This window comes from Streptacidiphilus alkalitolerans (assembly GCF_042511045.1).
Taxonomy (GTDB): Bacteria; Actinomycetota; Actinomycetes; order Streptomycetales; family Streptomycetaceae; genus Streptacidiphilus; species Streptacidiphilus alkalitolerans.
Genome location: NZ_JBHEZX010000005.1, coordinates 56,352 through 168,722 on the forward strand (window position 1 = coordinate 56,352; position 112,371 = coordinate 168,722).

At 71.7% G+C, this 112,371-nt stretch carries 106 protein-coding genes, 6 tRNA genes and 1 pseudogene (2 of these 113 running past the window's edge); 52 read left to right on the forward strand and 61 right to left on the reverse strand.

Annotated features, from left to right (window positions below; genetic code table 11):
* From ACEZDG_RS12435 to ACEZDG_RS12450, 4 genes are all read right to left on the reverse strand, one after another.
* On the reverse strand, positions 1-884 hold the 5' portion of the coding sequence (locus tag ACEZDG_RS12435; RefSeq protein ID WP_380508508.1) for an HNH endonuclease. 124 nt of this gene lie to the left of the window's left edge; 884 of the gene's 1,008 nt are visible here — the first part of the coding sequence; the start codon lies at positions 882-884; its stop codon lies off the left edge, out of view.
* 153 nt (positions 885-1,037) lie between these two features.
* Positions 1,038-3,368 (reverse strand): DEAD/DEAH box helicase, encoded by a 2,331-nt coding sequence (locus ACEZDG_RS12440; RefSeq protein WP_380507095.1) that lies wholly within the window; start codon positions 3,366-3,368, stop codon positions 1,038-1,040.
* Positions 3,369-3,721: 353 nt separating this feature from the next.
* The gene (locus ACEZDG_RS12445; protein WP_380507097.1) at positions 3,722-4,252 is read right to left on the reverse strand and encodes a hypothetical protein; all 531 of its coding nucleotides are present in this window, start codon (positions 4,250-4,252) and stop codon (positions 3,722-3,724) included.
* 164 nt (positions 4,253-4,416) lie between these two features.
* Positions 4,417-4,767 (reverse strand): metallopeptidase family protein, encoded by a 351-nt coding sequence (locus tag ACEZDG_RS12450; RefSeq protein WP_380507100.1) that lies wholly within the window; start codon positions 4,765-4,767, stop codon positions 4,417-4,419.
* A 149-nt stretch (positions 4,768-4,916) separates the two neighbouring features.
* Here ACEZDG_RS12450 and ACEZDG_RS12455 point away from each other — a divergent pair.
* The 3 genes from ACEZDG_RS12455 (at position 4,917) to ACEZDG_RS12465 (ending at position 5,199) form a co-directional block, all read left to right on the forward strand.
* Positions 4,917-4,989 (forward strand) — tRNA-Glu (locus ACEZDG_RS12455).
* A 34-nt stretch (positions 4,990-5,023) separates the two neighbouring features.
* Positions 5,024-5,097 (forward strand) — tRNA-Asp (locus tag ACEZDG_RS12460).
* A 28-nt stretch (positions 5,098-5,125) separates the two neighbouring features.
* Positions 5,126-5,199: transfer RNA gene (locus ACEZDG_RS12465), tRNA-Phe, on the forward strand.
* A 73-nt stretch (positions 5,200-5,272) separates the two neighbouring features.
* Here the strand turns inward: ACEZDG_RS12465 and ACEZDG_RS12470 are convergent.
* Positions 5,273-6,202 (reverse strand): SMP-30/gluconolactonase/LRE family protein, encoded by a 930-nt coding sequence (locus tag ACEZDG_RS12470; protein WP_380507103.1) that lies wholly within the window; start codon positions 6,200-6,202, stop codon positions 5,273-5,275.
* Positions 6,203-6,335: 133 nt separating this feature from the next.
* Here ACEZDG_RS12470 and ACEZDG_RS12475 point away from each other — a divergent pair, with 133 nt between their 5' ends.
* A complete protein-coding gene (locus ACEZDG_RS12475) occupies positions 6,336-6,776 on the forward strand; it encodes an Lrp/AsnC family transcriptional regulator (RefSeq protein WP_380507106.1) in 441 nt (146 codons plus the stop codon).
* A 27-nt stretch (positions 6,777-6,803) separates the two neighbouring features.
* Here ACEZDG_RS12475 and ACEZDG_RS12480 read toward each other — a convergent pair whose 3' ends face one another.
* Positions 6,804-7,139, reverse strand: a complete 336-nt coding sequence (locus ACEZDG_RS12480; RefSeq protein WP_380507109.1) for a hypothetical protein — start codon at positions 7,137-7,139, stop codon at positions 6,804-6,806.
* 56 nt (positions 7,140-7,195) lie between these two features.
* The gene (locus tag ACEZDG_RS12485) at positions 7,196-7,687 is read right to left on the reverse strand and encodes a MarR family transcriptional regulator (protein ID WP_380507111.1); all 492 of its coding nucleotides are present in this window, start codon (positions 7,685-7,687) and stop codon (positions 7,196-7,198) included.
* 74 nt (positions 7,688-7,761) lie between these two features.
* On the opposite strand from ACEZDG_RS12485, the gene ACEZDG_RS12490 reads away from it, so the two are divergent.
* The 6 genes from ACEZDG_RS12490 to glsA all read left to right on the forward strand — a co-directional run bounded on the left by ACEZDG_RS12490 (position 7,762) and on the right by glsA (position 12,812).
* Entirely contained in the window at positions 7,762-8,607 is an 846-nt protein-coding gene (locus ACEZDG_RS12490) for an NAD(P)H-binding protein (RefSeq protein WP_380507113.1), read from the forward strand.
* A gap of 7 nt (positions 8,608-8,614) precedes the next feature.
* Positions 8,615-9,319 carry a hemerythrin domain-containing protein gene (locus ACEZDG_RS12495; RefSeq protein WP_380507116.1) on the forward strand — a complete coding sequence of 235 codons (705 nt, stop codon included), beginning with the start codon at positions 8,615-8,617 and terminating at the stop codon, positions 9,317-9,319.
* 105 nt (positions 9,320-9,424) lie between these two features.
* A complete protein-coding gene (locus ACEZDG_RS12500) occupies positions 9,425-10,648 on the forward strand; it encodes a M20 metallopeptidase family protein (RefSeq protein WP_380507119.1) in 1,224 nt (407 codons plus the stop codon).
* Between the two features lie 123 nt (positions 10,649-10,771).
* Positions 10,772-11,209 carry a DUF6325 family protein gene (locus tag ACEZDG_RS12505; protein ID WP_380507122.1) on the forward strand — a complete coding sequence of 146 codons (438 nt, stop codon included), beginning with the start codon at positions 10,772-10,774 and terminating at the stop codon, positions 11,207-11,209.
* Positions 11,206-11,526 carry an SHOCT domain-containing protein gene (locus ACEZDG_RS12510; RefSeq protein ID WP_380507125.1) on the forward strand — a complete coding sequence of 107 codons (321 nt, stop codon included), beginning with the start codon at positions 11,206-11,208 and terminating at the stop codon, positions 11,524-11,526. The genes ACEZDG_RS12505 and ACEZDG_RS12510 overlap by 4 nt, the downstream gene beginning before the upstream one ends.
* Positions 11,527-11,552: 26 nt before the next feature.
* Entirely contained in the window at positions 11,553-12,812 is a 1,260-nt protein-coding gene (gene glsA / locus ACEZDG_RS12515) for a glutaminase A (protein WP_380508511.1), read from the forward strand.
* On the opposite strand, the gene ACEZDG_RS12520 is transcribed toward glsA, so the two are convergent.
* From ACEZDG_RS12520 to ACEZDG_RS12535, 4 genes are all read right to left on the reverse strand, one after another.
* A complete protein-coding gene (locus ACEZDG_RS12520) occupies positions 12,751-14,415 on the reverse strand; it encodes an AbgT family transporter (protein WP_380507128.1) in 1,665 nt (554 codons plus the stop codon). The two genes, glsA and ACEZDG_RS12520, sit on opposite strands and share 62 nt — an antisense overlap.
* Positions 14,412-15,962: a leucyl aminopeptidase family protein gene (locus ACEZDG_RS12525; RefSeq protein WP_380507131.1), complete on the reverse strand. Its 1,551-nt coding sequence runs from the start codon at positions 15,960-15,962 to the stop codon at positions 14,412-14,414. The genes ACEZDG_RS12520 and ACEZDG_RS12525 overlap by 4 nt, the downstream gene beginning before the upstream one ends.
* A 164-nt stretch (positions 15,963-16,126) precedes the next feature.
* Positions 16,127-16,741, reverse strand: coding sequence for a hypothetical protein (locus ACEZDG_RS12530; protein WP_380507133.1), 615 nt, complete (start codon positions 16,739-16,741; stop codon positions 16,127-16,129).
* 122 nt (positions 16,742-16,863) lie between these two features.
* Positions 16,864-17,397, reverse strand: coding sequence for a PaaI family thioesterase (locus ACEZDG_RS12535; protein ID WP_380507136.1), 534 nt, complete (start codon positions 17,395-17,397; stop codon positions 16,864-16,866).
* A gap of 93 nt (positions 17,398-17,490) precedes the next feature.
* On the opposite strand from ACEZDG_RS12535, the gene ACEZDG_RS12540 reads away from it, so the two are divergent.
* Positions 17,491-17,967, forward strand: a complete 477-nt coding sequence (locus tag ACEZDG_RS12540; protein ID WP_380507139.1) for a winged helix-turn-helix transcriptional regulator — start codon at positions 17,491-17,493, stop codon at positions 17,965-17,967.
* 25 nt (positions 17,968-17,992) lie between these two features.
* Here the strand turns inward: ACEZDG_RS12540 and ACEZDG_RS12545 are convergent, their stop codons facing one another.
* Entirely contained in the window at positions 17,993-19,147 is a 1,155-nt protein-coding gene (locus tag ACEZDG_RS12545; protein WP_380507142.1) for a N(5)-(carboxyethyl)ornithine synthase, read from the reverse strand.
* A 99-nt stretch (positions 19,148-19,246) separates the two neighbouring features.
* Between ACEZDG_RS12545 and ACEZDG_RS12550 the strand changes: the two genes are divergently transcribed.
* The 7 genes from ACEZDG_RS12550 to ACEZDG_RS12580 all read left to right on the forward strand — a co-directional run bounded on the left by ACEZDG_RS12550 (position 19,247) and on the right by ACEZDG_RS12580 (position 26,295).
* Complete coding sequence (locus tag ACEZDG_RS12550; protein ID WP_380507145.1) at positions 19,247-19,945, forward strand: glycerophosphodiester phosphodiesterase; 699 nt, start codon at positions 19,247-19,249, stop codon at positions 19,943-19,945.
* A 100-nt stretch (positions 19,946-20,045) separates the two neighbouring features.
* Positions 20,046-21,236: an alpha-hydroxyketone-type quorum-sensing autoinducer synthase gene (gene cqsA / locus ACEZDG_RS12555; protein ID WP_380507148.1), complete on the forward strand. Its 1,191-nt coding sequence runs from the start codon at positions 20,046-20,048 to the stop codon at positions 21,234-21,236.
* 44 nt (positions 21,237-21,280) lie between these two features.
* A complete protein-coding gene (locus tag ACEZDG_RS12560; protein ID WP_380507151.1) occupies positions 21,281-21,538 on the forward strand; it encodes an acyl carrier protein in 258 nt (85 codons plus the stop codon).
* A gap of 3 nt (positions 21,539-21,541) precedes the next feature.
* Positions 21,542-22,771 (forward strand): beta-ketoacyl-[acyl-carrier-protein] synthase family protein, encoded by a 1,230-nt coding sequence (locus ACEZDG_RS12565; RefSeq protein WP_380507154.1) that lies wholly within the window; start codon positions 21,542-21,544, stop codon positions 22,769-22,771.
* Complete coding sequence (locus ACEZDG_RS12570; protein WP_380507157.1) at positions 22,768-23,859, forward strand: beta-ketoacyl synthase N-terminal-like domain-containing protein; 1,092 nt, start codon at positions 22,768-22,770, stop codon at positions 23,857-23,859. Before ACEZDG_RS12565 ends, ACEZDG_RS12570 begins: the two co-directional genes overlap by 4 nt.
* Positions 23,856-24,620 (forward strand): 3-oxoacyl-ACP reductase FabG, encoded by a 765-nt coding sequence (gene fabG, locus ACEZDG_RS12575; RefSeq protein ID WP_380507160.1) that lies wholly within the window; start codon positions 23,856-23,858, stop codon positions 24,618-24,620. Before ACEZDG_RS12570 ends, fabG begins: the two co-directional genes overlap by 4 nt.
* A complete protein-coding gene (locus ACEZDG_RS12580; protein ID WP_380507163.1) occupies positions 24,604-26,295 on the forward strand; it encodes a phytoene desaturase family protein in 1,692 nt (563 codons plus the stop codon). Before fabG ends, ACEZDG_RS12580 begins: the two co-directional genes overlap by 17 nt.
* A 189-nt stretch (positions 26,296-26,484) precedes the next feature.
* Here ACEZDG_RS12580 and ACEZDG_RS12585 read toward each other — a convergent pair whose 3' ends face one another.
* Positions 26,485-27,273: a hypothetical protein gene (locus ACEZDG_RS12585; RefSeq protein WP_380507166.1), complete on the reverse strand. Its 789-nt coding sequence runs from the start codon at positions 27,271-27,273 to the stop codon at positions 26,485-26,487.
* A 90-nt stretch (positions 27,274-27,363) separates the two neighbouring features.
* On the opposite strand from ACEZDG_RS12585, the gene ACEZDG_RS12590 reads away from it, so the two are divergent.
* Positions 27,364-28,089 carry a VIT1/CCC1 transporter family protein gene (locus ACEZDG_RS12590; protein ID WP_380507169.1) on the forward strand — a complete coding sequence of 242 codons (726 nt, stop codon included), beginning with the start codon at positions 27,364-27,366 and terminating at the stop codon, positions 28,087-28,089.
* 81 nt (positions 28,090-28,170) lie between these two features.
* Positions 28,171-28,244: transfer RNA gene (locus ACEZDG_RS12595), tRNA-Asp, on the forward strand.
* A gap of 315 nt (positions 28,245-28,559) precedes the next feature.
* On the opposite strand, the gene bldC is transcribed toward ACEZDG_RS12595, so the two are convergent.
* Both bldC and ACEZDG_RS12605 read right to left on the reverse strand, forming a co-directional pair.
* Positions 28,560-28,766, reverse strand: coding sequence for a developmental transcriptional regulator BldC (gene bldC, locus ACEZDG_RS12600; RefSeq protein ID WP_003949541.1), 207 nt, complete (start codon positions 28,764-28,766; stop codon positions 28,560-28,562).
* 562 nt (positions 28,767-29,328) lie between these two features.
* Positions 29,329-30,276: a hypothetical protein gene (locus tag ACEZDG_RS12605; protein WP_380507176.1), complete on the reverse strand. Its 948-nt coding sequence runs from the start codon at positions 30,274-30,276 to the stop codon at positions 29,329-29,331.
* 130 nt (positions 30,277-30,406) lie between these two features.
* On the opposite strand from ACEZDG_RS12605, the gene ACEZDG_RS12610 reads away from it, so the two are divergent.
* Complete coding sequence (locus ACEZDG_RS12610; RefSeq protein ID WP_380507179.1) at positions 30,407-31,546, forward strand: Glu/Leu/Phe/Val dehydrogenase dimerization domain-containing protein; 1,140 nt, start codon at positions 30,407-30,409, stop codon at positions 31,544-31,546.
* 331 nt (positions 31,547-31,877) lie between these two features.
* Positions 31,878-32,117, forward strand: coding sequence for a DUF3073 domain-containing protein (locus ACEZDG_RS12615; protein ID WP_380507181.1), 240 nt, complete (start codon positions 31,878-31,880; stop codon positions 32,115-32,117).
* Positions 32,118-32,255: 138 nt separating this feature from the next.
* Here ACEZDG_RS12615 and purM read toward each other — a convergent pair whose 3' ends face one another.
* The 3 genes from purM to ACEZDG_RS12630 all read right to left on the reverse strand — a co-directional run bounded on the left by purM (position 32,256) and on the right by ACEZDG_RS12630 (position 35,992).
* Complete coding sequence (gene purM, locus ACEZDG_RS12620) at positions 32,256-33,350, reverse strand: phosphoribosylformylglycinamidine cyclo-ligase (protein WP_380507184.1); 1,095 nt, start codon at positions 33,348-33,350, stop codon at positions 32,256-32,258.
* A 72-nt stretch (positions 33,351-33,422) separates the two neighbouring features.
* Positions 33,423-35,009, reverse strand: a complete 1,587-nt coding sequence (gene purF, locus ACEZDG_RS12625) for an amidophosphoribosyltransferase (protein ID WP_380507187.1) — start codon at positions 35,007-35,009, stop codon at positions 33,423-33,425.
* Between the two features lie 101 nt (positions 35,010-35,110).
* Entirely contained in the window at positions 35,111-35,992 is an 882-nt protein-coding gene (locus ACEZDG_RS12630) for a sterol carrier family protein (protein WP_380507190.1), read from the reverse strand.
* A gap of 63 nt (positions 35,993-36,055) precedes the next feature.
* Between ACEZDG_RS12630 and ACEZDG_RS12635 the strand changes: the two genes are divergently transcribed.
* Complete coding sequence (locus tag ACEZDG_RS12635) at positions 36,056-37,003, forward strand: DMT family transporter (protein WP_380507193.1); 948 nt, start codon at positions 36,056-36,058, stop codon at positions 37,001-37,003.
* On the opposite strand, the gene ACEZDG_RS12640 is transcribed toward ACEZDG_RS12635, so the two are convergent.
* The 4 genes from ACEZDG_RS12640 to purS all read right to left on the reverse strand — a co-directional run bounded on the left by ACEZDG_RS12640 (position 36,984) and on the right by purS (position 41,124).
* A complete protein-coding gene (locus ACEZDG_RS12640; RefSeq protein WP_380507196.1) occupies positions 36,984-37,859 on the reverse strand; it encodes an RNA polymerase sigma-70 factor in 876 nt (291 codons plus the stop codon). The genes ACEZDG_RS12635 and ACEZDG_RS12640 overlap by 20 nt on opposite strands.
* An 84-nt stretch (positions 37,860-37,943) precedes the next feature.
* Positions 37,944-40,199, reverse strand: coding sequence for a phosphoribosylformylglycinamidine synthase subunit PurL (purL, locus tag ACEZDG_RS12645; protein ID WP_380507199.1), 2,256 nt, complete (start codon positions 40,197-40,199; stop codon positions 37,944-37,946).
* A complete protein-coding gene (gene purQ / locus ACEZDG_RS12650; RefSeq protein WP_380507202.1) occupies positions 40,199-40,876 on the reverse strand; it encodes a phosphoribosylformylglycinamidine synthase subunit PurQ in 678 nt (225 codons plus the stop codon). Before purQ ends, purL begins: the two co-directional genes overlap by 1 nt.
* Positions 40,873-41,124 carry a phosphoribosylformylglycinamidine synthase subunit PurS gene (gene purS / locus ACEZDG_RS12655; protein WP_380507205.1) on the reverse strand — a complete coding sequence of 84 codons (252 nt, stop codon included), beginning with the start codon at positions 41,122-41,124 and terminating at the stop codon, positions 40,873-40,875. Before purS ends, purQ begins: the two co-directional genes overlap by 4 nt.
* A gap of 421 nt (positions 41,125-41,545) precedes the next feature.
* Here purS and ACEZDG_RS12660 point away from each other — a divergent pair, with 421 nt between their 5' ends.
* The 3 genes from ACEZDG_RS12660 (at position 41,546) to ACEZDG_RS12670 (ending at position 42,258) form a co-directional block, all read left to right on the forward strand.
* Positions 41,546-41,863 carry a histone-like nucleoid-structuring protein Lsr2 gene (locus ACEZDG_RS12660; protein ID WP_380507208.1) on the forward strand — a complete coding sequence of 106 codons (318 nt, stop codon included), beginning with the start codon at positions 41,546-41,548 and terminating at the stop codon, positions 41,861-41,863.
* 165 nt (positions 41,864-42,028) lie between these two features.
* Positions 42,029-42,100 (forward strand) — tRNA-Gly (locus tag ACEZDG_RS12665).
* A gap of 83 nt (positions 42,101-42,183) precedes the next feature.
* A tRNA-Gly gene (locus tag ACEZDG_RS12670) sits at positions 42,184-42,258 on the forward strand.
* A gap of 107 nt (positions 42,259-42,365) precedes the next feature.
* Here the strand turns inward: ACEZDG_RS12670 and ACEZDG_RS12675 are convergent.
* The 4 genes from ACEZDG_RS12675 to purD form a co-directional block, all read right to left on the reverse strand.
* Positions 42,366-43,265 carry a phosphoribosylaminoimidazolesuccinocarboxamide synthase gene (locus tag ACEZDG_RS12675; RefSeq protein WP_380507211.1) on the reverse strand — a complete coding sequence of 300 codons (900 nt, stop codon included), beginning with the start codon at positions 43,263-43,265 and terminating at the stop codon, positions 42,366-42,368.
* Positions 43,266-43,342: 77 nt separating this feature from the next.
* Positions 43,343-44,866 (reverse strand): N,N-dimethylformamidase beta subunit family domain-containing protein, encoded by a 1,524-nt coding sequence (locus ACEZDG_RS12680; protein ID WP_380507213.1) that lies wholly within the window; start codon positions 44,864-44,866, stop codon positions 43,343-43,345.
* Positions 44,867-45,025: 159 nt separating this feature from the next.
* Complete coding sequence (locus ACEZDG_RS12685) at positions 45,026-46,621, reverse strand: hypothetical protein (protein ID WP_380507216.1); 1,596 nt, start codon at positions 46,619-46,621, stop codon at positions 45,026-45,028.
* Positions 46,622-46,962: 341 nt separating this feature from the next.
* Positions 46,963-48,204 (reverse strand): phosphoribosylamine--glycine ligase, encoded by a 1,242-nt coding sequence (gene purD, locus ACEZDG_RS12690; protein ID WP_380507219.1) that lies wholly within the window; start codon positions 48,202-48,204, stop codon positions 46,963-46,965.
* Positions 48,205-48,499: 295 nt separating this feature from the next.
* Here purD and ACEZDG_RS12695 point away from each other — a divergent pair, with 295 nt between their 5' ends.
* On the forward strand, positions 48,500-49,288 hold the full coding sequence (locus ACEZDG_RS12695; protein ID WP_380507222.1) for an SLATT domain-containing protein: 789 nt from the start codon (positions 48,500-48,502) through the stop codon (positions 49,286-49,288).
* A 63-nt stretch (positions 49,289-49,351) separates the two neighbouring features.
* On the opposite strand, the gene ACEZDG_RS12700 is transcribed toward ACEZDG_RS12695, so the two are convergent.
* The 6 genes from ACEZDG_RS12700 to ACEZDG_RS12725 form a co-directional block, all read right to left on the reverse strand.
* A complete protein-coding gene (locus ACEZDG_RS12700) occupies positions 49,352-49,999 on the reverse strand; it encodes a hypothetical protein (protein ID WP_380507224.1) in 648 nt (215 codons plus the stop codon).
* 71 nt (positions 50,000-50,070) lie between these two features.
* Positions 50,071-50,850, reverse strand: coding sequence for a GntR family transcriptional regulator (locus tag ACEZDG_RS12705; RefSeq protein ID WP_380507227.1), 780 nt, complete (start codon positions 50,848-50,850; stop codon positions 50,071-50,073).
* A gap of 136 nt (positions 50,851-50,986) precedes the next feature.
* Complete coding sequence (locus tag ACEZDG_RS12710) at positions 50,987-52,342, reverse strand: aspartate aminotransferase family protein (RefSeq protein ID WP_380507230.1); 1,356 nt, start codon at positions 52,340-52,342, stop codon at positions 50,987-50,989.
* A 67-nt stretch (positions 52,343-52,409) separates the two neighbouring features.
* The gene (locus tag ACEZDG_RS12715; RefSeq protein ID WP_380507233.1) at positions 52,410-52,868 is read right to left on the reverse strand and encodes a GNAT family N-acetyltransferase; all 459 of its coding nucleotides are present in this window, start codon (positions 52,866-52,868) and stop codon (positions 52,410-52,412) included.
* Positions 52,869-52,872: 4 nt separating this feature from the next.
* Positions 52,873-53,472, reverse strand: a complete 600-nt coding sequence (locus tag ACEZDG_RS12720) for a GNAT family N-acetyltransferase (protein WP_380507236.1) — start codon at positions 53,470-53,472, stop codon at positions 52,873-52,875.
* Positions 53,473-53,601: 129 nt separating this feature from the next.
* Positions 53,602-54,888 carry an adenylosuccinate synthase gene (locus tag ACEZDG_RS12725; protein WP_380507239.1) on the reverse strand — a complete coding sequence of 429 codons (1,287 nt, stop codon included), beginning with the start codon at positions 54,886-54,888 and terminating at the stop codon, positions 53,602-53,604.
* Positions 54,889-55,020: 132 nt separating this feature from the next.
* Between ACEZDG_RS12725 and ACEZDG_RS12730 the strand changes: the two genes are divergently transcribed.
* On the forward strand, positions 55,021-56,055 hold the full coding sequence (locus ACEZDG_RS12730; protein WP_380507242.1) for a diacylglycerol kinase family protein: 1,035 nt from the start codon (positions 55,021-55,023) through the stop codon (positions 56,053-56,055).
* A gap of 181 nt (positions 56,056-56,236) precedes the next feature.
* On the opposite strand, the gene ACEZDG_RS12735 is transcribed toward ACEZDG_RS12730, so the two are convergent.
* From ACEZDG_RS12735 to ACEZDG_RS12745, 3 genes and pseudogenes are all read right to left on the reverse strand, one after another.
* Positions 56,237-56,704: a QcrA and Rieske domain-containing protein gene (locus ACEZDG_RS12735; protein ID WP_380508514.1), complete on the reverse strand. Its 468-nt coding sequence runs from the start codon at positions 56,702-56,704 to the stop codon at positions 56,237-56,239.
* A 60-nt stretch (positions 56,705-56,764) separates the two neighbouring features.
* Positions 56,765-57,247 (reverse strand): annotated as a pseudogene (locus ACEZDG_RS12740) (DoxX family protein); the annotation flags it as partial.
* A 19-nt stretch (positions 57,248-57,266) separates the two neighbouring features.
* Positions 57,267-58,382, reverse strand: a complete 1,116-nt coding sequence (locus tag ACEZDG_RS12745) for a hypothetical protein (protein WP_380507245.1) — start codon at positions 58,380-58,382, stop codon at positions 57,267-57,269.
* 93 nt (positions 58,383-58,475) lie between these two features.
* Here ACEZDG_RS12745 and ACEZDG_RS12750 point away from each other — a divergent pair, with 93 nt between their 5' ends.
* Complete coding sequence (locus ACEZDG_RS12750; protein WP_380507248.1) at positions 58,476-58,895, forward strand: DUF3151 domain-containing protein; 420 nt, start codon at positions 58,476-58,478, stop codon at positions 58,893-58,895.
* Between the two features lie 96 nt (positions 58,896-58,991).
* Here ACEZDG_RS12750 and fbaA read toward each other — a convergent pair whose 3' ends face one another.
* Entirely contained in the window at positions 58,992-60,014 is a 1,023-nt protein-coding gene (fbaA, locus tag ACEZDG_RS12755) for a class II fructose-bisphosphate aldolase (protein WP_380507251.1), read from the reverse strand.
* A gap of 251 nt (positions 60,015-60,265) precedes the next feature.
* Here fbaA and ACEZDG_RS12760 point away from each other — a divergent pair, with 251 nt between their 5' ends.
* Together ACEZDG_RS12760 and ACEZDG_RS12765 are read left to right on the forward strand one after the other, a co-directional pair.
* Positions 60,266-61,315: a hypothetical protein gene (locus ACEZDG_RS12760; protein ID WP_380507254.1), complete on the forward strand. Its 1,050-nt coding sequence runs from the start codon at positions 60,266-60,268 to the stop codon at positions 61,313-61,315.
* Between the two features lie 22 nt (positions 61,316-61,337).
* Positions 61,338-62,102 carry a DedA family protein gene (locus ACEZDG_RS12765; RefSeq protein WP_380507256.1) on the forward strand — a complete coding sequence of 255 codons (765 nt, stop codon included), beginning with the start codon at positions 61,338-61,340 and terminating at the stop codon, positions 62,100-62,102.
* Between the two features lie 46 nt (positions 62,103-62,148).
* Here ACEZDG_RS12765 and pyrE read toward each other — a convergent pair whose 3' ends face one another.
* From pyrE to ACEZDG_RS12790, 5 genes are all read right to left on the reverse strand, one after another.
* Positions 62,149-62,685, reverse strand: a complete 537-nt coding sequence (gene pyrE / locus ACEZDG_RS12770; RefSeq protein WP_380507258.1) for an orotate phosphoribosyltransferase — start codon at positions 62,683-62,685, stop codon at positions 62,149-62,151.
* 33 nt (positions 62,686-62,718) lie between these two features.
* Entirely contained in the window at positions 62,719-63,600 is an 882-nt protein-coding gene (locus ACEZDG_RS12775; RefSeq protein ID WP_380508517.1) for an aldose epimerase family protein, read from the reverse strand.
* 88 nt (positions 63,601-63,688) lie between these two features.
* Complete coding sequence (locus tag ACEZDG_RS12780) at positions 63,689-64,660, reverse strand: hypothetical protein (protein WP_380507261.1); 972 nt, start codon at positions 64,658-64,660, stop codon at positions 63,689-63,691.
* A gap of 117 nt (positions 64,661-64,777) precedes the next feature.
* Positions 64,778-66,484, reverse strand: coding sequence for a spermine/spermidine synthase domain-containing protein (locus tag ACEZDG_RS12785; RefSeq protein ID WP_380507263.1), 1,707 nt, complete (start codon positions 66,482-66,484; stop codon positions 64,778-64,780).
* A gap of 136 nt (positions 66,485-66,620) precedes the next feature.
* Entirely contained in the window at positions 66,621-67,127 is a 507-nt protein-coding gene (locus ACEZDG_RS12790) for a DUF2617 family protein (protein WP_380507266.1), read from the reverse strand.
* A gap of 479 nt (positions 67,128-67,606) precedes the next feature.
* Here ACEZDG_RS12790 and ACEZDG_RS12795 point away from each other — a divergent pair, with 479 nt between their 5' ends.
* On the forward strand, positions 67,607-68,773 hold the full coding sequence (locus tag ACEZDG_RS12795; protein ID WP_380507269.1) for a pyridoxal phosphate-dependent aminotransferase: 1,167 nt from the start codon (positions 67,607-67,609) through the stop codon (positions 68,771-68,773).
* A gap of 40 nt (positions 68,774-68,813) precedes the next feature.
* Here ACEZDG_RS12795 and ACEZDG_RS12800 read toward each other — a convergent pair whose 3' ends face one another.
* The 4 genes from ACEZDG_RS12800 to ACEZDG_RS12815 all read right to left on the reverse strand — a co-directional run bounded on the left by ACEZDG_RS12800 (position 68,814) and on the right by ACEZDG_RS12815 (position 75,275).
* The gene (locus ACEZDG_RS12800) at positions 68,814-69,794 is read right to left on the reverse strand and encodes a hypothetical protein (RefSeq protein WP_380507272.1); all 981 of its coding nucleotides are present in this window, start codon (positions 69,792-69,794) and stop codon (positions 68,814-68,816) included.
* Between the two features lie 96 nt (positions 69,795-69,890).
* Positions 69,891-70,286, reverse strand: a complete 396-nt coding sequence (locus tag ACEZDG_RS12805; protein ID WP_380507275.1) for a hypothetical protein — start codon at positions 70,284-70,286, stop codon at positions 69,891-69,893.
* A gap of 202 nt (positions 70,287-70,488) precedes the next feature.
* A complete protein-coding gene (locus ACEZDG_RS12810) occupies positions 70,489-71,319 on the reverse strand; it encodes a hypothetical protein (RefSeq protein WP_380507278.1) in 831 nt (276 codons plus the stop codon).
* A complete protein-coding gene (locus ACEZDG_RS12815; RefSeq protein ID WP_380507280.1) occupies positions 71,307-75,275 on the reverse strand; it encodes a DUF6531 domain-containing protein in 3,969 nt (1,322 codons plus the stop codon). Before ACEZDG_RS12815 ends, ACEZDG_RS12810 begins: the two co-directional genes overlap by 13 nt.
* 249 nt (positions 75,276-75,524) lie before the next feature.
* On the opposite strand from ACEZDG_RS12815, the gene ACEZDG_RS12820 reads away from it, so the two are divergent.
* Genes ACEZDG_RS12820 through ACEZDG_RS12845 form a run of 6 tightly spaced genes read left to right on the forward strand, consistent with a single transcriptional unit; the run spans position 75,525 to position 82,603 of the window.
* On the forward strand, positions 75,525-75,941 hold the full coding sequence (locus tag ACEZDG_RS12820; RefSeq protein ID WP_380507283.1) for a hypothetical protein: 417 nt from the start codon (positions 75,525-75,527) through the stop codon (positions 75,939-75,941).
* 39 nt (positions 75,942-75,980) lie between these two features.
* Complete coding sequence (locus tag ACEZDG_RS12825; protein WP_380507286.1) at positions 75,981-77,531, forward strand: WXG100 family type VII secretion target; 1,551 nt, start codon at positions 75,981-75,983, stop codon at positions 77,529-77,531.
* Positions 77,532-77,572: 41 nt separating this feature from the next.
* Entirely contained in the window at positions 77,573-78,898 is a 1,326-nt protein-coding gene (gene mycP / locus ACEZDG_RS12830) for a type VII secretion-associated serine protease mycosin (RefSeq protein WP_380507289.1), read from the forward strand.
* A 53-nt stretch (positions 78,899-78,951) separates the two neighbouring features.
* On the forward strand, positions 78,952-80,091 hold the full coding sequence (locus ACEZDG_RS12835) for an SPFH domain-containing protein (protein WP_380507292.1): 1,140 nt from the start codon (positions 78,952-78,954) through the stop codon (positions 80,089-80,091).
* 13 nt (positions 80,092-80,104) lie between these two features.
* Complete coding sequence (locus ACEZDG_RS12840; protein WP_380507295.1) at positions 80,105-81,250, forward strand: hypothetical protein; 1,146 nt, start codon at positions 80,105-80,107, stop codon at positions 81,248-81,250.
* Positions 81,251-81,307: 57 nt separating this feature from the next.
* Positions 81,308-82,603: a hypothetical protein gene (locus tag ACEZDG_RS12845; protein WP_380507298.1), complete on the forward strand. Its 1,296-nt coding sequence runs from the start codon at positions 81,308-81,310 to the stop codon at positions 82,601-82,603.
* Positions 82,604-82,607: 4 nt separating this feature from the next.
* Here the strand turns inward: ACEZDG_RS12845 and ftsX are convergent, their stop codons facing one another.
* From ftsX to ACEZDG_RS12870, 5 genes are all read right to left on the reverse strand, one after another.
* Positions 82,608-83,525, reverse strand: coding sequence for a permease-like cell division protein FtsX (gene ftsX, locus ACEZDG_RS12850; protein ID WP_380507301.1), 918 nt, complete (start codon positions 83,523-83,525; stop codon positions 82,608-82,610).
* A 114-nt stretch (positions 83,526-83,639) separates the two neighbouring features.
* Positions 83,640-84,191, reverse strand: a complete 552-nt coding sequence (locus ACEZDG_RS12855) for a type III secretion system chaperone family protein (RefSeq protein ID WP_380507304.1) — start codon at positions 84,189-84,191, stop codon at positions 83,640-83,642.
* 71 nt (positions 84,192-84,262) lie between these two features.
* On the reverse strand, positions 84,263-86,911 hold the full coding sequence (gene clpB / locus ACEZDG_RS12860) for an ATP-dependent chaperone ClpB (protein ID WP_380507307.1): 2,649 nt from the start codon (positions 86,909-86,911) through the stop codon (positions 84,263-84,265).
* Positions 86,912-87,051: 140 nt separating this feature from the next.
* Entirely contained in the window at positions 87,052-87,546 is a 495-nt protein-coding gene (locus ACEZDG_RS12865) for an LURP-one-related/scramblase family protein (RefSeq protein WP_380507310.1), read from the reverse strand.
* A gap of 252 nt (positions 87,547-87,798) precedes the next feature.
* A complete protein-coding gene (locus tag ACEZDG_RS12870) occupies positions 87,799-88,434 on the reverse strand; it encodes a hypothetical protein (RefSeq protein ID WP_380507313.1) in 636 nt (211 codons plus the stop codon).
* Positions 88,435-88,545: 111 nt separating this feature from the next.
* Here ACEZDG_RS12870 and ACEZDG_RS12875 point away from each other — a divergent pair, with 111 nt between their 5' ends.
* Positions 88,546-90,354, forward strand: a complete 1,809-nt coding sequence (locus ACEZDG_RS12875; RefSeq protein WP_380507316.1) for an NHL domain-containing thioredoxin family protein — start codon at positions 88,546-88,548, stop codon at positions 90,352-90,354.
* Positions 90,355-90,422: 68 nt separating this feature from the next.
* Here the strand turns inward: ACEZDG_RS12875 and ACEZDG_RS12880 are convergent, their stop codons facing one another.
* On the reverse strand, positions 90,423-91,781 hold the full coding sequence (locus ACEZDG_RS12880) for a M18 family aminopeptidase (RefSeq protein WP_380507319.1): 1,359 nt from the start codon (positions 91,779-91,781) through the stop codon (positions 90,423-90,425).
* 208 nt (positions 91,782-91,989) lie between these two features.
* Positions 91,990-93,822, reverse strand: coding sequence for an acyl-CoA dehydrogenase (locus tag ACEZDG_RS12885; protein WP_380507323.1), 1,833 nt, complete (start codon positions 93,820-93,822; stop codon positions 91,990-91,992).
* Positions 93,823-93,982: 160 nt separating this feature from the next.
* Between ACEZDG_RS12885 and ACEZDG_RS12890 the strand changes: the two genes are divergently transcribed.
* Both ACEZDG_RS12890 and ACEZDG_RS12895 read left to right on the forward strand, forming a co-directional pair.
* Positions 93,983-94,531 (forward strand): SseB family protein, encoded by a 549-nt coding sequence (locus tag ACEZDG_RS12890; RefSeq protein WP_380507326.1) that lies wholly within the window; start codon positions 93,983-93,985, stop codon positions 94,529-94,531.
* Positions 94,532-94,638: 107 nt separating this feature from the next.
* A complete protein-coding gene (locus tag ACEZDG_RS12895; protein ID WP_380507329.1) occupies positions 94,639-95,592 on the forward strand; it encodes a pirin family protein in 954 nt (317 codons plus the stop codon).
* A gap of 38 nt (positions 95,593-95,630) precedes the next feature.
* On the opposite strand, the gene ACEZDG_RS12900 is transcribed toward ACEZDG_RS12895, so the two are convergent.
* On the reverse strand, positions 95,631-96,728 hold the full coding sequence (locus ACEZDG_RS12900; protein ID WP_380507333.1) for a phosphotransferase family protein: 1,098 nt from the start codon (positions 96,726-96,728) through the stop codon (positions 95,631-95,633).
* The gene (locus tag ACEZDG_RS12905; RefSeq protein ID WP_380507336.1) at positions 96,725-97,546 is read right to left on the reverse strand and encodes an integrase; all 822 of its coding nucleotides are present in this window, start codon (positions 97,544-97,546) and stop codon (positions 96,725-96,727) included. Before ACEZDG_RS12905 ends, ACEZDG_RS12900 begins: the two co-directional genes overlap by 4 nt.
* Positions 97,547-97,715: 169 nt before the next feature.
* Here ACEZDG_RS12905 and ACEZDG_RS12910 point away from each other — a divergent pair, with 169 nt between their 5' ends.
* From ACEZDG_RS12910 to ACEZDG_RS12935, 6 genes are all read left to right on the forward strand, one after another.
* Positions 97,716-97,940 carry a hypothetical protein gene (locus ACEZDG_RS12910; protein ID WP_380507338.1) on the forward strand — a complete coding sequence of 75 codons (225 nt, stop codon included), beginning with the start codon at positions 97,716-97,718 and terminating at the stop codon, positions 97,938-97,940.
* A 114-nt stretch (positions 97,941-98,054) separates the two neighbouring features.
* Positions 98,055-98,759, forward strand: a complete 705-nt coding sequence (locus tag ACEZDG_RS12915) for a hypothetical protein (protein ID WP_380507341.1) — start codon at positions 98,055-98,057, stop codon at positions 98,757-98,759.
* A gap of 105 nt (positions 98,760-98,864) precedes the next feature.
* Positions 98,865-99,608, forward strand: a complete 744-nt coding sequence (locus ACEZDG_RS12920; protein WP_380507344.1) for a thioredoxin domain-containing protein — start codon at positions 98,865-98,867, stop codon at positions 99,606-99,608.
* Positions 99,605-100,222 carry a vitamin K epoxide reductase family protein gene (locus ACEZDG_RS12925; RefSeq protein WP_380507346.1) on the forward strand — a complete coding sequence of 206 codons (618 nt, stop codon included), beginning with the start codon at positions 99,605-99,607 and terminating at the stop codon, positions 100,220-100,222. Before ACEZDG_RS12920 ends, ACEZDG_RS12925 begins: the two co-directional genes overlap by 4 nt.
* A 533-nt stretch (positions 100,223-100,755) precedes the next feature.
* Positions 100,756-101,994 carry a DUF4041 domain-containing protein gene (locus ACEZDG_RS12930; RefSeq protein ID WP_380507349.1) on the forward strand — a complete coding sequence of 413 codons (1,239 nt, stop codon included), beginning with the start codon at positions 100,756-100,758 and terminating at the stop codon, positions 101,992-101,994.
* Between the two features lie 99 nt (positions 101,995-102,093).
* On the forward strand, positions 102,094-102,951 hold the full coding sequence (locus ACEZDG_RS12935; RefSeq protein ID WP_380507352.1) for a hypothetical protein: 858 nt from the start codon (positions 102,094-102,096) through the stop codon (positions 102,949-102,951).
* Here ACEZDG_RS12935 and ACEZDG_RS12940 read toward each other — a convergent pair.
* The 4 genes from ACEZDG_RS12940 to ACEZDG_RS12955 form a co-directional block, all read right to left on the reverse strand.
* On the reverse strand, positions 102,939-103,799 hold the full coding sequence (locus ACEZDG_RS12940; RefSeq protein WP_380507355.1) for an aldo/keto reductase: 861 nt from the start codon (positions 103,797-103,799) through the stop codon (positions 102,939-102,941). The genes ACEZDG_RS12935 and ACEZDG_RS12940 overlap by 13 nt on opposite strands.
* A complete protein-coding gene (locus ACEZDG_RS12945) occupies positions 103,733-104,929 on the reverse strand; it encodes a JmjC domain-containing protein (protein WP_380507359.1) in 1,197 nt (398 codons plus the stop codon). The genes ACEZDG_RS12940 and ACEZDG_RS12945 overlap by 67 nt, the downstream gene beginning before the upstream one ends.
* An 87-nt stretch (positions 104,930-105,016) precedes the next feature.
* Positions 105,017-105,175, reverse strand: a complete 159-nt coding sequence (locus ACEZDG_RS12950) for a hypothetical protein (RefSeq protein ID WP_380507362.1) — start codon at positions 105,173-105,175, stop codon at positions 105,017-105,019.
* A 559-nt stretch (positions 105,176-105,734) separates the two neighbouring features.
* A complete protein-coding gene (locus tag ACEZDG_RS12955; protein WP_380507365.1) occupies positions 105,735-106,052 on the reverse strand; it encodes an ATP-binding protein in 318 nt (105 codons plus the stop codon).
* 217 nt (positions 106,053-106,269) lie between these two features.
* Between ACEZDG_RS12955 and ACEZDG_RS12960 the strand changes: the two genes are divergently transcribed.
* A complete protein-coding gene (locus ACEZDG_RS12960; RefSeq protein WP_380507368.1) occupies positions 106,270-107,586 on the forward strand; it encodes a hypothetical protein in 1,317 nt (438 codons plus the stop codon).
* Here the strand turns inward: ACEZDG_RS12960 and ACEZDG_RS12965 are convergent, their stop codons facing one another.
* On the reverse strand, positions 107,587-108,120 hold the full coding sequence (locus ACEZDG_RS12965; RefSeq protein WP_380507371.1) for an NUDIX hydrolase: 534 nt from the start codon (positions 108,118-108,120) through the stop codon (positions 107,587-107,589).
* A gap of 456 nt (positions 108,121-108,576) precedes the next feature.
* Between ACEZDG_RS12965 and ACEZDG_RS12970 the strand changes: the two genes are divergently transcribed.
* Genes ACEZDG_RS12970 through ACEZDG_RS12980 form a run of 3 tightly spaced genes read left to right on the forward strand, consistent with a single transcriptional unit; the run spans position 108,577 to position 110,633 of the window.
* Positions 108,577-109,680 (forward strand): hypothetical protein, encoded by a 1,104-nt coding sequence (locus ACEZDG_RS12970; RefSeq protein WP_380507374.1) that lies wholly within the window; start codon positions 108,577-108,579, stop codon positions 109,678-109,680.
* A gap of 2 nt (positions 109,681-109,682) precedes the next feature.
* Positions 109,683-110,243, forward strand: a complete 561-nt coding sequence (locus tag ACEZDG_RS12975; RefSeq protein ID WP_380507376.1) for a hypothetical protein — start codon at positions 109,683-109,685, stop codon at positions 110,241-110,243.
* A 3-nt stretch (positions 110,244-110,246) separates the two neighbouring features.
* Positions 110,247-110,633, forward strand: coding sequence for a DUF5955 family protein (locus tag ACEZDG_RS12980; protein WP_380507379.1), 387 nt, complete (start codon positions 110,247-110,249; stop codon positions 110,631-110,633).
* 32 nt (positions 110,634-110,665) lie between these two features.
* Here ACEZDG_RS12980 and ACEZDG_RS12985 read toward each other — a convergent pair whose 3' ends face one another.
* The gene (locus tag ACEZDG_RS12985) at positions 110,666-111,589 is read right to left on the reverse strand and encodes a hypothetical protein (RefSeq protein WP_380507382.1); all 924 of its coding nucleotides are present in this window, start codon (positions 111,587-111,589) and stop codon (positions 110,666-110,668) included.
* Complete coding sequence (locus tag ACEZDG_RS12990) at positions 111,586-112,110, reverse strand: SigE family RNA polymerase sigma factor (protein ID WP_380507385.1); 525 nt, start codon at positions 112,108-112,110, stop codon at positions 111,586-111,588. Before ACEZDG_RS12990 ends, ACEZDG_RS12985 begins: the two co-directional genes overlap by 4 nt.
* 147 nt (positions 112,111-112,257) lie before the next feature.
* Here ACEZDG_RS12990 and ACEZDG_RS12995 point away from each other — a divergent pair, with 147 nt between their 5' ends.
* Positions 112,258-112,371 carry the start of a PucR family transcriptional regulator gene (locus ACEZDG_RS12995; protein ID WP_380507388.1) on the forward strand. The gene runs 975 nt beyond the window's last position, so the window shows 114 of its 1,089 coding nt (coding positions 1-114); its start codon is at positions 112,258-112,260; the stop codon falls past the right edge of the window.

Consider the following 112,371-nt stretch of genomic DNA (forward strand, 5'->3'; position numbering starts at 1 on the left):
GTGGCGGCGGCGTAGCGGCGGGAGACGCGGATGGTGCGCTCGGGGGTGAGGCCGAGGGCGCCGAGGTCCAGCAGGGTGTGGTGCAGCGCGCACAGCGCCAGGGCGTTGCTCACCTCGTCCGGCCCCTGGTGGCTGTGCCAGCGGACGTGGGCGGCCTCGATCCCGGCCGGGGCGCCGCGCAGCGTGCCGTCGTAGCCGCACATCGCGCAGGCATGGCCGTAGGCGCTGAGGACCCGGCCGGAGAAGGCCGCGTCGCGGATCCGGATCCGTCGCCGCAGGATCCGGTACCTGGCCTCGCCGTTCGGGCCGGCTTCGGCCTCGGCCTCGGCTTCGGCTTCGGATGCCGCGCCGGTCGCCGGGCCGGCCAGGGTGCCGCGGAGGGCGGCTTCCAGCAGGGAGTGTTCGAGGCCGGGCAGGTCGAGGCCGGCCCGGGCGCAGATCGCCTCCTCCAGGGTGCTGGTGAAGTGCTGCTCCAGCAGCAGCCTGACCGCCGCCAGCAGCGTCGCCGGGTCGCGCAGCAGTTGCTCGGCCTCGGGACGCAACCGTCCGATCGCCTCGAGTTCGAGCAGGCGCCGGTGGCTCTCCCGCAGGTCGGACGGGATCGGACGGCCCGCGCCGTCGCGCAGGTCCCACAGCGTGCGCTCCAGGTGCACGAACGGCATCACCGCCCGGTGCCGGACGCTGGGCGCCCATGGCCCGTAGTCCTCGATCAGGCTGCCGACCGGACCGGCGGCCTCCCGGTACGACGCGACCGTGCTGCCGGTCGCCTCCAGCCGTCCGAGCAGCCAGAGCAGCAGTAGCGGCTTGTGCGGCGCCCGGGCCCCACCGGGCGTCGGGGCCTTGCGCAACCCGGCCAGGGTGGAGAGCAGTTGTTCCCTCGTCACAGCTGTCACAGCGCACACTGTGCCAGCAGACGCCGAAGGGCCGCTGCCCGTCCGAGGCTTCTCGGACGGGCAGCGGCCCTCAGGTCACTCAGTCAAGCAGGTCACGCGGGTCACTCAGTCAAGCAGGTCACTCGGTCACGCAGGACCGGCTGGTCAGTTCTTCCAGCGCGGCTTGTTGTCGCGGTCACCGAACGAACGGCTCGCGCCACCGGCGGCGGGGCCGCGGTCGTCGCGACGCTGGAAGCCGCCGGAGGAGCGGTTGTCCCGGTCGCCGAACGAACGGCCGCCGGCCGAGGCCGGACGGTGGTCGTCGCGGCGGCCGAAGGACGGACGGCTGCTGCCGGACGCCGGACGGTCGCCGTAGGAGCGGCCGGCACCGGAGGACGGACGGTCGTCGCGGCTCTGGTACGGGGTGGACGGGCGCCCGCTGCGCTCGCCGTAGCTGCCGCCGCCACCGGCGCTGCTGCGACCGCCCTGGTAGCCGCCGGAGGATCGGTTGTCGCGGTCACCGAAGGAGCGGCTGCCGCCACCGGAGGACGGACGGTCGTCGCGACGCTGGAAACCACCGGAGGAACGGTTGTCCCGGTCACCGAAGGAACGGCTGGGGCCACCCGTGGACGGGCGGTCGTCACGGCGCTGGAAGCCACCGGAGCGGCTGCCGCCGGCGGCCGGACGGTCGTCGCGACGCTGGTAGCCGCCACGGTCGCCACCGCGGTCGTCCCGACGGTCACCACCGCGGTCGTCACGGCGCTGGAACCCGCCGCGGTCACCGCGGTCGTCCCGGCGGTCGCTGCCGCGGTCGTCACGGCGCGGGTAGTTGCCGCGCTCGTCACGGCCGCTGCTGCGCTCGTCGCGCGAGTAGTTGCTGCGGGCCGGACGGGTGTCCTCGGTGTCGGCAGCGGAGCCCTGCGCCGGGACGGTCGCCGCGACGGTGCTGCCCGCACCCTCTGCGGACGCCGACCCGGACCCGGACTCGCCGTCGGCCTCGGCCACGTCGTCCTCGATGCCCAGCTCGGCCCGCTCGCGGGCGGCGCGGGCCGCCAGGCGGTCGGCGTCGGCGCGGAGGTCGGCGGCGTGCTTGGTGGCACGCTCCAGCTCGCGGGTCAGGTCCTGGACGTCACGCTCGGCTTGCTTGGCCTGCGTGGCGACCGACTCGGCCTGGACGTCGCTGAGCGAACGGGCGCCGGTGATCTTGATCAGGTCGGCGTCGAAGGCGCCGCCGACGATGTGCCGGGTGGCCTCGACCCCGGCGTCCTCCAGCAGGCGGAACACGCCGCGGCGCTGGTGCGGAAGGATCAGGGTGACCACCGTGCCGGAACGACCCGCACGAGCGGTACGACCGGAGCGGTGCAGGTAGTCCTTGTGGTCCCCGGCCGGGTCCACGTTCAGCACCAGGTCGACGTCGTCGACGTGGATGCCTCGGGCCGCGACGTCCGTCGCGACCAGGACGTTGACGTAGCCGTCCTTGAAGTCGCCCAGCGTCGCGGTGCGCGCTCCCTGGGTCATGCCGCCGTGCAGGGCGTCGGCCTTCACCCCGGCGTCGCGCAGCTGCTCGGCGACGCGGTCGCAGCCCATCTGGGTGCGGACGAAGATGATCGTCCGGCCCTTGCGGGCGGCGATGGCGTTGGTGATCGGGGCCTTGTCCTTGGGCTTCACGACCAGGACGTGGTGGCTCATGGTGGTGACCGCGCCGGCCGACGGGTCGACCTCGTGCGTCACCGGGTTCTTGAGGTAGCGCTTGACCAGGGTGTCGATCTCGTTCTCCAGCGTGGCGGAGAACAGCATCCGCTGGCCGCCGGCCGGAACCTGGTCGAGGATCTCGGTGACCTCGGGCATGAAGCCCATGTCGGCCATCTGGTCGGCCTCGTCCAGGACGATGACCTCGGTCTCGTCCAGCTTGCAGGCGCCGCGGTTGAGCAGGTCGCGCAGACGGCCGGGGGTGGCGACGAGGACGTCGACACCGCGCTCCAGCGCGTAGATCTGGTTGGACATCGAGGTACCGCCGCAGACGACCTTGAGCTTGAGGCCGAGCACCGAGCCGTAGGGCTCCAGGGCGTCGGCGACCTGCATGGCCAGCTCGCGGGTCGGGACCAGGATCAGGCCGCGCGGGTGCTTGGCCGTGCTGCGGGTGCCGCCCAGGCGGGTGAGCAGCGGCAGGCCGAAGCTCAGGGTCTTGCCGGAGCCGGTACGGCCGCGGCCGAGGACGTCCTTGCCGGCCAGCGCGTCCGGGATGGTCGCGGCCTGGATCGGGAACGGCTCGGTGACGCCGCGCTTGGCGAGCGTGCGGACGATGTCCTGGTGCAGGCCCAGGTCGCCGAAGGTGACCTTCGGCTCGGCGAGCTCGGCCGGCGCGGCGGACTCGGTGGTGGCGTTGGTGTCGGTTGCGGTGTCGACGGCCTCGGTGGAGTCCGTGATGACGGTGGCGGCGGGAGCCTCGATGCCGTTTTCGGGCATGGCGAAGCGGTCGTCGTCAACGAGAGACATGAAGAACCTTCCGGATGTTGGCACGCGCCAAGTCCGCGGGGTTCACCTACAACCGCCTCAATGCGGTCAGCCACGGAGTGCACGGTACGCGCCAGGGCGCCTGTTGGGAGTAAATAGCGGCGCCGGGCAAATGAAACAAACTAACGATCTACCAAGATAGCTTACGGCCCCGCACAGCTGCAAATTCCCCCCAGCGGGGCTCTGCGGACCTGTGGACCCGAGACCTTCACCCCCTGTACAGCAAGCAGCAGACCCCAGTTGTTCCCGTTCCCGCGATCCGGTTCGGGCGGCCGAGGGCCTCAGCGGGCCCAGGAGGCCCAGGAGGCCCAGGAGGCCCAGGAGGCCCAGGAGGCTCAAGGGGACGTGCTGGCGGGGGCGGACGCGGGCGGATCGGGCGACACCGGGGGCGGGTCGCTGGGTCCGGTGGAGGCGGGCGGTGAGTCGGAGGGGCTCGCGGACGCACTCGGCGCGCCGGTCGCGCCACCCCCGGAGGCTCCAGCGCCGCCCGCACCGCCGCCCGCCGCGCTGCCCTGGGTGGGCACCCCGCCGTCCGACCCGCCGGCCGGCGGCTGCATCCCCGTGCCCGCCACCACACCGGCCGGAAGCGGCTTGGCCGAACCGTCCGCGCCGCTGGCACCCGCGCTGGGCAACGCAGTTGACGAGGCGCCGGGAGACTCCCGGTGCTCGCCGCCGGCCTTGGAGCGCACCGTGCCGCCCTGCCGCTCGGCGGTCGCGGACGGGCCGCCCACCACCGGGGTCCCGGCTGATCCGGGGGTGCCGGACCCGCCCACGTCCATGCACCCCGACAGCGTCCCCGCCGCGAGGACGCCCAGTACGGCGGCCGTCACCGCAGCCCGGCTGACACCGACATCGAACTTGCCCACCGTGCGCGGCCCCGCTTCCCGATCGGTCCGGCGACCGCCGTCAGCAGTCCCCTTTCCGATCCAACGGCGGCACCGGGTGAAAGGACACGGCCGTTCGGGGCAATACGGCTCCCGAACACACCTAACTGAAGGCACCCCGATCACACCTCCGGCGACGGCCGTGCTCAGCCGTAGCCGAGGGCGTGCAGGCGTTCGTCGTCGATACCGAAGTGGTGACCGATCTCATGCACCACGGTCACCCCCACCTCCGCGACGACCTCCTCGCTGGTGGCGCACATCCGCAGGGTGGGATTGCGGTAGATGGTGATCCGGTCCGGCAGCACCCCGGCGTACCAGTCGCCGCGCTCGGTCAGCGGCGTCCCCTCGTACAGGCCCAGCAGTTCCGGGGCGCCGGGCTCGGGCTCGTCCTCCACGAAGATCACGACGTTGTCCATCAGCCGGGCCAGCTCCGGCGGTATCCGGTCGAGAGCCTCGCCGACGAGCTCCTCGAACCGCTCTCGGGACATCTCAAGCACGCTGCTCCTCAGGGGACGGTCCACGGCCGCTTCGAGGTCAGGACCCCGCCGACCGGGTGGACGCTTGGAAACCATTTTGGCGATACCCGCTCCCATCCCATATGCTTCTGAACGTCCCCGACGGCCGCAAGGAAGCCGGGAGGGCCAGCGCCCTCATCGTCTAGTGGCCCAGGACGCCGCCCTTTCAAGGCGGTAGCACGGGTTCGAATCCCGTTGGGGGTACGCATTAACACCGCGTGCAGGTTCGCCTGTACGAGGCCTCGTGGAGCAGTTGGTTAGCTCGCCACCCTGTCAAGGTGGAGGTCGCGGGTTCAAGTCCCGTCGAGGTCGCAGTGGCCCTCCTTTCGAGGGGGTTCACGGCCAGGTAGCTCAGTTGGTACGAGCGACCGCCTGAAAAGCGGTAGGTCGGCGGTTCGACCCCGCCCCTGGCCACAGCGCGGAAAGCATTCCGAGAAGTCCCCCGGCAGGGTTCACCGGCCGGGGGACTTCTTGCGTCCCGCCGACGCTACGGCCGGCGCACCCGGGGCAGACCGGTCACGGCCATCACCAGGGAGTACAGGGTGGTGGTCGCGGTGATGAACAGGCGGTTGTTCTTGGGGCCGCCGAAGGCGATGTTGGAGACCGGTTCCGGGACGTTGATCCGGCCGATCAGCGTGCCGTCCGGGTCGTAGCAGTGCACCCCGCCCTCCATCGCTGCCGCCCAGAGGCGACCGCCGTCGTCGAAGCGGATGTTGTCGAACCGGCAGGCGTGGTCCTTGCCCTGGACGAAGACCTCGCCGTCCGAGAGCGTGCCGTCCTCCCGCACGTCGAAGACGCGGATTTGGTTGGCTCGGGTGTCGGACACGTACAACTGCTGCTCGTCGGCGGAGAAGACCAGGCCGTTCGGGCCGCCGAAGCCGTCCGCCACCAGCCGCACCGCCCCGCTGCGGGGGTCCACCCGGTAGACGTTGCAGGCCTTGATCTCGCTCTCGGCGCGGTGTCCCTCGTAGTCACTGTTGATGCCGAAGTCGGGGTCGGAGAACCAGATCGAGCCGTCCGACCGGACGACGGAGTCATTGGGGCTGTTGAGCCGCTTGCCCTCGAAGCGGTCGGCGACGACCGTGATCGAACCGTCGTGCTCGGTCCTGGTGACCCGGCGGTTGCCCTGTTCGCAGCTGATCAGCCGGCCCTCGCGGTCGAGGGTGTTGCCGTTGCTGTGGCCGGCCGGGGAGCGGAAGACGCCGACGGCGCCGGTGGCCTCGTCCCAGCGCAGCATCCGGTCGTTGGGGATGTCGCTCCAGATGACCTGCCGCCAGGCCGGGAGGTAGAGCGGCCCCTCCGCCCAGCGGCAGTCCTGGTGCAGCCGCTCCAGGCGCATGTCGCCGTTGGCACAGCGGCCGGTGCGGAAGCGGTCGTCCAGGATCTCGTAGAGACCCGGGTCAATAGAAGAAGACATGGTTACCCCTATCACCACAGCTACCGAATCTGATTCGGCTCAACGGGAATCTAGCAGGATGCGGTACTGTCCTCGCAAGTGGATAGGGTGGCCGGGCCCCGGCAGAAAGCCCGGGGAGAAGGAGAGCCGACGCGTGGACGACATCGACCGCAGGCTGGTGGAACTGCTGCAGCAGGACGCCACGCAGGCGTACGCCGTGCTGGGCAAGGCAGTTGAGCTGTCGGCGGGCGCCGCCCACGAGCGGGTGCGCAAGCTGCGTGAGCGCGGCGTGATCCGCCGTACCACCGTGGAGGTGGATCCGGCGGCGCTGGGCCAGGGGGTGCTGGCCTTTGTGATGGTCGACTCCTCGGCCTGGATGGGCGACTCGGCCGACGCCTTCGCCGCGATCCCCGAGATCGTCGAGGCACATGTCATCGCAGGCTCGGCCTCCGTGCTGGTGAAGGTGCGCACGGCGACGACCGAGCAGCTCCAGGACGTGCTGCGGCGGCTCTACGCCATCGAGGGCGTGAGCGGCACCCAGGCCACCGTGGCGCTGGAGACCTTCTTCGAACGCCCGGTCTCCCCGCGCGCCTGAGCCGACCGCGCCTACGCGCCGACCGGCCTAGACCCGGGCCGCGAGCAGCCGCGAGTCCGCCTCCAGGGTGACCGAGTCGGGTCCGGCGTCGCGGATCGGCCAGCCCAGGACGTGGTCCGGCGAGGGCCGCGGGCCCAGCCGGAGGCCCAGGACCAGGGTCCATCCCAGCAGCAGCACCGGCCGCAGCGGTGCCGGGGCGCCCTCGAAGGCGCCCCTGGCCCACTGCGCGGGGGTCAGCGCCCGCGCGTCCGGGGTGGTCAGCTCGAACGCCGAGGCGTAGTCGGCGTCCGGGAGGCCCCCGCCGGGGATCTCACCGGGGACCTCGATACGACGTGCGCGCGGGGCTTTCGGCGGGGTGGCCATGGGGGCAGCAACTCCATCTCCGGATCGGCCGGCGGCCGGATCAGTCGGCGGCCGGATCAGTCGGCGGCCAGGTTGTCGGTGGCGGTGCGGCCGGCGTTGACGGTGCGGCGGAGGAACTCGGCCAGGAACTCCAACTCGGCGTCCGAGTAGTCCTCGCAGATCGTGTCCAGGGAGTCCGTCATGCCCGAGTAGAGGTGGAACAACTCGCCGATGCGGTCGCGGAGCGGGCGGACCAGGACCGCCCGGCGGTCGGTGAGGTCGCGGTCACGGGCGATCCAGCCGCCGCGCTCCAGCCGGTCGAGGATGCCGGTCATGGTGGCGGGGTGGAGTCCGGCGCGGCGGGCCAGCGCGCTGGGGCTCAGCGGACCGTGACGGCTGATCAGGTCCAGGCAGTCCACGTCGACCTCCTTGAGCTTCAGCCGGGCGCCCACCTGGTTGTTGAGCAGGGAGAGCTGGACGCTCAGCTCGCGCAGCGACTCCTTCACCGAGGTGCTCAGCCGCCGGTGCCGGCGTGCGTCGCCCTCGTCTCCAGGTCCTACGGAACTCATATGATATTCTCCTCGTAACTTATGGCCTACGTGGTCAGAGTACTCCCGACGGGGATACCCGGAGAGGACACGCCATGATCTTGATAACCGGTGCGACCGGGACGGTGGGGCGCGAGGCGCTGGCCCTGCTGCTTGAGGGCGGTCACAAGGCGGCGGCGGTCACCAGGACCCCCGACCGGGCCGCGCTGCCGGCCGGCGTCCAGCTGGTGGCCGGCGACCCGTCCGACCCGGGGACGCTGGCGGCGGCGCTGCCCGGGGTCGAGGCGATCCTGCTCAGTCCGCGCGCCGTCGGGGAGTCCACCGCCGAACTGCTGGCGCTGGCCGCCGAGCACGGGGTGCGGCGGGTGGTGGTGCTGTCGGCCGTGACCGTCGAGTACGGCGGCGGGTACCAGCGCTTCGCCGCCGGGTTCCAGCGGGTCGAGGACGCGGCCAGGGCTTCGGGGCTGGAGTGGACCTTCCTGCGCTGCAGCGACTTCAGCGCCAACGCCCTGGCCTGGGCCCCGCAGATCCGCGCGGCCGGGACCGTCCGCGGCGCCTACGGGGGCGCCGCCACCTCGGCGATCCATGAGCGGGACATCGCGGCGGTGGCCGTCCGGGCGCTGACCGACCCGGCGGCGCACGCCGGGCGGGCCTACGCGCTGACCGGCCCGCAGTCGCTGAACCAGCGGGACAAGGTCCGGATCATCGGCGAGGCCGTCGGCAGCGAGGTGCACTGGCAGGAGGTCGCCCCGGAGCAGGTCCGGCAGGCGATGCTCGCCCAGGGCCTCGGCGAGGACGTCCCCGACAGGCTGCTCGGCTACCTCGCCGAGTGCCTCCAGCGACCGGGGCCGACCACCGGCACCGTCGAGCAGATCCTCGGCCGCCCCGCGCTGACCTTCGCGGACTGGGCCGCCGACCACGCCAACGCCTTCCGGAAGTAGGGGAACCATGACCGACACCATCGACTTCACCATGATGTACGTGACCCACAACGCCTTCCGGCGCGACCTCGGCCGGCTCACGGCCGCCGCGGCCGAGGAGCGGCCGGACACCGGCCGGATCCGGGGCGGCTGGGAGAACTTCAAGCAGCAGCTCCACATCCACCACACGGTCGAGGACACCGACCTGTGGCCCCGGCTGCACCGTGCGGTCACCAGCGCCGACGACCTGGCGCTGCTGGAGCAGATGGAGGCCGAGCACGCCCTGATCGACCCGCTGCTGGCGGCCGTCGACAAGGCCATGGACAAAGCCATGGACAAGGCCAAGGACGGCAGGCGGGCCGACCTCGCCGACTGCCTGGACCAGCTCTCGGAGGCCCTGGTGCACCACCTGGAGCACGAGGAGGCGCAGGCCCTGCCGCTGATCCAGGCCGTGCTGACGCCCGCCGACTGGCGTGCCTTCGCGAACGCGATGCGCAGCCGGCAGGGTGTCCGGGGCGCGGCGGTCTACGTCCCGTGGATCCTGGACGGGGCCGCTCCGGCCGAGCAGCGCCGGTTCCTTGGCGCCCTGCCCGCGCCGGTCACCGTCCTCAACCGGCTGCTGTGGCAGCACAGTTACCGGCGGCGCCAGCTCTGGGGCAGCGCGTCGGCGACCGGACCGGCACCGGGCCGGGCCCGGGCGGCGTCCACCGGCCCCGGCGGCGACCAGCGGTAGCGCCCACCAGCAGCGCCCACCAGCAGCAGAGACTCGGCCAGGGGGGCAGACGAGCGGCCGGGAGCGGCCGGGGCGAGGATGGAAGCCCCCAGCGAGGAGATGCCCATGACCGACGTCGAGCCGTCGAGCCGTCACACCGCCCTTCGGGCGTCCGCCGCCGCCCTGCAGCCCGAACTGGCCGCCCTGCGCCGCGCGCTGCACCAGGAGCCGGAGATCGGCCTGGAGCTGCCGCTGACCCAGGCCAAGGTGCTGGCGGCACTGGACGGTCTGCCGCTGACGCTGACCCTCGGCAAGCAGCTCAGCTCGGTCACCGCGGTGCTGCGGGGCGCGCTGCCCGGCCCGGTGGTGCTGCTCCGCGGCGACATGGACGCCCTGCCGGTGCAGGAGACCTCGGGCCTCCCCTACAGCTCGACCGTGCCCGGGGTGATGCATGCCTGCGGGCACGACCTGCACACGGCCGGGCTGGTCGGCGCGGCCCGGCTGCTCAGCGAGCGGCGCGAGACGCTGGCCGGGAGCGTGGTGTTCATGTTCCAGCCCGGCGAGGAGGGCCAGGGCGGCGCCAGGGTGATGATCGAGGAGGGGGTGCTGGACGCCGCCGGGAGCGCCCCGGTGGCCGCGTACGCACTGCATGTCGCCGCCTCGGTGCTGCCCAACGGCTGGGTCGCCACCCGTCCCGGGCCGATCATGGCCGCGGCCGACGTGCTGACCGTGACCATGCGCGGACGCGGCGGCCACGGCTCCACCCCGCACCTGGCGCTGGACCCGGTCCCGGCCGCCTGCGAGGCCGTCACCGCGCTGCAGACCATGGTCACCCGCCGCTTCGACGCCTTCGACCCGGTCGTGGTCACCGTCGGCAGCTTCCACGCCGGGACCACCGACAACGTCATCCCGGACGAGGCGGTCTTCGCCGCGACCGTCCGCTCCTTCTCGCCGGAGGCGCGGACCCGGGTGCTGGAGGAGGCCCCGCGGCTGGTCCGGGGCATCGGCGAGGCGCACGGGCTGACCGTCGAGGCAGTGGTCACCGAGGGCTACCCGGTCACGGTCAACGACGCGGGTGAGGCCGGCTACGCGGCCGAGACGGCCAGGCAACTGCTCGGCACGGACCGGTACATCGAGATGCCGCGCCCGGTGGCCGGCTCCGAGGACTTCGCCGTCGTCGGCGAGCGGATCCCGTCCGCCTACCTGATGCTCGGCGCCTGCCCCGCGGACCGGGACCCGGGCACCGCCCCCTACAACCACTCCCCCGAGGCCGCCTTCGACGACTCGGTGCTCGGGGACGCGGCGGCGCTGCTGGCGGAACTGGCGCTGGGACGGCTCGACCGCGGCTGAGCACCGGGCCGAACCCCGGGCCGAGTGGCCGGGAGCGGGGTACGGGCGCAGCATCGAATTGATCGGCCCGTTGTCCGTGCTTCGTCCGTGCTTCGTCCGTGTTCCGTCCTGGAGGTGCCAGCCATGGCTGTCGGACCTGTGGAGTACCTGGTGGTCGCATTCCCGGGGTCCCGGTTCCGCGGCGACCTGCTGCCGGAGCTGAAGAAGTTGGTCGACGGCGGGATCGTCCGGATCCTCGACCTGACCTTCGTCAAGCGCGACGACGAGGGCGCGGTGCGCTTCCTCGAACTCGACTCGCTGGACGCGGACGAGGCCGCGATGTTCGCCGACATCGACGGCGAGGTCGGCGGCCTGCTCAGCGAGGAGGACCTGGCGCTGGTGGCCGAGGAGATCCCGGCCGGCTCCTCGGCCGCCCTGCTGGTCTGGGAGAACACCTGGGCCGCCCCGATCACCGGCGCGATCCGCGCGGCGGGCGGGGTGCTGGTGGCCCATGAGCGGGTTCCCGAGGTGCTGGTGGAGCTGGACCTGCAGGCGATCGCCCGGGAAGGGGCGCTGTCATGATCGGCCGACGGATGAGCCGGGGCGGACGCCCCGGACTGATCGGGGTGGCCGCCCGTACCGCGGTGGTCGCCGGGACCGCCTCCGCGGTCAGCGGACGGGTGTCCGCACGCCAGCAGCAGCAGGCGGCCGACCGGGAGGCGGCCCAGCAGGCCGCCTCCGCTCCGGTGGCGCCCGCGCCCGTGGTGCCGGAAGCGCCGGCGTCCGGGTTGGACGACCACGCGCTGTCCACCCTGGAGCGGCTGGGCAGCCTGTATGCGCAGGGGCTGCTGTCCGAGGCCGAGTTCACCGCCGCCAAACAGCGGGTGCTGGCCCCTTGACCTCCGCTCCGGACGGCATCGAAGGCATCGAAGGCATCGACGTCGTCAGCGAGGCCCTGGCGGACCTGCACCGGCGACTGCTGGCCCTGGACGGTGGCGCGGTGGCCGACTACATCCCGCAGCTGGCGCTGGCCGATCCGGACTGCTTCGGCCTGGCGCTGGTGAGCCTGGACGGGCACCGCTACCGGGCGGGCCGGTGCGACGAGGCGTTCACCCTGCAGTCGGTGACCAAGCCGTTCGTGCTCGCGCTGGCGCTGGCCGAACTCGGCGCCGAGGAAGTGGGCCGCACGGTCGGCGCGGAGCCCAGCGGCGAGGCGTTCAACGCGATCAGCCTGGACCCGGTGACCGGACGGCCGGCCAACCCCATGATCAACGCCGGTGCCATCGCGGTCACCGCCCTGGTCCCGGGCGGCGACCCGGCCGAGCGCTTCGCCCGGATCCTGGACTGCCTGGGCCGGTTCGCCGGCCGTCCGCTGGACGTGGACGAGGAGGTCTACCGCTCGGAGGCGGAGACCGGTGACCGCAACCGGGCGCTGGCCCATCTGATGCGCGGCACCGGCGCGCTGCGCGGCGATCCGGCCGAGGCGGTGGAGACCTACTTCCGGCAGTGCGCGGTGCGGGCCACCGTCGCCGACCTGGCGGTGATGGCGGCCACCCTGGCCAACGGCGGGGTGAACCCGGTGACCGGCGAGGCGGTGGTGCCCGAGCCGGTGGCGGTCGCGGTGCTGGCGGTGATGGCCACCTGCGGGATGTACGACGCGGCCGGTGAGTGGATGCTGCGGGTCGGCCTGCCGGCGAAGAGCGGGGTGTCCGGCGGGCTGGTCGCGGTCAGTCCGGCCCGCTTCGGCGTCGCCGTGCACAGCCCGCCGCTGGACTCCTTCGGCAATCCGGTGCGCGGGGTGGCGGCGCTGCGGGAGCTGTCCGAGCGGTTCGGGCTGCACCTGATGCGCAACCCCGCGCCGGGCGCCCCCACGGTGACCCGGGCGGACACCGCCGAGGACGGCGGCACCGCGCTGGTCGCCGCCCAGGGCGCGCTGGACTTCACCGCGGCCGAGCGGGTGCTGTTCGCGCTGGGCCAGCAGGCCCCCGGCCCGGGCGGCCGGGTGCTGCTCGACCTGGAACGGGTGACCGCGATCGACGCCGCCGCCCGGGCCATGCTCGACCGCGCGCTGACGCTGCTGGCCGAGCGCGGCCACCGGGTGACGGTCACCGGGGACGCCCTGCTCAGGGCAGATGCACCGGGGCCCCTGGGCCGAGCGGGATCCCGAGCAGGTACCAGGCGATGAAGAAGAGCAGCCAGGTGCCCGCGACGATCAGGGTGTAGGGCAGCATCATCGACACCACCGTGCCGACCCCGGCCTCCTTCTTGTACTTCTGGGTGAGCAGCACGATGAAGGGGATGTAGACCATCAGCGGGGTGACGATATTCATCGGCCCGTCGCCGACCCGGTAGGCGGCCAGCACGGTCTGCGGGGCCACCCCGAGCCGGATGAACAGCGGGATGAAGATCGGCGCGAAGATCGCCCACTTGGGGATCACCCCGGGGATGATGATGTCCAGCACCAGGGTGACCAGGACGAATCCGATCAGCAGCCAGACCGCCCCGACATTGGCCCGTTCCAGGGCGTCGGCCAGCTTCACCGCGATCACCGTGGCCATGTTGGTGTAGTTGAAGTAGGCGATGAACTGGGCGATGATCAACAGCAGGAAGATCAGCCCGCCCAGCCCGGCGAAGGTCTTGGTGATCGCGGCCATCGCGGCGGCGCTGCCCTTGAGCGTCTTCGCGCCGGCGCCGTAGCAGAGGCCGGTGACCAGGAAGAGCAGCATGATGATGAAGATCAGGCTGTCCATGAACGGGGAGTCGTCGAACAGGCTGCCGGTGTCCTGGTTCCGCAGCGGTGCGCTCGGGAACACCGAGAGCAGCACCAGCACCAGCAGCACGCCCAGCAGGCCGTAGAGGGCCCAGCGCAGTCCGCGGGCCTCGCCCTCGGGGCTGCCCTCGGCCGCCTCCTCGGTGTCCTCGGCCGCCTGGTGCGGAATGTAGCGGCCCAGGCTGGGTTCGACGAACTTCTCGGTGACGAAGGTGATCACGATCGCCAGGAAGAACGTCGAGGCGATGCCGAAGTAGAGGTTGGAGGTGAGGTCGATGGTGAGGCCCGGGTCGGCCAGCCGGACCGCCTCATTGGTGACCTCGGTGATGATGCCGTCCACCGGGGTGATCAGGACGTTCACCCCGAAGGTGGCGCCGACCGCGGCGAACGCGGCGGCCAGCCCGGCCAGCGGATGCCGTCCCACGCTCTTGAAGGCGACCGCGCCCAGCGGGATCAGCACCAGGTAGCCGGCGTCCGAGGCGATGCTGGACAGGATGCCCAGCAGCACGATGATGAAGGTCAGCGTCGCCGGTGGGGACACCGCGACGAGTTTTCGGATCAGTGCCCCGATCAGCCCGGCCTCCTCGGCCAGGCCGACCCCGACCATGGCCACCAGGATCACCCCGACCACGCCGAAGCTGGTGAAGTTGTCCACCGCCGAGGTGAAGATGAAGCGGACCCCGTCGGCCGTCAGCAGGCTCTCGATCTTGGTGGTCTCATGGGTCACCTCGACGGCGGGGTGGTGCAGCGCCTCGGGCGGGTAGCTGACCGAGGGCTCGGTGGTGCCCTGCGGGTAGTAGAGCTCCCCGGCCACCGGGGCCGGGGCCACCGACTCGTAGGTCGCCTTGACGCCGACCGCGGACAGGATCGCGGAGAGCACGATGACCAGCACGATCAGCAGCAGGAAGATCACCGCCGGGTGCGGGACCTTGTTGCCCGCCTTCTCGATCCCGTCCAGCATCCGCTGGGTGAACGACCTCTTCTCGCCGTCGTCGGCGGCGGCAACGGCGGTGCTCATACGGAGACTCCTCGGGGAGGGGTGAAGCCGAGCGCGAGTTCGGTCAGCAGGCGGGCGCCGAAGCCGGTGCAGCCGCGCGGGTGCCAGGAGCCGGCCGCGTCGTTCTGCGCCGGCCCGGCGATGTCGATGTGGGCCCAGGCGCGTCCGGCGACGAACTCGTCCAGGAACAGCGCCGCGTGGATCGCGCCGCCGTTGGGGCCGCCCATGTTCTTGATGTCGGCGATGTCGGAGTCCAGCTCCCGGCGGTAGCGCCGGGCCAGCGGCAGCTGCCAGGCGGGCTCGTCGGTGAGCGCCGCGGCGGCCAGCACCTGGTCCACCAGCGGCTGGGCGTTGCCGAACACCCCGGCGATCTCCGCGCCCAGGGCGCGCAGGCTGGCGCCGGTGAGGGTGGCGATGTCCACGATCGCGTCGCCGGGCTCCTCGGTGGCCAGGACCAGGGCGTCGGCCATCACCAGCCGTCCCTCGGCGTCGGTGTTGAGGACCTCGACGGTGGTGCCGCCGCGGATCGTCAGCACGTCGCCGAGCTTGGTGGCGCTGCCCGAGGGCATGTTGTCGGTGCACATCAGCCAGCCGGTCACCGCGGTGCGGCAGTCCAGCGCCCGCAGCGCGGTCATCGCCGCCAGGATCGCCCCGGCGCCCGACATGTCGTTCTTCATGGTGGCGTGCACGGCGTCGGCGGGCTTGAGGCTGATGCCGCCCGAGTCGTACATGATGCCCTTGCCGACCAGGGCGAGCTTGGCGGTGCCGGCGCCGGTACCGGCGTCCGCGCCGGACGGCCGGTGCACCAGCTTGACCATCCGCGGCTCGTCGGTGCTGCCCGCGTTCACCCCGAGCAGGCCGCCGCAGCCGAGCTCCTTGAGCGCCGCCCGGTCGAACACCTCGACCTCGAAGCCGCACTCGTCGGCCAGCCGCACCGCGCAGTCCGCCATCACCGCGGCGGTCATCAGGCTCGGCGGGCAGTTCGCCAGGTCCCGTGCCACGGCCTGGGTCCTGGCCAGGATCCGGCCCCGCTCGGCGCCGCGGGCCACCTCGTCCAGCCGGTCCGCGGGCGCCAGCAGGACCAGTTCCTCCAGCTCCTGGCCGCCGGCCGGCTCCCGCTTGAGCACCGGGTAGCGGTAGCGGGCCAGCAGCACCCCCTCCACCAGCGCCTGCGCGGCCAGCTCCGGCGGCACCGCGGTGTCCCTCGGGACGGCCAGGGCGAGCCGGCCGTGCCGGGACGCCGCCGAGGCGAAGGCCGCCGCGGCGTCGCGCAGGGCGTGGGCGTCCGCGCTCCCCGGGGCACCGACGCCGTAGAGGACGAAGGTGCCGTCGCCCGGCACCGGGTAGACCAGGGTCCCGCCGACCGTGCCGTCGACCCCCGCTGTGAGCAGGCCCTCCGCGCTGATGCCGAGTCCGGCCGGGAGGTCCAGGTCGGTGGTGACCGGGAGCCCCTGCACGCCCTGGGCGTCCGGCACCCCGTCCCGGCCGTCCGGCAGCGGTGACACCGACACCCGGATCAGCCGGCGCCAGGAGGGAAGCAGGTCGATTACGTCGTCGGCGGCCGTCACAGGCGGGCTCCTCAGCGGTGCGTCACCGGGCGCCGGTCTGACGCGCCCTCACAAGTCCTCCCAGATATCCCATATGAGTCATTTATCAGGTACGTGGACGCGCCGAGCCGGGGCCAGGTCGGCGTGGAGACAAACCGTTCGGCCGCACCGGTCGGTGCCGCCGGTCAGTAGCGCTGGGCCTGGGCGAGCTTGGGGACCAGGGCGAGCTCGGCGGGCTTGGTGCTGAAGGCGACCGGCTGGGCCTTCTGGCCCGCGGCCAGGTCCTCGGCCCCCACCACGGCGGTGTCGACCACCTTGCCGGTGCTGTCCACGAAATTGATCTTCACCGCGTAGGAGGCGGTCCCGCCGCTGCGGTTGGTGATGTTGACGACCACCGCGTTCAGCCCGCCGATCCGGTCCCGGTTCAGCCCGGTCAGCCCGACCTCCGCGGTGGCGTTGCCGGCCCCGGACACCTTCGCCAGCTCGGCCTTCGCCGCCGTCGTGGCCCGTCCGGACTCCGCCGACACCGAGGCTTCGAACGCCGAGGCGACGGCCGAGGCGGAGGCCGCGGAGGCCGAGACGGCCGCCTTGGCCGAGGCGGCCAGCGACTCCAGCGCCGTGGGCGGCGCTCCGGAGAAGGACTGCGGATCGGGCGAGAACGAGGGGGTGGACCCGCCGCCCGCGCTCGTCGACGAGCTGCTGCACGCCGCCAGGCCGAGCACTCCGGCCGTACCGCCGACCAGCAGGCCGCCCGCCAGCAGCAGCCGCCCGATCCGCCCGCCCACCTGAGAAGTTCCCACCGTGCCACCTCATCGCCGTCGTCCAGGGCCGGGCTCCGGATCCCGCACCTGTGCACCAGCCTCACCCACCCCCGCCGGGGCCGCGACCTGCAGTGAGCCATCCAGTGCAGCCCTGGTCCCGGCTACTCCGGGCGCATGATCAGGCAGCTGCTGGTGGCGGTGGCGCAGACCTTGCCCGCCGCGTCCAGGATCCGGCTCTCGGCGAGCGCGGTGCGGCGGCCGAGGTGGACCACGGAGCCCACCGCGGTGATCGGCCCGGTGGCGACCGACACCGGGCGCAGGAACTTCACCGAGAGGTCGAGGCTGGTGTAGAAGACGCCGACCGGGAGCCTGGTGTGCACGGCGCAGCCGCAGGCCGAGTCCAGCAGGGTGGCGAACACCCCGCCGTGCACCGAGCCGATCGGGTTGTAGTGGAACTCCCTGGGGGTCAGCCGGAACTCGACCCGCCCCTCCTCGAAGGTGATGCCGTCGAAGTCGAGGGTGTTCAGGATGGGCGGCGGCGGGACCTTGCCCGCGGCCATCGCGGCGAAGAAGTCCATCCCGCTCAGCCCGGCCGCGACACCGGCCGTCTCCAGCGGGTCGGACCAGCTGTAGGTTCGCTCGCGGATCGCCGCCGACGGGTCGCCGACCTCGTCGAACTGCTTGGTCCCGGTCATCGGTCGCCCCTCGTGCCGCTCGTCGGACAGGCTGTGCGGCCACGCTAGGGCAGCTGAGTTCTTATTTGCAACTCAGCTCGCTAGAATCCCGGCATGAGCCCTGCCCCGTTCAGCGTGTACGACAGCGAGACCTGCTCGATCGCGCGCACCCTGGCCCTGGTCGGCGACCGCTGGAGCCTGCTGGTGCTGCGCGACCTGGCCAACGGGGTGCGCCGGTTCGACGAGCTGACCTCCCACCTCGGCATCGCCCGCAATGTGCTGACCGGACGGCTGGCCGCGCTGACCGGGGCCGGTCTTGTGGTCCGCTCCGGCTACCGGGCCGAGGGCGCCAGGGAGCGCCACGAGTACCGGCTCAGCCCGGCCGGGCGGGAGCTGATGCCGATCCTGCTGGCCTTCATGGGCTGGGGCGACCGGCACCTGGCCGGCCCCGAGGGCCCGCCCGCCGTACCGGTGCACGCGGACTGCGGTGCGCCGGTACGGGTGTCGGTGACCTGCGAGCAGGGGCACGAGCTGGGCGAACGCCCCCGGCTGCTGCTGCGGCCGGGCCCCGGCAGCCGCACCCGGGGCTGACCCGGGCGCGCGGCTGCCCGGCCGGCTACTGCTGCGGGTGCGGGTACTCCGCCGCACGGTGCTGGAACGCCAGCACCGCCGGATTGCGGACCACCCCGGCCCGGATCTCGATGGCCCGGCGGATGGTCTCATCCGCCTCCCAGGCGTCGGGGCCGTCCAGCACCGAGCGCAGGTAGGGCATCAGCGCCTCGCTGTTCTCCCAGGTGGCGGAGTTCCACAGGTAGGAGGGGCTGTGGTCGACGCCGTAGTAGTGCACCTGGTCGCCGACCGTGAACATCGGCTCGGCGAAGGTGGTGGGACGCGCCCAGCTGAAGCCCATGCCCTCGTCGCAGGAGACGTCGACGACCAGGGTCCCGGGCGCCAGCGTGGCCAGGTCCTCGTCTATCAGGAAGGTCAGCGGCGCGCTGGTGTCCTGGAGCACGCAGTTGACGATGATGTCGTGGCCCGCGAGGAACTCCGCCAGCGGCTGCCGGCCGTCCTCGGTGAGGGCGTGGCTGCGGCGCGGGTCGGCGGTGTCGTCCGCCTCGTCGTGGTCGAACTGGACCATCCTGGCCGAGTGGATCGGCGAGCTCACCGCGGTGACGCCACGCGCGGTGAGCACGTCGACGTCGTGCACGCCGAGGGCGCTGAGCGCGGTCACCGCGCCTCGGGCGGTGGCGCCGAAGCCGATCACCACCGCGCGCAGCCGGCGGCCGTAGTCCCCGGTCGAGCCGGTCAGCTGCATCGCGTGCAGCACCGAGGAGTACCCGGCCAGTTCGTTGTTCTTGTGGAACACATGCAGGTTGAACGAGCCGTCGCTGGTCCAGTGGTTCATCGCCTCGAAGGCGATCAGGGTCAGCCGGCGGTCGATCGCGGTCTGGGTGACCTTCTCGTCCTGCACGCAGTGCGGCCAGCCCCAGAGGACCTGCCCCTCGCGCAGTTCGGCGACGTCCTCCAGCATCGGCTTGCCGAGCAGGATGACGTCGCAGTCCGCGATCAGTTCGGCCCTCGGGCGGAGCCCGGCGACGAGGGGGGCCAGTTGCTCGTCGGAGACCCCGAAGCGCTCGCCGTACCCCTGCTCCAGGTGGATCCGCCCCCGGAGGTCGGTGTCGATCCGCTCGAAGTGCGCGGGGTGGATCGGCAGTCGCTGCTCGTTCTCCTTGCGTGACTGCGCCATGATGCCGAGCTTGAGTTGGTGCAAAATGCCCCTTTGATTACTCCCTGTGTACCACACGGGTCCACTTCGGGCGGGGCTCGCGCGCGTAGGATGGCGGGCGACTCGGGGAGGGGTAAGGACCGGATGACGCTGCTGATCGCCCATCGCGGGGATCCGCTGGTACTGCGGGAGAACACCCTGCCCTCGGTCCGGTCGGCGATGACCGAGGGCGCGGACTGGGTCGAGGTCGATGTGAAGCTGACCCGGGACGGTGTCGCCGTGCTGCTGCACGACGACACACTGACCCGGCTCTGGGGCCACGACCGGCGGGTGGACGCGCTGTCGTTCACCGAGCTGGGCGAGCTGACCCGGGGCGACCGCTGCCGGATCCCGACCCTGCGGGAGGCGCTCGACCTGGCCCGCGACACCGGCGTCCCGCTGATGATCGACGTGCCCAGGCTGCCCGAGGCGCTGGCCGCGGCGGCGCTGGTCCGCGCGGACGGCCGCTTCGCCCAGGCGGTGTTCACCGGCCCGGCCGCCGCCCTGGCCGGGCTGCGGGCGGTCGCGGACGAGGCCTGCGTCGCGATGAGCTGGGAGTCGCCGCTGCTCCCCCGGCCGACGCTGCTGCGCCGGGTGCGCCCGGACTACTTCAACCCGCACCACCGCTGGCTCACCGCCGGCCGGATCGCGCGGCTGCAGCGCCGGGGGCTGAAGGTGAGCACCTGGACCGTGGACTGCCCGCGCCGGATGGCGGATCTGGCCTCGGCCGGGATCGACGCGATCATCTCCAACGACCTGCGGTCGCTGCGGCACGTCCTGGCCCTGCATTCCACGGAGCAGTAAATACTTCTATTGCCACGTATGCCGCGGGCATGTGCGTTCTTCAATTATTAACCTGTATGTTTCCCCCATAACGTACTCATTGCAATCACGGGGACAACACATGGGCAGCGGCTCCACCGCGCTCGCGGAGCGCCTGCGGGCATGGGATTTACGGCAGGCGGGTTGGGGCGGTCCGATCTACCGGGGACGAACTGCGCCCGGGCCCGGCGACCTGGTGCTGATGTCCAATGACTACCTCTGCCTCGGCGCTGCGGCCGATGTGGTCGAAGCGCAGGTCGAATCGCTTCTGCAGCACGGCAGTGGACTGCTGATGTCCGGCGCCTTCACCGGCGACGCCGATCCGCGGCGGGATCTCGAAAAGCAACTGGCTGCCTTTCTGCGGGCCCCCGCGACCATGCTCTGCCAATCCGGCTGGGCGGCGAACACCGGACTTCTCCAGGCCATTGCCGGAGCCGGATCATCGGTTTATGTGGACGCCACCGCACATATGTCCCTATGGGCCGGAATCCAGGCCGCCGAGGCGGTCGCGCGTCCTTTTCCGCACAATGACCTGGACTATCTCGAACGGCTGATCGGACGGCACGGCCCCGGCCTGATCGCCGTGGACGCCCTCTACAGCGTCACCGGCGACCTCTGCCCGCTGGCCGAACTGGTCGCGGTGGCCGAGCGCACCGGCTGCGAGGTGGTCGCGGACGAGTCGCACACCCTGGGCGTGCTGGGTCCGCAGGGCTCCGGGCTGACCGTGGCGCTGGGACTGGCCGACCGGGTCGGCTACCGGACCGCCAGCCTGGCCAAGGCCTTCGCCGGACGGGCCGGCCTGGTCGCCTGCTCCCGGCGGACCGCCGAGTTCCTGCCGTTCCACTCCCACGGGGCGATCTTCAGCTCCACCCTGCTGCCCCACGATCTGGCCGGTCTCGCCGCGGTGCTGAAACGTATCCTCACCGCTGACGACCGGCGCGAGCGGCTGGCCCTGAAGTCCTCCGCGCTGCGCGAGGGACTGACCGCGCTGGGCTACAACATCGCGCCGAGCGAGAGCCAGATCATCCCGCTGCAGCCGGGCACCGAGCAGCGCATCTCGCTGCTGCAGCACCTGATGGACGGCGAGGGCGTGTTCGGCGCCCCGTTCATCCCGCCCGCCGTGGGTCGCAACCGCTGCGTGCACCGGCTCTCGGTGCACTCCGAGGTCACCGACGCCGAGCTGGAACGGGTCCTGGACGCCTGCGCCCTGCTCCGGGACAAGGCCGGGGTGCGGCATTGGAAGTCGACCCGCCGCCTCGGCGCAGCCGTCTGAAGAAACGTTCCCACCACGCACGTTCCCACCAGCAAGGAGCAACCATGGACACCCTCGCCCAGTCCGGCGACCGGATCACCAGGATCACCAGGATCGTCAGCGACCACCTGGAGATCGAGCCGGACGAGATCGCCCCCACCGACCGCTTCGTCGAGGACCACGGCGCCGACTCGCTCGCCCTGATCGGCGTACTGGCGGCGCTGGAGGCCGAGTTCAAGGTCGGCATCGACCAGTCCGAGCTGCGGCGGATGACCGACATCAGCAGCGTGGAGCAGGTCATCGCCGAGATCGGCGCGAGGTAGCCGGTGTCCCGTCACCTCCGCCGCCGGGTCGTCGTCACCGGCCTCGGCGCGGTCTCCAGCATCGGCATCGGCCAGGCGGAGTTCGCCGCCGGGCTGCGGGCCGGACGCAGCGGGGTCAGCCCGATCACCGCCTTCGACACCACCGGGTACGCCCACGCCAACGGCTGCCAGGTGCTCGGCTTCCGGCCGGAGGAGTGGATCCACCGGATCCCGGTCGCCGACCTCGGCCGGGCCGGGCGGTTCTCCGCCGCGGCCGGGCGGATGGCCGTGCGCGACTCCGGACTGACCGAGCAGGACCTGCGCGCGGTGCGCTGCCAGATCTCCATCGGCACCACCGACGGCGAGTCCTTCGACCTGGACCGGCTCACCGCCGCCGCACTGGCGGGCGGCCCGGAGTCGATGAGCCGGCGGCTGACCCGGCGGATCGCCTCGACCCGGCTCTCGGTCGCGGTGGCCCGCGAACTTGGCCTGACCGACGCCGAGGTGCTGACCGTGGGCACCGCCTGCTCGGCCGGCAACTACGCGATCGGCAACGGCCTGGACGCGATCCGGGCCGGCGAGGCCGACATCGCGCTGTGCGGCGGCGCGGACGCGGTCTGCCGGAAGACCTTCACCGCGTTCTACCGGCTCGGCACCATCGCCCCCGACTGCTGCCGCCCGTTCGACGCGGACCGGCAGGGCATCCTGACCGGCGAGGGCGCCGGGGTGCTGCTACTGGAGAGCCTGGACTCGGCGCTGGCCCGCGGCGCCCGGATCTACGCCGAGGTGCTCGGGTACGGGCTGAACTGCGATGCCTCGCACCCGGTCGCGCCGAACCAGGCCAGCGTGGCCCGCTGCATGGACCTGGCGCTGGCCGACTCCGGGGTGAAACCGGAGGAGGTGGACCTGATCTCCGCGCACGGCACCGGCACCAGGGCCAATGACATCACCGAGGCGCGGGCGATCCGCGACGTCTACGGCGACCGACCGCCGCGCACGGTCTCGCTGAAGTCGATGCTGGGCCACTCCATGGGCGCGGCGAGCGCGCTGGGCGCGATCGCCTGCTCGCTGGCGATCACCCACGGCTTCATCCCGCCGACCATCAACCACCGCAGCACCGACCCGGAGTGCGCGATCGACTGCGTGCCCAACCACGCGGTGCCGGCCGACCTGCGGATCGTGCAGAACAACGGCCTGGCCTTCGGCGGCAACAACGCCGTGGTCGTCCTCGGCAGGCACGAGCAACTCCCATGACCACAGCGATGAAGGGCACCATGCGCAGCGATGTGCTGACCGTCACCGGCTGGTCCGCGGTCTCCCCGTACGGGCTGGGCCGCGCGGCCTACACCGCGGGGGTGCGCGACCGCCGCCGCACCGACACCGCACTGGACCCGGCCCGCTGGCAGGGGCCGGACGCCCGGGCCTGCCTGGTGCCCGGCTTCGACGTGCGGGAGGTACTGGGCCGCAAGGGCACCCGGGCGATGAACCGGGTCACCGGGCTGGCGGTGACCGCCGTCGGCGCGCTCGCCGACCTGGGCGGGGAGGGGGCCGACACCGCGCTGGTGCTGGGCACCACCACCGGCAGCCTGCAGTCGATGATGGACTTCACCCGGGACTCGCTCACCGGCGACCGGCCCTTCGACGTGGACCCGACCGCCATCCCCAACAGCGTGATGAACTGCGCCGCGGCCCAGTGCGCCATCTGGCACCGGATCGAGGGCCCCAACACCACCCTGGCCTGCGGACGTCCCAGCGGGCTGCTGGCGCTGGCCTACGCCCGGCGGCTGCTCGTCAACGGCCGGGCCTCGGCCGCCCTGTGCGGGGCGGCCGAGGAGTACACCGGGGCCAGGGCCTGGATCGAGCACCACAACCGGGACGCCGCCCCCGCGCTGCTGGGCGAGGGCGCCGCGGTGCTGCGGGTGGAGCTCGGCCCGGCCGAGGACGGCGGCCGGGACAGCGCGGTGCTGGCGCTGCGGTCGCTGCTGCGGCTGCCGGGGGCCTCGACCGCCGAGCTGGTCGGGACGGTGGTCCGACGGGCGCTGGAGCAGGCCGGGGTGACGCCGGGTGAGGTCTGGGCGGCGGTGCCGTCCGGGCTCTGCGCGGAGGAGACCTGGGCGCTGACGGAGGTGTGCGGCGACGAGGCGCTGGAGCAGGTGCCGCTGACCTCGGAGCTGCTCGGCGACACCGGTGCGGCCTCGGCCTCGTTCCAACTGGCCAGCGCCCTGGCGCTGGCCGACCGGGCCCCGGGACGGATCGCCGTGGTCACCTCGGTCGACGGCGACGGCCTGGTCGCGGCAGCGGTGCTGCGGCTGGCCAAGGAGCAGCAGGAGGCAACGGTATGACGGGAGATCAGCCGACGGTGGCTCGGACAGCCGGGACCGCCCTGGTCAGCGGCGGTTCGCGGGGCATCGGCGCGGCCACCGTGCTGCGGCTGGCCGAGGACGGCTGGGACGTGGGCTTCTGCTACCGCGCGGACGGCGAGTCGGCCCGCCGGGTCGAGAAGGCCGCGGGCGAGCTGGGGGTCCGGGTGCTCGCGGTGCGGGCGGACGTGTCCGACGCCGTCGAGGCCAAGGAGTTCACGGCCCGGGTCGAGGGCGAACTCGGCCCGGTCAGCGCGGCGGTGAGCTGCGCCGGGATCACCAGGGACCGCCCGCTGGCGCTGATGGACGACGCCGACTGGCACCAGGTGATCGACACCAACCTGGACGGGGTGTTCCACCTCTGCCGGGCCGCGGTGTTCTCGATGATGAAGCGCCGCACCGGCGCGGTGGTCACCCTCTCCTCGGTCTCCGGGGTCTACGGCAACGCCTCGCAGGTCAACTACGCGGCCTCCAAGGCCGGGATCATCGGCTTCACCAAGTCGCTGGCCCAGGAGGTCGGCCGCTACGGGATCCGGGCCAACGCGGTGGCCCCCGGCTTGATCGACACCGATATGACCGCGGAGCTGCCGGAGCGGATCCGCGGCAGGCTGCTGGACTCGGTGGCGCTGCGCCGCTTCGGCACCGCCGGGGAGGTGGCGGAGCTGGTGGCCTTCCTGGTCTCCGACCGCGCGTCCTACGTCACCGGCAGCGTGCTGGAGGTGCACGGTGGCATCTCCCTCTGAGCGCCGCTACGACGCGGTGGTGGTCGGCGGCGGCATGGGCGGCCTGGTCTGCGCCGCCTACCTGGCCGTGGCCGGACGCAGGGTCCTGCTGGCCGAGCAGCACGACGTGGTGGGCGGCAACAGCCAGGTGTTCCGGCGCCGCCGCCGCTACGAGTTCGACGTCGGCGTGCACTACCTGGGCGACTGCGGCCCGGACGGGATCATCCCGGCGATCCTGTCCGGCCTCGGCGCGGCCGGGCGGATCGGCTTCCGCCCGATGGACCAGGACGGCTTCGACCGGCTGCTGCTGCCCGGCCTGAGCGTGGACGTGCCCGCCGACTGGGACCGCTACACCCGGCGGCTGACCGCCGCGCTGCCCGCCGAGGCCGCCGGGATCGCCCGGTGCGCCGCGGTGCTCCGGGCCGCGGCCGAGGACCTGAGGAGCCGTCTCACCGGCCGCAGGGGCCCGGGCCCGGGCCGGGACGTCGGCGGCGCGGACCCGGAGCTGCTGCGGCAGGGCGCCGGCACCCTGGGGCAGCTGTTCGCCCGCTGCGGACTGTCCCCGCGCGCGGCGACCCTGCTCGCCGCCCAGTCCGGGAACTACGGCGGCCCGCCGTCCAGCACCCCGGTCAGCGTGCACGCGGCGATGCTGGACCACTATCTGCGCGGCGCCTACTACCCGGTCGGCGGCGGGCAGATGCTGCCGGCCACCCTGGTCGAGGTGATCGAGGCCCACGGCGGGACGGTGCGCACCCGCTGCCCGGTGCGGCGGATCGCGGTCGGGGACGACCACCGGGTCCGCGGCGTGCTGCTGGCGGACGGGGAGAGCGTCCGGGCCCCGGTGGTGGTCTCCAACGCCGACTACCGGGAAACCGTGCTGGCGCTCTGTCAACCCGGGGTGTTCCCGGCCTCGGTGGCGGCCAGGACCGCGGCGGCCGGCTCCCGGGCCGCGGTCGCCGTGGTCTATCTGGCCCTGGACCGGCCGCTCGACCTGCCCAACGCCAATCTGTGGTGCTGGAACGGCGACGACATCGAGCGCTCCTACGCCCGGGCGCTGGCCCCCGGTCTGCCGCGGCAGAGAATGGCCGAAACCGATCGGGTGCCGTTCGCCTTTCTCTCCTTCGCCTCGCTCAAGGACCCCGGCAGCCGCACCGTCTGCCCGCCCGGGCACAGCAACTTCCAGGTGATGACCCTGGTTCCGCCGGATGCCGGCCAGGCGCTGGCCGGTTACCGGCGCGGGGCCGAGTACCTGGCCGGCAAGGCCCGGCTCACCGAGGCGCTGCTGGACACCGCCGAGCGGGCGATCGGCCCGTTCCGGGACCGGATCACCCATCAGGAGTCGGCGACGGCGCTGACCAACCGGCGCTACATCGGCGGCCGTTCCGGCAGCCCCTACGGCTTCGCCCACTGGGGCGGGACCGGCCGCCGCCCGGACGTCAGGACCAGCGTCGAGGGGCTGTACGTGACCGGGGCGAACACCCGGCACCAGGCCGGCATCGCGGGCACGGCCGTCAGCGGCATCACCGCGGCCGGGCACATCCTGGGCCGCCCCGGACTGCTGCCGGAGGTCTGTGCGGGCGCGGTGCTGGGCGACCCCGACCTGCTGCCGACGCGGGGCGCGGACTTCGACCCGCTCCGGGTCTCCCGGGGGCTGGACCGCCGGAACGCCAGGGGGCTGGCCCTGATCGACCGCTGAGCGCCCGGGGCAGCCCGTGGTGTCGCTGGGACCAGGGCTGCCACCCGCGCGGAGCCGAGCCTTGTCGCCCCCCGGCGACAAGACCTGACTCCCTATAGACACCCTGGGACCTTTGGAATGTTGCATCCCAATTTCTGCGGCCTGGTCCAGGCGGCCCGCCACGCCCTCCGACCGGCCGTCCCGCCGCCGTCAGCCGCCCGCCAGCACGCAGTCGCCGCAGAGGCCCGAGCGGGCCGAGCGGGCCGCCGCCGCGGGCGCGGCCCGGTAGATCAGGCAGCAGCTGCGGCGCCGGAAGCCCCGGCCGGCGCCGGGCCCGGTGCTCGCGCCGCGCAGCGCCGGCTGCCGCTGCAGCGCCGCGGCCAGCACCCGGGCCCGCTCGGCCACCGGCCCCGGCGCGGTGGCCGCCAGGGCCGCGGCGGCGCCGTTGACGGCGGAGGCGACATTGCCCCACAGCACCTGCCGGGAGACCGAGAGGCCGGCCGCCGCTTCGACCAGGGCCCGTACCGGGCCGTCCAGCAGCCCCGCGCCGAGCAGCCGGGCGGTGGACTCCGGGTCGGTCTCCGGGCCCGCCAGGGCCGCCTGCAGGGCCTGCTGCGGCAGTGCCAGCGGGAAGCCGCCGCCGAGCACCGGCTGCCAGCGCAGCGCGTCCAGGCCGACCGCCAGCGGCCGTCCGTAGAGGGCCGCGAAGCCCAGGGCGGGCGACAGCAGCCGGGCCACCAGGCCCAACTGGGCCACCGAGGCGCCGATCCGCAGCTCCAGCTCCTCGGGGGACCGCCCGCCGCCGGCCGCCAGGTAGGCCCGTACCGCCTCCGCCCGGTGCCGCAGCACGGCCGGTTCCTGGACCAGTTCGGCCATCGGCCGCCAGGGCTCGGCCGGGGGTTCCTGCGGCGGGTAGGTCTCGAAGGCGAAGAACGGCCCCAGCGCCGCGACCCGCTGCCGGGCCTGGTCCGGTGGGGCTCCCCGCTGCTGGGCTCCCACGCCGCGCCTCCCGTTCAGCCGTCCGGTCCCGCGACCGAGCGTACGGGGTGTCAGCCCGCGCCCGCCGCACCGGACCGGCAGACTCCGGGGGTGACCGCAGACGGGACCGCAGGGGACGCACCGGCCGAACCGCACCACGAGGGCCTCGGCAGCAGGCTCAACTGGCTCCGTGCCGGGGTGCTCGGCGCCAACGACGGCGTGGTGTCCACGGCCGGCCTGGTGCTGGGCGTCGCCGGGGCGACCGACGACGCCACCGCGCTGCTCACCGCGGGCCTGGCCGGGCTGCTGGCGGGGTCGCTGTCGATGGCGGCCGGGGAGTACGTCTCGGTCAGCACCCAGCGCGACTCCGAGCGGGCCGCCCTGGCCCTGGAGCAGGAGGAGCTCACCCGGACCCCGGAGGCCGAACTGGAGGAACTGGCCGGGCTCTACCGGGACAAGGGCCTCAGCCCCGCGCTGGCCCTGGAGGTCGCCACCCAGCTCACCGCGCACGACGCCCTGGGCGCCCATGCGGAGACCGAACTGGGGATCGACCCGGACGAGCTCACCAACCCCTGGCAGGCCGCCTGGGCCAGCTTCCTGTCCTTCACCGTGGGCGCGCTGCTGCCGCTGCTCGCCATGGTGCTGCCCCCGGCCTGGATCCGGCTCTACGTCACGGTGGGCGCGGTGCTGGCGGCGCTGGCGCTGTGCGGCTGGGTCAGCGCCAGGCTGGGCCGGGCGCCGGTCCCCGCCGCGGTGCTGCGCAATGTGGCGGGCGGCGCGGTGGCGATGGGGGTCACCTACCTGGCCGGCGCCCTGCTCGGCGCGGCCGGCGGCTGAGACGCCCCATCCGGCCCGCCCCACCTGCGGTTAGACCTCCGCCCCGGAAATGCAGTACAGTCTGACGAGTCAGCACAGCCTGGCCTCGTGGAGCAGTTGGTTAGCTCGCCACCCTGTCAAGGTGGAGGTCGCGGGTTCAAGTCCCGTCGAGGTCGCCGTTGATCAGCCCGAATCCTTCCGGATTCGGGCTGATCTGTTTTCCTGACGCCGCCTCAGCCCCGGTTGCCCACCCTGTGACACGCGTCACTCGTCGCTTCCTGAGACGGGCTTACCTTGGCGCCGCTCCGTCAGGCATCCATTTTATATATACCATTGCACCGTCAGTCATCACTTTGCGGAACACTGCTCCCACAACGCAGAAAACCGCACCGAACCCGGCGGAGTTCGGTGCGGTCCACTGCTTTTCAAGATCCTTTATTTCTGCGTGCCGATGCAGAGACAAAAGGCCGTGCTTGGGTTCTACGAAACCGTCAGGCTTCGCTGCGCTGCTGAGGGATGCCTGCAAGCAGGGCACGTACCTCGGCCTCGCGGTAACGTCGGTGCCCACCAAGCGTCCGGATCGACGTGAGCTTGCCGGCCTTGGCCCAACGAGTGACCGTCTTAGGGTCAACGCGGAACATGGTGGCGACCTCAGCCGGTGTCAGCAAGGGTTCGGCATCAGGTGTACGAGCGGTCATGAGCGGCCTCCTCGGGAGAACCGAACCAACGCGGTTCTTTCCTTCAAATTCTGCACCTTGGTCTGCGATGCCCGAAATGGCGCACGCCGACCAAGTCGGTAATAGGACGAACGGCTTGTCCTCGGCACTACAACTACACCATCCGTCCAGCCCCAACGACCAAATCGTCGGATTCAGCCCCTCCGGGCTCAAGCTCGACGGATGGCCATGGACCATGCCATAGCGGACAGTCACAGGCTCGTGACGATCAGTCATGACATGAACCAGACCCCCCGCATCCCCCGCGAAGTCTCTCGATCTCCCGTAGGCCGCTTGCTGTCTGCAGCGGACCTACGGTGAGGCTGGTTGTCCTATTTTGACACCCTGAGGGCACTTCGCGTCAACGGTGAGTCACGTCACGTTCGTGCGGTATTGACCCGATCCAGGACTTTGGTCCCATGTGGGTGGGAGATAAGCCCTGGTGCGACGTATGAGGGAAGGATGCCATGCGGGTTCACCACTGGTCTGGTCCAGTGCTGGCGTGATCCGTCGTGGCGGAAGTCCGCCACGGTTCCCGGAGGCGTCAGTTGGCGTACTGCAGCTCCTGCACCAGCCGCCAGCGCTCGGTGACCGCGCGGTAGGAACGGCCGGCCCGGGCGCCGTCGCCCTCGCGCAGCGCCGCGATCCCGTCCGCCACGTCCTGCACCGAATTGTCCCCGGCGAGAGTGCCCTCCGGGATCGCGTGGACCAGGCCGCCGTAGTCCAGCTCCACCAGCGAGCGCGGGTGGAACTCCTCCAGCCAGCGGCCGACCTCCTCGACGCCGGCCACCATCGGACCCTCGTCCAGCGCCTCCCGCAGCACCCGGTAGCCCCGGGCGACCCTGCGGCGGGCTTGTGCCATCGGGGTGCGGTAGCGCAGCACCGGCGCGACCCGGCGCTTCACGCCCCCCGCCGGCCCCTCGGCGTCCGCCGCCTCCCCTGACTCCGGGCCCTGCGGGTCCCCGTGCTCCCAGTGGGACGGCGCGAACTCCCGCTCCTCCGGGCCGAACAGCAGGAACCAGCGCATCGGCACATTCCAGGTGGTGGTCAGGATCCACGGCCGCCCGTCCGGGTTCTGCGCGCGCCAGCGGTCCCAGTCCGCCTCCGCCTGCTCCCGCACCACCGGCGGCACCACGGCGTCCAGCAGCGTCGGCGGCAGCAGCTCCTCCAACTGCTCCAGCGCCATCCAGCTGCGCAGCCGGGTGCGCCACGGGCAGAGGTAGGTCACCCCCGCGGCCTGGTGCACGAAGGCGTCCCTGCTCTCCTGCTCGGGCACGGCCACCGGGGGGACCGCGATCAGGTCCGCCAGCCGCTGCCTGGCCTCCTCCAGGGCCGTCACGCCCGCCACCGAGCCGGGCCCCAGGCGCTCGGCGGCATAGCCCTGCCAGTACGACCGCTCGGGCTCCCGGAAGGCAGCCAGCGGCTCGTACACACGCAAGTAGGCGGCGTAGGGAGGACGCACCGAGGTCCGCAAGGTAGGCACGTCTCGCATCGTCGCACGGAGGACCCCCCGCGCGGCCCGGAAGCTGCGGCTCCGCACCCCGGGTACGGGCAGGTTCTAGGCTTCAGGCACAACGCCCGCACCACAGCAGCGGGCGCGAGTCGACAATGGAGTCACCACCGTGACCGATGTCAGTGAGCGCTCCGGCGTACTGCGCCGGATCTTTGCCTCGGAGTCAGCAGCGGCCCCGGGCGACAGCCACGAGCAGGTCGTCCTCTGCCACGACCGCGACAGCGGCCTGAAGGCCGTCATCGCCATCCACTCCACCGCCCTGGGCCCGGCCCTGGGCGGCACCCGCTTCCACCCGTACGCCTCCGAGGAGGACGCGGTGCAGGACGCGCTGAACCTGGCGCGCGGGATGTCCTACAAGAACGCCCTGGCCGGGCTCGACCTCGGCGGCGGCAAGGCCGTGATCATCGGCGATCCGACCACCGTCAAGACCGAGGCGCTGCTCCGCGCCTACGGCCGCTTCGTCCAGTCGCTGGGCGGGCGCTACGTCACGGCCTGCGACGTCGGCACCTATGTCGCCGACATGGACGTGATCGCCCGCGAGTGCGACTACGTCACCGGCCGCTCCCCCGAGAACGGCGGCGCCGGGGACTCCTCGGTGCTGACCGCCTTCGGCGTGTTCCAGGGCATGCTGGCCTCCGCCCAGCACCAGTGGGGCGCCCCCAGCCTGGCCGGCCGCCGGGTCGGCGTGGCCGGGATCGGCAAGGTCGGCCACTACCTGGTGGACCACCTGGTCGAGGAGGGCGCCCGGGTGGTCGTCACCGACGTCCGCGAGGAGGCCGTCGACCGGGTCCGCGCCGCCCACCACGGGGTGGAGATCGAGGTGGTCGCCGACGCCGACGCGCTGATCCGCGCCGACCTGGACGTCTACGCCCCCTGCGCGCTCGGCGGCGCGCTGAACGAGCTCACCGTCCCGGCCCTGACCGCCACCGTCGTCTGCGGCGCCGCCAACAACCAGCTGGCGCACCTCGGTGTGGAGAAGGACCTCGCCGACCGCGGGATCCTCTACGCGCCCGACTACGTGGTGAACGCCGGCGGGGTGATCCAGGTCGCCGACGAGATCGACGGCTTCGTCTTCGAGCGGGCCAAGGCCAAGGCCGCGAAGATCTTCGACACCACCCTGGAGATCTTCGCCCGGGCCCAGGCCGACGGGGTGCCCCCGGCCGTCGCCGCCGACCGGCTCGCCGAGCGCCGGATGGCCGACGTCGGCCGGCTCCGCTCGATCCTGCTGCCCGGTGGCCGCCGCCCGTAGCCGGGCGACAAGAACGGCATTCTCACCTGATGCACCCATCCGGGGGATACCGGGCCCTCGGAAGGGGGACAATGGTCCCGGAGCGGCCTCGTCCGGCGCTCCGGGACGACTCCTGCGAAAGCCGCTCATAACCCCTGTGACCTGCATCGTTATGGTTACAACCGGGGTCAGCGTGCAGCATCTCGTACGGGCGGCGTACCGTACGGCGCTGTAAGCAGGTACCGTTATTGCTCTAAGGACCGACCCTCTCACTCCGGCGAGGGGTCGTTCCTCATCATGAACGCGTGTCAAGACTCGGGGCCATGAGCCCCGTCGTTGAGGGGGTCGAGCCATGGGGCGCGGCCGGGCCAAGGCCAAGCAGACAAAGGTCGCCCGCCAGCTGAAGTACGGCGACGTGGGTTTCGACCCGTCACGCCTGGCCAACGAGCTGGGCGCATCGCCATCGAGGGAACCGGTGAATCCGGAGCCCGTCGAGGACGATGAGGATGACGACGACGATCCGTACGCCTTGTACGCACAGCTGTACAACGGCGAGGACGACGACGAAGAGGACGAGCGCAAACACGCTTGACCTCTTCTGTGCCAGCCGATAGCCGATCCGGGTCCACCCGGGTCGGCCATTCGGCGTTCCCGTCCGCCGCCGCGGGGAGGTGCGGCACTGGACGGGGGCACCGCCGTCCTCGGCCGCGCCCCCGTACCGGATACTGTCCTACTCGGCGTACGTTCCGTACAGAGCTGCGCCGCCGTTGTTCCAGTCCCCCGCGCGGTCGACGATGTCGCCGAGCAGCCAGGCCTCCACGTCGCGGTCCTCCAGGATCGCCAGGACCGTGTCGACGGACTCCGGCGGGACCACGGCGACCATGCCGATGCCCATGTTCAGGGTCTTCTCGATCTCCAGCGTCTGCATCCGGCCGACCTGCGCCACCGTCTGGAACACCGGCAGCGGGGTCCAGGTGCCGCGGTCAAGACGGGCGTGCAGGCCCTCCGGGATGACCCGGGCCAGGTTGGCCGCCAGACCGCCGCCGGTGACGTGGGAGAAGGCGTGGACCTCGGTGGCCCGGGTCAGCGCCAGGCAGTCCAGCGAGTAGATCCGGGTCGGCTCCAGCAGCTCCTCGCCGAGGGTCCGGCCGAACTCCTCGACCTGGCGGTCCAGCTTCCAGCCGGCCTCGTTCAGCAGCACGTGGCGGACCAGCGAGTAGCCGTTGGAGTGCAGCCCGGAGGCGGCCATGGCGATCACCACGTCACCGGCCCGGACCCGGTCCGCGCCGAGCAGCGCGTCCGCCTCGACCACGCCGGTGCCCGCGCCGGCCACGTCGTACTCGTCCGGGCCGAGCAGCCCGGGGTGCTCGGCGGTCTCGCCGCCGACCAGGGCGCAGCCGGCCAGCACACAGCCCTCGGCGATGCCCTTGACGATCTGGGCCACCCGCTCCGGGTGGACCTTGCCGACGCAGATGTAGTCGGTCATGAACAGCGGCTCGGCGCCGCAGACCACCAGGTCGTCCACCACCATGCCGACCAGGTCGTGGCCGATGGTGTCGTGCTTGTCCATGGCCGCGGCCAGGGCCACCTTGGTGCCCACGCCGTCGGTGGCCGAGGCCAGCAGCGGCCGGTCGTAGCGCTTCAGCGCGCTGGCGTCGAACAGCCCGGCGAAGCCGCCGAGGCCGCCGACCACCTCGGGCCGGGTGGCCTTGCCGACCCACTGCTTCATCAGCTCGACGGCGAGGTCGCCCGCCTCGATCGAGACGCCGGCCGCGGCGTAGGTGGCGCCGGTGGGGCCGTTGGTCGGACTGGTCTGGTCGCTCACGGGAACGGCCCTTTCAGGATGTGGTGGTGCCCACCGGGGCCCGCAGCGGGCCCCGGGGCGGCACAGGGGGCCTCAGGGGCGGCGCAGGGCGTCGGAGGCGCCGATGCCGCCGACCATGGACTGCACGCCGTCGGCGTCGGTGCGGTGCTTGGCCGCGTTGGTACGGGTCGCCGGGGGCTTCCCGGCCGAGGCGAGCTCCGCCTCCAGCAGGTGCTTGCCGAGCAGCTCCGGGTCGGGCAGCTCCATCGGGTACTCGCCGGTGAAGCAGGCGGTGCAGAGCCGCTCCTGGGGCTGGTCGGTCGCCTCGACCATGCCCTCGGTGCTGATGAAGGCCAGCGAGTCCGCGCCCAGGGAGGCGCCGATCTCCTCGACCGACAGGCCGTTCGCTATCAGTTCGGCCCGGGTGGCGAAGTCGATCCCGAAGAAGCAGGGCCACTTGATCGGCGGCGAGGAGATCCGGATGTGGACCTCGGCCGCGCCGGCCTCGCGGAGCATCCGGACCAGGGCGCGCTGGGTGTTGCCGCGGACGATCGAGTCGTCCACCACCACCAGCCGCTTGCCCCGGATGACGTCCTTGAGCGGGTTCAGCTTCAGCCGGATGCCCAGCTGCCGGATGGTCTGGTTGGGCTGGATGAAGGTGCGCCCGACATAGGCGTTCTTCACCAGGCCCGAGCCGTAGGGGATGCCGCTGGCCTCGGCGTAGCCGATGGCGGCCGGGGTGCCCGACTCCGGAGTCGCTATCACCAGGTCGGCCTCCGCGGGGGCCTCCTTGGCGAGCCGGCGGCCCATCTCCACCCGGGACAGGTGGACGTTCCGCCCGGCGATGGTGGTGTCCGGGCGGGCCAGGTACACGTACTCGAAGACGCAGCCCTTGGGCTTGGCCTCGGCGAAGCGGGAGGTGCGCAGGCCGTTCTCGTCCACGGCGATCAGCTCGCCCGGCTCGACCTCGCGGATGAAGGAGGCGCCGACGATGTCCAGCGCCGCCGTCTCCGAGGCGACCACCCAGCCGCGCTCCAGGCGGCCCAGCACCAGCGGGCGGATGCCCTGCGGGTCGCGGGCGGCGTAGAGGGTCTGCTCGTCCATGAAGACCAGTGAGAAGGCGCCCTTGACCCGGGGCAGGATCTGCCGCGCGGTCTCCTCGATCGACAGGTCCGGGTGGCCGGCCAGCAGGGCCGTCACCAGGTCGGTGTCATTGGTGACCGCGGAGCGCCCGGAGCGGGAGACGTGCTGCTCGCCCGGCAGCTCGGCGACCATCTCGGCCAGCTCGGCCGTGTTCACCAGGTTGCCGTTGTGGCCGAGCGCCAGCGAACCGCGGCTGGTGGCCCGGAAGGTCGGCTGGGCGTTCTCCCAGACCGAGGAGCCGGTGGTCGAGTAGCGGCAGTGCCCGACGGCGATGTGGCCGAGCAGGGAGCCGAGCGAGGTCTCGTCGAAGACCTGGGAGACCAGGCCCATGTCCTTGTAGACCAGGATCTGCGAACCGTTGCTCACTGCGATGCCCGCGGACTCCTGTCCGCGGTGCTGCAAGGCATACAGCCCGAAATAGGTGAGTTTGGCGACCTCTTCACCGGGGGCCCAGACACCGAAGACACCGCAGGCGTCCTGGGGGCCCTTCTCGCCGGGAAGGAGGTCATGGCTGAGTCGTCCGTCACCGCGTGGCACGGTACCGAGTCTAGGGCAGTCCGGGGCCGTCAACCGAACGGAGCACATTCAGCAGGTCACCGGCACCGCGCCGGACGCGCGTAGACCGGGGCGGAATCCGCTCAGCCCATCACGGGGAGTAGTCGGGACAGGTCGCTGCGCTCACCACTGGCCGTGAGTTCCGCCACGTCCAGCGCCTCGGCCCAGCTCCGGCGGCCGGTCGCCAGCCGGATCCAGACGGCCGGGGAGGTCTCCACCACATTGGGCGGGGTGCCCCTGGTGTGCCGGGGCCCGGCCACGCACTGGACCACGGCGAACGGCGGGATCCGCAGCTCCACCGCGCCGCCGGGGGCCTGCGCGGCCAGGGCGTCGGCGAGCAGCCGGGTGGTCGCGGCCAGCGCCTGCCGGTCCGGCGGCAGCCCGGTCCCCAGCGCGGCGGCCAGGTCGTCGCCGTGCACCACCGTCTCCAGCACCCGGGTGACCAGGTAGTCGGTGAACAGCATCGGGCCGAAGCGGGTGGGGGTGCGCAGCCCCGGGGCGAAGCCGGGGGCGTCGGCCAGGGTCTTCAGCATCCGCTCGACGGAGGCGGCGACCGCCGCGTCCACCTCGGCCGGGGTGCCGCCGTAGCGCTGCTCGGCCGCGGCCTGCTCCTGGGCCACGGCGGCGATGGCCGGGGCCTCGGTGCGGGTGGCGGCCACCCAGCCGGTGAGCGACAGCGGCTCGCCCGGGCCGCCGTCGAGGCCGGCCTTGCGGGACACCGCGTCGAAGACCGTGCCGAGGTGCGCCACCAGCTCCCGTACCCGCCAGTCCCCGAGCCGGGTCGGTCCGGCCAGCCGGGCCTCCGGCTCCGGGCCGGTGCAGAGCTCGTGGACGGCGCCGCGCAGCACCTCGGCCTGCGCGGCGAGGGCGGTCCTGATCCTGGTCGGGTCGTAGCTGCGGGCCCTGGGCGTACGGGTACCGGCGTTCTTCGGCGGGGTCCTCGGCGCGGAGGCGGCTGGCGGCATGTGAGCGAGGGTAGGCACGAATCCCGCTTGCCGCCAGGACACAACCACGGCGACGCTGCTGTCATGCGCACCGAACCCGTTCTCGCCCCGTCCGCCCCCGCCGCCGCTCCACCCCGTCCGAAGCCGCTGCTGGCCTCGCTCGCGGCCGGGGTCACCGTGGTGCTGTGGGCCTCGGCCTTCGTCGGCATCCGCTCGGCCGGGCACGCGCTGCAGCCGGGACCGCTGGCGCTGGCGCGGCTGCTGGTCGGCAGCGCGGTGCTCGGCGGGTTCGTCGCCTACCGGCGCGAGCCGTTCCCGGCCCGCCGGGACCTGCCGAAGATCGCGGCCTGCGGGGTGCTCTGGTTCGGGATCTACAACGTCGGGCTGAACGCCGCCGAGCGGCTGGTGGACGCGGGGACGGCGTCGATGCTGATCGGGGTCGGCCCGGTGCTGATGGCGCTGATCGCCGGGGTGGTGCTGCGGGAGGGCTTCCCGAGGCCGCTGATGGCGGGAATCGTCTTCTCGCTGGCCGGCCTGGTGGTGATCGGGCTCTCCTCGCCCAGGAGCGGCGGCTCCTCGTCGATGGGCTGGGCCGCGCTGCTGTGCTTCGCCGCGGCGCTGGCCTACGCCTGTGCGGTGGTGATCCAGAAGCCGCTGCTGGCCCGGGTGTCCGCGCTCCAGGTCACCTGGCTGGCCTGTACCGTCGGCGCGGTCTCCTGCCTGCCGTTCGCCCCGGCCCTGGTCCACGAGACCGCGCACGCCTCCGCGTCGCCGCTGCTCTGGGCGCTCTACCTGGGCGTGCTGCCGACCGCCGTCGCCTTCACCACCTGGGCCTACGCCCTGGCCCGGACCAGCGCCGGACGGCTGGGCGTGACCACGTACCTGGTGCCGCCGATCTCCATCCTGCTGGGCTGGCTGATCCTGGGCGAGGTCCCGCCCGCGGTGGCCCTGGCCGGCGGCGCCCTGTGCCTGGCCGGGGTGGCGGTCTCCCGCTTCCGGCCGAGGCGGCAGGTCAGTCCTTCGGAACGGTGATGCGGCGGAGCTTGTCGGGGTTGCGGACCAGCCGGATGGCGGTGATCCCGGTCTGGTCCAGCTCCACCACCATCACGCTGTCGACCGCCGCGCCCGAGCTGAACAGCAGGCCGGGCTGGCCGTTGATGTCGACCCGGTGCACCGCCAGGTCCGGGACCGGCCGGTTGAGCAGGATACCGAGGATCCAGCGGGCCGCCTTGTCCGCCCCGGTGATCGGCCGCAGCGCCGCCTTGACCTTGCCGCCGCCGTCGGACCACAGGGTCACCTCCGGCGCGAGCATCTCCATCATCCGGTTCAGGTCGCCGCCGACGCAGGCGGCGAGGAACTCCTCGGTGACCCGGCGGCGCAGCTCCGGCGGGGCCTCGTAGCGGGGCCGCCCGGCCTGGACGTGGGCCTTGGCCCGGCTGCCGACCTGGCGTACCGCCGCCTCGGTGCGCTCCAGCATCGCGGCGATCTCGGCGTGGGCGAAGCCGAAGACCTCCTTGAGCACGAACACCGCGCGTTCCAGCGGTGAGAGGGACTCCAGCACCACCATCATCGCCAGTGAGACCGTCTCCGCCCGCTCCACCTCGCCGCCGGCGTCCGGGACGGTCACCAGCGGCTCCGGCAGCCAGGTGCCGACATAGGTCTCGCGCCGGACGGCGGCCGAGCCGAGCCGGTTCAGCGAGAGGTTGGTGACCGTACGGGCCAGGTAGGCGCGGGGCTCGGCGACGCCGGCGGTGTCGACCCTGCTCCAGCTCAGCCAGGCGTCCTGCAGGATGTCCTCGGCGTCCGAGGCGCTGCCGAGCATCCGGTAGGCGATGCCGAAGAGCACCGGCCGGTGCTGCTGGAACAGGTCGAGGGCGTCGTCGGTCATGCCTCGGAAGCTACCGCAAGCGACGCTGCCCCCGACCGGCCGGGGAGGCCTTCGGGGGCAGCGGTACCGCGGGATGACGTTCCGTCAGGCGAGCAGGGCCTCGATGACCCCGGTGTGGGCCTCGCGGAGCTCGTCGAGCGACAGCGTGAACTGGCCCTGGACCTCCAGCACGTCGCCGTCCACCACGCCGATCCGGGTGGCGGGCAGGCCGCGCACGCCGCACATCTCGGTGAAGCGGAGCTCCTCGCTGCGCGGCACGGCCACGACGGCGCGTCCGGCCGACTCCGAGAACAGGAACACGAACGGGTCGAGGTCGGCCGGGACCACGATCCGGGCGCCCCTGCCGCCGCGCAGGCAGCTCTCGGTCAGCGCCTGGACCAGGCCGCCGTCGGAGAGGTCGTGCGCCGCGTCGACCATGCCGTCGCGGGAGCCGGAGATCAGGATCTCGGCGAGCAGCCGCTCCCGCTCCAGGTCCAGCTTGGGCGGCAGGCCGCCGAGGTGGTCGTGCGCGACCTGGGTCCAGGCCGAGCCGCCCAGCTCGTCGGCGGTGTCGCCGAGCAGGTAGACCAGCTGGCCCTCCTCCTCGAAGGCGATCGGGGTCCGCCGGTTGACGTCGTCGATCACGCCGAGCACCGCGACCACCGGGGTCGGGTGGATGGCGACCTCGCCGGTCTGGTTGTAGAGCGAGACATTGCCGCCGGTCACCGGGGTGCCCAGGACCAGGCAGGCGTCGGCCAGGCCGCGGGTGGCCTCGGCGAACTGCCACATCACGTCCGGGTCCTCGGGGGAGCCGAAGTTGAGGCAGTCGGAGACCGCCAGCGGCTTGGCGCCGGTCGCGGCGACATTGCGGTACGCCTCGGCCAGGGCCAGCTGCGCGCCGGTGTACGGGTCGAGCTTGGCGAACCGGCCGTTGCCGTCGGTGGCGAGGGCGACGCCGAGGTTGGTCTCCTCGTCGATCCGGATCATGCCCGAGTCCTCCGGGGTGGAGAGAACCGTGTTGCCGAGCACGAAGCGGTCGTACTGCGAGGTGATCCAGGACTTGTCGGCCTGGTTCGGCGAGCCGACCAGCTGCAGCACGGCCGCGCGCAGCTCGTCGCCGCTCGCGGGCCGCTTCAGCCGCTCCGCGGTGGGGGCGTCGGCCTGCAGCGCGTCCTGCCAGGACGGGCGGGCGTAGGGGCGGTGGTAGGTCGGGCCGTCGTGGGCGACGCTGCGCGGGGGCACGTCCACGATCTGCTCGCCGTGCCAGAAGATCTCCAGCCGCTCGCCCTCGGTGACCTCACCGATGACGGTGGCGATCACGTCCCACTTCTCGCAGATCTCCAGGAAGCGCTCGACCTTGCCGGGCTCGACGATCGCGCACATGCGCTCCTGCGACTCGCTCATGAGGATCTCCTCGGGCGAGAGCGTCGCGTCGCGCAGCGGGACGGTGTCCAGCTCCACCCGCATGCCGCCGGAGCCGGCCGAGGCCAGCTCGCTGGTGGCGCAGGAGAGGCCGGCGCCGCCGAGGTCCTGGATGCCCAGGACCAGCTTCTCCTTGAAGATCTCCAGGGTGCACTCGATCAGCAGCTTCTCCTGGAACGGGTCGCCGACCTGCACCGCGGGGCGCTTGGTCGGACCGCCGTCGGCGAAGGTCTCGGACGCCAGCACCGAGACGCCGCCGATGCCGTCGCCGCCGGTGCGGGCCCCGTAGAGGATGACCTTGTTGCCGGCCCCGGACGCCTGCGCGAGGTGGATGTCCTCGTGCTTCATCACGCCCACGCAGAGCGCGTTGACCAGCGGGTTGCCCTGGTAGCAGGGGTCGAAGACGACCTCGCCGCCGATGTTGGGCAGGCCCAGGCAGTTGCCGTAGCTGCCGATGCCGGAGACGATCCCGGGCAGCACCCGCCGGGTGTCCGCGTGGTCCGGGGCGCCGAAGCGCAGCGGGTCCATGACCGCGACCGGACGGGCGCCCATGGCCAGGATGTCGCGGACGATGCCGCCGATCCCGGTGGCCGCGCCCTGGTGCGGCTCGATGTAGGACGGGTGGTTGTGCGACTCGATCTTGAAGGTGACCGCGTAGCCCTGGCCGACGTCGACCACACCCGCGTTCTCGCCGATGCCGACCAGCATGGCGTCCGTATCGGGCTTCTTCTCGCCGAACTGCTTGAGGTGGACCTTGCTCGACTTGTAGGAGCAGTGCTCCGACCACATCACCGAGTACATGGCCAGCTCGGCCCCGGTGGGGCGGCGGTCCAGGATCTCGCGGATCCGGGTGTACTCGTCGGCCTTGAGGCCCAGCTCGACCCAGGGCTGCTGGGCGTCGGGGGTCTGTGCGGCGTTCTTGACGGTGTCCAGGGTCATCAGATGCCCACCAGCTGCTTCAGGATCGAGGTGAAGAAACCGAGCCCCTCGGTGCCGGGGCCGGTCAGCGGCTCGACCGCGTGCTCGGGGTGCGGCATCAGGCCGACGACGTTCCCCGCGGCGTTGCTGATGCCCGCGATGTCGCGGTAGGAGCCGTTGGGGTTGACGTCCAGGTAGCGGGCGACCACGCGGCCCTCCGCCTCCAGGGCGTCCAGGGTGCGCTCGTCGGCGACGAAGCGGCCCTCGCCGTTCTTCAGCGGAACGGTGATCTCCTGGCCCTGCTCGTAGGAGCTGGTCCAGACGGTGCCCGCGTTCTCGATCCGGAGCTTCTGCTCGCGGCAGACGAAGTGCAGGCTGTCGTTGCGGGTCAGCGCGCCGGGCAGCAGGTGCGACTCGCAGAGCACCTGGAAGCCGTTGCAGATGCCGAGGACCGGGAAGCCGGCCTTCGCCTGCTCGATGATCGTGTCCATCACCGGCGAGAAGCGCGAGATGGCGCCGCAGCGCAGGTAGTCGCCGTAGGAGAAGCCGCCGGGCAGCACCACCGCGTCGACCTGGTGCAGATCCTTGTCGCGGTGCCACAGGGCGACCGGCTCGGCGCCGGCCAGGCGCACGGCGCGCTGGGCGTCGCGGTCGTCCAGGGAGCCGGGGAAAGTGACAACGCCGATGCGTGCGGTCACTTCTCCTCCTCCACGTACACGGTGAAGTCCTCGATCACGGTGTTGGCGAGGAAGGTCTCGGCGGCTTCGCGGATGCGGGCGAGGGCGGCGTCGTCGACGGGCCCCTCCAGCTCCAGCTCGAAGCGCTTGCCCTGGCGGACGTCCGCGATCCCGGCGAAGCCGAGGCGCGGCAGCGCACGCTGCACCGCCTGGCCCTGGGGGTCGAGGATCTCCGGCTTGAGCATGACGTCGACAACGACGCGTGCCACGGGTACTCCCGGTGAAGTGTGGTGCGGGGGGAGCCCCCACTCTACTGGGGGAACGGCGGGCCCTTGGATGATCCGCCGGTGCGACGCGCGTAGAACGGGGGTGACGTGCGGAGGTTCACACAACGGGCTACTGCGGAGTACGGCTGTAAATCATGTCGGAAATTGCCCCATTCTCCGCATTATGCAGGTTTCCCTCAGGTGTCGACGAGGTCTCGAACCGACACGGAATAGCAGACAGAAAAACTTGCCTCTTCGATTTTGGGGCACTTTAGGGGCAGAATGGCGGGCACGGGTCGCGGCTACGGCTAGCATCCGGAAGACAAGCGGCGTCCGCAGTCTCGTGGACGTCCAAAATGTACCTGCGACCTGCGGGTTTCAGCTGCTGCTACGGCCTCGGCGAAATCCGAGAGGATTGGCTTCCATGGCTCAGCGCGTAGTGGTAACTCTCTCTGACGACATCGACGGCGGAGCAGCCGAGGAAACGGTTCACTTCGCTGTGGACGGGAAGTCGTACGAGATCGACCTGTCTGCCCGAAACGCGGGAAAGCTGCGCGATGCGCTCGCCCCGTATGTGGCGGCCGGTCGCAAGCAGAGCCGTGGCGGCAAGGCGCTGCGCCGGACCGAGATCGCGCCGGACCCGGCGACGGTCCGCGCCTGGGCGCAGTCCCGCGGGATCGACCTGCCCGCGCGGGGCCGGCTGCCCAAGCACGTGTACGAGGCGTTCGCCGAGGCGAGCTGACGCCGCGTCGGCTGACGCTGCGTCGCTTTACAAAAGGGACTTTCGGGGGCATTGCTCTCAAATCACCCACCCTCGTGGATCAGCCCCGATCCATGGGCTAGTGTTCTCTTCAGCGGAGCACGCCGGAGACGGAAGCCGAAAGGCCCAGGTCAACGGGGTGGGCTCGCAGGTGTAGCTCAGTAGTAGAGCGCTCCCCTTCCAGGGGAGAGGCACAGTGTGCAATCCCTGTCACCTGCTCGACTCGTACCAGCCGAAAACCTGGCGCTGGCCAGGTTGCGGATCAGGTAGAGTGGTTCACGCCGGAAGACGGCGAACGCCATGCGGATGTGGCTCAGTGGTAGAGCATCACCTTGCCAAGGTGAGGGTCGCGGGTTCGAATCCCGTCATCCGCTCCATCCCTCAGGGGCGAACTCGAAAGAGTTCGCCCCTGAGGTGTTTTCAGACAGTTGTCCGCGGCCCCGGCCCCGCCGCTGTCCCCCGCGGCGGGGCCGGTCGGCCGGGATCAGACCCAGTTCTGTCCGGTGAGGCGCTCGTACGCCTCGACGTACTTGGCGCGGCTCTGGGCGATGATCTCCTCGGGCAGGGCCGGCGGCGGCTCCTCCGAGCGGGGGTTCCAGCCGGAGGCGGGCGAGGCCAGCCAGTCGCGGATGAACTGCTTGTCGAAGGAGCGCTGGGCCCGGCCCGGCTCCCACTCGTCGGCCGGCCAGAAGCGGGACGAGTCCGGCGTCAGCACCTCGTCGCCGATGACCAGCTCACCGCCGGCCAGGCCGAACTCGAACTTGGTGTCGGCCAGGATGATCCCCCGGTCCCTGGCGATGTCGCGGGCCCGCCCGTACACGGCCAGGGTGGTCTGCCGCAGCTGGGTCGCGGTCTCGGCGCCGATCCGGCGGGCGATCTCCTCGTAGGGGACGTTCTCGTCGTGGTCGCCGACCTCGGCCTTGAGCGCCGGGGTGAAGATCGGGGCGGGCAGCTCGGAGCCGTCGACCAGGCCCTCCGGCAGGGCGATGCCGCAGACCGTCCGGAACCGGTCGTACTCCACCAGGCCCGAGCCGGTGAGGTAGCCGCGGGCCACGCACTCGACCGGGAGCATCTCCAGGCTGCGGCAGACCAGGGTGCGGCCGGCCCAGCCCTCCGGGGCCCCGGCCGGCACCTCGGTCGAGAGGACGTGGTTCGGGACCAGGTCGGCCAGCTTGTCGAACCACCAGAGCGACAGCTGGGTGAGGATCCGGCCCTTGTCCGGGATCTCGGTGGGCAGCACCCAGTCGAAGGCGGACGTGCGGTCGCTGGCGACCATGACCAGCTCACCGGCCTCGTTCCGGTACAGGTCACGCACCTTGCCGGTGTGCAGATGGACCAGACCGGGCACCTGGACCGGCTGGGGCTTCTCGACGAATCCGCTCACGACATGTCCCTCGGTGGAAGTTCTCGGGTGGGGGTGGCCGACCCGAGTCTTTCACAGAGGATTCGAGGGCCTCCGGCTCAGTGCACCTTGCAGATACGGTCCAGCAGGTTGGCGGTGGCCCGCTGGACCCGCTCGTCGGTGTGCCCGGGACGGTCCAGCGCGGGCGACCAGGCGAAGGTGCCGCTGGCGAAGACGTAACCGCCGCCGGGGGCCCGGTAGAGCGAGGTCTCCTGGTGCTGCAGCGCGCCCTTGGCGTCCCGGTAGGGGGAGTGCGCCAGCAGCGTGCGCTCGGTGTGCACCGGCAGCGCCACCCGGGGGAAGTAGCGGTCGGACTCCCCCGCGACCAGGCCGGGGACCCGGTCGCCGTCCCGCAGTCCGGTGCCCTCCCAGAGCCAGTGGTCGGTGTTGTGGACCACCATCGGGACCGGCTCGGGGACCCGGCCCGCGTACTGGATGCCCATCAGGTGCTGTTCGGGGCGGCCCAGGTCGCGCCAGAGCACCGACCCGGAGCCGCCGCTGCCGCCCGCCGGGTGCTGGCGCTTGCGGCAGGTCAGCAGCCGGTCCGGCTCCCCGGTGATCCCCGGGTCCAGCTCCACCTGCCAGTACATGGTGTTGGCGCTGAGGAAGACCAGCGAGGTGCCGCTGTCCCTGGCGGCCTCGACCGCGTCCCGCATCGGGGCGGACCAGTACTCGTCGTGGCCGGGGAAGACCAGGCCGCGGTAGCACTGCGGGTCGATCCGACCGGTGTGCAGGTCGGTGGCGTTGGCGTAGGCCAGGTCGTAGCCGTAGCGCTCGGCCCAGCGGATGAAGTCGTAGGCGTGGCCGATGTGCAGCGGCAGCCCGGCCCCGGCGTACGGGCGGTCGAAGGAGACCGTGGTCGCGGCCTCCTCCTCGCCCAGCAGCTCGCCCTTCTCGTTCCAGGCATGGTAGAGGCTGGCGCCGGTCCTGCCGTCCTCCGGGTAGAGGTTGTACGCCTGCCAGGTCACGTCGGGGAGCAGCAGCAGCAGGTCGGCCGCCTTGTTGGCCCTGACCGTGAACGGGATGTGGCCGCGGTGCCGGTGGTCAGCGGTGGTGAGCACCGCGACATAGGCGCCGGGGCTCCAGTGCGCCGGGATCTGCAGCCGCCAGGACATCCACCAGTGGTGGCAGGAGACGGTCCGGCCGGCCACCAGCGGGGCCGGCTGGATCAGCCCGGAGACCCGGGGGCTCGCGGCGACGTGGCAGGCGCCGGCGCCGCCGTAGTGGCCGATCCGGTAGACGTCGACGGTGAACTCCTGGGCGGTGCCGACGCTGACCCTCAGGTCCAGCGCGCCGCCCAGGTCGACCGCCGCCGCGGCGAAGCCCTTGATCTGGCTGCCGACGTCGTCGGAGGTGCGCGGGCCGCCCAGGGCAGGGCGCTGGTCGGCCTCGGGCGCGGTCCTGGCCCGGGGCAGCTGGCCCTGGGTCTGGCCGAGGTCGACGTACCAGGGGACCATCAGGCCGGTGTCGTCGAAGTACCGGTCCGTCCCGCGGAGCCAGGGCAGCGGGCCCTGGCCGAACGGGTCGGTGACGCCGTGGGCGAGCGCTCCCGACTCCCAGCGGCGGATCTGCTCCGCGCTCACGCTCCGCTCCCCCTGACTGCATGCCCTGTGCGATGCCCTGTGCTCCTGCGGCGGTGGTTCATGGGCGCTGCGGCGCCCGCCCGGTGACGGAACGTCACTTTACGCGTCCGCCCGCTCACCACGTGTGCACTCATCGTACGTGCTGACGAGCTGTCAACGTCAGGGCAGGCGCACGGGCTTCTCCACCCGGATGCCGATCTCGTCCAGCCAGGCGCGCAGCGGGCGGTCGTCGCCGTGCTCCACGGCGAGGGCGACCGGGGCGGCCAGATCGGTCCGCCGCACCCCGCCGACCAGCAGCACCGGGCCGTCGAGCCAGTCCAGCCCTGGCTCGGCCGCGCCGCTGTCCACGGCGGCGCAGCAGACCAGCGCGGTGAGGTGCTCGCCGAGCAGGTCGCGTCCGGTGCGCGGGGGCTGCAGCTGGAACTCCGGCTGCGGCGGCGGGGCGGCCCGCAGCCGACGGCTCGTCAGCGCGCCGGCCAGCTCCTCTGCGGCGCCGTCGTGGAGCCGGTGCAGCAGCCGGTCGATGGCGCGGTCGGTGCCGTCCGGTTCCAGCAGGCCGACCAGTTCGGCAGACTGCGCCCGCCAGATCCGCTCGACCACGGCGACCGGGTAGTCGGCCCAGTCGACCGGGGCCCACCGGGCGGTGGCCGCGCCGCCGTCGGCCCCGCCGTCGCCGTGGAACAGCCGGGCGGCCAGCAGCGAGACGGCCTCGTCGATCCGGCCGGGCTCCTCCAGCAGGTCGCAGGCGGGGCGTTCGCCGAGCCGGGTCTCGAAGCCCTCGGCGAGGCGGTCGCGGCGGGAGAGCTCGGTCAGCGCGGCCACCACGCCGGCGTCCAGGCGTCCGGGCCAGCGGCCGATCCGCCAGGCCGGGAGGGCGACCCGGGTCAGCAGCCGGTCCCAGCCCGCGTAGGCCAGGCCGACCTGCTCCTGGGCGGCGATCCGCAGCCCGTAGTCGACCTGCCTGGCCTGCTCGGAGGCCCAGCTGGCGACGGCGCGCTCCATCTCGGCGGCATGGGCCCGGCAGCGGTGCAGCAGCAGCCCGGACACCCGGCCCAGCAGGGCCGCCGCCGGGCGCAGCCAGGCGGAGCGGTCGGCCAGGTCGGCGGCGAGGCCCAGGGTGGCGTCCAGCGCCCGTACGAAGCGGCGGGCCGCCGCTATGTCCGGGTCGGCGGAGCAGGCGGTGCCGGCCACCACCGGGGCCAGCAGGGCCCGCAGCTCGGCGACCCGCATCCACCACATGAACGGGGAGCCGATGACCAGGGTCGGCGCGGGCGGTGCGGCGGTCTCCCGGCCCAGCGCGTCCGAGTGCGGCCGGGCCGCGGACGAGGGCGCGGCCTCGCACGGGGCGCCGGGCAGGGGGTCCTCCAGCCAGCTGTCGCAGTCCGGGGTGAGCGCCACCCGGGCCGGGGCCGGTACGTCCATCCGCTCCGCGAGGTCACGGACCAGGCGGTACAGCTCGGGCGCCTCGGTCTCGGCGATCTGCACCGCGGGGACCTGCGGCAGGGCCACCCGGCGCAGCACGACCGCGAAGGCCAGGGCCGAGAGCAGGACCAGCAGGGCTATCGCGCCGACCACCCACCGCGCGACGTCCCACCCGGCGGCGTCCGGAGCCCCGGCCGCGCCGAGCCGTCCGGTGACCCCGCCCGCGATCAGCACCGCGGCGGCGGCCGTCGGCAGCGCGGCGACCGCGAGGGCCGCGCCGCGGACGCGCAGCACCGCCTGGGCGCGGTCGCGTGCTGCTTCGACTCCGGCCATTGTTCGGTCACCCCCAACCACCGACTCGACTGACTCCACTGGAGCCGGGTCCGCCTGTCCACTGTGACGACGAGCGACCCGGCCGTGGTGTTCCAGGAACGGTCCGGAACCACTCGGATAAGTGATTCCCACTGACCGCAGCCTCCCCCCTCGGCGCGGGGGCGGCACCCCCAGGGAGCACCCGAGTCGCTTCGGTCCTGCGCACCATACGGCCCGATGCGGCCGGACGTCAGCCGGATGAGATTCCCTTCACCCGAACGGTTGGGTCCTTGCGCCTCTTGCCTCCGACGGGGTCATCGGTAGGCCATGGGCGGGGGTTGGGCCTGGCGGGTGGCGGGTCCTCAGAGCTTGGCGGCGATGTCGCCGCGGTGGTGCGAGCCCTTCAGCCCGATCCGGGCGGTGGCGGCGTAGGCGCGCTCGCGGGCCTGCGGGATGTCCTTACCGGTGGCGGTGACCGAGAGCACCCTGCCGCCGGCGCTGAGCACCGTCCCGTCCGCGTCGGCCCTGGTGCCGGCGTGCAGGACGTAGGCGGTGCCGTCCTCGGCCTCCGCCTCGGCCAGGCCGGTGACCGGGTCGCCGCCGCGCGGGGACTCCGGGTAGCCCTCGGCGGCGATCACCACGGTCACCGCCGCGCCCTCGCGCCAGCGCAGGCCGGGGAAGTCGGCGAGGCAGCCGGTGGCCGCGGCGTACAGGAAGCCGTTCAGCGGGGTCTTCAGCCGGGCCAGCACGACCTGGGTCTCCGGGTCGCCGAAGCGGGCGTTGAACTCGATCACCCGGACCCCGCGGGCAGTGATCGCCAGGCCCGCGTAGAGCAGCCCGGAGAAGGGGGTGCCGCGGCGGCGCAGCTCGTCCACGGTGGGCTGGAGCACGGTCTCCAGGACCTCGTCCACCAGCTTGGGGTCGGCCCAGGGCAGCGGGGAGTACGCGCCCATGCCGCCGGTGTTGGGGCCCTCGTCGCCGTCGTAGGCGCGCTTGAAGTCCTGGGCGGGCTGCAGCGGGACCACGGTGACGCCGTCGGTGACGGCGAAGAGGGAGACCTCGGGGCCGTCCAGGTACTCCTCGATGACCACCCGGTCGCAGGAGGCGGCGTGGTCCAGCGCGACCTGGAGGTCGGCGGTGACCACCACGCCCTTGCCCGCGGCCAGGCCGTCGTCCTTGACCACGTAGGGGGCGCCGAAGGCGTCCAGCGCCTCGGCGGCCTCGGCCACGTCGGTGCACAGGTAGGAGCGCGCGGTGGGCACGCCGGCGGCGGCCATCACGTCCTTGGCGAAGGCCTTGGAGCCCTCCAGCCGCGCGGCCTCGCCGCTCGGGCCGAACACCGGGATGCCCCGGCCGCGGACGGCGTCGGACACCCCCGCCACCAGCGGGGCCTCCGGGCCGACGATGACGAACTCCGCCCCGAGGGCGACCGCGAGGTCGGCCACGGCGGTGCCGTCCAGCGGGTCGACCGGGTGGGTCCGGGCGATCTGGGCGATCCCGGCGTTGCCGGGGGCGCAGAAGAGCTCGGTGACGTCGGGGTCGAGCGAGAGCGCGCGGCACAGGGCGTGTTCGCGGGCGCCGCCGCCGATTACAAGGACCTTCACAGGAGTGAGCTTAGTGCCTGGCGGAGCGGCGGCTTCCGAGAGCCCCGGGACACCCGGGTCAGGTACGCTCCTGCGGGCCACCCACCCGTAAGGGTGAGAAGGGGCCGCCCGGAGCAGGGGTGCCTGTCAGCGGTTTCGTTGACGATTTCAGGCCCTAATCCGAGCGGAACGACCCCATGCTCAGCCATTTGGCGGTAAGAAGTGGCTTGGAACCAGGAGGGCTGAGGGCAGTGCTGTGTCAGTGGCACCTGGGACGATCGGGTCCGATGGGCCGGAAGGACAGGGAGTTCCCACGGTGAGCCAGCCTGAAATGCAGCCCGAAGAGAGTCCGTGGGGCGCGGACTCCGGTATCGACGAGCAGGTCGGCGCCGCCCCGGCGCAGCCGCAGAAGGTGGCGACCGGCAATGGACGCGACCTCAGTATCCGCCAGTTCCCGCTGGGTGACTGGGGCGAGCCCGCCGAGCGCCTCGAGGAGCTCTACCGCTGGTCCGAGGAGCGCGCGGTCGAGGCCATCGACTGGTACGCCCGCGACCGCCGCTGGAAACGCTTCGGCGCCCGCACCCTGCGCTACCTGGCCGCGCTGTTCGGCGTGGCCGGCGCGGTGCTGCCGCTGATCGACCTCACCCATGTCTGGCACGGCGCTGCGGCCTGGGGCTACGTCCTGCTGCTGCTGGCCGGCGCCTGCCTGGGCGCGGACCGGGGCTTCGGCCTGACCAGCGGCTGGATGCGCGACGTCAGCACCGGGCAGGCGCTGCAGCGCCGTCTTGAGGCCTTCCAGTTCGACTGGGCCTCGGAGTGCGTGCGCGAGGTGCTCGGCCCGACCGAGGGCACCGCGAGCGAGGCGGCCGAGCGCTGCCTCGGCGTGCTGCGCCGGTTCTGCGAGGACGTCTCGGACATGGTCAGGACCGAGACCTCGGAGTGGATGCTGGAGTTCCGGGCCCAGATGTCCCAGCTGCCGACGCAGACCCCGGGCGCCTGGGGCGGCCGGGCCGAGGGCTCGGGCGCGCAGGTACGGGTGCTGCCGCCGCTGGGCGGACGTCCGACCATGCCGCGGCAGCGCCCGCCGGAGGGCCCGCTGCGCTAGCCGTACCGACAGCAGGGGGGCCGCCGACGGCGGCCCCCCTTTCTGTGCTCGGTCGGGCCCGGCTCAGGCGAAGACGACCATGGAGCCCTGGCCGAGGGCGCGGATCGCGGCGGCGTGCAGGCCGGTCCAGGCGTGGCGTTCGCGGGAGAACGGGCCGTCGTTGCCGGCCGGCGGGTGGGCCGGCCCTTCCAGCGTGGTCGGGGCGACCGGGCGGACCGGGACCGGCGGCGACTGGTGGTCGATGCCGATCCAGGGGGCCACCGCCTCCAGCTCGCGCAGCAGCCCGTGCAGCGATCCCAGCGGGCCGCCGCTCGCCAGCAGCGCGTCGTCCACGATCGGCCGTTCGAACTCGATCGGGACATAGGCCCCGGCGTGGTCGAAGTGCCAGACCAGGTGGGACTGCTCGGCGGTCTCCTCGAACATCTCCAGCAGCTGCTCGTAGTCGCCGCCCAGCCCGTCGACCGGGGTCACCGGGAGGTTGGTGAGCTGCAGCAGGTAGGCGCGGCGGAGGTAGTGCAGCGACTCGTAGTCGAACGCGGCGATCGGCTCGACGTCGCCGCTCAGCCCCGGCATGTACCGGAACACCGGCACCGGAGGCAGGTCGTGGGCGGCGAGCGAGGCGTTGTAGATCGCCAGGTCCTCGGCGAAGGGGTTCTCCGGACTGTGCACGAGCACGTCGACGAGCGGGACCAGCCAGATGTCACAGGCCACGGGCACTCCTGGGTGCGGCTGCACCGGTTAGGGGCATGGTCCCCACACGATATCGCCCGGCGCCACGGCCGTCAGGAGGTCTCGCAGGGGGCCGCGCGCTGGGCCGGCACGGCGGGCAGGTCCTCGTAGCCGGCCAGACAGTCCTCGGCGCTCTCGCCGCAGAGCTCGGCCATGTGCCGCAGCGACTCCCGGCTGTGGTCGACCAGCATCCGGTGCACCGCCGAGCGGTCCCGGGCGACCAGCCGCTCGGTCAGCTCCACATGCCCGGACCAGCAGTGCGCGGCCAGGTCGGCCCGGCCGCGCAGATGGGGGGCGGAGAAGATCCAGTACTGCACCCGGAGCCAGTCCAGGTAGCCGGTGAGCTTGCGGTTGCCGACGAGTTCGGCCAGCTCGGCCCAGAACCGGCGGTCGCAGCCGACCAGCACGTCCAGCTGCCCCGCGCGGGCGGCCCGCACGGCCGCGTCGGCCCGGCGCTGGAGCGAGGGGATCCGCTCCCGGTCGATGACCGCGAGGCGGCTGCCGAGACGCCGGAACATCCCGTCCGCGACCAGGGTCCTGGCCTCGACGATGTCGACGAAGTCGGCCCAGGCCAGCTTGGGCACGGTGAAGCCGCGGTTGTGCTCCATCCACAGCAGGTCCTGGGCGGCGAGGTCGACCAGCGCCTCCCGGACCGGGGTCGCGGAGACCCCGTACAGCTCGGCGATCTCCTTGACCGTGAAGTGGGTGCCGGCGGGGAGGCGCCCGGCCATCATCTCGTCCCGCAGCGCCCCGGCGACCTGCTCGCGCAGGCTGCTGCGCTTGAGCGCCGCGCGGGCGGCGAAGGGAGGCGTGAGGGCACTGGGTGGCGGCACTGCGCTTCCTTCCCGTGATGACGGCGTGGCCGGTGACGGCCTATGGCCCGAGGCCCAAGAGTAAGGCCCCGCATCCACGGGGAGCCGTGAATTACGGGGCCGGTAGCACTCTGGGTGAGCTGGGAGGGGGTTTGCGTCACACCGTGTGCGCGTCGGCGAGGGCCAGCACCTCGTCCAGGATCGCCAGGCCCTCCTTGACCTCGGCCCCGCTGCTGTTGCACGGCGGCACCACATGCAGCCGGTTCATGTTGACGAAGGGCCACAGACCCCGCCGCTTGCAGGCCGCGGCCAGCTCGGCCATCGGCGCGGCGGCCGGGCCGGCCGCGTTGTACGGGGTCAGCGGCTCACGGGTGGCGCGGTCCTTGACCAGCTCCAGCGCCCAGAACACGCCCAGGCCGCGGACCTCGCCGATGGACGGGTGACGGTCCGCCAGTTCCCGCAGGCCGGGGCCGATCACGGTCTCGCCGAGGTGCCTGGCGTGCTCGACGATGCCCTCCTCGGCCATGGCGTTGATGGTCGCCACGGCGGAGGCGCAGGCCAGCGGGTGGCCCGAGTAGGTGAGCCCGCCGGGGAACGGCCGCTCGGCGAAGGTCTCGGCGATCGCCCCGCTGATGGCCACCCCGCCCAGCGGGACGTAACCGGAGTTGACGCCCTTGGCGAAGGTCAGCAGGTCCGGGACGACCTCCCAGTGGTCGGCGGCGAACCAGGCGCCGGTACGGCCGAATCCGGCCATGACCTCGTCCAGGATGAGGACGATGCCGAAGCGGTCGCAGATCTCGCGGACCCCGGCCAGGTAGCCGGCCGGCGGGATCAGGATGCCGGCCGTGCCGACCACGGTCTCCAGGATGATCGCGGCCACCGTCTGCGGGCCCTCGAAGGCGATGGTCGCCTCCAGGTGCGCCAGCGCCCGCTCGCACTCCTGCGCCTCGTTCTCGGCGTGGAACTGGGAGCGGTAGGCGTACGGGCCCCAGAAGTGCACGATGCCGGACACGCCGGTCTCGTTGGCCCAGCGGCGCGGGTCGCCGGTCAGCGCGATCGCGTTGGCGGTGGCGCCGTGGTACGAGCGGTAGGTCGACATGACCTTCTGTCGACCCGTGTGCAGCCGGGCCATCCGGATGGCGTTCTCGTTTGCCTCGGCGCCGCCGTTGGTGAAGAAGATCTTGTCCAGGTCACCGGGGGTGCGCTCGGCGATCAGCCGGGCCGCCTCGCTGCGCACGTCCACCGCGAAGGCCGGGGCGAAGGTGCAGAGCTTGCCGGCCTGCTCCTGGATCGCCGCGACCACCTTGGGGTGCTGGTGGCCGATATTGGTGTTCACCAGCTGCGAGGAGAAGTCGAGGAAGCGGTTGCCCTCGTAGTCCCAGAAGTACGAGCCCTCCGCGCCGGCGACGGCGAGGGGGTCGATCAGGGCCTGCGCGGACCACGAGTGGAAGACGTGGGCACGGTCGGCGGCCTTGACGGCCTGCCCCGCTGCGGAGTCGACAGAGATGCTCATGGCCGAAGCCTACGGAGCGGTTTCCGCCGTCGGCAGCGACAGCCTGTTCGCTGATGGGGCGGGAGGGCTACAGAGTGTCGGCCGCCATCGCGTAGGTCAGGAAGACCGTCTTCTCGGCGTGGCGGTCGTAGACCGACCGGGCCCGGTAGTTGTTCTCCGCCGTGTTCCAGCGGACCGTCCCCCAGCCCTCCTCGGCGGCGATCCGCGCCAGCGCGGCGAGCAGCGCGTCCGCGCCGCCGCCGCCCCGGCGGGCCGGATCCACGAACAGGTCGTCGAGGAAGCCGGCGGTGCCGCGCAGCGGCGAGTCGTAGGCCCGGTAGTGGGCCAGGCCGAACGGCGGGCCGTCCGGCGCGTCCCGGACCACCAGGCAGTGGGTCCCCCGGGCCGGGTCCTGGATCCAGGACCACACCCGGTCGTAGTCGGCCCCGGTCAGCGGGACGGAGTAGAAGGCGGCGTAGCCCTCGAACAGCTCGCGCCAGCGCGGGCGGTCCTCCGGGCGGACCTGGTCGACGGTCAGATCCGACACGGTGTCAGCCCTTCGCGAGACGGTCGGTGAGCCGGGCCTTGGCCTCGGGCCACTCGGCCGCGAGCATCGAGAAGTACACACTGTCGCGCCAGGAGCCGTCCGGGCGCAGCCGGTGCCGGCGCAGCACGCCCTCGCGCTGCGCGCCCAGCCGGGCGATGGCGTTCTGCGAGCGGGTGTTCAGGTGGTCGGTCTTCCACTGCACCCGGCCCATGCCGAGGTCCTCGAAGGCGTGCGTCAGCAGCAGCAGCTTCGCCTCGCTGTTCGCCGCCGTGCGCCAGACGGCGCGGCCGTACCAGGTCCAGCCGATCTCCAGCCGCTCGTCGACCGGGGCGATGTCCAGGTACGTGGTCCAGCCGACCGCCCTGCCGGAGGCCAGGTCGACCACGGCGAAGGCGATCTGCTCGGCCGGACCGGCGGCGAGCAGGCCGTCCACCACGGCGCGCAGCTCGGCCTCGGTGCGCGGGGTGCTGACGGGCAGCCAGCGCCACACCTCCTCGTCCCCGCCGCCGGCGGCGAAGAGGCCGGGGACGTGCAGCGGGGTGAGCGGCTCCAGGCGGATGTGACGGCCCTGGAGGACGGTGGGCGCGGGAGTCTTTGCAGGCATGGCTCCGACTCTAGGGAAGCTTTGAACTAAGCGCAATTGTATTCTGCATTAGTACAATTAAGCGCCGGGGCAGGCAAACGGCCCCACCGCGGTGTGCGCGGTGGGGCCGTCGGCGGAACGCCGTCGCTGCTACGACAGGAACGAGCGGATCTGGATGGTCTCGGTGCGGCCGGGGCCGACCCCGATCGCGGAGATCGGCGCGCCGGACATCTCCTCCAGCGCCTTGACGTACGCCTGGGCGTTCTTCGGCAGGTCCTCGAAGGTCTGCGCCTTGGTGATGTCCTCGGACCAGCCCGGCAGGTTCTCGTAGATCGGCTTCGCGTGGTGGAAGTCGGTCTGCGAGTACGGGAGGTCCTCCACCCGCTTGCCGTCGATCTCGTACGCCACGCAGACCGGGATCTGCTCCCAGCCGGTGAGCACGTCCAGCTTGGTGAGGAAGAAGTCGGTCAGGCCGTTGACCCGGGTCGCGTAGCGGGCGATCGGGGCGTCGAACCAGCCGCAGCGGCGGTCGCGGCCCGTGGTGACCCCCCGCTCGCCGCCGATCCGGCGCAGCGCGTCGCCGTCCTCGTCCAGCAGCTCGGTCGGGAACGGGCCCGAGCCGACCCGGGTGGTGTAGGCCTTGAGGATGCCGATCACCCGGTCGATCTTCGTCGGGCCGATGCCGGAGCCGGTGCAGGCGCCGCCGGCGGTCGGGTTGGACGAGGTGACGAAGGGGTACGTGCCGTGGTCCACGTCCAGCAGGGTGCCCTGGCCGCCCTCCATCAGCACGACCTTGTTCTGCTCCAGCGCCTTGTTCAGCACCAGGACGGTGTCCGCCACGTAGGGGCGCAGCTTCTCGGCGTAGCCGAGGTACTCCTCGACCACCAGCTCGACCGGGACCGCGCGGCGGTTGTAGAGCTTGACCAGGATCTGGTTCTTGTCGTGCAGGGCCGCTTCGACCTTCTGCAGCAGGATGCTCTCGTCGAACAGGTCCTGGACCCGGATGCCGACCCGGTTGATCTTGTCGGCATAGGTCGGGCCGATGCCGCGACCGGTGGTGCCGATCTTGCGCTTGCCCAGGAACCGCTCGGAGACCTTGTCCAGGGTCCGGTGGTACGGGGTGATCAGATGCGCGTTTCCGGAGACCAGGAGCTTGGAGGTGTCCACGCCGCGGTCCTGCAGGCCCACCAGTTCGGAGAACAGGACGCCGGGGTCGATGACCACGCCGTTGCCGATCACCGGTGTGCATGTCGGGCTGAGAATGCCCGAGGGAAGCAGGTGCAGTGCGTACTTCTGATCGCCTACCACCACCGTGTGACCGGCATTGTTGCCGCCTTGGAAGCGGACTACGTAGTCGACCGAGCCACCGAGGAGGTCGGTGGCCTTCCCCTTGCCCTCGTCGCCCCACTGAGCGCCGACCAGCACGAGTGCGGGCACAGGCGTACACCCCTTTCGGGCGGGGCACAACAGACGGCGGAAGGCCGCCGTTCTGGCCCCGGATAGACCAAGCCCCTGGCGCAACAGCGCAAGGGGCTCTTACACCGAGAGATTACCCGAGGAAGGAGCGCGGTGTCGGCTGCGCGATCGGCGGGAGAGCCCGTCCTGGTGGTGGTCTCCCCCGCGGCCCTGGCCCTGGACGGGGAATCGGTGAGGGTGGCCAGGGACGTCCTCGGGGCCGCCTTCGAGGTGAAGCTGGTGGTCCCGCGCAGCCTCGATGAACTGGAGCGAACGCTTTCGCGAAGGGGCGGAAGACGACTGGTTCTGATCGGTGACGACCATGCCCTGCATCAGGTGGTGCAGCTGTTGCATGAGCAGTCGGGACTGTCCTCGGGACCGGTCGGGATCATCCCGGTCGGAAAGGGAGAAAAAGTAGTCCTGGCCAGGTCACTGGGGGCGGCCGGACGTCCGGTGGACGCGGCCAGGGCGGTCGTCAGCGGCTGTGTGCGCAGCCTGGGGCTGCTGGTGGACGAGAGCGGCGGGGTGGTTCTCGGCGGGCTCCGGATCCCCGGCAGGGGCGGACCGGGACAGGGCCTCGGAGCAGCGGCGGAGCCCGGCCGCGGCGGCGCGCCGGGAGCCCGGCCGACCGCCGGAACGGGACGTTCCGGCGTGCCGCCGCAGCTCCGCGGCCCGGCCGCGGAGCGTTCGCTCAGGGCGAACAAAGCTGCGGCCGGGCGAGGCGTCCCGCTGCCCTCCGCCTGCCGGGAATGGGGCACCCAGCTGGGCCGCGCCGCCCGTACCGTCGCCGCACAGCTGCTGCCGGCCCGCAGCGGCCCGGGACAGGCCCTGCTGGTCGAGGCGGACGGACGGCTGCTGGCCGACCTGGAGCACCCGATCCAGCTGGTCGCCGCCTGGAACGCGGGCACCAGGGGCGGCGCCGGCGGCTGCGCTGCGGACGGGGACAGCGGGCTGATGGAGATCCTGGTCAGCGCGGCCTCGCTGTCGGGCGGCCCGCAACGGCTGCGGGCCCGGCGGATCACCGTCACCGGCGGCCCGTCCACCAGCTTCACCTACGAGGCCGACGACAGCCCCGGCGGCCCGGTCCAGCAGCGCACCTGGACGGTCGAGCCCGCCGCCTGGGGGCTGACCGTGCCCCCGGCGGCGTAGGGGGTGCCTGACGGGTCTCCGCGGCGTCGCGGCGCCCGGCACGCACGCTCGCCGCGTTGCCGAAACGCCCTGGTAGCTCCGCTACAAGGGCGCTCCGGCGCCTTGCGATCGCACGCACCGGACACCGCTCCTTCACCCACGGAGACCCGTCAGACACCCCCAGGGGTGGCTCTGGCGCGGGCTACTCCGCCAGACGCAGCTGGTCGCCGGAGCGGGTGACGCCGATCCGGGCCAGCGCCCTGGTGGCGGGGCCCTGCAGGACGGCGCCGGTGGCCGCGTCGAAGCAGGAGTTGTGGCAGGGGCAGACGAACTTTCCGTCCTTGGGCGGCTTCACCGTGCAGCCGGAGTGGGTGCAGACGCCGGAGAAGGCGGCGTACGTCCCGGCCTCGGGCTGGACCACGTACACCGGGTCGCCGCTGCCGGGCGCGGTGGTGCGGACCCCGCCGCCGACCGGGACCGAGGCGGCCGGGACGCTCGGCCCGGCGGCACCGGCGGCGCCGCCGCCGGGGACGGCGGCCTTGACCGGGACGGCGTCGGAGCCCGGAGCGGCGGCCGGGGCGGCCTCGGCGCGGGACCGGGCCACGGCCGTGCCGGCGAGCAGGCCGGTGCCGGCCACCGCCAGCGCGGCGATGGCGCTGTCCACCAGCACCTGGCGGCGGCCACTGCCGCCGCCACCGCCGCCGTTGGTACCGGCCGGGGCCGCGACTGCCCGGCGGGAGATCAGCGCGTCCAGCGAGAAGGCGGGCGTCCCGGCCAGCACCAGCGGCAGCCAGGCCATCAGATAGACCAGGTCGTTGCCCAGGTAGTACGGGTGCACCCCCCAGCTGACACCGAGGAACAGCGAGAGGCTGATCAGCGCCCCGCCGACCGCGGCGATCCGTCCCCACAGCCCGACCAGGACGCCGAGCCCGACCGCCAGTTCGCCGAAGGCCATCACCAGGCCGGTCGGCGTGGGCGCCCGCACCGCGAGGTCGAGCAGCGCGCCGATCGGGCTCTGCCGAGCGGCGGCGTGCGCCTGGGCGGCGAAGGAGCCGGGGTCGGCCAGGCCGCCCAGGTAGTGCGGGTCGGCGAGCTTGTCCAACCCGGCGTAGACGAAGGTGACGCCGAGGAACAGCCGCAGCGGCAGCAGGGCGTGGCGGACGGCCGGTGTGCTGGCCTCGGCGTACAACGGGTACTCACTTTCCTTTCGAATGACGGTGGGTGACGGTGCATCAGTCCGCAGAACTGCTGCCGCCGGTGGCGAGGGAGCAGATCTGCCGGGCGTCGCCGCTCAACTGCGGGCAGAGCTTCGAACCGGCCGACCCGTCGTGGTAGTTGACGTTCCAGTAGCTGACCATCCCGCTGACGCAGTCGGACAGCTGCCCGGACGAGCCCTTCTCGCACTGCGCCGCGGTCCAGGCCGGGCGGTCGATGTTGTACTTCATCAGCCGCGATCCGGTGCCCCGGGTGCAGTCCGCGCGGCCGGCCCTGCTCGGGGCCTTGAGGCACCAGGCCAGGGCCTGGACGAAGGCGCCGGGGTGGGCGGTGTAGTCGTGCGTCTGCAGGAAGTAGGAGGGCGCGTAGAAGTAGCAGGCGCTCTGGTAGCCGGTCGGCTGCTCGGGGCAGGGGTAGAGCGGCTCGGCCGCGAGCTTGTCCGCCGGGAGCTTCGCCAGGGCTTTGGGGTCGGTCTCGTCCGGCTCGAACAGCTGCATGAACACGCCTTCGGAGCAGGCCACCTCCTGGTAGACCTGCGGAAAGCGGTCGCACAGCTGCTCGGCGCCGCCGACGTCCAGGTTGCTGACGAACATCGCTCCGTGCCCGATGCCGTGGATGCAGGACGCGGTCTGCTCCGGCGCGCAGAGGGTGGTGACGGCCGTGGTCGGGTTGGGGCTCTCGGAGAGCTTCTCCTCCACCACCCCGTGCAGGAAGCCGGACCCGCAGACGTCATTGCGGTAGGAGACCGCCTTGGCGAAGTTCCCCTGGTACTTGGCCAGGGCGGCATGCCCGATCTCGTGCGCCACCGGGTGGCAGAAGCCGTCCACGTAGGGGGAGCTGCGGGTGATCCGCTCGAGGTCGGCGAGGGCGACGCCCGGGTCCTTGGTATCGGTCACGCCGACCAGGTAGTTGCGCAGGGTGCTCAGGGTCCAGGCGGCCGGGGTGCCGCTCGGCGAGGCACCCGGCGTGGGCGTGGGCTTCGGGGCGGGCGCGGAGGTGGTGCTGACCGGCGCGGCGTCCGACCCGTGCGCGACGGTCCCGGCCGCCGCCGGCGCCCACTCCGTGGTGGCGACGGCCCAGACCCCGGCCACATACAGGCAGAAGGCGATGAGCAGTGCCAATGGTCGGTACATCCGGGTCCCCCACTCCGAACAGGTATCTCACAGGCATGTGATCGGTACACGCTGGGTCGGGGCCGGACGGTTCCAGGTGGCAGACTGCAAGGCATGAGCATCCACAAGAACCTTCTCGGCGGCCCCGAGCCGACCCTGCTTCCGGAGGACGAGCAGCCCTACCGCATGCTCGCGGAGGAGTCCGCCTCCCCGGTCCAGGTCGCGGCGCAGTTCCCGACGTTCTCGCTGGCCTGGGCCATGCTCGCCGACGACGCCTTCGCCGCCGGACACGTCGTCGAGTCGTACGCCTACGCCCGCACCGGCTACCACCGCGGTCTCGACTCGCTGCGCCGGAGCGGCTGGAAGGGCCACGGCCCGGTGCCGTGGGAGCACCGCGCCAACCGCGGCTTCCTGCGCTGCCTGGCCGCGCTGGCCCGCGCCGCCGGGGCGATCGACGAGACCGAGGAGTCGGTCCGCTGCTGGGAGTTCCTCAAGGACAGCAGCCCCGAGGGTTACGCGGAGTTGAAGCAGTAGTAACAACACGTAACCACACATACACGACAAAAGGGCCCGAATGCGTGTGCGACGCGCATCGGGCCCTTTTTCGTGCGTCCTTCGTAGTGCGGGTGCCTACTTCAGGCGGGTACCGGCCGAGCGCAGGCTCTGCGCGGCCTCGGTGACCCGGGCGGCCATCCCGGCCTCGGCCAGCTTGCCCCAGGTGCGCGGGTCGTAGGTGCTCTTGGTGCCGACCTCGCCGTCGACCTTCAGCACACCGTCGTAGTTGCGGAAGACGTGGTCCACGATCGGGCGGGTGAAGGCGTACTGGGTGTCGGTGTCGAGGTTCATCTTCACGACGCCGTTCTCCAGCGCGGTGGCGATCTCCTCGGCCGAGGAGCCCGAGCCGCCGTGGAAGACGAAGTCGAACGGGTCGGTCTTGCCGTACTGCTTGCCGATCGCGTCCTGCAGCTCACGCAGCAGCTCCGGCTTCAGCACGACGTTGCCCGGCTTGTAGACGCCGTGGACGTTGCCGAAGGACGCGGCCAGCAGGTAGCGGCCCTTCTCGCCCAGGCCCAGCGCCTCGGCGGTGCGGACCACGTCGTTGACCGTGGTGTAGAGGTTGTCGTTGATCTCGTGCGAGACGCCGTCCTCCTCACCGCCGGTCGGGGTGATCTCGACCTCAAGGATGATCTTCGCGGCGGCGGCCTGGGCCAGCAGCTCCTGCGCGATCGCCAGGTTGTCGTTGAGGTTCTCGGCCGAGCCGTCCCACATGTGCGACTGGAACAGCGGGTTCTCGCCGCGGGCCACGCGCTCGGCGGAGATCGCCAGCAGCGGGCGGACGTAGCCGTCCAGCTTGTCCTTGGGGCAGTGGTCGGTGTGCAGCGCGACGGTGGTGTCGTACTTGGCCGCGACGATGTGCGCGAACTCGGCCAGGGCGACCGCGCCGGTCACCATGTCCTTGCTGTACTGGCCGCCCAGGAACTCCGCACCGCCGGTGGAGATCTGGATGATGCCGTCGCTCTCGGCCTCGGCGAAGCCGCGGAGGGCGGCGTGCAGGGTCTGGGTCGAGGTGACATTGATGGCCGGGTAGGCGAACTTGCCTGCCTTCGCCCGGTCCAGCATCTCGGCGTAGACCTCGGGAGTTGCGATAGCCACGGGTAATCCGCTCCTGTCGGTGATGCATCTTCGGAAACTGCGACCCCGACCAGGAGTCGGGCACCTGCGTCATTCTCCCATCCCACGCCCCCGGGTTCACCCCCGCGGGGGACACGCATGCCCTTCTGCACTCGTAGCGGCTCTGAATGGATTAAAAAGGATCATCAGGGTGAAAGCCTCCTCGACGGATGGGAAGCGTCACCCTTTGTCATGCTTTGCCGTGGTGATGAGATGAATGTCGGTGGCATGTGATGGCGGTACGTAGCGGAATGTTCGGCGCGGTGGTGGCGGCAGCCGCGGCGATGGTGCTGGCCTGCGCCGGGGCCGGGAGCGCGGCACCGCGGTCGGCGACGGTCGGTTCCGTGCAGGCCGGGCAGGACGCCTGCGGGGCGTACGCCTCCGAGCTGGTGGCCGCCACCAAGGCCGCCGAGCCGGGCCCGGCCCCGGCCGACCTCAGGGCCTTCGGGGCCTCGACGCAGTCCGTCGCGTACCACCAGCCGAAACAACTGCCGATCGGGCTGTGGTCCATGGCCTCGGTCACCCTCCGCGCGCCCGCGACCCACGGCACCGTCCGGCTCGCGCTGACCAGCAAGGGGTTCAGCACCGACTCCATGGAGATCCAGCGCTGGATCGCGGCCCAGCACCGCTGGGTCGACCTGACGGCCAGCAGCAGCGACGACTCCTTCCCCACCCGCGGGACCTTCAGCTTCTCCTTCGCCACCGCGGCCTCCCCCGGCCACCCGCAGACCGTCGCGCTGCGGATGCAGGACCTGGACCGGCCCGGCAGCCTCTCCGTCGCCGCCTCCTACGCCGACGGCCACGGCCACACCTACCGCGACCCGGCGGTCGGCGCAGCGGTCACCCGTCCGCGGAGCAGCCTCACCGGCTGGCCCGCGCACACCACGCTGGTCCGGGGCGGCGCGGCGCAGAGCTTCACCCTGACCGTGAAGAACACCACCGACCGCACCTACCCGGCGATCAGCACCCTCTTCTACGCCTACGGCATGGGCGGCAGCCAGGTGCTCACCCCGCGCGACCTGGTGCTGGAGCAGTACCAGGCCGGGCACGGCTGGACCGCGCTGCCGCTGGTCGCCAGCGGCTGCGACCCGGGCATGAGCGTGGTCCCGCGTCCGACCGCCGGGGTCCGGCTCGCCCCGGGGGCGTCCGCGACCGTGCGGCTGCGGCTGGCCGTGGCCGGCACCGCGCCGCGTGCGGTGACCCGGGCCGAGGCCGGGCTCGCGGTGCAGAGCGGGGACACCTCGCTGGCGTCGAGCAGCCTGCCCTTCAGGGTCGGCGGATAGACACGGGCGTTACTCTGCCCTGGTGACCACGACTCTCGCGTTGAACGTCTCGAACATGCTCGACGCCAAAGCCCTGATCTCCCAGGTCGGCACGATCGGTCTGCTGGCGATCATCTTCGCCGAGACCGGTCTGCTGATCGGGTTCTTCTTCCCCGGCGATTCGCTGCTGATCCTCGGCGGGGTGGCCGCGTCCAGCGCCGGGCTCAAGGTGATCGGCACTCAGATGCCGATCGGGGTGCTGCTGGTCGGCGCCCCGCTCTGCGCCATCGCGGGGGCGCAGCTCGGCCATCTGATCGGCGCCAAGGCCGGCCCGAAGCTGTTCAACCGGCCGAACTCACGGCTGTTCCGCAGGGAGCACGTGGACAAGGCCGAGCAGTACTTCGTGAAGTTCGGCCCGGCGAAGGCCGTGCTGATGGCCCGTTTCATCCCGGTGGTGCGGACCTTCCTCAACCCGGTCGCCGGGACGCTGGAGATGCCCGCGCGGTCGTTCTTCCTGTGGAACGTCGTCGGCGGGGTGCTCTGGACCGAGGTGATGCTGCTGATCGGCTACGAGTTCGGCGCGTCGCTGGCACCGGTGATCGACACCTATCTGATCCCGGCGATGGCGGTGATCGTGCTGCTGTCGGTGGCGCCGATCGTGGTCGAGATGCTGCGGGAGCGGCGCCGCAGGGCGGCCGGCGGCGGCCTGCCCGAGGGCTCCGGGCCGGACGGCGGGTCCGCGCCGCTGCGGGAGGACGCGGCCGTGGCGGCCGGCGGCACCGGCGGCGGGCGTCACCGCAAGCGCTGACGCCCGTGCCGGCTCAGGGACCTTGCTCAGGGGCCTTCCGGGCTGGTCAGAGCCCGAGGTCGGTCAGCTGGTAGGCGGCCAGGTAGGGCAGGCCCTGGGCCTCGACGGCCGGGGCCGCGCCGCGCTCCACGATCACCGCGACCGCGACCACCTCGCCGCCGGCCTCCCGTACCGCCTCGACCGCGGTCAGCGGCGAGCCGCCGGTGGTGGAGGTGTCCTCGACCACCAGCACCCGGCGGCCCTTGACCTCGGTGCCCTCGATCCGGCGCTGCATCCCGTGCGCCTTCTGCGCCTTGCGGACCACGAAGGCGTCCAGCCGCTGACCGCGCGCGGCGGAGGCGTGCAGCATCGAGGTCGCCACCGGGTCCGCGCCGAGGGTGAGCCCGCCCACCGCGTCGAACTCCAGATCGGCGGTCAGGTCCAGCATCACCTGGCCGACGAGCGGCGCGGCCTGCCCGTCCAGGGTGATCCGGCGGAGGTCGATGTAGTAGTCGGACTCCAGGCCCGAGGACAGGGTCACCTTGCCGTGGACCACGGCCTTGGTCTTGATCTGGTCGAGAAGCGCGTCGCGGTGGTTGCTCATGAGGCCCCAGCTTAGAGGGAGCCGCAGTCCCGCTCAGAGCGCCCGGTGCCAGGTCCAGGTGGTGCGGGCCTCCAGCGGGTCGATCATGGTGACCAGGCGGGGGGCGGTGTTGAGCCCGTTCGGCGGTCCGGTCTGCGGCTCGACGCAGATGGCGTCGGCCTGCTCGTCGAAGACCACCATCCAGTCGCAGTCGGCGGTGATCTCCAGGCTCAGCTCGCCCTCCCAGACCAGCGTGGCGGCGACGCCGTCCGGCAGGCCGAAGCAGTCGTCGCGCGGGCCGGGCACGGGGGCGATCCGGCGGCCGGTGGGGAGGTGGTCCGCGCCGCGCTCCTCCTGCCAGGCCGGGTCGAAGTCCAGCCGGGCCTGCGCCCCGCCGTCGCTGAGCCGCTTGCGGAACCAGGGGTGCCAGCCGACCTGGGCCGGGAAGGAGTCGGCGGCGGTCTCCACCGAAAGGGTGGTCCGCAGCGACTCCGCGGTCAGCTCGAACAGCTGGGTGACCCGGCCCCGGTACGGCCAGGGCTCGGCCAGGTCGTAGTAGAAGGCGGCGGACACCCTCCCGTCCTCGCTGGTCACCGGCCCGGCCGGGCGCCAGGCGGTGCGGACGCCGGTGCCGTGGATGGCGTGCGGCGGCATGTCGACGGGCAGCTGGTGCCGGACCTGGCCGTTGCTCCAGCGGCCGAGCTCCACCCGGCCGGCCCAGGGCACCATCGGGAACGACCCGTAGGCGAAGACGCCCTGGCCCTGCGCGGACGGCTGCTCCGCGGTACGGAGCAGCTCGGTGCCGCCGATCCGGAGGCTGCCGACCCGGCAGCCGTCGCCGGGGAGGACGGTCAGCTCGACGTCACCGGCCCCGAGGCGGACCGGTGCGCCACCCTCCGCGACCGGAGCCCCCTCGGCGGCCGGGGTGGGCGACATCGGGGCGGGGCGTGGCACGGGGGCCTCCAGGAGCGCGATCGGTCGGTACGGGGCGGAACGGTGGGTCGGGGTGGGTCGGGGTGCGGCGTCAGCCGCGTCTGCGCAGGCTGCGGGCCAGGAGGACGGCGCCGCCGAGCAGCACCGCGCCTCCGCCGACCACCCAGGGCAGCACGCTGTGCTCGGCCTCGGCGGTCGGCGGCTCGCCCATCCGGCGCTCCGGCGAGCCCCAGCGCGCCGCCGCCCGGGAACGGGCGCTCCGCGGCGGGAGGGTGGGGCCGTACCTGCCGCTGGGCGGGGCGTGGTCGACCTCCTCGGCGGAACGGCCGACGATGCTGCGGCGGTTGGCGGGAGCGTCCGGCCAGGGCTCGTTGAGGGCGGCGGCGGCGTTGAAGGAGGAGGCGGGCTCCTCCAGCATGAAGAGGCCGGCGTCCTCGGCGTCCCCGAGCTCGCTGAGGTCCGCCAGATCGGCGAGATCCGCCAGGTCGGAGAGATCGGTGAGGTCGGCGAGATCCGCCAGGTCGGTCCGGTCGCCGGCCTCGTCCGGGGCGTCGGCCGTGACCTCGGGGTCGGCCGTGACCTCGGGATCGACGGCCAGCGCGGCACAGAAACGATCCAGCAGCCGCCGGGCGGCGAGCAGCAGCGCCTGCGGCTGGATCTCCTCTATCCGCCCCTTGCCGCCGAGGTCGGTGCGGAACACCACGCGGGTACCGTGCGCGCCCTCGGGGACGGTGGTGACCCGCAGGGTTCCGGACACCTCGCCGTTGCCCACGGACTGCACCGCGCTGACGCCGAACACCGGGTCCCCGGGGTCCCCGAGGCCCGCGGGGCCCGCGCTCGCGGCGCCGCCCTCGTCCAGCACCCGCAGCTCACTGCGGTAGGTGATGGAGCTGCTGCCGACCCGGAGTTTCAGTCGGCCGACCAGCAGCGGAAGGTCGTGCCCGGCCTGGCCGCCCGGCTCCTGCGCGGTGAACCCCGGCAGGCAGCGGGCCAGCACGTCGGGACGGCGCAGCGACCGGCGGACGGTGTGCGGCGGCAGCGGGACCAGAACCTCATGCTCCATGTCTCGGAAGCGTACAGACCGCCCGGTGGGTTGCGCCGAATATCGGAGCGGCCCCGACCGGCCCCGGGCGGCGCCGAACAGCCCCCGGGGGGATCCGGCCCCGGTCTGGGCACCGCGTCAGCGGGGGTGCAGCAGGGTGGAGGGCGCCTCGTTGCGGACCGGGCGGCGGGTGTCGGCCAGGGTGGCGGCCAGCCGCAGCGCGGCGGCGTCCAGGCTGCCGGGCGTGGGTGCGCCGTCGCTGGACGGGCGCAGCACCGGCGTCGCGGCGGAGGCGAGGATGAAGCCCCAGTCGGACGGGCCGTCGCAGACCGGGTCGGCCGGGACCGAGTAGTCGACGGTGCGTAGGCCGGTGGAGCGAACGGTCTCGTCCGCGTCCCAGAAGGTGCTGTCGGCGACGGAGCCCGCGTGCACCGCGAGCCGGCCGCCGGGGGCGAGCATCCGCCGGACCAGTCCGTAGAACTCCTGGGTGTAGAGCTTGCGGCCCGCGTCCAGGTCCGGATCGGGCAGATCGGCGACGATCACGTCGTAGGGCTGCTGCTGGCGCGGTGCGGTGCGCAGCCAGGCGAAGGCGTCGGCGGTGACCGTCCGCACCCGGCGGTCGGCCAGCGCCCGCTGGTTCAGCCGGGTCAGCGCCGGGTCGGTCCTGGCCAGCCGCAGCACCTCGGGATCGATCTCGACGATGGTCACGTCCTGCACGTCGGGGTGGCGCAGCGCCTCGGCGGCGGCCAGGCCGTCGCCGCCGCCGAGGATCAGCACCCGGGCGTGCGGGCCCACCAGGGCGGGCTGCACCAGGGCGGCGTGGTAGCGGGACTCGTCCGCGCCGCAGACGGCGAGCCTGCCGCCGAGGTACATCCGCAGCGTCGGCGCGGGCAGCGGGTAGGGCAGCGGATAGCCGTCGGCCGCGGTCCGGGGCGGCGGAACCCGGGCCGCGCCGAGGCCGGAGCCGAGGTGGGCGGCCCCGGCCGCGGCTCCCGCGCCCAGGCCGGCGGCGGCGCGGGGGGCGGGCGGGGTCGGCGGGGGCGGTCCTCCGGCCGGTCCGGTCAGCACGATCTCCTGGAACCGGCTCTGCGCCACAAAGCGGATCGGCGCCCCGTACAGGGCGTGCCGGGCCGCGCGTTCGAACGCCCCGGTGAGCGCCGCGGCGACGGCGAGCACCACCAGCACCGTCCCGCACACCCCCCAGAGCAGGGCCCGCAGCCGGCGGGTGGGCTCCCTGGGGAAGAGCCAGAGCACCACGACCGCCCCGGCGACGGCGTTGACCGCGCCGGTGACCAGCGCCCCGGTGGCCTGTCCCAGCAGCGGGAGCAGCAGGAACGGGAAGGCGAGACCGCCCACCAGCGCGCCCACGTAGTCGGCCGCGAAGAGGTCGGCGACGGCGCGTCCCGCCTCCTGCCGGCGGATCCGCTGGATCAGCGTCATCAGCAGCGGGATCTCAGCGCCGATCAGCATCCCGATCACCAGCGCCACCGCGACCAGGGCCGCCCGGTAGTGGCCGAACCAGACGAAGCAGCCGTACAGGGCCAGCACGGAGAGCCCGCCGACCAGCGCGAGGGCGCACTCCACCAGCGCGAACGAGGTCGCCGGGCGCCGGGTGAAGCGTTTGGCCAGCAGCGATCCCACCCCCATCGCGAAGACCATGACCGAGAGCACCACGGACGCCTGGGTCACCGAGTCGCCGAGCAGATAGCTGCCGAGGGCCACCAGCTCCAGCTCGTACACAAGACCGCAGGCGGCGCAGACGAACGCCGCGAGCAGCACCAGCAGCCGGGCGGCGCGGGAGCCGACGGGCGAGGGCTGCGAGGATCCTGCGGAATGGTTGATCACGAACAAACGCTAGGCGACACCGGGGTGCGCCCACTTCCCCCGGAAGAGTGATAGGCATGTTCACGGCATTGACGACTCGATCGAGTGGGCGTATTTACCGAGAATCGTTCCGGCGCGGGTTCGGCCGGACGGACGCTCAGTCCCGCACCTTCAGCGATGACCTGGTGCACACCAGCCGTCCTTCCTGCGGATAGGCGTGCCAGGTACGCCAGTAGATCTCCCGTTCGTCGCCCCCGGCGAGCAATGCGGTGAAGGCCGTGGGATCCCCCGGGAACACTCCGGCGAGACCGTGCGGATGGTTCTCGACGAGCGCAAGCAACTCCTGGGCGCGGCCGGCGAAGCTCTGCTCCGGAAGGCTTTCCACACGTGCGGCGAATTCGTACTCCCAGCCCTGGACCCGCTCGGCGACCCGGGCCGGGAGCGGCGTCCGGCGGCCGGGAAGGCAGGCCACCGTCTCCGAGCAGCGGCCCGAGGCAGCCCCCAGAACCACCTGATGGGAGGCCCCGAGCAGGCGGAGTTGCAGGTCGACGGGGCCGATCCGCAGATCCAGCACCGCGAGCGCGGGCAGCTCCGCGCTGCCCAGGCACCAGGCCAGGTCACCGGCACGGGTGTCGGTATAAGAGGTGTGAAGGGTGGTGAGCATTCTTGGCTCCGCGTACTCGGGTCACTCAAGGGCACCGGGATCGGAACAGCCGCCCTGGGCATAGTCGCCCTTCAACGGCAGGTCATTCAGGGGGACTACGAAGCAGGGAAGCACGAATGCGCCGCGTTGGTAGAACATTTACCCAACTTCAGTCGGCTGACATCAATGACCGATGGATTCGTTCTGGTTGTGACTGCGCCGGTGACCGAGTCTGGGCGTTGACGTGGGCAAACCGGTCCCAAGAGCGGGGCGGGGAAGGGAAGTCACATGCCTGCGGCAATCAACTGCGGCACAATCGAGCACAGTTCATCACTCCAACGAGGGTCACTCGGACGGCACAGCTGCCCGTCAACCGATGGCCTCTAGTTCACTCGGGCGAGTGACACGGCCATGTCGTCCGCGGCGCGCTTGTCCTGGTGCGGGGCCCGGCACCAGGATGAGCCGCACCGCACCACCGCACAGGTCGTTGAGGAGCTTGGATGAGCACGAGGCCGCTGCTGAACCGCCGGCTGAACGGAATGGGCAGCACGATCTTCGCGGAAATGTCCGCCCTGGCCACCGCGACCGGCGCGATCAACCTGGGCCAGGGCTTCCCGGACACCGACGGGCCCGCCGAGATCGCCGAGGCCGCGGTCCGGGCGATCCGCGAAGGACGGGGAAACCAGTACCCGCCCGGTCCCGGCATCCCCGAGCTGCGCACCGCGATCGCCGAACACCAGCAGCGCTTCTACGGCCTCGGCTACGACCCGGACGGCGAGGTGCTGGTCACCGCAGGGGCGACGGAGGCCATTGCCGCCGCCATGCTGGCGCTGCTGGAGCCGGGCGACGAGGTCATCGCGTTCGAGCCGTTCTACGACTCCTACGCGGCCTGCATCGCCATGGCCGGGGCCACCCGCGTCCCGCTGACCCTGCGCGCGCCGGACTTCCGGCCCGACCTGGACCTGCTCCGCGCCAAGGTCACCCCGCGCACCCGGCTGCTGCTGCTCAACTCCCCGCACAACCCCACCGGCATGGTGCTCACCCCGGACGAACTGACCGCCATCGCCGAACTCGCCTGCGAGCGCGACCTCCTGGTCGTCACCGACGAGGTCTACGAGCACCTGGTGTTCGACGGCACGCACCACCCCATCGCCGCCCTGCCCGGCATGCGCGAACGCACCGTCAGCATCTCCTCCGCCGGCAAGACCTTCTCCTTCACCGGGTGGAAGGTCGGCTGGGTGACCGCCTCCCGTGAACTCGTCGCCGCCGTGCGGACCGCGAAGCAGTACCTGACGTATGTCAGCGCCGGCCCGTTCCAGTACGCCATCGCCGAAGCCCTGCGGCTGCCGGACGACTACTACGCGGACTTCTGCGCCGACCTGCTGCGCAAGCGCGACCTGCTGGACACCGGACTGCGCGCCGCCGGCTTCGAGGTCTACGAGCCCCAGGGCACCTACTTCATCACCACCGACATCACCCCCTTCGGCGAGAAGGACGCCTACGCCTTCTGCCGCGCCCTCCCCGAACGCTGCGGCGTCGTCGCCATCCCCAACTCCGTCTTCTACGACGACCCCGACGCCGGCCGCAGCCAAGTCCGCTTCACCTTCTGCAAGCAGGACGCCGTGCTCGCCGACGCGGTCGCGCGGTTGGAGCGGCTGGGCGGGTGAATCGCGGGGGCGGGGGCGGGGGCGGGGGCGGTCGTTCCGGTCAGTGGAGGACGGCGTTGATGTTCCGCACCGTGGTCTGCAGTTGACGGCCGAGGGTGGCGAAGTCCTGGGCGTGCTTGCGGATGTCCTGCTGCTGGAGCGCAGACTCGACCGAGGACCAGACGGCGACCAGGTTCGTCCGCGACTTGCAGGCCACGTCCGCGCGGGCGACGGCGACCTGCCGTGCTGACGGGGCGGTCCGCGGGGCGGCGTCGCTGGAGCCACCCCGCGGTTGTGTGGCCCCCGGCGTGCTCGTGTGAGTTGCGGGCGCGGTGGGTGCGGTGAACAGGGAGTTGTCCTTCATCGGGTCCAGGGGGGTCGGGTACCGGTAGCCCTGGGCGGCCATGCAGGAGGACCACGCCCTGAACACGGCGACGACTCGCGGAGAGGTCAGCGAGTCCGTGTAGCTGGCCTGGTCGATCTCCTGGACCAGGCCGGCGTCACCGTAGGTTCCGCCGCCGGCGGTGATCCTGCGCTTCATCTCGCCGACGCATCCGCCCGCCGGGACAGGCTTCCCGGAGACCCTCGCCGGGCCCCGGCCCGTCAGGACGGCGGTCTCGGCGCCCGGCATGGCCTGCTCGGCCTGGGACAGCTGCGCCTCCGCCAGGTCCGTCGAGCCGTGGTCGACCATCCACAGGTAGCCGTCGGACGCCTGATCAGCCGTCACCGGCCCGTAGCGGAAGGCATTTTCCGGCACCTGGGCGGCCTGGTCCGCGGCAGGCACCGGGAGGGAGTATCCGAATCGCGCCATGCACGACGTGAGCAGCAGATTCGTCGCCCTGAGCTGGGCGGTGCGCTGCGGCTCGGAGAGCTGATAGGCGTCGATCGGAAGGTCGAAGCCCGACGCCGCGCTGCCCGCTGCTGCCGAGGTGGCGGCGGGCGGGGCGCCGATGGAGCCGAGCGGCTGGCTCGCGACCGCGGCCGAACAGCCGGCGGTCGACAGGATCAGGAGAGCAACGGCTGCTCTGTGTGCGGGGCGCATGGTCGGCCTCTGTCTCGTGGCTCGTGTCGGGGGGTGCGGGTGCCGCGCCCGGGGTCACCGGGCGCGGCACCCGCACCGTTGGCGATCAGTCCGCGATCAGCAGTTCCAGCCGAGCGAACCGAGGTAGCCCGAGCCGACGTCGGGGCTCGAGGTGTACGCGTACTGGTGGTGGACCGAACCGGTGCCGTAGTACCCGGTGTAGAGGTCGGCCTGGCAGTTGACCTCGTTGTCGGCCGACCGCACGTGCCCCTGGACCGAGTCGCCGTTGATGTAGAACGTGGCGGGCCGGTCCGAGTAGTAGCCGTTCATCGCATGCCAGGTGCCGGTGAACCGGACGCAGGCACCGCTGTAGCTGGTCCCCTCGGTGAAGCTGATCTGGCCCGCCCCGCCCGAGCTGTAGGGGCACTGGATGAACGACGCGTTGCCGTTCCACGGGTCGTTGGCCTGGGCCGGCGCGGCGACGGCCACGCCTCCGGCCAGAACGGCACCCACTGCTGCGATTCCTGCGAGCTTCCTGCGGAGGTTCAATGCTGCTCCTTGGACGAGGCACTGAGGTGGGATCCGCCCTGCGGGACCCCTCCTGAACAGGCACCATCCTTGGCCTGAGCAGCCGCGCGCTCCATGACGTTGAGTTGGCGTTCACCTGTCACTTCCGCCCGGTGTCAGGGCAGGGCAGGCGCGGAGGCTGCAGCCGTCAGGCGGGGAGGCGGCGGGTCTTGCCCTGCCGGCTCTTCACGGCCGCGGTCTGGTACTCCAGGTAGTACGCGAGCCTGTCGTCGTCGATCGGGACGGCAGCCGCGGCGCCCAGTTCACGTGCCTGGGCGGCTGTGAGCGGGATCAGCTCCGCTGCCTGCGCCGACGGTGCCGGGAACCAAGGCAACTCCGTTGCCTCGTCGCCGAGTTCATGCAGGCGGGTGAGGTAGCGGGCGGTCCGGTGGAAGGCCAGCAGGGTCCAGCCGTCCTGGTACGGCGGGCGCAGCCGCTCGGCCTCGAACAGCCGGTTGACCTGCATGAAGTTCAGCTTGGACAGGTCGGCCCCAGCCGGGTCCGCGGGGGTCGGCGGCGCCGCGTGCAGGTGCTTGCTGTCGGCGACGATCCAGACGTCGTACTCCTCGGTGGTCACCCCGCAGGTGACGCTGCCGTCGCGGGCGAGGGTGACGAACTCGCCCTGCCCGGGCCGCGCGTTCTCGCCGACCAGGTGCTCGGCGAGCCGGACCCGGTCGCCGAGGCGCACCTCGGTCCACGGCTCGTGGCGGCTGAGCGCGATCAGGAAGGTCCCGTCCCGGTCGGGGACGCCGGGGGCGAGCACCCCCCACTCCCTGGCCGCCCGGAGCCAGCCGGCGTCGACCGCGGCGGCGAGGTCCTCGGTGGCGAGCGGGACCGCGGCGGTCGGCCGGTGCACCCCGGCGACGGCGTGCCAGGCCCGGTCGGTCGACGGCAGGCCCTGGTCGGCGACGGTGCCCAGCAGCACCAGCCCGCTGCGGCGCAGCAGTTCCTCCGTCCCCGGGTCGGTTACCCCTCGCATGACGTGCCCTTCTCGTAGAACAGGTGGTGGTCGCCGCCCGGTTTGTCGATCTTCTGGTAGCGCTCGAAGCCGTCCTTGTCCGGGTCCAGGCCGCCCCAGCCGAAGTTGACGCCGCTGCGGAGGGCGTCCTCGCCCCGGCCCTTGGGCATCCCGGCGTGGAAGTGCGGCCCGGCGGGGTCGCCGGTGTGCTCGACGATCACCCGGGAGCCCTGGGGTGTCTCGTACTGTCGCATATTGCCCCAGTGGGTGGGCTCGGTGTCGTACATGTAGCCGTCCTGGCCGCGCCGGGTCACGTCGTCGCCGATCTCCCAGCTCAGGTCGTGCGGGCTCCCGTACGGCACACCGGCCAGGTGGAAGGCCGCGCGTTCGGCGTCGCCGCGGTTCGGGAACGGGTTGGAGTGCTCACCCAGCGGCGGCGGGTCGGCCGGGGCCAGGCCCAGCGGGTCGGCGCCGCGCAGCGGGTTGCTGACGTAGGCGTGCGGGTTGGGCGAGGGGAGCAGCCCGAGCGGGTCGGGGCTGAGGTAGCCGGCCGTGGCGGGGTCGTAGTAGCGGTGGACGTTGTAGTGGAGCCGGGTCTCCGGGTCGTAGTACTGGCCGGGGAAGCGCAGCGGGGTGGAGGTGTCGCCGGTGCCGGCGCCGCTGCCCACTCCCCAGAGCGTGGCCCGGGACTGCCAGGCGGCGCTGCCGTCGGGGTTGAGCAGCCGGATCGGGGCGCCGACGAGATCGGTGACGACGGCGAAGAACCGCCGGTCCACCGCCGCCTGCGCGGCCCCCTCCCCCGACGCGGGGGCCGAGGCCGACGCGGGGGCCGCCGCCGGGGCGAGGCTCTCGGTCTGGGCGATCGGCTGCAGGCCCTGGTGGTCCCAGCTGAGGGTGTACGGGCCGGGCAGCCGCGGTCCGTACGAGGTCTGCTCGGCCAGGGTGGTGGCGTCCCAGGTGAAGTCGGTCCACTCGGTGACGGTCCAGGAGTCGCCGTCGGCGACCAGGCGCTGCTTGGCGATGCGGCGGCCGAAGGGGTCGTAGAGGTAGCGCCAGTGGTCCCCGGCCGGGGTGGTGACGTCGGTCAGCCGGTCCTCGGCGTCCCAGCCGAAGGTCCAGACGTCGGTGCGGCCGGACAGCGTGGTGCGGCGGCGGGCGGTGACCCGGCCCTGCGCGTCGTGCTCGAAGCGCAGCCGTCCGGCGGACCGGACCAGGGTCCCGCTGTACGAGCGTGCGCCCTGCGCGTCCTGCCCGCCGGCGCCGGGCCAGCCGGCGTCGAGCAGGTTTCCGGCACCGTCGTAGGCGTAGCGCTCGGTCTGCGAGGGATCCTCGGTGTGCACGGCGGTGACCCGGCCGAGCGGGTCCAGATTGAAGCGGCGGGTGCCGTCGTGGAGGTCGGCGACCTGCAGCAACTGTCCGTCCGGACGGTAGGTGTAGGTCCGTCCGTGCACGGCGGCGGCCCCTCGGCCCGGGCCGACAACGGCGCTCACATCCGTGTCCGGGTTCGTGTGGAACAGGGACTGGCCGGTGAGGCGGTGCCGCTCGTCCCAGTCCGAGTACAGGGCCAGTTCGCCGGGGAGGTGGCGCGCGGTCTCACGGCCCATCAGGTCGCGGTCGAAGCCGACGGTGTGCCCGGCGGCGGCCAGCGACAGCGGCCGGCCCGCCTCGTCGTAGGTCCAGGCGCTGCTGTGGCCGGACGGCGTGGTCCGGGCGGTGCGCTGCCCCAGCGCGTTGTAGGCATGGCTGACGGTGCGTCCGTTGACGGTCTCCCGGATCAGCCGCCCGGACCCGTCGTAGACCCTGGTGACCTCGGCGCTGGGGCTGGATAGCCGCACCAGCCGGTCCGCCGCGTCGTGCTCGTAGCTGGTGGTCGCGCCGTCCGCGGTCTTGGTCAGCAGATTGCCGGCGTCGTCGTAGCGGTAGGCCACGACCTGGCCCGCGCCGTTGGTCCGGGACAGCAGCCGGCCCACCGCGTCCCGGGCGTAGCTGACGGAGCGACCGTTGAAGTCGTGCTCGATGAGCACCCGGCCGATCGGATCACGGTCGTAACGCCAGGTCAGGCCGTCGGGATTGGTGACCGAGGCGAGCCGCAGCTCGGTGTCGTAGACGAAGCTGTGGCGGGTGCCGTCCGCGTCGACGAGGGCGGTGAGCCGGTTGAACGGGCCGTACTCCCGGTGGGTGGCCGCGCCGATCTGGTCGGCCTGGCCGGTCGGGTTGCCCTCGGCGTCGTAGGTCCAGCTCTGGACCGAGCCGTCCGCCGCGGTGCGGGCGCTGAGCAGTCCCTCGGGGGTCCAGCTGAAGCGGGTGGTGCCGTCCAGCGCGTCGGTGACCGCGACCGGGCGGCCGAAGGCGTCGCGCCGGTAGCGGGTCCGGGCGCCGAGCGGGTTCTCCGTCTCCAGGGTCAGACCGGCCTGGTTGCAGCGGATCCGGGTGGTCCGGCCCAGGGCGTCGGTGACCGCGGTGGGACGGCCGCCCTCGTCGTACGCGTAGCGGGTGGAGCCTCCGGCCGGGCCGCTGGTCTCGGTGCGGTTGCCGCGCTCGTCGTAGCTGTGCCGCCAGACCGCGCCGTCAGGGGAGCGGACCTCGACCGGCAGCGACCAGGCGTTGTACCGGGCGGTCCAGGTCCGGCCGTCGGGGCGGACCACCCGGACCGGGTTGCCCTCCTGGTCCAGGGTGAACCGGGTGACCTGTCCCAGCGCGTCCTGGTGCGACAGCAGCCGGCCGTAACGGTCCTGCTCGGTGCGGACGGTGTGGCCGAGCGGGTCGGTGGCGGCGCTGACGTGGCCGTGCTCGTCGTAGTGGTACGTGGTGGTGTGGCCGAGGCTGTCGGTCACGGTGGTGGTCCGGCGCGCGGGGTCGTAGCCGAAGTCGGCGGCGAGCACGCCGTCGGAGCCGTGGCCGCGGGCGACCCGCCCGTCCGGCCCGTAGACGTACGTGTACCAGTGGCCGTTGCGGTCGGTCCAGGAGGTGATCCGGTCCCGCTCGTCGTAGTCGAAGGCGAACGGGATGCCGGTGGAGTCGACCAGCTCGGTCAACCGGCCCGCGTCGTCGTAGCCGTACTCGAGGACGGTGCTGCCCAGGCCGCCGTCGCTGCCGTCGAGCAGCCGCAGCGCGGTCACCCGCGGGCCCGCGGCCGTGGGCGAGGTGTCGACGGCGACGCGGTAGCCGCCGCTGTGCACCAGTTGGGCGGGCAGGCCGTCCGGGCCCTGGGTGAAGCTGATCCGGTGGCCGTTGCGGTCGGTGAGCGCGGTGATCGGCCGAGTGCGACTGGCCGGCGTTGAGGCGGGCTGCTCGACCGGGCCGAAGTGGCGGGTCCAGCCGGTGCCCGGGTCCAGGATCCGGATGGTGTCGCTGTCGGCGTCCCAGGTCAGCGGCAGCCGGGCGCCGTGCTCCGGCAGGACGACCGGCTGGTCGGCGCTGGGCCGGGGGTAGCTGAGGACCTCGGCGTCCGCACCGGCGTAGTGGATGCCGGTGGTGCCCAGCTCGACCCGCTGGTCCAGGGTCGACGACCAGCCCGGCCCGAAACAGCGCCCGCCCGCGTACCCGGAGGCGTAGGCCCGGCGCAGCAGCAGCGGCAGCAGGCCCGGCAGCCGGAGGTCGGTGGCCGAGGTGATCATCTGTCCGGAGACCACGTCGACCGGGTCACCCCCGGTGCGGCAGCTGCCGTTGCCCTCGGAGGGCTGACCGGGTCCGCCCCGGCCGGCCACCGACGGTTCGCCGCCCTCGCCGCCCGGCCCGCGTCCCGATCCGGGCAGACCGCCGGGCTCCCGCGGGGTGTCGTTCCTGCCGTCCCGGAGCAGCTGCTTCAACTCGCCCGCGTGCTTGGCGTCGGCCTCCGCGGTGTTCTTGGCGACCTGCTCCAGGTTACTGCCGGTGGAGTGGTAGAGGTCCTTGACCGCCTTGCCCGCGTCCTCGCCCAGCGTCGTGCCGAGCTTCCTGGCGCCGTCCTCAAGCGCCTGAACGATCCTGTTCGTCACGCGACACTCCCCCGTACCGACCCCATTCGGACATGAGTGTACGAACACGCGGCGGGCCCGCACCCCGGGGCGAAGACGTGTGACGCGGATGTGACTTACCGGAAGGGAAAGCTGTCGGAGTGGTGCGGTAGTTTTGGTACAGCACTGTTTGGGATGACCGGTACATGGAGTGCATGGGGGCGGGAGACCGTGGGAGAAACCGCGAACGTTACGGTTGAGCTGGAAACGCTCAAGACCTTCCGTGACAGGGTGGATACGCTGCTCGAGTCGCTGGACGGCAGCCCCGCGGCGCCGAACCAGATCGCGCACCAGACGCTGGAGGCACAGCACCTGGGCACCGAGGTCAATGGCGCGTTCAGCGAGATCACCGATCTGTCCACCACCTACCAGACAGTGCACGAGCAGCTGCAGAGCCTGTCGAAGACGCTGAGCGACCAGATCAACGCGATGAGCATCACCGTCCAGGTGTCCCAGGTCGGCTACCAGCACGTCGAGGCCGACCAGGTGGACGCGCTGTGGGCGATCCAGACCCGGACCCAGGCGACCGCGCTGCCGCCCGGGCAGGACGGACTGACGGTGCAGCAGCAGCTCGACGCGGCCAAGAGGGCCGCCGCAGGCTCGCCCAACCCGGTGGTCCCCGTCGGTACCACCTCCCACGCGGAATGACTTCTGACGGCGTGACATCCGAAGGCAGGGGGCCGAGAGATGCTAAGTGACGACAGTGGCGACGGCTGGGCCGCGAAGACCGACTTCGAGAAGCACACGCACGCCGATCTGCTGAAGATGGTGGCCGGTGCCGACCCGACGACCGTGCTCGGGGTCGGCCAGTCGCTCGAGGACGCAAGCACGCACATCCAGACCCTGGCCGACGACCTCGCGCAGCACGTCAACGGGTTGAAGTGGGACAGCGAGTCCGGCGACACCTTCAAGACCTGGGCCCGCCAGGTCGTCTCGGCGACGGACACCCTCGCGATCTACACCAGCAACACCAGCGTGGCGATCAAGATGGCCGGTGAGACCCTCAGCTCCACCAAGCTGCCGGAGATCCCGGAGGGCCCGCACGCCACGGTGCAGAAGTACCTGAGCCAGTTCGGCGCGCAGTCGGTGATCGGCGCGGACGGGACACCGAAGGTCGCCAAGCCGCTCTTCACCACCACCTCCCTGGTCACGCCCACCGGCACGCTGCCGAACCCCAACCTGGTCACCCAGCAGGACGCCTACAAGGCGCAGACCCAGCTCGACTCGGCGCACCAGGAGGCCATCGGCCAGATGGAGAAGCTGGGCGGCTCGTACGTCGGGGCGTACCAGACCCTGGGCGTGAGCACGGTCCCCGACTTCCCGGCGACGCCGACCACGCTGATGCCGCCGCAGGGCAGCGGCGTGCAGGCGCACTCCAGCAATGTCTCGGTGGGCGGGGGTTCCGGCGGCGGCACCGGCGGCGGCAGCGGAACCGTGAAGACCGTGAAGGGCAGCGGCAGCGTCAAGTCCTCCACCGGGGACGGCAGCACGGGCGGGACGACCGTCACCACGGTGAAGCCTCCGGGGACGGGCGGCGATACGGGCGGCGGAACCACCACGATCCAGGGGACCACCCAGCCGACCTCCGGGGTGGACCCCAACAACCCGATCCCAGGCGGCGGAAACGGCAACGGCGGCGGAACCGGCGGCGGCACCGGCAACGGCGGCGGAACAGTGATCACCCCCATCGCGGGCGGTGGCCCGGGCGGTACCGGCGGCGAGGGCGGCCCCGGCGGCACCGGCAAGGTCGGCGGCGGCGGCAGCGGCGAGGGCAGCGGCCCTCGACCGGGCGGCGGCGGCGAGTCGGGGATCCACGGCGGCCTGCCCGGAGCGGCCGGTGGCCGCAATGGCGCGGGCCGGGTCAACGCCATCGGCGCGGAGGGTGAGGGCGCGGCAGGTCTCGGACGCGGTGGCGGCATCGGCGGAGCCGGCAGCACAGCCTCGCTGCGCGCGGGATCGAGCCGTCTCGGCGGCGGGGCCGGCGCCGAGGCGATGGCCGAGTCCTCCGCGGGTTCCAGCACGGCCCGCTCGGGTCTGGGGGCCACCGCGGAGCGCGGCGCCGCCGGATCCAGTGAGGCCGGCCACAGCGGTATGACGCCCATGGGCGGCGGCGGTATGGGCGGCGCCGGCAGCCGGGGCGGTGGGGGGCGCAGGAAGGGCCGCGCCGCCTACCTGGTCGAGGACGAGGACACCTGGGCTCCTGGCGACGCCGATGCCAACCCAGCGGTGATCCAGTAGTTTCTGGACGGACGATCGAGCGCGACGGCGAGGAGAGCACGATGACCCGGTTCGGTGGACGAGCGCTGCCGCGCGCCATGGCGGCGCTCTGCGGGGCAGCGGCGCTGCTGGTCGGCGCCGCGGTCACCCCGGCCTCCGCCGAGACCGTCTCCTCGATCCGGGCGCAGGAGTGGTGGCTCGACGCCATGCACGCGCCGGACACCATCTGGAAGGTCTCCACCGGCAAGGGGATCACCGTGGCGGTGATCGACAGCGGGGTGAAGGCGAGCCACCCGGACCTGGTCGGGCAGGTGCTGCCGGGCCAGAACTTCTCCGGGCTCCCCGGCGGCGCGACCACGGACGTGGACAAGGAGGGCCACGGCACCGCCATGGCCAGCCTGATCGCCGGTACCGGCAAGGGCCTGAACGGCAAGGGCCTGTACGGGCTCGCCCCCGGCGTGAAGATCCTGCCGCTGCGGGTGGTCGGGAAGGGCGACAACGAGGCGGCGTTCGCGACCAGCCTCGCGGGGCAGTTGTCCGCCGCCATCCGCGCCGCCGCGGACAGTGACGCCAAGATCCTCAATATCTCGCAGGCCCAGCGGGAGAACGAGCCCAATGTCCGCAGTGCGATCGACTACGCACTCGGCAAGGGAAAACTGGTCGTCGCGGGTGTGGGCAACGACGGTCAGATCGGCAATGAACTCGAATACCCGGCGGCCTTTCCGGGAGTGGTCGGCGTCGGTGCCATCGACGCCAAGGGCAATGTCCCGAAGTACTCCGAATACGGGCCGGAAGTGGCCCTCACCGCACCCGGTGAGGGGATGTACAACGCCTGCCTCGGCCCGTCCGGCTACTGCTCCTCCGGCGGTACCAGCAACGCCACTGCGATCGTCTCCGCCTCGGCGGCGCTGCTCTGGTCGGTGCACCCCGACTGGACCGCGAACCAGGTCATCCGGGTGCTGAAGAACACCGCCAACCAGGGCAGCACGCCCGGCCAGCAGGATCCCCACTTCGGCTACGGCAACATCCGTCCCCGGATCGCGCTGACCGCTCCCGGCGACCCCGGTCCTGCCGATGTGAACCCGCTGGTGGCGACCGCCTCGGCCGGTGCCTCCGCGTCGGCGTCCGCTCCGGCCGCACCGAGCGCAAGCGCCGGCAGCAGCGCCACCGGGTCCGCGCCCTCGGCCGGGGCCACCGCGCCGGCCCAGGCCGCGAAGAAGTCGAGCAGTTCCTCCGGGCTGTTCATCGGGATCGGCGTGGCCGCGGTGGTCGTCATCGGCGTGATCGTCGCCCTGGTGCTGCGCCGCCGCCGGAACCGTCCGGGCCCGCCGCCGCCCCCGGCGCCGCAGAACCCCTACGCGCACCTCCCTGATCCCTACCGCCAGTAGGATCGGCAGCGCACCGGGCCAGGGCGGCCCGGTGGCTGGGGGGAGGGACACCCGTGGGCCTGGTGGACCGCATTCGCGGTGAGTTCATCGACATTGTCGAATGGACGGACGACAGCCGAGACACCATCGTCTGGCGCTTCCCGCGCTACGAGAACGAGATCAAGATGGGCGCCCGGCTGGTGGTCCGGGAGTCGCAGACCGCCGTCTTCGTGAACGAGGGCCGGATCGCGGACGTGTTCGCCCCGGGCACCTACACCCTGGAGACGCAGAACCTGCCGCTGCTGGCGACCCTGAAGGGCTGGAAGTACGGCTTCCACTCGCCGTTCAAGGCCGAGGTGTACTTCGTCAACACCCGTCAGTTCACCGACATGAAGTGGGGCACGCAGAGCCCGGTGATCCTCCGGGACGCCGAGTTCGGCATGGTCCGGGTGCGGGCCTTCGGCGCGTTCGCGCTGCGGGTGGTCGACCCGGCCGCGCTGCTGCGCGAACTCGCGGGCACCGACCCGCAGTTCCGCACCGAGGAGGTGCAGGAGTACCTGCGCCAGCTGATCGTCGGACGGCTCGGCAACGCGCTGGCCACGGCCCAGGTGCCGCTGCTTGACCTGGCGGCCCGTCAGGACGGGATCGGCGCCCAGCTCGCGACGGTACTGACCGGGGAGCTGGCCTCCACCGGCATCGCCATCCCCAAGTTCGTGATCGAGAACATCTCGGTGCCGCCGGAGGTCGAGCAGGCCATCGACACCCGCTCCCGGATGGGCATCGCGGGCAACCTGGACGACTTCACCCGGTTCCAGGCCGCCAACGCGATCCAGACCGCGGCGGCCAACCCCGGCGGGGCGGGCGAGGGGCTCGGCCTCGGCGTCGGCATGGCGATGGGCCAGCGGATCGCGGCGAGCCTCGCCCCGCAGGCGGCCCCCGCGGACGCGCCCGTCGCGGCGGCGGCACCGGCGGCGGCACCGGCCGGTCCTCCCCCACTGCCTGGCCAGGCGGCCGAGTGGTTCCTCGGCGCGGGCGGACAGCAGCAGGGCCCGTTCGACCTGTCGGGGCTTTCCGCCCAGGTCAGCGGCGGTGTGCTGAACCGCGGCACGCTGGTCTGGAAGAGCGGCATGGGTGCCTGGCTGCCCGCCGAGCAGGTGCCCGAGCTGGCGCAGCTGCTGGCCCGCACGCCACCGCCACTGCCGCCGCAGGCCTGAGAGGACCGGGACGATGAGCGACTACAACTACTCGGCGAACCAGGGCAACCAGGGCAATCCGACCGACCAGGCCGCCCCGGACGCCGCCTGGTCCTGCGAGTCCTGCGGCGCCAAGGTGGAGTTCGCCGCCGGCACCGCCGCGCTGGGCTGCCCGTACTGCGGGCACCAGCAGAGCATCGCCGCGGTGCCGCGGCAGGTGCGCGAGCATGCCTTCGCCGAGCTGGCGCAGCTCCCGGCGAAGCCGATGGCCGTGCCGGGCGGGGTGCGGACCTTCGTCTGCCCCGGCTGCCGCGCGGTGACCGAGAGCGACGCGCTGTCCGACCGCTGCCAGTTCTGCGCGACCGCGCTGGTCGCCGACGCCTCGCTGACCGAGCGGGTGGTGCCGGAGGCCGTGGTGCCGTTCGAGCTGGACCGCAACGCGGCCAGGGACGCGCTGCGGAAGTGGACCTCCTCGCGCTGGTTCGCGCCGTCCAGCCTGAAGAAGGTGAGCGAGGCGGAGACCTTCAAGGGCACCTACCTCCCGCACTGGACCTATGACACCAACACCCGCTCCGACTACCGGGGCGAGCGCGGCGAGCACTACTACGAGACCGAGACCTACACCGAGACCGTCGACGGGCAGACCCAGACCCGTACCCGCCAGGTGCAGAAGACCAGGTGGTGGCCGGCCAGTGGGACCGTGCAGCGGTTCTTCGACGACGTGCTGGTGGCGGGCACCACGACCGTGGCGGAGAAGCAGCTGGACAAGCTGACGCCGTGGCCGCTGGAGCAGGCCGTCCCCTACCAGGAGGAGTACCTGGCGGGCTTCCAGACGCTGCGCTACGACGTCGAGCCCGAACCGGGCCTGGAGACGGCGAAGCAGCGGATGGCCTCGGTCATCGAGCAGGACTGCCGCCAGGACATCGGCGGCGACGAGCAGCGGGTGCACCGGATCGAGACCGACTACCTGGACATCACCTTCAAGCTGCTGCTGCTCCCGGTGTGGTTCCTGACCTACCTGCACGCGGGGAAGCCGCTGCAGGTGATGGTGAACGCCCGCACCGGCGAGGTGATCGGCGAGCGCCCCTACAGCGCGGCGAAGATCGCCGCCGCCGTCCTCGCGGCACTCGCCGTGATCGCGGTCGTCGTCGTCCTGCTGGTGGCGAGGTCGCACCACTGAGTCGGCTGCGTACCCGGCCGTCGGTGCGGCGACCGGGTACGCCTACTGTTGTGGCGCGTGACCACCGCACTCGTCCCTCCTCGGCGCATACCCGACCCGGCCGAGCGCGGTATCCGCGCCGGCGCCACGCGCACGGCCGTCCGGCGCACCGCCGTGGCCGTGGGCGGCTACCTCGCGGTCCGGGCGGTCGGCCTGCTGGCGCTGCTGGCCTACGGATCCGCCCGGCACCTGCCGGTGCTGGCCCGGCTGGGCGGCAGCTGGGACGCGGGCTGGTACGTACGGATCGTCAGGACCGGCTACGGGGTCTCCAACGGGCTGATCGGCCACCACGGGATCCCCTACTCGCCACGGGCCTTCTTCCCGCTCTACCCCGGGCTGGCCGAACCCCTCTACCGGCTGCTGCCGTTCGGCGCGGCAACCGACCTGGCCCTCGTCTCCGCCGTCGCCGGGGCCGCCGCCGCGGCCGGGATCCACAGCTGCGCCGCGCACTGCCACGGCCACCGGACCGGTGTCGTCGCGGCCGTGCTGTGGGGGGTGCTGCCGCTGGCGGCGGTCGAGAACATGGGCTACTCCGAGTCGCTCTTCACCGCGTTCGCCGCCTGGACCCTGTACGCCGTGCTGACCCGCCGCTGGCTCGCGGCCGGGGTGCTGTCCGTGCTCGCCGGGCTGACCCGGCCGACCGCGATGGCGGTCACCGCGGCGGTCGCCGCAGCCGCCCTGGTCGAACTGCACCGGCTGTACCGACAGCACCGGCTGCACCGGCAGCCGCGCGGCGAGGGCTGGCAACGGCCGCTGGCCGCAGCGCTGTTGGCCCCCCTGGGCTGGCTCGGCTACATGCTGTGGACCGGACGGGCGGTCGGTTCCTGGAGCGGCTACTTCCACATCCAGGACGCCTGGGGGTCCAGCTTCGACGGCGGCCTCTCCGCCGTCCGCCGCCTGCTGCACCTGCTCGCCGGGAGCCAGCACCGGGCGGCCGGTTCGGGGTCGGCGGCGGCAGCCGGACCGGCCGCGCACACCCCTCACATCAGCACCGCGGTGACCGTGCTCACCGTGCTGGTGATGGCGGCGACGGTGCTGGCGGGCCTCGGCCTGTTCGTCCTCGCGCTGATCCGCCGTCAGCCGCTGCCGCTGCTGGTCTACAGCGCCGCGCTGCTGGTCATGGACCTGGGGAACTCCTCGTCCAGCCCGCCGCTGGCCCGCTTCCTGCTGCCTGCCTTCGCCCTGCTGTTCCCGGCGGCCGAGTGGCTGGCCGGGTTGCGCCGGGGGACGACGGTCGCCCTGCTCGGCTCCTGCGCGCTGCTCTCCGGGCTGTACGGGATCGTCGTGGTGTTCCTGGCCGGAGCGCCCGCCTAAACCGCTACACCTTCAAGTACTTGCGCAGGGTGAGGAAGGCGGCGATGGCGGCCATGCCCACGCCCAGCACCAGCATCAGCGGCATGACCTGGAACACCGGGTTCCAGCCGATGAAGTTGATCAGCTTGATCTGCGACCGCAGGAAGCGGTCGATCAGCAGGTACTTGCCGAGCGCCAGCATCCCCGACGCCAGGATCGCGCCCACCAGCGCCGCGAACGCCGCCTCGGCGATGAACGGCAGCTGCACGTAGTAGTTGGACGCGCCCACCAGGCGCATGATCCCGGTCTCCCGTTTGCGGCTGAACGCCGAGACCCGGACCGTGTTGACGATCAGCAGCAGCGTCACCGACAGCATGATGGCCATCACCACCAGGGCCACCACCTGGGCCCCGTTGAGCAGTTTGAACAGCGGCTTCAGCAGCTCGCTCTGGTCCTCGGCGTAGGCCACCCCCGGCTGCCCGTTGACCAGTTCGGTGACCGCCACGTACTGCCGGGGGTCCTTCAGCTTGAGCCGCAGCGCACCGCCGAAGGCGTCAAGGTTCACATAGGAGGCGAGGCTGGACTTCCCGTACTCCTGTTTGTACTCGGTGAGCTGCTGGTCAGGGGTCTGCGGGTAGATGTGCTGGATCAGCCCGGTCTTCTCCAACTGCGCGCTGACCGCGTCCATCTGACTCTGCGTGGCAGGACCCGAGGCACAGTTCGGGTACTGCTTGTTGGTCATGTCGTCCTTGGCGCAGAAGAAGACGGACACCTCCACCCGGCCGTCCCAGTACTTCTGCATGCTGTCGACCTGGTCGCGCAGCAGCAGCGCGGCACCGGCCAGGGAGAGCGAGAGGGCGACGCTGATGACGACTGCGATGGTCATGGTCAGGTTCCGGCGCAGGCCGATGCCTATCTCCGATATGACGAACTGTGCTCGCATGACGTCCTTGTCGGGTCGGCCAGGGGTTTACGGTCGCTCAGTGTAGGCGGAAGGGCCGGCGCGCTGTCCGCGCACCGGCCCTTCCGGGGGTCCTGCCTGGTCGTACCGCCTGGGTCAGTCCTCGGTGGAGTCACCCTCGGTGCTGTCATCCCCGTCGGTGTCGACGGCCTGGGCCAGGCCGAGCCGCTCGGCGAGCCAGGCGTCGAAGCTGACCGCGGCCTGGGTCCAGTTGGCCGTCATCGCGACGAAGTAGTTGACGTTGACACCCATGCCGACGATCATCTGCGACTCGCCGATGACCCGGACCACGCCGTCGTCGTGGGTGTGGGTGTAGACCTTCGGCCAGAGGGTCTCCCGGTTCCACTCGTCCAGGGCCTCCAGCAGCTCGGCCTTGGAGTCGATCGAGTGCGGGCGGTCGTAGAAGGCGCGGACCGCGAAGAGCTCCTTCTGCTCGCCGCGGAACATGTAGTAGACGCGGAAGCCCTCCCAGGGGGCGAGCAGGTCGCCCTCCTCGTCCACGGCGTGCTTGAGCTCCATCTGGTGCAGCAGCTGGGTGACCAGCTCCTGGTCAGGGATGATCACCGGCGGCGGGCCTTCGTCGCCCGTCGGCTGCGGCTGCTGCTGCGGCGCCCCGAAGAAAGGGATGGAAGACGGGTCGATGCTCATGTTGGCCGAGTTTCCCTTCGAATGGACTTACCAGGACCATCCTGCCTCATGCCCGTGTCCAGGCGAAGCGGTCACCCCTTCTTGTCGGAGGTCTTCTCGGAGGTCTTCTCGAAGGTCGTGGCGACCGGTGCGGCCGGGCCCACGCTGAGGTGGTCCGCCCCGGGTTCGGCGTCGACCTCGACGGTGTCCCCGTCGCGGACGGTGCCGCCCAGGATCTCCCTGGCCAGCTGGTCGCCGATGGCCGACTGGACCAGCCGGCGCAGCGGACGGGCGCCGTACGCCGGGTCGTAGCCGGTGAGCGCGAGCCAGTCACGGGCGGCCGGGGTGACCGTGAGGGTCAGCCGCCGGTCGGCCAGCCGCGCGGCCAGCGAGGCGACCTGGAGGTCGACGATGCGGGCCAGCTCGTCCATGCCCAGCGGGTCGAACACCACGATGTCGTCCAGCCGGTTCAGGAACTCGGGCTTGAAGGCGCTGCGGACGGTCTCCATCACCCGGTCCCTCTTGGCCCGGTCGTCCAGGGCCGGGTCGGCCAGCCACTGCGAGCCGAGGTTTGAGGTCAGGATCAGGATGGTGTTGCGGAAGTCCACCGTCCGGCCCTGGCCGTCGGTGAGCCGGCCGTCGTCCAGCACCTGCAGCAGGATGTCGAACACCTCCGGGTGCGCCTTCTCCACCTCGTCCAGCAGCACCACCCCGTACGGGCGGCGGCGGACGGCCTCGGTGAGCTGGCCGCCCTCCTCGTAGCCGACGTAGCCGGGGGGCGCGCCGACCAGGCGGGCCACCGAGTGCTTCTCGCCGTACTCGCTCATGTCGATCCGGACCATGGCCCGCTCGTCGTCGAAGAGGAAGTCCGCCAGGGCCTTGGCCAGCTCGGTCTTGCCGACCCCGGTCGGGCCGAGGAACAGGAAGGAGCCGGTCGGCCGGTCCGGGTCGGAGATGCCGGAACGGGAGCGGCGCACCGCGTCGGACACCACCTGGACCGCGGCGGTCTGGCCGACCAGCCGGCGGCCGAGCTCCTGCTCCATCCGCAGCAGCTTGGCGGTCTCGCCCTCCAGCAGCCGCCCGGCCGGGATGCCGGTCCAGGAGGCCACCACATCGGCCACGTCGTCCGGGCCGACCTCCTCCTTCACCATGGACGCGCTGGTGGCCTCGCTGCGGGCATCGTCCTGGGCCTCGGCGAGCTCCTGCTCGGCGGCCGGGATGTCCGCGTACATCAGCCGGGAGGCGGTGGTGAAGTCGCCGTCGCGCTGGGCCCGCTCGGCGGTGCCGCGCAGGTCGTCCAGGCGTTCCTTGAGCTCGCCGACCTTGTTCAGGGTGGCCTTCTCGGCCTGCCAGCGGGCGGTCAGCCCGGCCAGCTGCTCCTGCCGGTCGGCCAGGTCGCGGCGCAGCCGCTCCAGCCGGTCGACCGAGGCCGCGTCGGACTCCTTGGCGAGCGCCATCTCCTCCATCCGCAGCCGGTCGACGGCGCGCTGCAGCTCGTCGATCTCCACCGGGGAGGAGTCGATCTCCATCCGCAGCCGGGACGCGGCCTCGTCCACCAGGTCGATGGCCTTGTCCGGCAGGAACCGGGAGGTGATGTAGCGGTTGGACAGGGTGGCCGCGGCGACCAGCGCGGCGTCCGCGATCTGCACCTTGTGGTGCGCCTCGTAGCGGGACTTCAGCCCGCGCAGGATGGCGACGGTGTCCTCGACCGACGGCTCGCCGACCATGACCTGCTGGAACCGGCGCTCCAGCGCGGCGTCCTTCTCGATCCGCTCGCGGTACTCGTCCAGGGTGGTCGCGCCGACCATCCGCAGCTCGCCGCGGGCCAGCATCGGCTTGAGCATATTGCCGGCGTCCATCGCCGAATCGCCGCCCGCGCCCGCGCCGACGAGCGTGTGCAGCTCGTCGATGAAGGTGATGACCTGGCCCTCGGACTGCTTGATGTCGGCGAGCACGGCCTTCAGCCGCTCCTCGAACTCGCCCCGGTACTTCGCCCCGGCGACCATGGCGCTGAGGTCCAGCGAGACCAGCCGCTTGCCGCGCAGCGACTCGGGCACGTCGCCCGCGACGATGCGCTGGGCCAGGCCCTCGACCACGGCGGTCTTGCCGACGCCGGGCTCGCCGATCAGCACCGGGTTGTTCTTGGTGCGCCGGGACAGCACCTGGACCACCCGGCGGATCTCCTGGTCCCGGCCGATGACCGGGTCCAGCTTGCCGTCGCGGGCGGCCTGGGTCAGGTCGGCGCCGTACTTCTCCAGCGCCTTGTAGGTGCTCTCCGGGTCGGCCGAGGTGACCCGGGCACTGCCCCTGACCTCCTTGAACGCGGCCAGCAGGGCCTTGGGCGTGGCGCCCTCGGCCTTGAGCGCGTCGGCCACCGAACCGCCCTCGGCGGCCAGGCCGACCAGCAGGTGCTCGGTGGAGACGAAGGCGTCGTCCAGGTCGGTGGCGCGGGCGCCGGCCTCGTTCAGGGTGTTCACGATCTGCCGGGACAGCTGCGGCGCGGACACCGTCGACCCCTGCGCCGAGGGCAGCGCCGCCGCCTGCCGCTGGACCGCGGTGCGGAGCCGGACCGGATCCGCACCGACCGCCTCCAGCAGCGGGCCGGCGATGCCCTCGGGCTGCTCCAGCAGTGCGAGCAGCAGGTGCACCGGGGTGACATCGGGGTTGCCCGCGCTCGACGCCTGTCGGATCGCCGCCGACAGGGCTTCCTGTGCCTTGGTGGTGAGCTTGCTCGCGTCCACGCTGATGCGTCCTCCTGTGCTCGACCGTGCCTGCCTTGTCCTGCCTCTGTCAGCATGACGTAAGTTGAGTCTATTCCACTCAAGGCAGAGAACGCGCCGAAGCGACCGAAGGAACCGGAGGAACCGAAGGAACCGGAGGATCAGTCCTCGTGGTGCTCGATCCGCTGCAGGTGGTCCACGCAGACGGCGACGCAGAGCAACAGCGGGATGTCCTGGCCGTCCTCGATGTCGATCCCGTAGGTGTCGCGGAAGGAGAACCACTTCTTCGAGACCCGGGCGATCCGGTGCCCGCCCTCGTCGTCGATGTCGAACTCGTGGTCGAGGAAGTCCCCGTGCACCTCGTACTCGCGGCCGTCGGCCAGGTGCGCCTCGTACTTGTCCCGGAACGGGGTGAACAGCTTCTTCTTCACCGTGGCGAGGGTGTCCCCGTCCCGTTCGATCCGCATCGCGTCGCGGACGCTGACGATCTTCTTCTTGATCACCGCGACCTTGACGCCGGTGGGATCCTTCAGCTCGAAGGTGTCCGAGACCCGCAGTACCTTGCCGTCGACCAGGAACGCCTTGTCGCCGTGCTCGGTGGTGATCCAGTGGTCGTCGCCGATCGAGAACATCCGATCCCGCATCAGGAACTTCATGACGTCTTCGCCTCCGGGTTTCGTCCTACACCGGATAGGACGTTTCCCCCGCGGGGGGAGTTCCTACCGCGGGCGCCTCCGGAAGGACGAGTCTGTCAGCACCTCGGGCATACGGCCCGAGTCGCGGCCGGACAGGATGCGGCCGGGCAGGGTGCTGCCCGGCGGGGGCAACCCCGCCCACCCGCACCGGATCTGACACCCTTTCGCCCGCAAGGTAGCCGCTGCGGGTGGTGCATCGGCAGCGTGCCGAGGTCACCGGGCGCGCCGCACCGGCGTTCTGTCGACCCCTCCGAGCTGCTGCTTCAGCTGCGGACCTGTTCTTCCACGCGGTGGCGGATGTACGCGTCCGGGTGCGAGCGTGCGATGGCCACGGCCTCGTCCACGAGGTCGTGCAGTGCTTCCGGGTACGCCGACTTGCGCAGCGGCAGGCCGGGGAGGAGGCAGCGGCGAACGTCCAGGTGCTCGTTGCTGACGAACTCGCGCAGCGCCGGCCCGCTCCGGGTTGGTGCCCGTGCGCAGGTAGGCGAGCAGCGCCGAGCGGACGCGCAAGTATCCGAACGCGTTCAGGGCCGGCTCGACGAACCAGCGGTCGTAGCTCGGGTCAGGGTCAGTGACCGCAGCCTTGATGAGCGCATCGAAGGATGCCTCGGAAAGGATCAGACCCTGGCGGCAGGCATCACGAATCGCCGCCCGCACGTGCTGCCCCCACGTCCACCGACCGTAGGGATCAGGATCGGGACCGGGTTCAGGATCGACATCGAGTCCGAGGGCCCGCACCACGTCCCGCAGGCACAGCAGGAACTGCTGCTCCCCGTCCTCCGTGCGATCCGGCAGCGCCATGAGCCCCGGCAGAGCATCTGCCGTACCCTCCGCGTCCTGGTCGTCCACGTCCGCAGCCAACGCGTGCCTCCCTGGTCGTGGGCCTGAACTGCAGGGTAGTGGCGCAGTCCACGGTCGAGCGAGGAATGCCCGCGTCGTTCGATGGGGTTGGATACAGGTATGGCTTCTCGTGCACGGGTACGCGCCCCCGAACTTGTCGGCGCCGGTGGTTGGCTGAATACAGGCGGTAAGGAACTGACGCTCGGCGATCTTCGGGGGAAGATCGTCCTGCTGGACTTCTGGACCTTCTGCTGCATCAACTGCCTCCACGTCCTGGACGAGCTGCGGGAGCTGGAGGAGAAGCACCGGGACACCCTGGTGATCGTCGGGGTGCACTCGCCGAAGTTCGTGCACGAGGCCGAGCACCAGGCCGTGGTGGACGCGGTGGCCCGCTACGACGTGCAGCACCCGGTGCTGGACGACCCGGAGCTGGCGACCTGGAAGCAGTACGCGGTGCGGGCCTGGCCGACGCTGGTGGTGGTGGACCCCGAGGGCTACGTGGTCGCCCAGCACGCCGGCGAGGGGCATGCGCACGCCATCGCCGCACTGGTCGCCGAACTGGAGACGGCGCACGCCGCCAAGGGGACGCTGCGGCGCGGCGACAGCCCGTATGTGCCGCCGACGGCGGAGCCGGGGGCGCTGCGCTTCCCCGGGAAGGCGCTGCGGCTGCCGGACGGCGGCTACCTGGTCGCGGATTCGGGACACCACTCGCTGGTCGAGCTGGCCGAGGACGGGGAGACCGTGCTGCGCCGGATCGGCAGCGGGGACCGCGGGCTGGTCGACGGGGCAGCCGGCGACGCCCGGTTCAGCGAGCCGCAGGGGCTGGCGCTGCTGCCGGACGGTGCGGTGATCGTCGCGGACACGGTGAACCACGCGCTGCGCCGCTACGACCCGGCCACCGGCCAGGTCAGCACCGTCGCCGGGACCGGCCGGCAGTGGTGGCAGAACTCCCCCACCGCGGGCCCGGCCCGCGAGGTGGACCTGTCCTCGCCCTGGGACGTGGCCTGGTTCGACGGCCAGGTGTGGATCGCCATGGCCGGCACGCACCAGCTGTGGACCTACGACCCCGCCGCGGGCACCGTCGCCGTCGCGGCCGGGACGACCAACGAGGGTCTGGTGGACGGCGCGGCGCGGGAAGCCTGGTTCGCCCAGCCGTCCGGACTGGCCGCAACCGAGGACCGGCTCTGGGTGGCCGACTCCGAAACGTCAGCCATTCGCTATGTTTCACGTGAAACGCACCAGGTGAGCACCGCTGTCGGGACCGGTCTGTTCGACTTCGGCCACCGGGACGGGGACGCCGCGCAGGCGCTGCTGCAGCACCCGCTCGGGGTGACCGTGCTGCCCGACGGCTCGGTGGCGGTCGCGGACACCTACAACCACGCGCTGCGCCGCTACGACCCGGCCACCGGCCAGGTCACCACCCTGGCCACGGATCTGCGGGAGCCCAGCGGGGCGGTCGTCGTGGACGGGGACATCGTCGTGGTCGAGTCCGCCCGGCACCGGCTGACCCGGCTCCGGCTGCCCGAGGAGGCGGTCCAGGTCGAGGCCGCCGCGCACCGGACCCAGCGGCCGGCCACCGAGGTCGCCCCCGGGCTGCTCCGGCTCGACGTGATCTTCACGCCCCCGGCCGGGCAGAAGCTGGACGAGAGCTACGGCCCCGCCACCCGGCTGCTGGTCAGCTCCACCCCGCCGGAACTGCTGCTGGACGGCACCGGCGCCGACCCCGCGCTGAGCCGCGAGCTGCGGCTCGACCCGGCGGTCGGCGAGGGCGTGCTGCACATCAGCGCGATGGCTGCGAGCTGCGACGACGACCCGGCGATCGAGTACCCGACCTGCCATGTGCACCAGCAGGACTGGGGCGTCCCGGTGCGGCTGGTCCCCGGGGCGACGGACCGGCTGCCGCTGGTCCTGGCCGGGATGAGCGAGTAGCGGCGGCGCAGCAGCGGCAGACGAGCGGCCCGGCGCCGCCGCGCCCGCGGCTCGGCCTTCCTGGAGGCTCAGCTCTCCAGGAAGGCCTTGAGCACCGACGCCAGCAGGAACGGGTCGTCCGCGCCGCAGAGCTCCCGGGCCGAGTGCATCGACAGCGCGGCGATGCCGCAGTCGACCGTGGCGATACCCAGCCGGGCGGCGGTGATCGGGCCGATGGTGGTACCGCAGGGCATCGAGTTGTTGGACACGAAGACCTGCCACGGCACCCCGGCCCGCTCGCAGGCGGCGGTGAAGACAGCGCGGCCAAGCCCGTTGGTGGCGTAGCGGTTGTTGACGTTGACCTTGAGGATCGGGCCGCCGTTGGGCATCGGGCGGTGGCCCGGCTCGTGCCGTTCGCTGTAGTTGGGGTGCACCGCGTGGCCCATGTCCGAGGACAGGCAGACCGTCCCGGCCAGGGCCCGGGCCCGGTCCTCCAGGGTGCCGCCGCGGGCGAAGACCGAGCGCTCCAGCGTGCTGGCCAGCAGCGGCCCCTGCGCGCCGGTGTCAGACTGGCTGCCGTTCTCCTCGTGGTCGAATCCGACGATCACCGGGATGCAGCCGAGGTCGACGCCGCCACCCCCCGCGCCACTCCCCGTGCCGGCCACGCCGCTCACGCCGCCGTCCGCGGTGGCCACCGCGGCGAGGGCAGCGGTGGCGGCGTGCACCGACAGCAGGTTGTCCAGCCGGGGCGCGGCCAGCAGCTCACGGTCGCGGCCCAGGTAGGACGGCGGCTGGATGTCGTGCACCATCAGGTCCCAGCCGACGACCTGCGCCGGGTCGAGACCGGCGGCCTCGGCCACGTACTCGATCAGTGAGCCCTCGTCGACCCGGCCGAGGCCCCAGACCGGGGTGATGTGCTGCTGCCGGTCGAGCACCATGCCGTCGTTGACCGCGCGGTCCAGGTGGATCGCCAGCTGCGGCACCCGGAGCAGCGGCTCGTCCAGCTGGACCAGCCGGGTGCTGCCGTCGCGCAGCGACAGCCGTCCGGACAGGCCGAGGTCGCGGTCCAGCCAGGTGTTCAGCGGGACGCCGCCGTAGATCTCGACCGCGACCTGGCGCCAGCCGGCCCGGCCGGTGTCCGGGATCGGCTTGACCCGGAGGTTGGGCGAGTCGGTGTGGGTGCCGACGATCCGGAAGGGCGTGGCCGGGGTGGCGCCGGCCGGGACGTACCAGGCGATCAGCGCGCCGCCGCGGATCAGGTAGCGCCCGCCGGGGGTGCCCTCCCAGGCCGCGGTCTCCTCGACCTGGCGGAATCCAGCCTTCTCCAACCGCTCCGCGGCACTGGTCACCGCATGGAACGGTGACGGGCTGGCCTGCAGGAAGGCGATGAGGTCGTCGGTGTGGCTGCGGTCGAAAGCGACGCGGCCCGCGCCGGCTGCGCTGGTCAATGCTGCTCCAGGGGTGAGGGGGTTCCCGAGCGGAGCTGCGGCCGGTCGGACAGGTCGGCCCCGCATGGTGCCGCCCGAGCCTACGCCCCGCTCCATGGCCCAATTGTCGCCCGCCCGACCGTGCGGATGCCCCCGGATACGGGTCAGGGCCCCGAAGCGTGATGCTTCGGAGCCCCGACCGGTCGCTGTAACCGGTGCGAACAGCAGGTCAGAACCCTGCCTCCGGCAGGTCCATGATCAAATTATCGATGCCCTCGGCGATCAGCCGCTGGGCGTGGACGGTCGGCAGGACCGTCCGGTTGAAGAACCGCGCCGCGGCGACCTTGCCCTGGTAGAACGCGGTGTCCTTGGCGGAGGCGCCGCCCTCGGCCAGCTTGGCCTGGGCGACCGCGGCCTGGCGCAGCAGCAGCCAGCCGATGACCACGTCGCCGGAGACCAGCAGCAGCCGGGTGGTGTTCTGGCCCACCTTGTACATGTTGCGGGTGTCCTGCTCGACCGAGGCGAGCTGGTTCAGCATCGCGCCGACGATGGCCTCCAGGTCGCCGGCCGAGGCGGCAAGCTGCTCCCGCTCGGCGGCCAGGTCGTCGCCTCCGAGGCCGTTGGCGATGGACTTCTGGATCTGCTCGGAGAGCGAGGTCAGCGCCTGGCCCTGGTCCTTGACGATCTTCCGGAAGAAGAAGTCCTGGCCCTGGATCGCGGTGGTGCCCTCGTACAGGGTGTCGATCTTGGCGTCCCGGATGTACTGCTCGACCGGGTACTCCTGCAGGTAGCCGGAGCCACCGAAGGTCTGCAGCGACTGGGCCAGCTGCTCGTAGGACTTCTCCGAGCCGTAGCCCTTGACGATCGGCAGCAGCAGGTCGTTCAGCCGCTCGGCGGCGTCCGCGGACTCGCCGCGGGCCTTGAGCAGCTGGATCTCGTCCTGGATGCTGGCGGTGTAGAGCACCAGGGCGCGCATGCCCTCGGCGTACGCCTTCTGGGTGAGCAGCGAGCGGCGGACGTCGGGGTGGTGGGTGATGGTGACCCGGGGGGCGGCCTTGTCCAGGAACTCGGCGAGGTCCGGGCCCTGCACCCGCTCCTTGGCGTACTCCAGGGCGTTCAGGTAGCCGGTGGAGAGGGTGGCGATGGCCTTGGTGCCGACCATCATCCGGGCGAACTCGATGATCCGGAACATCTGCCGGATGCCGTCGTGCTTCTCGCCGAGCAGCCAGCCCCTGGCCGGGGCGTCGGCGCCGAAGGTCATCTCGCAGGTGTTGGAGGCCTTGAGGCCCATCTTGTGCTCGACGTTGGTGGCGTAGACGCCGTTGCGGTCGCCCAGCTCGCCGCTCTCCCAGTCGAAGTCGAACTTCGGCACGATGAAGAGGGACAGGCCCTTGGTGCCGGGGCCGTGGCCCTCGGGGCGGGCCAGCACCAGGTGGATGATGTTCTCGGACATGTCGTGCTCGCCCGAGGTGATGAAGCGCTTGACGCCCTCGATGTGCCAGCTGCCGTCGTCCTGCTTGACCGCCTTGGTACGGCCGGCGCCGACATCCGAGCCCGCGTCGGGCTCGGTCAGCACCATGGTGGAGCCCCAGCCCTTGTCGGCCATCAGCCGGGCGATCTTGAGCTGCTCCTCGGTGCCCTCGTCGGCGATCACTCCGGCGAAGGCCGGGCCGGACGAGTACATCCAGATCGCGGGGTTGGCGCCGAGCACCATCTCCGCGTACGCCCAGATCAGGCTGCTGGGGGTGGGCGTGCCGCCGATGGACTCCGGGATCCCAAGGCGCCACCACTCGGCGTCCATGTAGGCCTGGTAGCTCTTCTTGAAGGTTTCCGGCACCGGGGCGGTGTTGGTCGCCGGGTCGAAGACCGGGGGGTTGCGGTCGGCGTCGGCGAAGGACGCGGCCAGCTCGTTCTCGGCCAGTCGGGATATCTCGGCGAGGATGCTCTTCGCCGTCTCCACGTCCATGTCGGCGAAGGGGCCGCTGCCGTAGACCTCGTCACGGCCGAGCACCTCGAACAGGTTGAACTCAAGGTCTCGCAGGTTGGACTTGTAGTGACCCATGAACGTTCTCCGGTCATCGCGTCGGTAGGTGCCGGGATCTGCGTGGCGCAGCAGACTACGCCCCCTACCCAGCGGTAAGTACCATTATGCTACCCGTAAGTAACTTAATTCAACCCCATCGGGCCGTTCGGGTGGCGGCGAACTCGATAACCTTGGGGATGTGTACGGCTACGAGCAGACGACGAGCGGCGCCGGACCCGGCTACCAGGGCGGCCCCTACCAGCAGCAGACACCCCAGCCGGGCATGGGCCAGGGGATGGGCGGCCCCGACCTCGGCGCGGGCATGACCCCGGAGATGAACCTGGGCGGCTACGGGCAGCAGCCCCAGCAGCCGCTCTACCCGGAGCCGTCCCCGCCCTCGCTCAGCGACGCCGTGCGGGCCTTCACCACCGGCGGGCTCCCGGTCGAGGACTTCCAGTCGATCTTCATCACCTCCAAGGTGTACTGCCCGCGCGGCGAGCGCCCGGGCTTCCTGGCCCTGCACAACACCCCGCAGCCGGTGATCCCGATGTTCAGCTCGCTCAAGGAGCTGCGGCGCTACGCGGGCAAGGAGTCCAAGTACTTCACCGTCACCGGCGCCGAGGTGCTGGACCTGCTGCCGACCGGCTACGGCTTCGCGATGGACATGGAGGGCGAGCACCGGATGGTGTTCGACGCCAAGGCGGTCGAGCAGATGGTCGACTTCACGATGCGGAGGATGTACGGCTAGCGGGCGCCTCGGCAGCTAGTTGAAGGTTCAACTTGCTTTCGGTTGACGCATCAACTAATCTCGTTGATGTCGGCACCGCTGGCGCCGTACGCATCGAGGAGGCAACCATGCCCGCAGTGACAGTCGAGAACCCGCTGGTCCTGCCGCGGGTGGACGTTCCGGACCCGACCACCGCCGTGGCCCGCCCGGTGCTCCAGGTCGTGACCGCTCCCGAGGGCTACGAGGGCGAGGGCTTCCCGGTCCGCCGCGCCTTCGCGAAGATCAACACCAAGCACCTGGACCCGTTCATCATGATGGACCAGATGGGCGAGGTGGAGTACGCGCCGGGCGAGCCCAAGGGCACCCCCTGGCACCCGCACCGCGGCTTCGAGACGGTGACCTACCTGATCGACGGCAAGTTCATCCACCAGGACTCGACCGGCGGCGGCGGCTCCCTCGGCGACGGCGACACCCAGTGGATGACGGCCGGCGCGGGCATCCTGCACATCGAGACCCCGCCCGAGGACCTGGTGGTCTCGGGTGGCCTGTTCCACGGGCTGCAGCTCTGGGTGAACCTGCCGGCCTCCGACAAGATGATCAACCCCAAGTACCAGGACATCTCCGGCGCCAACGTCAAGCTGCTGACCACCCCGGACGGCGGCGCGATCCTGCGGCTGATCGCCGGTGAGATCGGCGGGGTCGAGGGCCCCGGGGTGACCCACACCCCGATCACGATGATCCACGCCACGGTCAGCCCCGGCGCCCGGATTACCCTGCCCTGGCGCCGGGACTTCAACGCCCTGGTGTACGCGCTGAACGGGCGCGGCACGGTGGGCGAGGAGAACCGTCCGCTGGGCATGGGCCAGGCCGTCCTCTTCGGCGAGGGCGACAGCATCACCGTCCAGGCCGACGCCACCCAGGAGTCGCGCTCGCCCAACCTGGACCTGGTCATCCTCGGCGGACAGCCGATCCGGGAGCCGGTGGCGCACTACGGCCCGTTCGTGATGAACAGCCACCGGGAGCTGCAGCAGGCGGTGGAGGACTTCCAGTCCGGCCGCTTCGGCCGCATCCCCGCCAAGTAGGCGGCAGGGAAGTACTGCGGTGCACAGGGGCAGGCCGGTTACGGCCTGCCCCTGACGGCTGCCAGGGCCGCGCGCAGCAGCTGGGCCCGGTGCTCGCGCTGGCCGCGGTGCTCGGGCCCGGCCAGGGCCCGGGTCGGGATCTCGACGTTCATCACCAGGTAGAGCCAGAGCCGGTAGAGCCGGACCCGCAGCAGCGACGCCTCGTCCCAGCGCCACGGCCCGCTGTCGTGATCGGCCGCGGCGTAGCCGCGGAGCAACGGGTGGTCCGGCTGCTCCTCGATCGCGCCGAAGAGCACCGGCGAGACCAGGTCCACCAGCGGATCCCCGTACAGGCAGCGCTCGCCGTCCACCAGGCCACTCAGCCGCAGCGCGCCAGCGCCGCCGCTTCCGCCGCCCGGGACGGCCAGCACATTGCCGTCCCACAGGTCGAAGTGCACCAGGGCCGGGCGCCGGACCAGGTCGAGGACCGGCGACGCCGCGGCGACGACCGCCCGGATCTCCGCCGCGGGCACCGGCAGCGGGGCGCCCAGCCGCTCGGCGTCCGCCAGCAGGTCGTCGATGATGCCGAGGAAGGCCTCGCGCCAGCTCGAAGACCGGCGGCGGCCCTCGCCCGGGTAGCCGAACTCGTCCCCACCCAGGGTGTGCAGCCGGGCCAGCGTCCGGCCCAGTTCCTCGCGCACCGGTGCGCCGGCCGGGCCCGCTCCCAGCTGGGACAGCGGCGTCCCCGGCAGCAGCGTCATCAGCAGCCAGCCGCCCTCGCACCAGGACGGATCCGTGCCGTGGTGCAGTACCTCGGGCACCGGCAGGCCGGGCAGCTCCCGTCCGATCCGGGCGAAGTACTCCGCCTCGACGGCGAGCAGCCCCCGCTCGTAGCCCAGCAGCTCCGCGCCCGGCGGCGGGGAGAGCTTCAGCACCACCGGCGCCGCCCCGTGCAGTTCCACCCGCCACACCGCCGCGAACCCGCCGCCGCCCAGTTCGGCCGCGCCGGCCACCCGGCAGGAGGAGCCCAGCGAGAAGCGCACCAGGTCGGCGACCTCGCCCGGCGACAGCTCCCGCTGCGTCCGGCTCCTGGTCGCCCTGGTGCTCCCGCTGGTGAACGCGCTGGTGCTCGCGCTGGTGAACGCCTCGCTGGTCATCGCATCCTCGCGAACAGCACCGTCGCGTCGTCGCGGATCTTGCCGCGGGGCCAGCGGGTGCAGGCGGCGTCGTCCGCCTCCACCGCGCGGACCCGGCGCAGCAGTTCGGCCGGGCCCTGGTCCTCCAGCAGGTTCAGCGCGTCCGGCCAACTGCCCAGGTCGAAGCGCTCGACATAGCGGGACGCCCCGTCGGTGAGCGCCGCGAGGGCGCGCAGCTCGGCCAGCGGCACCGAGCCGGTCTCGGCGTACTCGGCGGCCTTCGGCAGGGCCGCGGCGATCCACGGCCCGCGCCCGGTGTTCCTGGCGGCGCGGACGGCCAGGGCGTAGCGCATGTGCAGCACCGCGCGCTCCGGGGAGCCCGGCGGGGTGCCGTGCACCTCCCGGCGCAGCGCCTCCCCGGCCGGGAAGGGCTGGTTGTCGCCGACCACCCCGACCGTGCCGAAGCGGTCCAGCACCAGCAGCGAGTCGCCCAGCACCAGGTACTGCAGCGCCGGCCCGTGCAGCCGCACCGCCACCACCATCGCGGCGGGCGTATTGGGGTGCGCCAGATCGCAACGCGCCCCGTGCAGCGAGGCCGTCTCGGCGATCGCGTCGCTCAGGCACTGCGTCATCGTGCGGTCCGGCCGGTCCACCATTCGAGTGAGCAGATGTACGCCGAGCCGGCGCGCGTACCAGGCCGTGCCGTGTTCACAGCCGGACTCCATCGCCGCCGGCGAGCTCGAACCGTCCAGCAGCACCAAGGCCTCCGGCGTCGCCGCCGCGTAGTCCTCGCTCACCCGGTCGGGGCGCTGCGACTCCCCGGAAATCTCCACCCGCATGGCCTTCAGTGTGCGGGAGCGCTCCCTTCGAGGACAGGGCTTCGACCTCATCATCCCCCGCACTGATGGCCGCTGGCACGACTGTTCGGCCTTCTGTTCGGGCCTCGATCTCATCTCAACTCGGTGCCGGACCTGCCGGGCGCTCCTTATCGGGCGCATACTGCTGGTAATGACCAGAACCGCCGCGACCCGGCGCCACATGCCCACCAGTCCCTTCAAGGCACCTGCCGAACCCCCGACTCCCGAGAGCTTCGCTGTCGGGGATCTGGTGACGGACGACCAGCACGGGCTCGGACGGATCATCGGAGTCGAGGGGGAGACCGCGGTAATGGTCGACTTCGGCTCCCGTCAGCTCCGCATCCCGACCCCCTTCACCAAGCTCAGCAAGCTCTGACGCAGCACCCGGATCCACCCCGTCCCACTCCCGCACCGCGCGTTGGGCCCGGCCAGGCACCCCTGATGGCCGGGCTTACCGTGTTCACACACCCCGGCTGAGATACTCGCCGGCGTGGGTGGGACAGCGGGTGGCACGGTGGTGCTGAGGGTCGTACGCGCGGCGGTGTTCGCCGGCGTGTCCCTCTCGCTGTCCGCAGGCGGTCAACTCCTGGTCACCGGAGCGCCGTTGCCCGTCGCCACGGTGCTGTGGGCCGGTCTGGCGGTCTTCCTGCTGGCGCTGCTGCTCGCGGCGGGCGAACGCGGCTACCTCAGGATCGCGGCGGTACTGGCCCCGCTGGAACTGGTGCTCAACGCCACCTTCAACCTCGGCCAGGCGAGCTGCGGGCCCGGCGTCCCGCCCACGCCGTCGGGCCGGAGCCTGAACGGGCTGCCCGACCTGCTGCTCTGCGGCGGCGGGCAGCTGCACGGCCCCACCGCCGCCTGGGCCGGGCCGGGGCCGGGGCTGCCGCACCTGACCCTCCCGTCCGCGCCCTCAGCCTGGCAGTTCAGCCTGCTGCTGGCCGTGCACCTGCTGGCGGCGCTGCTGGCCGCGCTCTGGCTGCGCCGGGGCGAGGCCGCGGTGTTCCGTACCCTGCGGGCCGTCGCCGCCTTCGCGACGGCGCCGCTGCGGGTGCTGTTCGCGGTGCTGGTGCCGCTGGTGCAGACCGCCGGGGTCGGCCAACCACCCGCGCCCCGGAGGAGCCAGCCGGGACCGCAGCAGGTCCTGCTGCGCACCGCGCGGCGGCGTGGGCCGCCGCCGCTGCCTGCCATGTGCTGAGCAGCGCTCTTCTCCTCCCCCGCTGACGGCGGGGGCTCGCTGCTGCCTGCACATCACCGGATGCACGTGCGTTCCACCCCTCCGGAGCAGGAAGCGAACACCACCATGAACTCGAACACCACCATGCGCATGCGCTGCGCCGCCGCCCTCACCGCCCTCGCCGCCCTCACCGTCCTCGGGCTGGCCGGCTGCGGCAGCAGTACCGGTACCAGCGGCGGCGGTTCCGGGACGGCGGCCGGCCAGGCCGTGACCGTCCCGGCCAACACCTCGGGCCCCGGCGGCACCGTGATCGTCTACGGCAAGGCGGACGCCGCCAACACCCTGGACGTCTACGAGGACTTCCGCTGCCCGGTCTGCGACCGGCTGGAGCGCGCCGACGGCGCGACCATCCAGCAGCTCGCCGACAACGGCACCTACAAGATCCAGTACCACATGGGCACCTTCCTGGACGACAACCTCGGCGGCTCGGGGTCCGTGGCCGCACTGGCCGCCGCCGGGGCCGCGCTCAACGAGAGCCCGGCCAAGTACGAGCAGTTCCGCACCGTGCTCTACGCCAACCAGCCGGACGAGCAGAACGACGCCTTCGCGAGCGCGGACCACCTGCTGGAACTGGCCGCGAAGGTCCCCGGGCTGCGCAGCGCCGCCTTCGACCAGGCGGTCAGGAACGGGACGTACAAGCCCTGGGCGCAGCGGGTCGGCGCCGCGTTCGCCGGCAGCGGCGTCACCGGGACCCCGACGGTCCTGCTCAACGGCACCACGCTGACCCTGTTCGACAGCGGGACCGGGGAGCCGATCACTCCGGCGCAGTACCAGGCCCTGGTGCAGCAGACCATCGGCGCGAAGAAGTGAGCGCCGCACCCGCCGCGCCGGACGGGGCCCGTACGGCCGGCACGGCCCGTACGACCCGCACGGGCGCGGGAGTCGCCTACGCCTGGCTGCTGGTCGTCGCGGGCGGGGTCGGGCTGGCGGCGGCGGTCACCCTGACGCTGGAGAAGATCCGGCTGCTGGAGCACCCCGGATACATCCCCAGCTGCAACATCAACCCGATCATCAGCTGCGGCTCGGTGATGCGCACCGCCCAGGCGTCCGCCTTCGGCTTCCCCAACTCGCTGCTCGGCGTGGGCGCGTTCGCCGTGGTCGTCACCATCGGCGTCGTGGCCCTGACCGGGGCCCGACTCCCGCGCTGGTTCTGGCTGGGGCTGCAGGCCGGGGTGCTCTTCGCGGTCGGCTTCGTGCACTGGCTGATCTTCCAGACCCTCTACCGGATCGGCGCGGTCTGCCCTTACTGCATCGCGGTCTGGGCCGCCGTGATCCCGCTGTTCTGGTACACCACCCTGCACAACCTCCCCCCGCTGCGGAAGGCCCTCGGCCGCTACCACTGGGTGGTCCCGGCCTGCTGGTACCTCGGCATCCTGGCCCTGGTCCTGGAACGGTTCTGGTACTACTGGCAGACCCTGCTCTGACCTGCACGGATGCTGCTTCCGGTGGCCAGGAGGACACGTCGAGCGCACGGCGTCGAACGCTGCCCTCGGCGTGTCCTCGTCGTCCGGCCACAGATCCGTGCAGATACCAAGGGTCATGCACGGTCGCCGAATACGCTGCGCTGGTTCCCTCGCGTGCAGTACGTTCACAATCCTGTGAGCGCTGCCCGTGGCGCTCCCATGCTGCCCATCGTGTTCAAGGAGCCACCGTGGCGAGTCTGCGCTTCAACCCGCCCCCGAACTGGCCTCCCGCACCGGCTGGTTGGACTCCCCCGCCCGACTGGCGTCCTGACCCTTCCTGGTCTGCTCCACCGGAAGGCTGGCAGTTGTGGATCCCTGAGGACACTGGTGCACCGACAACCGGCTGGCCGGTTCCACCACCCGCTGTCGAGGATCGGAGTACCCGTAGCAAGCTCTTCTCCCGACGTCGCGGGCGGGAGGACGACGAACTGATCCAACTGCGCGAGTGGATTGCCCGCGCACAGGGCCCGGAGGCGTTGGAGGCAGCGCAGGCAGTGGCCCTCGCGCGCGCCGAGGCCGAGAGCATCCGGGCGGAGGCCGAGGAGGACGCGCGGGAGCTTCGCGTCGAGGCCCGCAACGCGGTCCGCCAGGAGACCGCCGAGATGCAGGCTGCCCTCAAGGAGGCAGGCAAGGCCCAGAAGGAACTGGAGAAGGGCCAGCGGGACCTTTTCGAGGTACAGAGCCGACTGGCTCAGGCCCAGGCGCAGATCGTGGTGACCGAGGAAGCAGCCATGCTGCAGCAGGTCGGGGTGTACAGCTACCAGCACCCGTTGCAGGACGCCGTTGCCTATCGCACCCGCCTGGACTCCCTGCAGGCAGAGATCAAGCAGTTGGTGCGCGCCGGGCAAGCGGTGCAGTCCATCTCGCAGTGGACCGTCAACGGATCGCAGCGCGAGGGCAAGAAGATGGTGCAGGACTTCTCCAAGTTGATGCTGCGCGCCTACAACGCCGAGGCCGACCAGGCTGTGCGCACCATGCGTCCGCACCGGGTCGGCCCACTGGTCGATCGGCTCTACAAGACCCGCGAGACCATCGCCAAGCTGGGCGCCACCATGCAGATCCGCATCGCGGACGGCTACCACGACGCCCGGGTACGTGAGTTGACGCTGACAGCCGATTATCTGCAGAAGAAGGACGAGGAGAAGGAGGCCCAACGCGAAGCACGCGCCATCGCGCGCGAGGAAGAGCGGGCGCAACGCGAATTCGAGCGCGAGCGCGAGAAGCTGGACAAGGAGCGCAATCACGTTCAGGCTGCCCTGCAGCGACTGCGCGAGCGCGGTGACACCCAGGGCGTCCTGGATCTGGAGAGCAAACTCGCCGATATCGAATCCGCCCTACGCAGCGTAGAAGCCCGGGCGGCGAACATCCGCACCGGCTATGTCTACGTCATCTCCAATGTGGGTGCCTTCGGCGAACGCATGGTCAAGATCGGCCTGACCCGCCGCCTCGAACCTCTGGACCGCATCTACGAGTTGAGCGGCGCGTCAGTGCCGTTCCGCTTCGACGTCCACGCCCTCATCTTCAGCGACGACGCCGTCGGACTGGAGACCAAGCTGCACCAGCACTTCGCGGACCGCAGGGTCAACCAGGTCAACACCCGACGCGAGTTCTTCTACGTCAGCCCCGCAGAAGTCCGTGATGCTCTGCAGGCCTACGTCGGACAGCATCTGGTCGAATTCACCGACGTACCCGAAGCACTTGAGTGGAGAGCCAGCGGCAGCAGGCCGGCCTGAGCAGACCACTGGCACTGCACCGTGTGTTTTGGACGCGGCTCGCCCACGTAGGGAGCGAATACCTCGTAAGGGGTTTGACCCGCTGCTACGGTCATTGACATGACGCTTTCGGTCTCAGGCGGCACTGCCGTTGATTTGCGGGTCGAGTCGGTCGAGGACGTCCTGGAGCATGTTGAGCAGGCCCTTCACGTGCACATGGACCGGGAGACGGTGGTGCGCAAGCGCCGTTCGGTGGGCGCGCGCACGGACCGGCAGAGCTGGGTCCGGATCGAACGTCGAGGGCTCGACCGGATCGGAACACAGGGCTGGAACGGCACGGAGTGCGCCGCAGTTCTGGACGGGATCGCCAAGCCCGCGTGGTGCGCGGCCGTCGCTTGGCGGGACCGGGCTGCGCCCGCAATGTGGCGGGCCGACGAGACGTCCCTCCTGCCGGGAGCGCCGATCGGGTCCAGCGTGCTTGCCGTTGATCCCCAACTGTCAGAAGCCTGGTGGCGGGCATTGAACGCGTCCCTGGATGCGCTGGCGGCCCAGCACACGTCGCGCGTGGCCACACCGGACACGGTGCTGATCACACAGCCCGTGGTCACCGAGGCTGTCCAGAACGCATTCGGCAGCGGGTTCGACACAGCCATCAGCACCTGGGTTCCCGCCCACGCGGATCTGAACTGGGCCAATGTGAGCGGTCCGGAATTCTGCCTGTTCGACTGGGAGGACTGGGGCAATGCGCCCCAAGGGTTGGACTCCGCGTCGCTGTGGGGAAGTTCGCTCGCCGTCCCGGCGCTGGCCGACCGCGTACGTCGGGAGCGGCGCGGCGATCTGGAGAGCCGGGACGGCATGCTGATGACGCTGTTCGCCTTCTCGAAGTTCGCCGGCCCGGACGCACACCCCGAGGATCCTCGCGTGGAGCCCGCACGGCTGGAGGCAGCTCGAATCGTCGCGGAGCTTCAGGCCCGTTGACGAAGCGCTCTGCCGCGCAGGAGTTCTCGGTACTGTTCTACGACCAGGTCGTCGACCTCGTGCCTCAGGGCGTTGAGCAGTTGGCGCAGGTGGGCGGGATTGTCAGAGCCGACAGCGAGGGTGCTCACTTGGGGTAGGCGGTAGGCGGTCCGGAAGGCTGCTTGGACGCGCGTCAGGCCGCCGGTCGGGTCTTGGAGGAATAGGCGCGGGTCGACGGCCTTCCATACCGGGTCGTGGATGCCGCCGCCGAAGGGGCTCATGCCCCACAGAGCCTCTTGCGGCAGATCCCACCGCGCAGCGAGTGCTTCGGCCGCGGTCAGAGTGTCGGATCCGACCAGCAAGCCGGCGCGGACCATGAGGACGGACGGTTGCGGTGCCCGCTGGAGGGCCAGGTCGGTCAAGGGGCGGGGGTTCCAGGAGGCGACGCCCCAGGCTCGGCACAAGCCCTGTGCTGTGGCATCGGCTAGGAGTGCGAACGCTCGTTTCAGTGCGTCGGCGGAGGCTTCCGTGGCGTCGGGCAAGGAGGCTTCTGGGTTGTGGAGGAAGACGAGGTCCGGGGGTCGTCCCAGGTCGCGATTGGTCTGCTCCAGTGCGGCCCGCAGTCGGGCCGGGTCCAGGGAGTGCTCGGAAGCGCTCGGTCCAGGGAAGTAGCCGACCTTTGTGGAGAGCGTGAGGTGCGGCAGGACATCGCCTGCGACCTGCGCCAGGGTGTTGTGGGCGGTGAAGTCGCGGTAGTTGAAGCTGGTGTCGATGGCGTCGATACCCAGCTCCAGCGCGTCGGTCAGGAGGCTTCGCTGGTAACGAGACCGGTGTAGCCCAAGGACAACTCGGGGATAAGCGGCGCGCATATCTGCTCCTCCACCAGGATCTCGGCGACCTCTGTCACCTCGGCACCGGCCACTGTCGCTGCATGGGCCAGGTGGACGGGCCTGCCGCTCAGCAGCAGCCGCAGAGCGGGAAGGGCCTTGGCCGCGAACGTGAGCTTCTTTCCCAGGGCCAGCACGACGACGTCCTCATCGTTCTCAATGATCTGCGGGGGGAAGTGGGATGCGCAGACCACCGAGTCGAGCGGGCCGAAGATGCCCAGGAAGGGCACGTGCCGGGTGGGCGTCGCTTCCTGTCCGTGCGCGTCCAGGAACTCGCCCGGGGGTCGCTCGCGCACCAGTCGGGCGGCTGCCTCGGTCAACGCCTCGCTGCCGGTTCCGTGCCAGCGGTCCAGGTCGTGTCGGAAGATCTCGTTCTCACGGCACCAGTCCCCCAGCCAGGCCAGCCAGCTCGCGCCGGTCCGCTTGGTGATCCCGAACGTGACGTGCAGGCTGTTCCCTGCTCCACGGCCGTCACGGGTCGCCTGGTGCCAGTGGCCCCGTGGGATGTGCATCACGTCGCCGGGTTGCATGACTCCGGCCCAGACGATGTCCTGGCTCGGGGTGTAGTTGGGGTCCGCGTCCCGGTACATGGGCACGGCCCGGGACGTGCCGCGGACCTCCCACTGCTTCTCGCCGGCCAGTTGGACGACGATGACGTCGTGGTCGTCCCAATGCAGCGGGAAGCCGGAGGCGTCGTTCGTCGTCAGGTAGGCGTTGACCTGGACGCGTTCGTGGGCCCACCACTGCAGTGCCCGGCACGCGACCTCCATCGTGGGGTCGAAGACGTTGGCCTGGTCGAGGATGAGGGTGGCGCCCTCGCGCAGGAGGCCCCCCAGGCGCCGCATGTCGACCATGGGAATGCTCTGACCCCGGGGGCTGACACTGTCGGTGAAGTAGACGGCGGGGTGCACCTCGTCGCCCCGTTGGAAAGCACGGAACTGCGGACGGTTCAGGCTCCTGCGCATAACGATGTCGAGCATGCGGTTCGGGGTCAGGACGCGGGTGAGCAGTTCCGGGTCGTCGATGGTTCCTCGCACGAAGCCGTTTCCGAGTTCCTGCGCGCCGTTCCAGCCGAGTGCTGTCTCGATGGCGCTGGTCAGCCGGTGTTCCATGGTTCCCTCCTGGTGGGTTCGCTGGTGTGGTGCCAGGGGCCGGCGGGGGTCCGCAGGTTGGAGCATGCGGACCCCCGCCGTCTGCCGCTACTCGGTGTCGTTCAGGTTGCCGTCGCCGCCAGGCCACGGCGCGTCGCCAGAACTGCCCGAGTTGTCGGACCGCAGACCGTCGTACCGGTCGTGGACGGAGGTCAGTTCCTCCACCGCCACCAGCAGACTGCTCTGCGGTGTCGTGTCTTCTGCCACTTCGTGCTCCTTCCTCTTTCGGTTCTCCCTCTGCGGGCGTGCAGCGGGAAGCAGGAGTGACTCGACCCGTTACTCGGGTGGGCGCGAGCTGTGCAAGGGAGTCATCGAAGGCCGGGCCGCTCTCGTCACGCGGGCTGCGCCCGGATCTCAGCTCTCCGGCGCTAGTGCGTCGGGCATCGAAGCCGGAACTGGCCGAGATGCTTGGCTTGGCCCGTTGGGAAGGGACTCGCGGACGCAGAGGCCAAGGCACACCAGGAGTGCGCTGCCGGCCGCGATCCAGGTGCCCGCCAGCATGATCGTCACGGGGTCGGGTCTGGCGTGGCGACCGCTCATCGCTGTCCCCCATCGCCGGGGCTGTCGCCCCACGTGCCGCGGCGCGCAACAAGGGTCAACGCAGCGGCGTCCTGGACAGGTCGCTCTCTGCCGCCGACGAGGGGACGAACGACCCTGGTTCCGCTTCGGATGTCGGTGACGACAAGCTCCTGGCCGCCCTCGTCGGTGACCAGGTCACCGATCTGTGGGGCATCGAACGGCGACGTGGTGGTAGAGGGTGACCTGGTCATGCGCTGGCCTGCAGTGCGGCGTGGGTGCCGATGCTGGAGGTCGCCGCTCTCACCAGGGCTGTCAGGCGCTTGTCGCTGCAGGTGGCGGCATCGTCGCCGACCTCGAACCACACACGCTTGCCACCAGGTTCGGGCTCGGCTCCCCACTCGGCGGCCAGGGCATCGACCAGAAGCAGACCTCGGTCCCGCGTGGAATCCCATCCGGCGTTGGCGACGTGGGGCATGTCCGTATCGGCGTCGGTCACTTCGACGGGGCTGGGCAGCACCCGGAAGCCGTAGGGACCCCGGGCGGAGGTGGGTGTGGTGGCAGGCATCGCAGGGAACCTTTCGCCAGGTGCTCGACGCCGCGACGCACCGTCGAGCGCGGCACGGCATCCCTCTTCGGTGCCCCCTCGGGAATCCCCGGGGGAGTCTCAGAATTGCCTGGCGTCCCGTTCGGGGATAAGGCCAGCATGTGTACCCACAATGGGTAAACTCGCGGTCAGTGATCTCGTGTGACGGTGAGCGACGATCGACAAAGGGGCGTCGGACATGACCGAACCCACGACACCACCGGGTCTGCCCCGGCGCCTTATCGCGGACCCGGAGATGGTCACCGCCTGTGCCGCCAGGGACTTCACGAGGATCTTCAGCCTGGCGAAGTCGAAGGCCGGCACCCACGCCTCCCGCATCGCCCGGCTGTGCGAACTCACCCCCAGCCGAGTGGGCGAAGTCCTCTCAGGACAGCGTCAGATCACGAACATGAACGTCATCGAGCGCATCGCCGACGGCTTACAGATCCCGGGGCACATGCTCGGACTGGCCGCACGCGCATGGGAGCAACCGAGGATACCCAGCCCATGCCGACCACAGACCCGCGCAGCAGAAGAAGTGTTTCGACCCCCGCACTCTGTCGAGTCGCGAACCAACGACTTGGACGACATCCTCGCCATCGCCGCGAACACCAAGGTCACCCCCGGCACACTGCGGTCCCTGCAGACATCGATCGAGGACTACTGGCGCAGGGACGACGAGCACGGCGGCGAGGCTCTGCGTCCAGCCGTCATCGGCCAGCTCAGATACGTCCTGGGCGTCCTGGACGACACCACGGATCCCCACTACCGGCGGGTCCTCCGCGGAATCGCAGCCGAGTTGGCGCGCCTGACCGGGTGGACGTACTTCGACGCCCGTCAGCACAGCACCGCCCGGACCTACTTCACCCAGTCACTACGCCTGGCTCGTGCCATCGAGGACCGGACGTTCACCGCCAACGTGCTCGCCTGCCTGAGCTTGCAGGCCACCTACCAGGACCGGGCCACCGAGGCCGTCACCCTGGTACGCGCCGCCCAGGATGCGGCCCGCAACGATGGAGGCACCCCGCGGCTGATGGCGATGCTCTCCATCCGCGAGGCGTTCGGCCACGCCAGCACACATGACCGGCAAGCCACCCACACTGCCATCCACGAAGCCCAACACCACTTCGGACGCATCGGCCCCACCGACGAAGACCCGGCCTGGGTGCACTACTTCGACCAGACCAAGCTCACCGTGGACACTGGTATCGCCCTGGGACAGCTCGGCGACGCGAACGCCGCCGAGCCGCTGATCCACCAAGCCCTCCGGAGCGAGCCGGAGACGAACCTGCGGGGCAGGGCCTTCCACTCGTTCTGGCTGGCCAAGACCCAGCTGCAACGCCGCCAGGTCGAGGCGGCATGCAGCACGGCAACCGAGGCCCTGGACCTGGCCCTTGCCGTCGACTCCCCCCGCGTCACAGGGCACCTGCACGAACTCCGTCCGTTGCTCGCGCCCTTCCACTCCTTCCGCCCAGTCATGGAACTGGAAGAACGGTTGAGAGAAGCGACGGGCTGACTACAGTCCCGCCTCATCCAGCAAGAGGTACAGCACGCCCACAAGGGATCCGCTGCTGACGATCTCCCGGCGATCGATCATGCCTCGCAGATCGGACAGCGCGATCCACTCCAGACGGTCGGACTCATTGCGTTCCGTCGGCGGCCCGGCGTACTCCAGAGCGTCCGCGCGAAAGACGAAGTGCTCGGAATCGGTGATGCCATTCGCGGGCTGAGCGTAGATCAGCGGCCTCATCTCACCAGTACGCCAGCCGGTCTCCTCCAGCACCTCCCGCGCTGCGGCCCCGGCCGCCGTCTCATCGGCCTCGATCAGTCCCATCGGAAGTTCCCACGCCCAGGAGTCGGTGATGAAGCGGTGCCGCCACATCATCAGCACCTGCCTCTGATCGTTCACCACAGCCGCCACTGCCAGGTGGCGCAGCTTCAGCACGTGGTGCTCCCAGCGGTGTCCGTCCGGCTGTTCGACATCGACCAACCACACGTTCACCCAAGGGTTCTCGTAGATCGGGCGTTCCCCATGGATCTTCCACTGCATCGCCGCGGCCCCTCTCGATGGACCTTCAGCATGTCAGACGCACCAGTTCCGCTCCGCCCCTCAGGCGGCCCACTGCGCCGACGCGGGGAGCCGTCCTGTCGGCCCAGGCCCAGGCCCGCCGGATGGACGGCCCTCCCCGGTCGCAACACCGCCTCCTGGCCTGCCCGATGGTGAACATGCGTCAATTTTCCTTCTGGCCGTCCTGCGGTGGATGCAACCCGCCGAGGGAGAGGTAGGCGTATGCCGTTGCTGCCATGGCGTGGCATCCCGCCCAACAGCGACAGTCCGGACGAAATCGGCTTAGTGGGCTCAGGGCCCGGGCCGCAGGTACCGGTGGACAGCAGCCTCGGGGGACGGTCCGACTACGTCGCTGGAGCAAGGCCGGTTCGGACTGACTACGCACAGCGGGATGAGGTTCCAGCGACGAACACCGTGTCGCGGAGAATGGCCGGCGCCGTGCACGAACGCGTCAACCGGATCGGCCAGGCGCTGGATTGGTTAGGCAGATGGCAGGACCGAATACAAGGCCGTATGCCCCGGCCAATTCGTACCCTGGATGACCGGACGGGCGAAAGCTTGGCGAAGTGGGCCCTTAAGAACGTGCTCTATGCGCGAAAACGGCCCGTTCCATCGTTCGGCTTCGGACTGGCACTCGTACTCACCCACAGCATCTCAGCTCGCCGACAACGCACGCTTCGCTCGCTGGCCCTGGTCGGAGCGCTGGTCTGGCTAGGAGCGCACCATCTTCGGGGACTGGCGGCAATCACTGTTCTCGTATTGCTCTGGCAGTTCTCTCGAGGGCCGCGGGGCAAGGTGGTCTTGCGGTGGGCCCGCCATTCTTTCGTGTCCCTGGTGTTGGTCGCGGTAGCAGCCTACGGCCTGTGGGTCGTCGGTCGACCGCACGAGGCAGTGCTCTACGCAGCGGTCAGAGACGGGGAACATGTCACGCTGGAGCTGTTGATCGCAGTGTCCGTCGTGTACCTGGTGGACCGCTTGACCACCCAGGCCTATGCACAATCCGTTCGACCCACGCGCGAACGCATTGCGATGCGACCACGCCTCTCGCCGCGGGCCGTAAGGAGAATCGACAACTGTGCGGTCACCGAGATGTGGCAGAGCATCGCCTACAGCACCGAGGGCGGGATCGACAGGTTCGTCGGTGCAGGACTCAACGCCTCGCGCCCGGGGGCTGCCCGTATTCAGCTGACGCCAGCCCGTACGGCGGACGAGCGCAGCGACGCAGACGACGACCTCAGAGATACCGGCCCCGACGGCTATCAGAAGTTCGAGGCCGACGAGTTGCTCGACAAGGTGCGTGACGAACTGGAAGACCTTCGCGGGGTCCTGGTCGAAACCCATGCGGTCCCCAACTGCGACGTGGCGGAATTCCTCAGCGTTCCCCCGGCGCGGTGGAAGGATCTGACCCGCGAGGCCACGGTGATCCCAAGGCTGCATGGCCGGAGAAAGCGGAGATGCGTGCCGAGGCCCGACAGCCACCGACCGGCCACTTCTCCCGCCGATATCTTGCCGCCCAGGTCGTCAGCTGGGACGGCCAGATAGTCGTGACGGTATTCGCGCATGCTGCGCTGGAGGGAAAGACGCTCCACTTCGTCACCAGGCCGCACATCCTGGCACCGCTGAGCGGGTGGGCAAACGGCCAGCCGACCAAAGGCTTCGAGCTGGTGGGGAGACTGGCGGCAACGCCGCTCCACGCCTGCGGCGACACCATCGCGCTCGCTGCACGGCTCTACAACCACATCGGTCGCGGCCTCGGACTGCTCAACGCGGCCGAACTGTCCCTCGCGGTTGTGATGGAGAAGGACGACGGGCTGCCGGTAAGCCTCCGCGAGCACTGTGGCCAGTTCGAACCCCCGGATATGCACCAGAGGGAGGACGTACAACGCTACGTGTCGATCCTGCAAGCCCGCATGTTCAGCACTGTGAGCGCATTCCTCGCCGATCACGGCCTTGCCACGGGGGAGTTCCAGCGCCAGGCAGTCGAGATCACCCAGAACTTCATCAGCGGTGACAACAACCAGGTCAACACCGGCAAGGTCGGCGGGGACATGACTAATCGAGTCGGCGGGCCAAACCCCGCTGACGGATCGAAGAAGGAAGACTAAATCATGCGATTCGGGCGAGGAAACGACCGATCGAGCGACGGCGTCGCCGTCTCTGGTCAAGGCAATCAAATCAACACAGGACGAGTCGGCCGCGACATGCGCAACACATACGTCGCCGGTGGCGGCAGCGACGACCCTCGCGTCGTGGCCGCCCAGGGGAGACTGGCGGAACTCCGGGCGGAGTTGGACGCCCATTCCAGCGACGTGCACAGCATCGACAACTGCCGTGAAGCTGTCTCCCGCATTGACGAAGAGCTGCGCAGTGCTGCTCCCGATCGCCGTCGAATCAGGGAGACCTTGGATCTTCTGAGTCTCTCCATCGGGTCAGTCGCCTCTGTTGTGACCAGCGCGGAGATCCTGAAGACGGCGCTGGACGCCTTCATCAACTGATGGCCGATGCCCGCAGCGGGTTTCGGGTCGGGTCAGTGGAACCAGGTGGTGTCGGTGAGCAGGAGCTTGCCGTGGGCGTCGTAGACCTTGATGGAGCGGTCGGACTGGCCGGGCTTGCGCGCCACGGAGAACCAGCGGACCGGGGAACCGCCGGCGGTGACGATGGCGGGGTGGGAGGTGCTGCCGTCCTGCCAGGTGACGACGACCTTCGCGGCGTCGCTGCCGACCGCTGCCAGCAGGACCGGGGTGGAGCCCATCTCACCGCCCTTGAAGCCGAGCAGGGTGCCTTCCAGGGAGTCGCCGCTGATCTGCCGGGTGCTGGTGAGCGTGGTGCTGCCGGGTGCGGGGCTGGTGTGCACGGAATCGTCCACCAGGCGCTTTCCGTCCAGCGTCAGGTAGAGGTCGACGGTGTCGGTGTCGGGCTGCCAGGAACGGTCGGCGTCGCTCTGGGTGGCCGACGGCAGTTGCGGGATCGCCGCGTGGCGGACCGTGTACATCGCTTGCAGCTGCTGCAGGGCGTGCTGCTGGTCGACGGCCGGCCAGAGGTCGGCCCAGGCCTTCCAGGTCTTGCCGCCGGACGTCCCCTGCGCCAGCAGGACGGTGACCGGCTTCATCGGGTCGCGGGCGGGCGGCGTCGAAGGGGTTCCGGCGGCCGTGCCGGCGCTGTGGCCGGCGGCGGGGGTGCTGGGGGCGGGGGCGCTGGGGGCGACCGCGACCGTGACTCCTCGGGCCGGGCCCGCGGACAGGTCCACGCCCAGGGTGCCGCCGAGGACGGCCGCGGCCGCCACCGTGCCGGCCGCGGCCAGCAGCACCCGCCGCTGCCTGCGCCGACGGCGTCCGCCGCGCAGCACGTCCTGGTACGGGGTGGGGCTGATCTCCATGCTGTAGGCCAGGTCGGACAGGTCCTGCGCGAGTCCGGCGCCGGACGGTCCCTCGGTGCTGCTGTCGGCGTTCATGCCGCTCCTCCCAGTCTGGTGACGCCGGCCGGCAGGAAGACGGCCCGCAGTTTGGCGACGCCCTTGGACGCCTGGCTCTTCACGGTCCCCACCGAGCAGCCCATCGCTGCGGCGACCTGGGACTCGCTGAGGTCCTCCCAGTACCGCAGCACCACCGCCTGCCGCTGCCGGGGCGGCAGCGCGGCGAGGGCGGCGAGCAGCGCCGCCCGGTCGTCGACCCGGCCGAAGCCGCCCTCGGCGGGGCGTTCGGGCACGGCGGTGACCAACTGCTCGCGCAGTCGGCGGCGGAACCGGCGGGCGTGCTCGTTCAGCAGGATCCGGCGGACGTACGCGTCGCGGTCGTCGGCCCGGCTGACCCGCCACCAGGCCACGTAGGACCGTTCCAGGGTGGCCTGGACCAGGTCCTCGGCCGTGTGCCGGTCCCCTGACAGCAGGAACGCCGTCCGCAGCAGTCGCGGCCAGGCGGCCGTGACGAACTGGTGGAACTCGTCGTCCCGTTCGTCGTTCTTCTGGACTCCCATGAGCACCTCCTCGTCCTTAGGGAGTCCATCCGGGCCCGAATCGTTGCCCGGAGGCGGAGACCGGGACGGAGGGTGCCGGTGCGAGGCCGGCTCACTGCAGCGGTTAACCTGGCGCGTCGGCTGGTGGGCTTGGGGGGAAAACGCGTGGTGTCCGCTGGATGGACCGAGGTGCTGGGCGAGGTCGCCGCGACCGGACGGCGGTTGCGGCGCGAGGAGTTGGAGCAGCTGCGGGAGGCCGGCGACCTGGCCGCCGCGACCGGC

What these genes read in the sequence shown, in the direction of transcription:
- ACEZDG_RS12440 (WP_380507095.1), bottom strand. Translation starts at nt 3,368, where the DNA reads ATGTCTCTCGTTGACGACGACCGCTTCGCCATGCCCGAAAACGGCATC.
- ACEZDG_RS12470 (WP_380507103.1), bottom strand. Translation starts at nt 6,202, where the DNA reads ATGTCTTCTTCTATTGACCCGGGTCTCTACGAGATCCTGGACGACCGC.
- ACEZDG_RS12480 (WP_380507109.1), bottom strand. Translation starts at nt 7,139, where the DNA reads ATGGCCACCCCGCCGAAAGCCCCGCGCGCACGTCGTATCGAGGTCCCC.
- ACEZDG_RS12485 (WP_380507111.1), bottom strand. Translation starts at nt 7,687, where the DNA reads ATGAGTTCCGTAGGACCTGGAGACGAGGGCGACGCACGCCGGCACCGG.
- ACEZDG_RS12490 (WP_380507113.1), top strand. Translation starts at nt 7,762, where the DNA reads ATGATCTTGATAACCGGTGCGACCGGGACGGTGGGGCGCGAGGCGCTG.
- ACEZDG_RS12495 (WP_380507116.1), top strand. Translation starts at nt 8,615, where the DNA reads ATGACCGACACCATCGACTTCACCATGATGTACGTGACCCACAACGCC.
- ACEZDG_RS12500 (WP_380507119.1), top strand. Translation starts at nt 9,425, where the DNA reads ATGACCGACGTCGAGCCGTCGAGCCGTCACACCGCCCTTCGGGCGTCC.
- ACEZDG_RS12505 (WP_380507122.1), top strand. Translation starts at nt 10,772, where the DNA reads ATGGCTGTCGGACCTGTGGAGTACCTGGTGGTCGCATTCCCGGGGTCC.
- ACEZDG_RS12510 (WP_380507125.1), top strand. Translation starts at nt 11,206, where the DNA reads ATGATCGGCCGACGGATGAGCCGGGGCGGACGCCCCGGACTGATCGGG.
- ACEZDG_RS12520 (WP_380507128.1), bottom strand. Translation starts at nt 14,415, where the DNA reads ATGAGCACCGCCGTTGCCGCCGCCGACGACGGCGAGAAGAGGTCGTTC.
- ACEZDG_RS12535 (WP_380507136.1), bottom strand. Translation starts at nt 17,397, where the DNA reads ATGACCGGGACCAAGCAGTTCGACGAGGTCGGCGACCCGTCGGCGGCG.
- ACEZDG_RS12540 (WP_380507139.1), top strand. Translation starts at nt 17,491, where the DNA reads ATGAGCCCTGCCCCGTTCAGCGTGTACGACAGCGAGACCTGCTCGATC.
- ACEZDG_RS12550 (WP_380507145.1), top strand. Translation starts at nt 19,247, where the DNA reads ATGACGCTGCTGATCGCCCATCGCGGGGATCCGCTGGTACTGCGGGAG.
- cqsA (WP_380507148.1), top strand. Translation starts at nt 20,046, where the DNA reads ATGGGCAGCGGCTCCACCGCGCTCGCGGAGCGCCTGCGGGCATGGGAT.
- ACEZDG_RS12560 (WP_380507151.1), top strand. Translation starts at nt 21,281, where the DNA reads ATGGACACCCTCGCCCAGTCCGGCGACCGGATCACCAGGATCACCAGG.
- ACEZDG_RS12570 (WP_380507157.1), top strand. Translation starts at nt 22,768, where the DNA reads ATGACCACAGCGATGAAGGGCACCATGCGCAGCGATGTGCTGACCGTC.
- fabG (WP_380507160.1), top strand. Translation starts at nt 23,856, where the DNA reads ATGACGGGAGATCAGCCGACGGTGGCTCGGACAGCCGGGACCGCCCTG.
- bldC (WP_003949541.1), bottom strand. Translation starts at nt 28,766, where the DNA reads ATGACCGCTCGTACACCTGATGCCGAACCCTTGCTGACACCGGCTGAG.
- ACEZDG_RS12605 (WP_380507176.1), bottom strand. Translation starts at nt 30,276, where the DNA reads ATGCGAGACGTGCCTACCTTGCGGACCTCGGTGCGTCCTCCCTACGCC.
- ACEZDG_RS12615 (WP_380507181.1), top strand. Translation starts at nt 31,878, where the DNA reads ATGGGGCGCGGCCGGGCCAAGGCCAAGCAGACAAAGGTCGCCCGCCAG.
- ACEZDG_RS12630 (WP_380507190.1), bottom strand. Translation starts at nt 35,992, where the DNA reads ATGCCGCCAGCCGCCTCCGCGCCGAGGACCCCGCCGAAGAACGCCGGT.
- ACEZDG_RS12635 (WP_380507193.1), top strand. Translation starts at nt 36,056, where the DNA reads ATGCGCACCGAACCCGTTCTCGCCCCGTCCGCCCCCGCCGCCGCTCCA.
- ACEZDG_RS12640 (WP_380507196.1), bottom strand. Translation starts at nt 37,859, where the DNA reads ATGACCGACGACGCCCTCGACCTGTTCCAGCAGCACCGGCCGGTGCTC.
- purL (WP_380507199.1), bottom strand. Translation starts at nt 40,199, where the DNA reads ATGACCCTGGACACCGTCAAGAACGCCGCACAGACCCCCGACGCCCAG.
- ACEZDG_RS12660 (WP_380507208.1), top strand. Translation starts at nt 41,546, where the DNA reads ATGGCTCAGCGCGTAGTGGTAACTCTCTCTGACGACATCGACGGCGGA.
- ACEZDG_RS12685 (WP_380507216.1), bottom strand. Translation starts at nt 46,621, where the DNA reads ATGGCCGGAGTCGAAGCAGCACGCGACCGCGCCCAGGCGGTGCTGCGC.
- ACEZDG_RS12710 (WP_380507230.1), bottom strand. Translation starts at nt 52,342, where the DNA reads ATGAGCATCTCTGTCGACTCCGCAGCGGGGCAGGCCGTCAAGGCCGCC.
- ACEZDG_RS12720 (WP_380507236.1), bottom strand. Translation starts at nt 53,472, where the DNA reads ATGCCTGCAAAGACTCCCGCGCCCACCGTCCTCCAGGGCCGTCACATC.
- ACEZDG_RS12745 (WP_380507245.1), bottom strand. Translation starts at nt 58,382, where the DNA reads ATGTACCGACCATTGGCACTGCTCATCGCCTTCTGCCTGTATGTGGCC.
- ACEZDG_RS12750 (WP_380507248.1), top strand. Translation starts at nt 58,476, where the DNA reads ATGAGCATCCACAAGAACCTTCTCGGCGGCCCCGAGCCGACCCTGCTT.
- ACEZDG_RS12760 (WP_380507254.1), top strand. Translation starts at nt 60,266, where the DNA reads ATGGCGGTACGTAGCGGAATGTTCGGCGCGGTGGTGGCGGCAGCCGCG.
- pyrE (WP_380507258.1), bottom strand. Translation starts at nt 62,685, where the DNA reads ATGAGCAACCACCGCGACGCGCTTCTCGACCAGATCAAGACCAAGGCC.
- ACEZDG_RS12775 (WP_380508517.1), bottom strand. Translation starts at nt 63,600, where the DNA reads ATGTCGCCCACCCCGGCCGCCGAGGGGGCTCCGGTCGCGGAGGGTGGC.
- ACEZDG_RS12780 (WP_380507261.1), bottom strand. Translation starts at nt 64,660, where the DNA reads ATGGAGCATGAGGTTCTGGTCCCGCTGCCGCCGCACACCGTCCGCCGG.
- ACEZDG_RS12790 (WP_380507266.1), bottom strand. Translation starts at nt 67,127, where the DNA reads ATGCTCACCACCCTTCACACCTCTTATACCGACACCCGTGCCGGTGAC.
- ACEZDG_RS12795 (WP_380507269.1), top strand. Translation starts at nt 67,607, where the DNA reads ATGAGCACGAGGCCGCTGCTGAACCGCCGGCTGAACGGAATGGGCAGC.
- ACEZDG_RS12800 (WP_380507272.1), bottom strand. Translation starts at nt 69,794, where the DNA reads ATGCGCCCCGCACACAGAGCAGCCGTTGCTCTCCTGATCCTGTCGACC.
- ACEZDG_RS12810 (WP_380507278.1), bottom strand. Translation starts at nt 71,319, where the DNA reads ATGCGAGGGGTAACCGACCCGGGGACGGAGGAACTGCTGCGCCGCAGC.
- ACEZDG_RS12825 (WP_380507286.1), top strand. Translation starts at nt 75,981, where the DNA reads ATGCTAAGTGACGACAGTGGCGACGGCTGGGCCGCGAAGACCGACTTC.
- mycP (WP_380507289.1), top strand. Translation starts at nt 77,573, where the DNA reads ATGACCCGGTTCGGTGGACGAGCGCTGCCGCGCGCCATGGCGGCGCTC.
- ACEZDG_RS12840 (WP_380507295.1), top strand. Translation starts at nt 80,105, where the DNA reads ATGAGCGACTACAACTACTCGGCGAACCAGGGCAACCAGGGCAATCCG.
- ftsX (WP_380507301.1), bottom strand. Translation starts at nt 83,525, where the DNA reads ATGCGAGCACAGTTCGTCATATCGGAGATAGGCATCGGCCTGCGCCGG.
- ACEZDG_RS12855 (WP_380507304.1), bottom strand. Translation starts at nt 84,191, where the DNA reads ATGAGCATCGACCCGTCTTCCATCCCTTTCTTCGGGGCGCCGCAGCAG.
- ACEZDG_RS12865 (WP_380507310.1), bottom strand. Translation starts at nt 87,546, where the DNA reads ATGAAGTTCCTGATGCGGGATCGGATGTTCTCGATCGGCGACGACCAC.
- ACEZDG_RS12875 (WP_380507316.1), top strand. Translation starts at nt 88,546, where the DNA reads ATGGCTTCTCGTGCACGGGTACGCGCCCCCGAACTTGTCGGCGCCGGT.
- ACEZDG_RS12885 (WP_380507323.1), bottom strand. Translation starts at nt 93,822, where the DNA reads ATGGGTCACTACAAGTCCAACCTGCGAGACCTTGAGTTCAACCTGTTC.
- ACEZDG_RS12895 (WP_380507329.1), top strand. Translation starts at nt 94,639, where the DNA reads ATGCCCGCAGTGACAGTCGAGAACCCGCTGGTCCTGCCGCGGGTGGAC.
- ACEZDG_RS12900 (WP_380507333.1), bottom strand. Translation starts at nt 96,728, where the DNA reads ATGACCAGCGAGGCGTTCACCAGCGCGAGCACCAGCGCGTTCACCAGC.
- ACEZDG_RS12905 (WP_380507336.1), bottom strand. Translation starts at nt 97,546, where the DNA reads ATGCGGGTGGAGATTTCCGGGGAGTCGCAGCGCCCCGACCGGGTGAGC.
- ACEZDG_RS12910 (WP_380507338.1), top strand. Translation starts at nt 97,716, where the DNA reads ATGACCAGAACCGCCGCGACCCGGCGCCACATGCCCACCAGTCCCTTC.
- ACEZDG_RS12920 (WP_380507344.1), top strand. Translation starts at nt 98,865, where the DNA reads ATGAACTCGAACACCACCATGCGCATGCGCTGCGCCGCCGCCCTCACC.
- ACEZDG_RS12935 (WP_380507352.1), top strand. Translation starts at nt 102,094, where the DNA reads ATGACGCTTTCGGTCTCAGGCGGCACTGCCGTTGATTTGCGGGTCGAG.
- ACEZDG_RS12940 (WP_380507355.1), bottom strand. Translation starts at nt 103,799, where the DNA reads ATGCGCGCCGCTTATCCCCGAGTTGTCCTTGGGCTACACCGGTCTCGT.
- ACEZDG_RS12945 (WP_380507359.1), bottom strand. Translation starts at nt 104,929, where the DNA reads ATGGAACACCGGCTGACCAGCGCCATCGAGACAGCACTCGGCTGGAAC.
- ACEZDG_RS12955 (WP_380507365.1), bottom strand. Translation starts at nt 106,052, where the DNA reads ATGCCTGCCACCACACCCACCTCCGCCCGGGGTCCCTACGGCTTCCGG.
- ACEZDG_RS12960 (WP_380507368.1), top strand. Translation starts at nt 106,270, where the DNA reads ATGACCGAACCCACGACACCACCGGGTCTGCCCCGGCGCCTTATCGCG.
- ACEZDG_RS12965 (WP_380507371.1), bottom strand. Translation starts at nt 108,120, where the DNA reads ATGCAGTGGAAGATCCATGGGGAACGCCCGATCTACGAGAACCCTTGG.
- ACEZDG_RS12980 (WP_380507379.1), top strand. Translation starts at nt 110,247, where the DNA reads ATGCGATTCGGGCGAGGAAACGACCGATCGAGCGACGGCGTCGCCGTC.
- ACEZDG_RS12985 (WP_380507382.1), bottom strand. Translation starts at nt 111,589, where the DNA reads ATGAACGCCGACAGCAGCACCGAGGGACCGTCCGGCGCCGGACTCGCG.
- ACEZDG_RS12990 (WP_380507385.1), bottom strand. Translation starts at nt 112,110, where the DNA reads ATGGGAGTCCAGAAGAACGACGAACGGGACGACGAGTTCCACCAGTTC.